This window comes from Clostridium malenominatum (assembly GCF_039521365.1).
GTDB classification, from domain to species: Bacteria; Bacillota; Clostridia; order Clostridiales; family Clostridiaceae; genus Clostridium_AW; species Clostridium_AW malenominatum.
In genome coordinates this window covers 113,480-227,565 of the sequence record NZ_BAAACF010000012.1, presented here as the reverse complement: position 1 = coordinate 227,565, position 114,086 = coordinate 113,480, and the positions used below count along the sequence as shown (strand labels likewise).

The 114,086-nt window shown below is 31.6% G+C and carries 110 protein-coding genes, 2 tRNA genes, 1 other RNA gene, 2 pseudogenes, 4 riboswitches and 2 other annotated features (1 of these 121 cut by a window edge); of the genes and pseudogenes, 100 read left to right on the top strand and 15 right to left on the bottom strand.

Annotated features, from left to right (window positions below):
* Positions 1–79: 79 nt before the first annotated feature.
* The gene (locus ABDZ69_RS16820) at positions 80–409 is read right to left on the bottom strand and encodes a DHCW motif cupin fold protein (RefSeq protein ID WP_343771533.1); all 330 of its coding nucleotides are present in this window, start codon (positions 407–409) and stop codon (positions 80–82) included.
* A gap of 245 nt (positions 410–654) precedes the next feature.
* Here ABDZ69_RS16820 and mntA point away from each other — a divergent pair, with 245 nt between their 5' ends.
* The 4 genes from mntA to ABDZ69_RS16800 all read left to right on the top strand — a co-directional run bounded on the left by mntA (position 655) and on the right by ABDZ69_RS16800 (position 3,625).
* Positions 655–1,074: a type VII toxin-antitoxin system MntA family adenylyltransferase antitoxin gene (mntA, locus tag ABDZ69_RS16815; RefSeq protein WP_343771531.1), complete on the top strand. Its 420-nt coding sequence runs from the start codon at positions 655–657 to the stop codon at positions 1,072–1,074.
* Positions 1,071–1,499 carry a HepT-like ribonuclease domain-containing protein gene (locus ABDZ69_RS16810; RefSeq protein ID WP_343771529.1) on the top strand — a complete coding sequence of 143 codons (429 nt, stop codon included), beginning with the start codon at positions 1,071–1,073 and terminating at the stop codon, positions 1,497–1,499. Before mntA ends, ABDZ69_RS16810 begins: the two co-directional genes overlap by 4 nt.
* A gap of 153 nt (positions 1,500–1,652) precedes the next feature.
* Positions 1,653–2,216, top strand: coding sequence for a sigma-70 family RNA polymerase sigma factor (locus ABDZ69_RS16805; RefSeq protein WP_343771527.1), 564 nt, complete (start codon positions 1,653–1,655; stop codon positions 2,214–2,216).
* Positions 2,213–3,625 carry a DUF4179 domain-containing protein gene (locus tag ABDZ69_RS16800; RefSeq protein ID WP_343771525.1) on the top strand — a complete coding sequence of 471 codons (1,413 nt, stop codon included), beginning with the start codon at positions 2,213–2,215 and terminating at the stop codon, positions 3,623–3,625. Before ABDZ69_RS16805 ends, ABDZ69_RS16800 begins: the two co-directional genes overlap by 4 nt.
* Positions 3,626–3,742: 117 nt before the next feature.
* Here the strand turns inward: ABDZ69_RS16800 and ABDZ69_RS16795 are convergent, their stop codons facing one another.
* The 3 genes from ABDZ69_RS16795 to ABDZ69_RS16785 are packed head-to-tail and all read right to left on the bottom strand — an operon-like array spanning position 3,743 to position 7,222.
* Complete coding sequence (locus ABDZ69_RS16795; protein WP_343771523.1) at positions 3,743–4,540, bottom strand: sugar phosphate isomerase/epimerase family protein; 798 nt, start codon at positions 4,538–4,540, stop codon at positions 3,743–3,745.
* Positions 4,534–6,132, bottom strand: a complete 1,599-nt coding sequence (serA, locus tag ABDZ69_RS16790; RefSeq protein ID WP_343771521.1) for a phosphoglycerate dehydrogenase — start codon at positions 6,130–6,132, stop codon at positions 4,534–4,536. The genes ABDZ69_RS16795 and serA overlap by 7 nt, the downstream gene beginning before the upstream one ends.
* A 22-nt stretch (positions 6,133–6,154) precedes the next feature.
* Positions 6,155–7,222 carry a pyridoxal-phosphate-dependent aminotransferase family protein gene (locus ABDZ69_RS16785; RefSeq protein ID WP_343771519.1) on the bottom strand — a complete coding sequence of 356 codons (1,068 nt, stop codon included), beginning with the start codon at positions 7,220–7,222 and terminating at the stop codon, positions 6,155–6,157.
* Between the two features lie 57 nt (positions 7,223–7,279).
* Positions 7,280–7,485: a binding site (T-box leader), on the bottom strand.
* Positions 7,486–7,612: 127 nt separating this feature from the next.
* On the opposite strand from ABDZ69_RS16785, the gene ABDZ69_RS16780 reads away from it, so the two are divergent.
* The 3 genes from ABDZ69_RS16780 to ABDZ69_RS16770 all read left to right on the top strand — a co-directional run bounded on the left by ABDZ69_RS16780 (position 7,613) and on the right by ABDZ69_RS16770 (position 12,212).
* Complete coding sequence (locus ABDZ69_RS16780) at positions 7,613–9,538, top strand: diguanylate cyclase (protein ID WP_343771517.1); 1,926 nt, start codon at positions 7,613–7,615, stop codon at positions 9,536–9,538.
* 60 nt (positions 9,539–9,598) lie between these two features.
* Positions 9,599–11,722, top strand: a complete 2,124-nt coding sequence (gene cooS, locus ABDZ69_RS16775; RefSeq protein WP_343771515.1) for an anaerobic carbon-monoxide dehydrogenase catalytic subunit — start codon at positions 9,599–9,601, stop codon at positions 11,720–11,722.
* A 121-nt stretch (positions 11,723–11,843) separates the two neighbouring features.
* On the top strand, positions 11,844–12,212 hold the full coding sequence (locus tag ABDZ69_RS16770; protein WP_343771513.1) for a DUF3232 domain-containing protein: 369 nt from the start codon (positions 11,844–11,846) through the stop codon (positions 12,210–12,212).
* 257 nt (positions 12,213–12,469) lie between these two features.
* Here the strand turns inward: ABDZ69_RS16770 and ABDZ69_RS16765 are convergent, their stop codons facing one another.
* Positions 12,470–13,855, bottom strand: a complete 1,386-nt coding sequence (locus tag ABDZ69_RS16765; protein WP_343771511.1) for a PdaC/SigV domain-containing protein — start codon at positions 13,853–13,855, stop codon at positions 12,470–12,472.
* Between the two features lie 151 nt (positions 13,856–14,006).
* Between ABDZ69_RS16765 and ABDZ69_RS16760 the strand changes: the two genes are divergently transcribed.
* The 20 genes and pseudogenes from ABDZ69_RS16760 (at position 14,007) to ssrS (ending at position 32,588) form a co-directional block, all read left to right on the top strand.
* Positions 14,007–14,903 (top strand): hypothetical protein, encoded by an 897-nt coding sequence (locus ABDZ69_RS16760; RefSeq protein WP_343771509.1) that lies wholly within the window; start codon positions 14,007–14,009, stop codon positions 14,901–14,903.
* A 42-nt stretch (positions 14,904–14,945) separates the two neighbouring features.
* Positions 14,946–15,563: a hypothetical protein gene (locus ABDZ69_RS16755; protein WP_343771507.1), complete on the top strand. Its 618-nt coding sequence runs from the start codon at positions 14,946–14,948 to the stop codon at positions 15,561–15,563.
* A 93-nt stretch (positions 15,564–15,656) separates the two neighbouring features.
* Positions 15,657–16,253: a Holliday junction branch migration protein RuvA gene (gene ruvA, locus ABDZ69_RS16750; RefSeq protein WP_343771505.1), complete on the top strand. Its 597-nt coding sequence runs from the start codon at positions 15,657–15,659 to the stop codon at positions 16,251–16,253.
* Between the two features lie 13 nt (positions 16,254–16,266).
* Complete coding sequence (gene ruvB, locus ABDZ69_RS16745) at positions 16,267–17,307, top strand: Holliday junction branch migration DNA helicase RuvB (protein ID WP_343771503.1); 1,041 nt, start codon at positions 16,267–16,269, stop codon at positions 17,305–17,307.
* 1 nt (position 17,308) lies between these two features.
* Entirely contained in the window at positions 17,309–18,334 is a 1,026-nt protein-coding gene (gene queA, locus ABDZ69_RS16740) for a tRNA preQ1(34) S-adenosylmethionine ribosyltransferase-isomerase QueA (protein ID WP_343771501.1), read from the top strand.
* A gap of 21 nt (positions 18,335–18,355) precedes the next feature.
* Complete coding sequence (gene tgt, locus ABDZ69_RS16735) at positions 18,356–19,486, top strand: tRNA guanosine(34) transglycosylase Tgt (RefSeq protein ID WP_343771555.1); 1,131 nt, start codon at positions 18,356–18,358, stop codon at positions 19,484–19,486.
* Positions 19,487–19,557: 71 nt separating this feature from the next.
* Positions 19,558–19,884: a preprotein translocase subunit YajC gene (gene yajC / locus ABDZ69_RS16730; RefSeq protein ID WP_343771499.1), complete on the top strand. Its 327-nt coding sequence runs from the start codon at positions 19,558–19,560 to the stop codon at positions 19,882–19,884.
* A gap of 61 nt (positions 19,885–19,945) precedes the next feature.
* Positions 19,946–20,311 (top strand): TIGR04086 family membrane protein, encoded by a 366-nt coding sequence (locus ABDZ69_RS16725; protein ID WP_343771497.1) that lies wholly within the window; start codon positions 19,946–19,948, stop codon positions 20,309–20,311.
* 74 nt (positions 20,312–20,385) lie between these two features.
* On the top strand, positions 20,386–20,523 hold the full coding sequence (scfA, locus tag ABDZ69_RS16720) for a six-cysteine ranthipeptide SCIFF (protein ID WP_216440072.1): 138 nt from the start codon (positions 20,386–20,388) through the stop codon (positions 20,521–20,523).
* Positions 20,524–20,587: 64 nt separating this feature from the next.
* Positions 20,588–21,952: a thioether cross-link-forming SCIFF peptide maturase gene (gene scfB / locus ABDZ69_RS16715; protein ID WP_343771494.1), complete on the top strand. Its 1,365-nt coding sequence runs from the start codon at positions 20,588–20,590 to the stop codon at positions 21,950–21,952.
* Positions 21,953–22,024: 72 nt separating this feature from the next.
* A pseudogene (gene secD / locus ABDZ69_RS16710) lies at positions 22,025–23,284 on the top strand (protein translocase subunit SecD); the annotation flags it as partial.
* 21 nt (positions 23,285–23,305) lie between these two features.
* Positions 23,306–24,166 (top strand): protein translocase subunit SecF, encoded by an 861-nt coding sequence (gene secF, locus ABDZ69_RS16705; RefSeq protein ID WP_425544671.1) that lies wholly within the window; start codon positions 23,306–23,308, stop codon positions 24,164–24,166.
* 122 nt (positions 24,167–24,288) lie between these two features.
* Complete coding sequence (locus tag ABDZ69_RS16700; protein WP_343771492.1) at positions 24,289–25,134, top strand: DHH family phosphoesterase; 846 nt, start codon at positions 24,289–24,291, stop codon at positions 25,132–25,134.
* Between the two features lie 40 nt (positions 25,135–25,174).
* Positions 25,175–25,693, top strand: a complete 519-nt coding sequence (locus tag ABDZ69_RS16695; RefSeq protein WP_343771490.1) for an adenine phosphoribosyltransferase — start codon at positions 25,175–25,177, stop codon at positions 25,691–25,693.
* A gap of 101 nt (positions 25,694–25,794) precedes the next feature.
* Complete coding sequence (locus tag ABDZ69_RS16690; protein ID WP_343771488.1) at positions 25,795–28,008, top strand: RelA/SpoT family protein; 2,214 nt, start codon at positions 25,795–25,797, stop codon at positions 28,006–28,008.
* 11 nt (positions 28,009–28,019) lie between these two features.
* Positions 28,020–28,469 (top strand): D-aminoacyl-tRNA deacylase, encoded by a 450-nt coding sequence (gene dtd, locus ABDZ69_RS16685; protein WP_343771551.1) that lies wholly within the window; start codon positions 28,020–28,022, stop codon positions 28,467–28,469.
* Positions 28,470–28,487: 18 nt separating this feature from the next.
* The gene (locus ABDZ69_RS16680; protein ID WP_343771486.1) at positions 28,488–29,093 is read left to right on the top strand and encodes an MBL fold metallo-hydrolase; all 606 of its coding nucleotides are present in this window, start codon (positions 28,488–28,490) and stop codon (positions 29,091–29,093) included.
* A 20-nt stretch (positions 29,094–29,113) separates the two neighbouring features.
* On the top strand, positions 29,114–30,535 hold the full coding sequence (locus tag ABDZ69_RS16675; protein WP_343771484.1) for a coproporphyrinogen III oxidase: 1,422 nt from the start codon (positions 29,114–29,116) through the stop codon (positions 30,533–30,535).
* A gap of 30 nt (positions 30,536–30,565) precedes the next feature.
* Positions 30,566–32,356 (top strand): aspartate--tRNA ligase, encoded by a 1,791-nt coding sequence (aspS, locus tag ABDZ69_RS16670; RefSeq protein ID WP_343771482.1) that lies wholly within the window; start codon positions 30,566–30,568, stop codon positions 32,354–32,356.
* Between the two features lie 48 nt (positions 32,357–32,404).
* Positions 32,405–32,588: non-coding RNA, 6S RNA (ssrS, locus tag ABDZ69_RS16665), on the top strand.
* 32 nt (positions 32,589–32,620) lie between these two features.
* Here the strand turns inward: ssrS and brnQ (ABDZ69_RS16660) are convergent.
* On the bottom strand, positions 32,621–33,895 hold the full coding sequence (gene brnQ, locus ABDZ69_RS16660; RefSeq protein ID WP_343771480.1) for a branched-chain amino acid transport system II carrier protein: 1,275 nt from the start codon (positions 33,893–33,895) through the stop codon (positions 32,621–32,623).
* A 144-nt stretch (positions 33,896–34,039) separates the two neighbouring features.
* Between brnQ (ABDZ69_RS16660) and ndk the strand changes: the two genes are divergently transcribed.
* The 13 genes from ndk to ABDZ69_RS16595 all read left to right on the top strand — a co-directional run bounded on the left by ndk (position 34,040) and on the right by ABDZ69_RS16595 (position 48,835).
* Complete coding sequence (gene ndk, locus ABDZ69_RS16655; RefSeq protein ID WP_343771478.1) at positions 34,040–34,450, top strand: nucleoside-diphosphate kinase; 411 nt, start codon at positions 34,040–34,042, stop codon at positions 34,448–34,450.
* A 14-nt stretch (positions 34,451–34,464) separates the two neighbouring features.
* Complete coding sequence (locus ABDZ69_RS16650) at positions 34,465–34,611, top strand: hypothetical protein (RefSeq protein WP_343771476.1); 147 nt, start codon at positions 34,465–34,467, stop codon at positions 34,609–34,611.
* A 61-nt stretch (positions 34,612–34,672) separates the two neighbouring features.
* Positions 34,673–34,810, top strand: coding sequence for a CPC_1213 family protein (locus tag ABDZ69_RS16645; RefSeq protein ID WP_343771475.1), 138 nt, complete (start codon positions 34,673–34,675; stop codon positions 34,808–34,810).
* 16 nt (positions 34,811–34,826) lie between these two features.
* Positions 34,827–34,973, top strand: a complete 147-nt coding sequence (locus ABDZ69_RS16640; protein ID WP_343771474.1) for a hypothetical protein — start codon at positions 34,827–34,829, stop codon at positions 34,971–34,973.
* A gap of 298 nt (positions 34,974–35,271) precedes the next feature.
* Entirely contained in the window at positions 35,272–36,162 is an 891-nt protein-coding gene (locus ABDZ69_RS16635) for a GGDEF domain-containing protein (protein ID WP_343771472.1), read from the top strand.
* 37 nt (positions 36,163–36,199) lie between these two features.
* On the top strand, positions 36,200–38,767 hold the full coding sequence (locus ABDZ69_RS16630) for a GH39 family glycosyl hydrolase (RefSeq protein ID WP_343771470.1): 2,568 nt from the start codon (positions 36,200–36,202) through the stop codon (positions 38,765–38,767).
* Positions 38,768–38,921: 154 nt separating this feature from the next.
* Complete coding sequence (locus tag ABDZ69_RS16625; RefSeq protein ID WP_343771469.1) at positions 38,922–43,547, top strand: collagen binding domain-containing protein; 4,626 nt, start codon at positions 38,922–38,924, stop codon at positions 43,545–43,547.
* A 70-nt stretch (positions 43,548–43,617) separates the two neighbouring features.
* On the top strand, positions 43,618–44,310 hold the full coding sequence (locus ABDZ69_RS16620; protein WP_343771468.1) for a class D sortase: 693 nt from the start codon (positions 43,618–43,620) through the stop codon (positions 44,308–44,310).
* Positions 44,311–44,410: 100 nt separating this feature from the next.
* Positions 44,411–44,495, top strand: a riboswitch (cyclic di-GMP riboswitch).
* Positions 44,496–44,508: 13 nt separating this feature from the next.
* Positions 44,509–45,309 (top strand): transglutaminase-like domain-containing protein, encoded by an 801-nt coding sequence (locus ABDZ69_RS16615; protein WP_343771467.1) that lies wholly within the window; start codon positions 44,509–44,511, stop codon positions 45,307–45,309.
* Positions 45,310–45,438: 129 nt separating this feature from the next.
* Positions 45,439–46,689: an MFS transporter gene (locus ABDZ69_RS16610; protein ID WP_343771465.1), complete on the top strand. Its 1,251-nt coding sequence runs from the start codon at positions 45,439–45,441 to the stop codon at positions 46,687–46,689.
* 4 nt (positions 46,690–46,693) lie between these two features.
* On the top strand, positions 46,694–47,275 hold the full coding sequence (locus ABDZ69_RS16605; protein ID WP_343771463.1) for an ArsR/SmtB family transcription factor: 582 nt from the start codon (positions 46,694–46,696) through the stop codon (positions 47,273–47,275).
* Positions 47,265–48,626: an MATE family efflux transporter gene (locus tag ABDZ69_RS16600; protein WP_343771461.1), complete on the top strand. Its 1,362-nt coding sequence runs from the start codon at positions 47,265–47,267 to the stop codon at positions 48,624–48,626. Before ABDZ69_RS16605 ends, ABDZ69_RS16600 begins: the two co-directional genes overlap by 11 nt.
* A 68-nt stretch (positions 48,627–48,694) precedes the next feature.
* Positions 48,695–48,835 carry a hypothetical protein gene (locus tag ABDZ69_RS16595; protein ID WP_343771459.1) on the top strand — a complete coding sequence of 47 codons (141 nt, stop codon included), beginning with the start codon at positions 48,695–48,697 and terminating at the stop codon, positions 48,833–48,835.
* Between the two features lie 101 nt (positions 48,836–48,936).
* Here the strand turns inward: ABDZ69_RS16595 and ABDZ69_RS16590 are convergent.
* Positions 48,937–49,023: transfer RNA gene (locus tag ABDZ69_RS16590), tRNA-Leu, on the bottom strand.
* 161 nt (positions 49,024–49,184) lie between these two features.
* Here ABDZ69_RS16590 and ABDZ69_RS16585 point away from each other — a divergent pair.
* Entirely contained in the window at positions 49,185–50,507 is a 1,323-nt protein-coding gene (locus ABDZ69_RS16585; protein WP_343771457.1) for a YjiH family protein, read from the top strand.
* Between the two features lie 70 nt (positions 50,508–50,577).
* On the opposite strand, the gene ABDZ69_RS16580 is transcribed toward ABDZ69_RS16585, so the two are convergent.
* Positions 50,578–51,237: a hypothetical protein gene (locus ABDZ69_RS16580; RefSeq protein ID WP_343771456.1), complete on the bottom strand. Its 660-nt coding sequence runs from the start codon at positions 51,235–51,237 to the stop codon at positions 50,578–50,580.
* A 258-nt stretch (positions 51,238–51,495) separates the two neighbouring features.
* Here ABDZ69_RS16580 and aroC point away from each other — a divergent pair, with 258 nt between their 5' ends.
* The 6 genes from aroC (at position 51,496) to ABDZ69_RS16550 (ending at position 57,812) form a co-directional block, all read left to right on the top strand.
* Positions 51,496–52,635 (top strand): chorismate synthase, encoded by a 1,140-nt coding sequence (gene aroC, locus ABDZ69_RS16575; protein WP_343771455.1) that lies wholly within the window; start codon positions 51,496–51,498, stop codon positions 52,633–52,635.
* Positions 52,635–55,259: a DNA polymerase I gene (polA, locus tag ABDZ69_RS16570; RefSeq protein ID WP_343771454.1), complete on the top strand. Its 2,625-nt coding sequence runs from the start codon at positions 52,635–52,637 to the stop codon at positions 55,257–55,259. Before aroC ends, polA begins: the two co-directional genes overlap by 1 nt.
* A complete protein-coding gene (gene coaE, locus ABDZ69_RS16565) occupies positions 55,246–55,890 on the top strand; it encodes a dephospho-CoA kinase (RefSeq protein ID WP_343771453.1) in 645 nt (214 codons plus the stop codon). Before polA ends, coaE begins: the two co-directional genes overlap by 14 nt.
* Positions 55,847–56,428 (top strand): lytic transglycosylase domain-containing protein, encoded by a 582-nt coding sequence (locus ABDZ69_RS16560; protein ID WP_425544668.1) that lies wholly within the window; start codon positions 55,847–55,849, stop codon positions 56,426–56,428. Before coaE ends, ABDZ69_RS16560 begins: the two co-directional genes overlap by 44 nt.
* A gap of 35 nt (positions 56,429–56,463) precedes the next feature.
* Positions 56,464–56,545: transfer RNA gene (locus ABDZ69_RS16555), tRNA-Leu, on the top strand.
* Between the two features lie 160 nt (positions 56,546–56,705).
* Positions 56,706–57,812, top strand: a complete 1,107-nt coding sequence (locus tag ABDZ69_RS16550) for an IS4 family transposase (RefSeq protein WP_343771449.1) — start codon at positions 56,706–56,708, stop codon at positions 57,810–57,812.
* Between the two features lie 190 nt (positions 57,813–58,002).
* Here ABDZ69_RS16550 and ABDZ69_RS16545 read toward each other — a convergent pair whose 3' ends face one another.
* Positions 58,003–58,233: an alpha/beta-type small acid-soluble spore protein gene (locus ABDZ69_RS16545; RefSeq protein ID WP_343771447.1), complete on the bottom strand. Its 231-nt coding sequence runs from the start codon at positions 58,231–58,233 to the stop codon at positions 58,003–58,005.
* Between the two features lie 184 nt (positions 58,234–58,417).
* Here ABDZ69_RS16545 and addA point away from each other — a divergent pair, with 184 nt between their 5' ends.
* The 4 genes from addA (at position 58,418) to ABDZ69_RS16525 (ending at position 65,207) form a co-directional block, all read left to right on the top strand.
* Positions 58,418–62,047 carry a helicase-exonuclease AddAB subunit AddA gene (addA, locus tag ABDZ69_RS16540; RefSeq protein WP_343771445.1) on the top strand — a complete coding sequence of 1,210 codons (3,630 nt, stop codon included), beginning with the start codon at positions 58,418–58,420 and terminating at the stop codon, positions 62,045–62,047.
* Positions 62,048–62,065: 18 nt separating this feature from the next.
* Complete coding sequence (locus ABDZ69_RS16535) at positions 62,066–63,013, top strand: L-lactate dehydrogenase (RefSeq protein WP_343771443.1); 948 nt, start codon at positions 62,066–62,068, stop codon at positions 63,011–63,013.
* A 16-nt stretch (positions 63,014–63,029) separates the two neighbouring features.
* Positions 63,030–64,250 carry a peptidase T gene (gene pepT / locus ABDZ69_RS16530; RefSeq protein ID WP_343771441.1) on the top strand — a complete coding sequence of 407 codons (1,221 nt, stop codon included), beginning with the start codon at positions 63,030–63,032 and terminating at the stop codon, positions 64,248–64,250.
* 117 nt (positions 64,251–64,367) lie between these two features.
* Entirely contained in the window at positions 64,368–65,207 is an 840-nt protein-coding gene (locus tag ABDZ69_RS16525; RefSeq protein WP_343771439.1) for a sensor histidine kinase, read from the top strand.
* Between the two features lie 318 nt (positions 65,208–65,525).
* On the opposite strand, the gene ABDZ69_RS16520 is transcribed toward ABDZ69_RS16525, so the two are convergent.
* On the bottom strand, positions 65,526–66,443 hold the full coding sequence (locus ABDZ69_RS16520; RefSeq protein WP_343771437.1) for an SMR family transporter: 918 nt from the start codon (positions 66,441–66,443) through the stop codon (positions 65,526–65,528).
* A 361-nt stretch (positions 66,444–66,804) separates the two neighbouring features.
* Here ABDZ69_RS16520 and cobC point away from each other — a divergent pair, with 361 nt between their 5' ends.
* From cobC to thiE, 34 genes and pseudogenes are all read left to right on the top strand, one after another.
* Positions 66,805–67,398: an alpha-ribazole phosphatase gene (gene cobC, locus ABDZ69_RS16515; RefSeq protein ID WP_343771435.1), complete on the top strand. Its 594-nt coding sequence runs from the start codon at positions 66,805–66,807 to the stop codon at positions 67,396–67,398.
* A gap of 15 nt (positions 67,399–67,413) precedes the next feature.
* The gene (gene cobU, locus ABDZ69_RS16510) at positions 67,414–67,962 is read left to right on the top strand and encodes a bifunctional adenosylcobinamide kinase/adenosylcobinamide-phosphate guanylyltransferase (protein ID WP_343771433.1); all 549 of its coding nucleotides are present in this window, start codon (positions 67,414–67,416) and stop codon (positions 67,960–67,962) included.
* Positions 67,963–67,973: 11 nt separating this feature from the next.
* Positions 67,974–68,729, top strand: coding sequence for an adenosylcobinamide-GDP ribazoletransferase (gene cobS / locus ABDZ69_RS16505; RefSeq protein WP_343771431.1), 756 nt, complete (start codon positions 67,974–67,976; stop codon positions 68,727–68,729).
* Between the two features lie 54 nt (positions 68,730–68,783).
* A riboswitch (cobalamin riboswitch) is annotated at positions 68,784–68,955 on the top strand.
* A 226-nt stretch (positions 68,956–69,181) separates the two neighbouring features.
* Positions 69,182–70,654: a cobyric acid synthase gene (locus tag ABDZ69_RS16500; RefSeq protein WP_343771429.1), complete on the top strand. Its 1,473-nt coding sequence runs from the start codon at positions 69,182–69,184 to the stop codon at positions 70,652–70,654.
* Between the two features lie 9 nt (positions 70,655–70,663).
* Entirely contained in the window at positions 70,664–71,605 is a 942-nt protein-coding gene (gene cbiB, locus ABDZ69_RS16495; RefSeq protein ID WP_343771549.1) for an adenosylcobinamide-phosphate synthase CbiB, read from the top strand.
* A gap of 15 nt (positions 71,606–71,620) precedes the next feature.
* Positions 71,621–72,715 (top strand): pyridoxal phosphate-dependent aminotransferase, encoded by a 1,095-nt coding sequence (locus tag ABDZ69_RS16490; RefSeq protein ID WP_343771427.1) that lies wholly within the window; start codon positions 71,621–71,623, stop codon positions 72,713–72,715.
* 11 nt (positions 72,716–72,726) lie between these two features.
* Positions 72,727–73,449, top strand: a complete 723-nt coding sequence (locus ABDZ69_RS16485; RefSeq protein WP_343771425.1) for an energy-coupling factor ABC transporter permease — start codon at positions 72,727–72,729, stop codon at positions 73,447–73,449.
* Positions 73,450–73,749, top strand: coding sequence for an energy-coupling factor ABC transporter substrate-binding protein (locus tag ABDZ69_RS16480; protein ID WP_343771423.1), 300 nt, complete (start codon positions 73,450–73,452; stop codon positions 73,747–73,749).
* Positions 73,712–74,419: a cobalt ECF transporter T component CbiQ gene (gene cbiQ / locus ABDZ69_RS16475; protein ID WP_343771421.1), complete on the top strand. Its 708-nt coding sequence runs from the start codon at positions 73,712–73,714 to the stop codon at positions 74,417–74,419. Before ABDZ69_RS16480 ends, cbiQ begins: the two co-directional genes overlap by 38 nt.
* A complete protein-coding gene (hemA, locus tag ABDZ69_RS16470) occupies positions 74,416–75,615 on the top strand; it encodes a glutamyl-tRNA reductase (RefSeq protein WP_343771419.1) in 1,200 nt (399 codons plus the stop codon). The genes cbiQ and hemA overlap by 4 nt, the downstream gene beginning before the upstream one ends.
* Complete coding sequence (locus ABDZ69_RS16465) at positions 75,573–76,220, top strand: NAD(P)-dependent oxidoreductase (protein WP_343771417.1); 648 nt, start codon at positions 75,573–75,575, stop codon at positions 76,218–76,220. The genes hemA and ABDZ69_RS16465 overlap by 43 nt, the downstream gene beginning before the upstream one ends.
* The gene (gene hemC / locus ABDZ69_RS16460; protein WP_343771415.1) at positions 76,221–77,093 is read left to right on the top strand and encodes a hydroxymethylbilane synthase; all 873 of its coding nucleotides are present in this window, start codon (positions 76,221–76,223) and stop codon (positions 77,091–77,093) included.
* Between the two features lie 11 nt (positions 77,094–77,104).
* Positions 77,105–78,580, top strand: coding sequence for a uroporphyrinogen-III C-methyltransferase (gene cobA, locus ABDZ69_RS16455; RefSeq protein ID WP_343771414.1), 1,476 nt, complete (start codon positions 77,105–77,107; stop codon positions 78,578–78,580).
* Entirely contained in the window at positions 78,573–79,538 is a 966-nt protein-coding gene (gene hemB, locus ABDZ69_RS16450) for a porphobilinogen synthase (RefSeq protein WP_343771412.1), read from the top strand. Before cobA ends, hemB begins: the two co-directional genes overlap by 8 nt.
* A 12-nt stretch (positions 79,539–79,550) precedes the next feature.
* Positions 79,551–80,819 carry a glutamate-1-semialdehyde 2,1-aminomutase gene (hemL, locus tag ABDZ69_RS16445; protein WP_343771410.1) on the top strand — a complete coding sequence of 423 codons (1,269 nt, stop codon included), beginning with the start codon at positions 79,551–79,553 and terminating at the stop codon, positions 80,817–80,819.
* 10 nt (positions 80,820–80,829) lie between these two features.
* Positions 80,830–82,137: a cobyrinic acid a,c-diamide synthase CobB gene (locus ABDZ69_RS16440; protein WP_343771408.1), complete on the top strand. Its 1,308-nt coding sequence runs from the start codon at positions 80,830–80,832 to the stop codon at positions 82,135–82,137.
* Positions 82,134–82,766 (top strand): precorrin-8X methylmutase, encoded by a 633-nt coding sequence (locus ABDZ69_RS16435; RefSeq protein WP_343771405.1) that lies wholly within the window; start codon positions 82,134–82,136, stop codon positions 82,764–82,766. The genes ABDZ69_RS16440 and ABDZ69_RS16435 overlap by 4 nt, the downstream gene beginning before the upstream one ends.
* A 12-nt stretch (positions 82,767–82,778) precedes the next feature.
* Positions 82,779–83,861, top strand: coding sequence for a cobalt-precorrin-5B (C(1))-methyltransferase CbiD (cbiD, locus tag ABDZ69_RS16430; RefSeq protein ID WP_343771403.1), 1,083 nt, complete (start codon positions 82,779–82,781; stop codon positions 83,859–83,861).
* Between the two features lie 28 nt (positions 83,862–83,889).
* Positions 83,890–84,456: pseudogene (cbiE, locus tag ABDZ69_RS16425) on the top strand (precorrin-6y C5,15-methyltransferase (decarboxylating) subunit CbiE); the annotation flags it as partial.
* A 12-nt stretch (positions 84,457–84,468) separates the two neighbouring features.
* Positions 84,469–85,077, top strand: a complete 609-nt coding sequence (cbiT, locus tag ABDZ69_RS16420) for a precorrin-6Y C5,15-methyltransferase (decarboxylating) subunit CbiT (RefSeq protein WP_343771547.1) — start codon at positions 84,469–84,471, stop codon at positions 85,075–85,077.
* On the top strand, positions 85,070–85,738 hold the full coding sequence (locus tag ABDZ69_RS16415; protein WP_343771401.1) for a cobalt-factor II C(20)-methyltransferase: 669 nt from the start codon (positions 85,070–85,072) through the stop codon (positions 85,736–85,738). The genes cbiT and ABDZ69_RS16415 overlap by 8 nt, the downstream gene beginning before the upstream one ends.
* A 17-nt stretch (positions 85,739–85,755) precedes the next feature.
* Positions 85,756–86,508, top strand: a complete 753-nt coding sequence (cobM, locus tag ABDZ69_RS16410; protein WP_343771399.1) for a precorrin-4 C(11)-methyltransferase — start codon at positions 85,756–85,758, stop codon at positions 86,506–86,508.
* The gene (cbiG, locus tag ABDZ69_RS16405; RefSeq protein WP_343771397.1) at positions 86,508–87,509 is read left to right on the top strand and encodes a cobalt-precorrin 5A hydrolase; all 1,002 of its coding nucleotides are present in this window, start codon (positions 86,508–86,510) and stop codon (positions 87,507–87,509) included. The genes cobM and cbiG overlap by 1 nt, the downstream gene beginning before the upstream one ends.
* Positions 87,510–87,533: 24 nt before the next feature.
* A complete protein-coding gene (gene cobJ, locus ABDZ69_RS16400; RefSeq protein WP_343771395.1) occupies positions 87,534–88,250 on the top strand; it encodes a precorrin-3B C(17)-methyltransferase in 717 nt (238 codons plus the stop codon).
* 16 nt (positions 88,251–88,266) lie between these two features.
* Positions 88,267–89,028 carry a cobalt-precorrin-6A reductase gene (locus tag ABDZ69_RS16395; protein WP_343771393.1) on the top strand — a complete coding sequence of 254 codons (762 nt, stop codon included), beginning with the start codon at positions 88,267–88,269 and terminating at the stop codon, positions 89,026–89,028.
* A gap of 94 nt (positions 89,029–89,122) precedes the next feature.
* Positions 89,123–89,629 (top strand): ECF transporter S component, encoded by a 507-nt coding sequence (locus ABDZ69_RS16390; protein WP_343771391.1) that lies wholly within the window; start codon positions 89,123–89,125, stop codon positions 89,627–89,629.
* Positions 89,616–90,362 (top strand): AIR synthase related protein, encoded by a 747-nt coding sequence (locus tag ABDZ69_RS16385; RefSeq protein ID WP_343771389.1) that lies wholly within the window; start codon positions 89,616–89,618, stop codon positions 90,360–90,362. The genes ABDZ69_RS16390 and ABDZ69_RS16385 overlap by 14 nt, the downstream gene beginning before the upstream one ends.
* 5 nt (positions 90,363–90,367) lie before the next feature.
* Complete coding sequence (locus tag ABDZ69_RS16380; RefSeq protein ID WP_343771387.1) at positions 90,368–91,168, top strand: sirohydrochlorin cobaltochelatase; 801 nt, start codon at positions 90,368–90,370, stop codon at positions 91,166–91,168.
* Between the two features lie 86 nt (positions 91,169–91,254).
* Positions 91,255–91,773 (top strand): cob(I)yrinic acid a,c-diamide adenosyltransferase, encoded by a 519-nt coding sequence (gene cobO / locus ABDZ69_RS16375; protein ID WP_343771385.1) that lies wholly within the window; start codon positions 91,255–91,257, stop codon positions 91,771–91,773.
* 11 nt (positions 91,774–91,784) lie between these two features.
* A complete protein-coding gene (locus ABDZ69_RS16370) occupies positions 91,785–92,039 on the top strand; it encodes a hypothetical protein (RefSeq protein ID WP_343771383.1) in 255 nt (84 codons plus the stop codon).
* Between the two features lie 82 nt (positions 92,040–92,121).
* Positions 92,122–93,846 carry a phospho-sugar mutase gene (locus tag ABDZ69_RS16365; RefSeq protein WP_343771381.1) on the top strand — a complete coding sequence of 575 codons (1,725 nt, stop codon included), beginning with the start codon at positions 92,122–92,124 and terminating at the stop codon, positions 93,844–93,846.
* 37 nt (positions 93,847–93,883) lie between these two features.
* A riboswitch (TPP riboswitch) is annotated at positions 93,884–93,989 on the top strand.
* A 313-nt stretch (positions 93,990–94,302) separates the two neighbouring features.
* Positions 94,303–94,872 carry an energy coupling factor transporter S component ThiW gene (thiW, locus tag ABDZ69_RS16360; protein WP_343771379.1) on the top strand — a complete coding sequence of 190 codons (570 nt, stop codon included), beginning with the start codon at positions 94,303–94,305 and terminating at the stop codon, positions 94,870–94,872.
* Positions 94,850–95,641: a hydroxyethylthiazole kinase gene (thiM, locus tag ABDZ69_RS16355; protein WP_343771545.1), complete on the top strand. Its 792-nt coding sequence runs from the start codon at positions 94,850–94,852 to the stop codon at positions 95,639–95,641. Before thiW ends, thiM begins: the two co-directional genes overlap by 23 nt.
* Positions 95,642–95,662: 21 nt before the next feature.
* Complete coding sequence (gene thiE / locus ABDZ69_RS16350) at positions 95,663–96,298, top strand: thiamine phosphate synthase (protein ID WP_343771377.1); 636 nt, start codon at positions 95,663–95,665, stop codon at positions 96,296–96,298.
* 66 nt (positions 96,299–96,364) lie between these two features.
* Here thiE and ABDZ69_RS16345 read toward each other — a convergent pair whose 3' ends face one another.
* Complete coding sequence (locus tag ABDZ69_RS16345) at positions 96,365–97,048, bottom strand: stage II sporulation protein P (RefSeq protein ID WP_343771375.1); 684 nt, start codon at positions 97,046–97,048, stop codon at positions 96,365–96,367.
* A 201-nt stretch (positions 97,049–97,249) separates the two neighbouring features.
* Between ABDZ69_RS16345 and ABDZ69_RS16340 the strand changes: the two genes are divergently transcribed.
* Both ABDZ69_RS16340 and asnA read left to right on the top strand, forming a co-directional pair.
* Complete coding sequence (locus ABDZ69_RS16340) at positions 97,250–98,098, top strand: patatin-like phospholipase family protein (RefSeq protein WP_343771373.1); 849 nt, start codon at positions 97,250–97,252, stop codon at positions 98,096–98,098.
* Positions 98,099–98,169: 71 nt separating this feature from the next.
* Positions 98,170–98,421, top strand: a binding site (T-box leader).
* A 47-nt stretch (positions 98,422–98,468) separates the two neighbouring features.
* Positions 98,469–99,491, top strand: coding sequence for an aspartate--ammonia ligase (asnA, locus tag ABDZ69_RS16335; RefSeq protein ID WP_343771371.1), 1,023 nt, complete (start codon positions 98,469–98,471; stop codon positions 99,489–99,491).
* Between the two features lie 251 nt (positions 99,492–99,742).
* Here the strand turns inward: asnA and ABDZ69_RS16330 are convergent, their stop codons facing one another.
* Positions 99,743–100,027, bottom strand: a complete 285-nt coding sequence (locus ABDZ69_RS16330) for a hypothetical protein (RefSeq protein WP_216438846.1) — start codon at positions 100,025–100,027, stop codon at positions 99,743–99,745.
* A gap of 388 nt (positions 100,028–100,415) precedes the next feature.
* Here ABDZ69_RS16330 and ABDZ69_RS16325 point away from each other — a divergent pair, with 388 nt between their 5' ends.
* Positions 100,416–101,012, top strand: coding sequence for a DUF3793 family protein (locus ABDZ69_RS16325; protein ID WP_343771368.1), 597 nt, complete (start codon positions 100,416–100,418; stop codon positions 101,010–101,012).
* Here ABDZ69_RS16325 and ABDZ69_RS16320 read toward each other — a convergent pair.
* The 3 genes from ABDZ69_RS16320 to ABDZ69_RS16310 are packed head-to-tail and all read right to left on the bottom strand — an operon-like array spanning position 101,009 to position 103,809.
* Positions 101,009–101,824 (bottom strand): ABC transporter ATP-binding protein, encoded by an 816-nt coding sequence (locus ABDZ69_RS16320; RefSeq protein ID WP_343771367.1) that lies wholly within the window; start codon positions 101,822–101,824, stop codon positions 101,009–101,011. The two genes, ABDZ69_RS16325 and ABDZ69_RS16320, sit on opposite strands and share 4 nt — an antisense overlap.
* A gap of 2 nt (positions 101,825–101,826) precedes the next feature.
* Positions 101,827–102,858, bottom strand: coding sequence for a FecCD family ABC transporter permease (locus tag ABDZ69_RS16315; protein ID WP_343771365.1), 1,032 nt, complete (start codon positions 102,856–102,858; stop codon positions 101,827–101,829).
* A 9-nt stretch (positions 102,859–102,867) separates the two neighbouring features.
* Positions 102,868–103,809, bottom strand: a complete 942-nt coding sequence (locus ABDZ69_RS16310; protein ID WP_343771363.1) for an ABC transporter substrate-binding protein — start codon at positions 103,807–103,809, stop codon at positions 102,868–102,870.
* A gap of 95 nt (positions 103,810–103,904) precedes the next feature.
* Positions 103,905–104,078, bottom strand: a riboswitch (cobalamin riboswitch).
* Positions 104,079–104,204: 126 nt separating this feature from the next.
* Between ABDZ69_RS16310 and ABDZ69_RS16305 the strand changes: the two genes are divergently transcribed.
* From ABDZ69_RS16305 to ABDZ69_RS16250, 12 genes are all read left to right on the top strand, one after another.
* A complete protein-coding gene (locus tag ABDZ69_RS16305) occupies positions 104,205–105,035 on the top strand; it encodes a GHMP family kinase ATP-binding protein (RefSeq protein WP_343771361.1) in 831 nt (276 codons plus the stop codon).
* A gap of 10 nt (positions 105,036–105,045) precedes the next feature.
* Positions 105,046–105,768 (top strand): gamma-glutamyl-gamma-aminobutyrate hydrolase family protein, encoded by a 723-nt coding sequence (locus ABDZ69_RS16300; protein ID WP_343771359.1) that lies wholly within the window; start codon positions 105,046–105,048, stop codon positions 105,766–105,768.
* 97 nt (positions 105,769–105,865) lie between these two features.
* On the top strand, positions 105,866–107,134 hold the full coding sequence (gene brnQ / locus ABDZ69_RS16295) for a branched-chain amino acid transport system II carrier protein (RefSeq protein ID WP_343771357.1): 1,269 nt from the start codon (positions 105,866–105,868) through the stop codon (positions 107,132–107,134).
* A gap of 87 nt (positions 107,135–107,221) precedes the next feature.
* Complete coding sequence (locus tag ABDZ69_RS16290) at positions 107,222–108,598, top strand: PhoH family protein (protein WP_343771355.1); 1,377 nt, start codon at positions 107,222–107,224, stop codon at positions 108,596–108,598.
* 217 nt (positions 108,599–108,815) lie between these two features.
* Positions 108,816–109,085, top strand: coding sequence for a hypothetical protein (locus ABDZ69_RS16285; protein WP_343771353.1), 270 nt, complete (start codon positions 108,816–108,818; stop codon positions 109,083–109,085).
* A 255-nt stretch (positions 109,086–109,340) separates the two neighbouring features.
* Positions 109,341–109,793, top strand: a complete 453-nt coding sequence (locus tag ABDZ69_RS16280; protein WP_343771351.1) for a DUF2975 domain-containing protein — start codon at positions 109,341–109,343, stop codon at positions 109,791–109,793.
* Positions 109,794–109,815: 22 nt separating this feature from the next.
* Positions 109,816–110,034: a helix-turn-helix domain-containing protein gene (locus ABDZ69_RS16275; RefSeq protein ID WP_343771349.1), complete on the top strand. Its 219-nt coding sequence runs from the start codon at positions 109,816–109,818 to the stop codon at positions 110,032–110,034.
* The gene (locus tag ABDZ69_RS16270; RefSeq protein ID WP_343771347.1) at positions 110,024–111,370 is read left to right on the top strand and encodes a B12-binding domain-containing radical SAM protein; all 1,347 of its coding nucleotides are present in this window, start codon (positions 110,024–110,026) and stop codon (positions 111,368–111,370) included. Before ABDZ69_RS16275 ends, ABDZ69_RS16270 begins: the two co-directional genes overlap by 11 nt.
* Before the next feature lie 305 nt (positions 111,371–111,675).
* Complete coding sequence (locus ABDZ69_RS16265) at positions 111,676–112,446, top strand: DUF4085 family protein (protein WP_343771345.1); 771 nt, start codon at positions 111,676–111,678, stop codon at positions 112,444–112,446.
* A gap of 134 nt (positions 112,447–112,580) precedes the next feature.
* Positions 112,581–112,925, top strand: coding sequence for a hypothetical protein (locus tag ABDZ69_RS16260; RefSeq protein ID WP_343771343.1), 345 nt, complete (start codon positions 112,581–112,583; stop codon positions 112,923–112,925).
* A gap of 136 nt (positions 112,926–113,061) precedes the next feature.
* Positions 113,062–113,301 carry a hypothetical protein gene (locus ABDZ69_RS16255; RefSeq protein WP_343771341.1) on the top strand — a complete coding sequence of 80 codons (240 nt, stop codon included), beginning with the start codon at positions 113,062–113,064 and terminating at the stop codon, positions 113,299–113,301.
* Positions 113,302–113,636: 335 nt separating this feature from the next.
* On the top strand, positions 113,637–114,086 hold the 5' portion of the coding sequence (locus ABDZ69_RS16250) for a phosphodiester glycosidase family protein (RefSeq protein WP_343771339.1). 552 nt of this gene lie beyond the right edge of the window; the window shows 450 of its 1,002 coding nt (coding positions 1–450); its start codon is at positions 113,637–113,639; its stop codon lies beyond the right edge, outside the window.

Here is a 114,086-nt window from a genome sequence, read left to right as displayed (position 1 = left end):
CAGCCAGTAACATGCCCTTATAGGGCTAGAGCAAACCACCCGTTTTACGGGTGGTCATGATTATATAGATTGAATTATTTTAATCAACTATAAAAAGTTTAGCGCCATTTTTAGTGGAGGAACGATGAGGATTTACATCATCAGCCACTTGATAACTTGTACCAGCTTTAAGGGTAAACTTTCGCCCATCTTCTAATTCTGTTTCTAATTCACCTTCTAATACAAGTAGTACATGACCACGGCTACACCAGTGATCTGCTAAATATCCTGGAGTATATTCCACCATACGAACACGTATATTTCCCTTTTCAAAAGTTCTCCATATTGCTTTCCCAGTTATACCAGAGTGTTCAGTAGTTTCTACTTCACTCCAATTAATTGTGCAAAATGGAACATCGACAATTTTCATATTTCTCTCTCCTTTATGTATAGTAATTGAATTCCATTCCATTATATAGTAACTTCAATATTTAGGGGGAGGAGTGTACTTAGGTTAGAGCTAAATAAACTGAGTACTCTCCTAGTATCATGAATATTCAGTAAAATTCGCATACTTCTAATAAATGATTATATTTAACAGTTATTTTTGTAAGATTTTTAAATTTAGTCTATAATATAGTTAGAGATTAATTAATTAAAAAGTTGGTGATTGCATTGGGGATAAAGGAAGATAAACATATTATATTAGAAAAGTTAAATTCACCTGAATTTTTGAAGAGAATTAGAAAGTCTAATATTTCAACTGTAATTATTTTTGGAAGCATTTGCACAGATGAATTTCACGAACTTTCAGATGTAGATATAGCTTTATTATCTGAAGACAAAATAAATTTAGATAATATTCTAGATATAGAGTTATTTTTAGAAAGATACCTACAAAGGGAAGTAGATGTATTAGATTTAAGAAGTAATACTTTAGATATATTTATAAAGATGAATATTTTAAATAGTAGTAAAGTTATATATTCTAGTGATGAAAATAAGTTATTACAAAAGTTTTGTGAAGATACTCATAGAATATATAAGGAAAATGAAGATTTTATTTATTTTAGAAGGATGGATGTATTGTCATGAATAAAGAGAGGCTTTTAAAAATAATAGAAGATATGAAAGAATGTGTAGCAGACATAGACGAATGTATTGAGGTGCTAGGAAAAGATAATAATGATAAGATTATAATAAAATTAGCAAAATCAAGCTTAAGACAATTATTTGTTAGTTTCCACACTATATTAGAGGATTTTTCTTCAATAGTTCTAAAAGAATTGAAAAAATTTAAAGTTGGAATAACTTTAAGTGAAAGTTTAAGTATATTAAGAGAAAGTAATGTTTTCGATGAAGAAACCTATGTGTTTTTAGAAAAATCTAGATTAATTAGAAATAGAATTTCTCATAGATATAAAGAGCCTAACCATGAAGAGTTGGTTACTCATATTGGTAAATATAGAGATAAGCTTGATGTAATAATAGAAATAGCAAAAGGATACTTAAATAGTTAATAGTTTTTAGATTTTTAGTTATTGTAGGAGTATGAATAAATTTGATTTACACAAATTTATTTATACTCCTATTTATATATTAGCAAAATGTGGTGTCAGAAAATCACAAGTTCTTTCGTATTAGATTATGAGAAGCTTCTTAAGGAGGAAAATATGAAGGTAGATGATAGTAACTTTATAAAAGAAATAAAAAAGAAAAATACAAAAGCTCTAGAGTTTATAGTAGACGAGTATAGTAATTTAGTTTTTAAGGTTGCAGGTAGTGTGTTAAATTCAAGTTTTCATCATCAATATGTAGAAGAATGTGTAAATGATATATATTGGTCTATATGGAATAATATTGAGAGTTTTGACCAGGAGAAGGGAAACTTTAAATATTGGATAACTGCTATAGCAAAATATAAAGCAATAGACTACAAAAGAAAGCTATTTAAAGAAAGTATTGCTGAATCTATAGATGATTACATTCCATCAGAGGAAGAAAGTATAGAAAATATGCTGGTAGGTAAAGAAAATAGAGAAGAACTTTTAAAAGCTATAGATGGAATGAAAGACGAGGATAGGGAAATATTTATAAGAAGATATTTTTTATATGAGGGTGTAGAAAATATAGCAAAGTCTTTTGGGGTAAATAGAAATTTAGTAGATAAAAGACTCTCAAGGGGACGTAAATTCTTAAAGGAAAAGCTTATGGTCTTGAAAGGAGAGGTATTATGATGAATGATAAGGATATATATAAGCTATTTAACGAGGTGAAAATTGAGGAAAGTGAATTTAATGATATGAAGGAGGAAGTAAACATCATGGAAAAGGAGAGAATTAAGAAAAATTTAAATAAAAGAATAAGAGGAGAGAGAAATTTAAAAAGGATAAAATACACGTCTACTGCCGCAGCTTTAGGTCTAGTTTGTTTATTAGGTATTGGAGCAGCCTCTCCAGCCGTTGCTAAAAATATTCCGGGTTTAAATTCTATAATACAAATGCTAAATAATAAAAATGGAGATCAGGGAGAATATGAAAAATACTCTCAAATTGTAGATAAAAGTGTTACAGATAAGGGAGTGACCCTTACCGTAAATGAAATATTAGCTGATGAGTCAAAACTTATTATAAGCTATACAATAAAAAGTAATAAAAAAATTAAAGATTTACAAGTATTTGGGTTACAAAGATTTTTAAAAATAAATGGTAAGGATTTTTATGGCTCTGGAGGTGGTAGAGGAGAGTATATTGACGATTATACCTATATTGCCAGTGAAGAAGCTGATATTAATTTATTTAAAGCACCTGAAAAATTCAATGTAGATTTAAAAGTTAGAGAGGTTGCTGATGTAAAAGGTAAGTGGAATTTTGCTTTTAGTGTATCAAAAGAGGAAATAGCTAAAAATAGTACTATATTTAAACCTAATAAGAAATTAGACTTTACTGATAGTGTTGTAACTGTAGATAAAGTGACATTTACTCCTATAGGTACTTATATTTCATTAAGTGGAGACTATAAAGAAAAAAATAGGAAGGCAAATCCTAGTAATATATTTGAATATGGCTATTGGATTGCTTTTGATGATAAGGGAGTAGAACTTATACCAAATGGTATCGGTGGTGGAAGTTCTAATAGTACAACTTTCCATAGTGAAATGAACTATACAAAGGTAAAAGATATTCCTAAGTATTTAACTATATTACCTTTAAAGATTATTCCTTCAGGAGGAGGAGGGGTAAGCGTGGATGAAAATGGCAAGGAGACACCAATTACTATAGAAACAAAGAAACCTACAAAAATAAGTAAAGCTATAGATGGAATCTATCCAATAGAACTTTCACAAGGAAAAATGGGAAAACTTATAATTAAGGAAATAAAAACAGAAAAAGATAAGACCATAGTTAAATTTACCGCTGAAGGAAAAGTGCCATATTTTCAGGCGGAATCTCTTCATATAGAAGATGATAAAGGGGAGTGGGTTAAAGTTAAAGACCGTGATATAAGAAAAGATGAAGAAAAACCTAATGAATTTACAAAGGTATTTGAAGCCTTAGATTCTAATAAGAAATATAGTATATGTACCAATGATTTCGATAATGTTGAAATGAGAGAAGATTTAAAGTTTAATATTGAACTTAAATAAGTTTTTTAGTTAATAGTTAATGAAGAAATTCCTGGGGAATTTACATAATAAAAATTCTCCAGGAATTTTGTCCATAACTACCCAACTAATAAACTAAAAATCTAAAAATCTAAACATCTAGAAAAAGTTGCCACGCAATTTTTCAAAAGACTTGATAGCTTCTTCTCTAGGTCTTACTTCAATAATATAAACGATATCTTTATCCTTCATTAAATTAAATATTTTTGTAAAATTAACTCCACCAGTACCAGGAATTTGATGATCGCTTTTGCCATTATTGTCGTGGACATGGCAGGTTTTTATTTTATCTATATTTTTAGTGAAGAATTCCACTTCATTATACTTATTTTCATAGGAATGTCCTATGTCCCAAGTTAAGGATAGATTAGAGGTCTCTAACAATTCTTGAAGAGTTTCCTGAATTAAGTTCTCTGTGAAACGACCAGAGTTTTCAACACAAATCATTAATTTGTTATCTGCGTGATTAACTAACTCTAATAGAGAATCCTTTAGTATTTTCATATATTCTTCTTTATGAAATTCTTCCATATAGCTTTTTCTATCAACTAGAGTAAAACATACAGAAGGACCCACATGGAGGGTTAAGGCTCTCCCTCCAATGTGTATTCCGAAATCTATGATTTCCTTTAATCTATCTATGGTAGCTCCTCTAATACTACTTTGTAACTGAAGTAAAGTTATATCTTCAGGGGCATGCATGGATAAGGTTATTCCTTTTTTCATTGCATATTCCTTTATTTTAACTCTTTCCTCCATAGAAAAGTTTTCAGGGAAATATATAGGAACATTTAAATTAATCTCTACAGCATTCATATTATTTTCAAAGGCGAAATCTATGGTTTTATAAATGTTTTCTTCTCCTATAGTTGATGCATAGCCAATGTTTTTTAGCACTGTATCACCTTAGCCCATAAAATATTCTCTGTTTTACTTAACTTATTAAGAGCCGCCTTTGAAAGATTATCATCTATGGTTAAAACCATTAGGGCCTTATCTCCCTTTAGTTTTCTACCAACCTGCATTGTAGCAACGTTCACATTTTCAAGTCCTATGAAGGTACCTACCTGACCTATAACCCCAGGAACGTCACGATTTTGTAAAACTAGCATATAGTCACTTGGGGTAACATCTACTTCATATCCTAGTAATTGAACTAATTTACCTTCACCTTTGTTTGAAATAGTTCCATCTAAAGTAAATTCTTCCCCTTTGCTATTTATAATTTTTATGGTAATTAAATTTGAGTAATTATCGTAATGATCGCAGAAGTTTTGAACCGTTAAACCAATGCCGCTTTCTTGAGCTATAACCTTTGCATTAATATAATTAACCTTCTCTTTCATTACAGGCTCTAGAAGTCCTTTTATGAAGGCTATAGTAGCCATTTCTGTATCTTGACATCCAACTTCTCCCCAATAATTTATCTCTACATGCTTTATAGCATGCTGATTTAGTTGATAGTATATTTTACCTAGTGTTTCCATTAAATCTATATAAGGCTTTAAAGCTTTTAATTCATCTCTATGGATTAGAGGAAGATTTACTGCGTTAGGAACGATTTCCCCTCTTAGACCATAAAGTACTTGCTGTGCTATAGTAAGTCCAACATTTTGTTGGGCCTCCACTGTAGTTGCTCCAATATGAGGGGTAACTACCACGTTAGGGAACTTATATATTTCTGCATCTTTTCTAGGTTCTTTTTCGTGAACATCTAGGCCAACACTGGCTATTCTTCCTATGGCAAGGCCATGGCATAAAGCTTTCTCATTTAAAAGATTTCCTCTAGCAGCATTTACAATTCTAACCCCAGACTTCATAAGCTCTACTTCTTCCATGCCAATGATTCCAAGAGTTTCTTCAGTTTTTGGGGTGTGTATTGTTATAAAGTCTGATTCTCTTATTAATTCAGCTAAAGTATTTTTCTTCTCAGCATTATATCTATCAAATCTTTCCTTAGAAATATAAGGGTCGTAAGCAATAACTTTCATACCAAAGGCATTCATTCTTGTAGCTACCAACGCTCCTATTCTACCAAGACCTATAATTCCGAGGGTTTTACCAAAGAGTTCATTACCCATAAATCTATCTCTATCCCAATTGCCACCCTTTAAATAATTATCAGATAAGGCTACATTTCTTGAGGTTGATAGTAGCAGTGCTATGGTTAACTCACAGGCAGAGATGCTGTTACTATCTGGAGTGTTAGCAATTATTATACCTCGTTTAGTAGCTTCTGGAATATTTATATTGTCTACGCCGTTACCAGCACGCCCAACAATTTTTAATTTAACTGCTTTATCCATAAGTTCTGCATCAACTTTTGTATCGCTTCTAATTATGAGGCCGTCGTAATCTCCTATTATATCTAAAAGTTCTTTTCTATCCAGTCCAATTTTAATATCTACTTGAAAATCTTGTTGGTTTTTTAAAAGATTTATTCCTATATCATCTATTTTATCAACTATTAATATTTTATAATTTATCATCTTAAATACCCCCTAAAATATATTAAATTACTTTCCTAATTGCGTCTAGAGTTCTATCAATCATATAGTCGTCTACATATCCCATATGACCAACTCTAATCATTTTTCCTTTAGTAGCTCCTTGCCCCCCAGCTACTACTATATTGTATTCTTTTTCTAACCGTGATTTTATTTCATCTCCATTTCCATTATCTAAGGAAATAGCTGTTATAGCATTTGATAAAACTCTTTCGTCAGTAAATAGCTTCAGCCCCATGCCTTTAATTTCCCCTCTAAACTTTTCAGCTAATACTTTATGACGAAGAAATACATTTTGAAGCCCCTCTTCCTCTATCATTGTTATAGCTTCATTGGCAGCGGAAATTAGTGATACTGCTGGAGTATAAGGGTTTTGAGGCTCACTTTTTTCCATATACTTAATTCCTTCTAAAAAATCAAAATAAAACTTAGGCATTTTAGAAGCCTTACAATAATCTATGGCCTTTGGGCTAAGACCAATAAAGGCAAGTCCAGGAGGACACATTAAGGCCTTTTGTGATGCTGTAGCTAATACGTCAATATTCCAATTGTCCATTTGTATATCTATAGCTCCCAGTGAGCTTACTGCATCAACTATATATATAAGATTTTTATTTTTTAAAAATTCACCAATTTCTTTTATTGGATTAACTGCTCCTGTAGAGGTTTCATTATGAGTAATAATAACCCCCTTATGATCCTCTTTTAATTTATCTTGAATTTCTCCAAGGGAGACAGCTTTTCCCCAAGGAATTCTAATTTCATCCACATTTAAACCGTATATTTTAGCTATTTTAATAAATCTATCTCCAAAATCTCCTATGGATATTGCCAAAACTTTATCCCCAGTATTGAAGCAATTTATTATAGAGGCTTCTAAGGCACCAGTTCCAGCGGAAGGAAAAGTTAAAACATTAGAATTTGTTTGAAAAACAAATTTTAATCTTTCGTTTAATTCTCTAAAAATTTTACTATATTCTGATGTTCTGTGGTGTATCATGTTTTCTTTCATTTTGTTTAACACTCTTTCAGGAACATTAGTTGGCCCCGGTGTCATTAATAATTTTTCCATAAAAAAACCTCCATTACATAATTTTTTGCATAAAAAAAACCCGCCCAGTTAGCATAAGCTAAGGACGGGGGAATAGCCACGTGGTACCACCTTAATTCACTACTTGCAAGTAGCCTCTATATGATAACGGCATATAACCGGAATAGGTTGCTTACACCTAAACAGTTCCAGGTCGGATTCTACAAGTTTCACTATCGATTTACACCAAACATCGACTCTCTAAAAATGAAAGTTTGTATACTACTACCCTTCAAAACTTTAAAGTATTAGATTATATTATATAACATAAATTATTATAATGCAATAGATAATTTTAGGGAATTTATAAGGAGATTGAACATATAATTAATATTAATGGTAAAATTGCTAAACTAAAGGAGGCGTTAGAGCATGATTGATGATATTTCAGAAAGTAAAGTTTGGAATAAAGCAAAGAAATTATCTAGTGTTTTAGTTAAATATCTTCAGCTTCCATTAGGAGATGTAGATTATGATATTATATGTAAAGATATTTTAGAATTATCAGAAGGCAAAATGGCACTTCTGACTTTATATGAGGAAGAAAATAATAAGTTTAAAATTAAAGGAGCCAGGAGTGGTGAGTTAGCATATAGACTATTAGGTAAATATTTTTCAGTTAATAAAAGGACAACCATAACTTTTAGAGATGATAGAAAAATTAAATTTTATAAAATAGAAGATGTTCTTAAAGATTTACTGGATGAAAATAGTATAGAAGAGATAAAAGTGGAACAAGGCATAGATTCTTGTTGTAGTATAGTTATCTATGAGGGAAAGCGTATTCTAGGAGAAATAATAATATTTATGAAAAAGAATAATACTCTCTTTGATACTAGTTTTCTAGATATATATGGAAATTACTTGAGTTCCTTATTGATTAGGAAAAACTTAGAGAAGGAATTAAAGGAAAAAGAAGAAAGATGGAAGTTTGCCATAGAGAATAATGGAGATGGAGTTTGGGACTGGGATATTAAAACGAATAAAGTAGTTTTTTCAAATACATGGATTAAGATGCTAGATTATGAAGAAGAGGAACTTCAAAAGGATTTTCAAACCTTTATAAGATTAATCCCTACAGAAGATTTGCAACTTTTCTATGAAAACTTGCAGAAACATTTTAATGGAGAACAGGAAGTTTTTAGAACAGAACACAAACTAAAATGCAAGAACGGAGAATTTAAGGATTATCTGGCTAGAGGCAAAATAGTAGGGTGGGATGCTAATGGTAATCCTAATAGAATGATTTGTACTCATACTGATATTACAGAAAGAAAAAAAGCTTTTGAAAAGGTTGCCTACTTATGTTTTCATGATAATTTAACTGGAGTTTATAATAGAGCTTTTTTAGAGGAAGAAATGAGACGATTAGATACAAAAAGGCAGTTGCCTCTAACTATAATAATGGGAGACGTGGATTGCTTAAAGCTAGTAAATGATGCCTTTGGACATGAAGAAGGGGACAGGTTAATAAAAGGGATAGCTAAAATATTAAAAAAAGCTTGTAGGGAAGAAGATATTATAGCTAGAACTGGTGGAGATGAATTTGTAATTATGCTTCCTATGGTTACTGAGGAGATAGGACTTAGAATTGTGGAAAAAATAAAGAAATTGTGTAACCAAGATATGAGTTTGCCTATTCAACCTAACATCTCTTTAGGAGTAGCTACAAAAACTATTGAGGAAGAAAATATTTTTGATATTTACAAAAAAGCTGAAGAAAGAATGTATAATAATAAGCTGATAGATGGTAAAAATTTAAAGAAAAAAATAATTAATCATTTAACGAAGACTTTACAAGAAAAATCTCAAAGGCAAGAGGAAGATTACAAAATAATTAAAGATTTATCTTTAAAAATAGGAAAATATCTAGAATTAAGTAAAGAAGATATGGAAGCTTTAAGTACATTATCTTCCTTTTATGATGTAGGCTTAATTGCTGTACCAGATAAACTATTATCTAAAAGAGCACTAAGTGGTATAGAAGAGGAAATTATAAAAAGACATTGTGAAATTGGATATAGAATAAGCATGGCTATTCCTGAACTAGTGAATATTTCAGAATATATATTATGCCATCATGAATACTATAATGGAAGAGGGTATCCTCAAGGATTAAAGGGGGATGATATACCTTTATTATCAAGAATAATTTTTGTTTTAGAAACCTTCATTAAATACGCAGATAAAGACATGGCACTAAAAGAAATAAAGTTTTTTTCTGGAAGCAAATTTGATCCAAAGGTTGTTGAGGCCTTAGAGTTTGCAATGAAAAGTTATTATTATGTAGATATTTAAGAATAATAAAAAAAACTTCTGGTAAAACTATTTTAGAATAAGTTTACAGGAGGTTTTTTTATGTCAGATAAGGATATTAGAAATTCGTATGAAGAAAGCGCCAAAAGGATGAGTGGAGAGTCACAGACTATAGCATCGAAATTAAAATCCACTAATGATCCAAATGAGCATAATGATTTGCATGAAAATATTAAAGTAGATTATCAAAATTCTCCAGAGTTTTCCGATATGGAAGAAGTACATAGGTGGCAAAGAGAACATGTAAAACAAGAACAAGGAAAAGATGGATATCCATTAAATGTAATAATTGATCCAGCTATGAGGGAAATGTACAAAGTTGTAAATGATGCAGGATTAACTAATGTATTTGATAGATTTTCACAGCAGCAACCAATACAGTGTAAGTTTTGTATTGAGGGTTTGTCTTGTCAATTATGCGCCAATGGACCTTGCCGTATAAGCGAAAAGGTACCAAGAGGAACCTGTGGTGTTGATGCTCATACTATGGTAGCAAGAAACTTTATGTATAGACATGTTACCATTGGAACTTCAGCAAACATTTTCCACTGTCATCAAGCAGCTAGAACATTAAAGGCAGCAGGTCAGCACCCTGAAAGTGGATTGAAAATTAGAGATGCAGAAAAGCTTAAAAAATACGCAGATATGGCAGGCCTTGATGCAAATAAGCCAATTGAAAAGCTAGCTATAGAATTTGCTGATTGGGTTATGGACGATATCCATTCTCCGTATCACATACCATCTAAAACAGTAGAAGCTTTTGCTCCTACAAAACGTAAAGAATTATGGAGACAGCTTGGATTATTTCCAGGCGGAGGATATAGTGAAGTAGCTTACGCACAAACTAGATGCATGACTAACTTTACTTCAGACCCAGTGGAATTTTTATTAAATAGCGTAAGATTAGGTATAGCAAATGAATATCAAGGACTATTCCTATTAGATATTATTCAAGAAATACTTATGGGAACTCAAGAAATTGCTCAAAAGAAGCAAAATATGGGATTATTAAAGGAAAGCATGATAAATGTAGTTACCAATGGTCACATGCCACTACTTGCTCATGTTGCTATTGACTTAGCATCTACTGATGAATGGCAGCAAAAGGCTAAAGCTGCGGGAGCAGAAGGAATTCAAATATTAGGTCATGTATGCGAAGGGCAACAGCTTATAAACTATGAAGGTACTCATAATCAAAAGGGTTATGGAGGGCAAGAAGGAGAATGGTTATCTCAAGAATATCTCTTAGCTACTGGAGTAATAGATTTATTCATGTTTGATTATAACTGTACTGTTGCTACTATGCCTATATTTGCAAAGAGATTTGGAACTAAATTATTAAGTACTCACCCTGTAATAAAGCTTCAAGGCACAGAAACCTTAGACTTTATTCCAGAAAAAATGAAAGAGCAGGCTGAAAAAGCGTTAGATAAAGCTATAGAAGCATTTAAGCAACGTAAGGCAGAAAATAGAAAAACATATATTCCAAATTATGTATCAGATTGTACAGTAGGTTTTAGCACTGAATCCATTAGAAAGGCATTAGGAGGAAGCTTCGATCCTTTAATAGAACAAATAGCAAATGGAAATATTAGAGGAATAGCTACTATTGTAGGATGTACTACTGCAAGATATGGCCAGGGTGGAAGTAACATATTTAAGATTACTCAAGGATTAATTAAAAACAATATATTAGTATTATCCGGAGGATGTACCTCTAGCGTAATGCAATACACAGGTCTTACAAATCCAAAAGCAGCAGATGAATGTGGAGAAGGATTAAAGACTGTATGTAAGAGTCTAGGAATTCCGCCAGTGCTATCTTACGGTGCTTGCGTAGACATAGGGAAAATGACTCACACAGCAAAAGAACTTGCTGATGCATTAAATGTAGATACAAATAAATTGCCTTTAGTAATTGGTGCTCCTGAATATTTAGAGCAAAAGGCAGTAGCAGATGCCTGTACAGCAGTAGCTCTAGGATGGTTAGTACACGTTGCTCCGGTTCCATCAATTACAGGAAGTGATGTAGTTGTAAAAACCTTAACTGAAACTACAGAAACTCTTGGACTTGGAAAGGTAGTTGTAGAAATGGATGCAGAGAAAACAGTTCAAATATATGTAGATCATATAGAGAAGAAGCGTAAGGAATTAGGATTAAACTAATGTAAATAGAAGAGGCTTAGGACTTATTAATGGTTCTAAGCTTTTTCTTTTGCTTATTATGAATATATGTAAAAAAACTTTAATAGTATGTATAAATAATGATAGTAAAGGGAGAGGGGTTATGTTAATTGAAAGAATAAGAGAAATTGCAGATAGAATTTCTAATTCAGAGGATTTGGATTGTGTAGAGGTTATTGAAGATTTAATTTTCTCAGCTGGAGAATATATAAAAAAAGTAAATGCTTTTGAAGGAGGACTTATAGTTGCTAAGTATTACACAGATGGAGAAGAGTATAGCAGCTATATTAATAGTTTAAATAAGGAAAAGGTACTAGCTCTTAATGAGCTTGTAGCAAATATAAAAATAACAAATAGATTATGTAAAAAATATAACATAGCGTTAGTTTATATAGGTGATGAGGAAGATAGGGAAGGAGCTTCTGAATTTGGGATGGAGTTATGTAAGGAGATATTTGCTTGTAAGAGGTAAAGTACTATATAATGTTCGTTAAGCCTTCACAAAATAAGAAGTTCTAAAACTAATTTTATGGGATTTCCTAATGCTGGCAAACTCCCTTCGGTCAAACATACGCAGCATTTTAACGGAACTACCATAAAATTAATTAAGAACTTCTAAATTTTGTTCAGATTCATACTGCACATTACATAGTACTTTAAAGATATTGATAAGGAAGAAATTCCTTGAGGGAATTTCAACCATAACTAAGAAACTAAAACACTAAAAATCTAAAAAACTGGTACAAAGTTATTTCCAAAAGAAGAAAAAGGTATTTTAAAAGCTGGTGTTCCCATAGCGTAAGGAGCTATTTCGTAGGGTTGGAAGTATATTACAAGGTTATCTCCTTCTATATAAAAGGGTTGTTTTTCTGATATACTTTCAAATCCTTGTATTAGGTGATTATCTTTGTTTAATACTTCTATTTGTTTTTTTATTTCTTCGTTTATTGCTTTTTTGTAATCAAAACCTTCTTTAAATAGATGATTTAAAGCAATTTCTTTTCCAGTGATTAAGTCGTAGTTGTAAGGAATGACGTTGTAATTTCCATGAGCTCCACCGGTATAAGAGTTATAAACTACGGTAAGACTTAAAAGCTTACTAGTAAGAGTATGGACTTTATAGTTTGTATCAGCAGCATAGTTTATAAGAGGAAAGCCTAATTTTTTTGATTCCACTACATACTCCATGCCATCTTTTTTTAGTTTTTCTCCAAATTCTTTTCCGTGGTTTTGGAACATTTCATTTAGTTCTTTTTGAATTTTTTCATCCTTTAGTTTATTCAATTGAGGAATTCTAATATCACCTTTATATCCTACTTCTTTTTCAGTTACTACATAGGAATATATTTTAGGAGAATCCTTTTTTAAATTAAGTTTTAAATTAACGCCTTTTTTAAAGGAGGAAAAAGGAATTTTAAATTCTTTAAAACCTGAAGAGTATGGAGCTATCTCATACTGTCCGAAGTAAACCACTAGGAAGCCATCTTCTATAAAAAATGGTTGGTCAGGTAGTATTCCTTTAAAGTAATTTGTTATCTCTGGGTAGTATTCATCAGGATTATTAGATATAGTTTCTCTTATTTGATCATTTATTATTTTTTCATATTCCTCATCAGGGCTAAATAAATCCCATAAAGATGCCATCTCAGAAGTTTTTATGTCTATATTATAACTCTTTTTTGTTGTATTTCCGTGAGCACCTCCAGTATAGGAATAATAGGAAATTGTAAAGCTAATCAAGTTGTTTTTATTATAATGCTCCTTGTAATCTATGATCACCTCGTAATTATTGCGAAGAATGCCTTTTGCATTATCTTCCTCTGCTATTGATTTAACTTTATTTTTAAAGCCTTCAATATCTTTAACTATCAATTCATTTAGCTTTTTTTCTGAAGAACCATCCTTTAATCCTGAGATTATGGGGATTTTAATGGTAGACTTAAATATCTTAGAATCTTCCTTAGTTTCCTTAGAAGATATAGTAGGAGTTTTATTTTCTGCCATGGCTTGGGCTTGAACTACTTCATTTTTATATTTTGGAATATTGAAAAGGTCTAGTTTATATGCTCCAATGGAAACTATTGCTGTAATAGCAATTGCTAATGTTTTTTTCATAATTATTACCTCCCTGTAACCTTTTGTCCTTAGTATAAATATATACTATTTTAAGATTAAGATAGTTACGAAGGAGATAAATTTTGGTAACAAATTGGTAACAAATTTATGTTATAATTACGTTATTAGCATAGGGATAGGGGATGTTTTTATGAAGGGAATTGTCACAGAAGAAATATATTATAAAAGCTTTGGTAAGTGCGTTAAAATAACTAATAATGTAGTTGAACTTTATGTAACAATAGAAAAGGGACCGAGAATAATAAGATACGGTTTTATAAATAGGGAAAATCATTTTTGTGAGAATATACCAACAAGTATGGAGGTTATGGGAGAGACATGGCACTTAATGGGTGGACATAGATTATGGCATAGTCCTGAAAGTAGCCCTAGAACATATATACCTGATAATAACCCTGTAAAGTGGCATATAAAAGAAAACTCTATAGTATTTCAAATGAATATAGAACCTTGGACTCAAATAAAAAAGGAGATAGAGATAACACTAGAGGAAGGAAGTAAGGTAGAAGTAATTCATAGACTAACTAATAAAGGAGCTTGGCCTGTAGAGTTATCTGCTTGGGCTATAACAGTTATGGCACCAGGTGGAATAGGGGTGATTCCTCAAGGAAAGAGGGAAACTAATTTGCTTCCCAATAGAGTAGTTGCTCTATGGCCCTACTCAAAAATGAATGATGATCGTGTAACTTGGGGAGATAAATATATAACCATAAGACAGGATAAGAGTAAAAAAGAACCCTTTAAAATGGGAATTTCAAATGAAGAGGGCTTTGCAGCTTATTTTAATCATAATAGTCTATTTATAAAAAGCTACAACCATGTTTTGGGAGAAAGCTACCCTGACTTAGGTGTATCCTATGAAACCTATACAAATGAATACATGCTGGAAATGGAAACTCTATCTCCTTTAAAAAAATTATCTACTGATGAAACTATTACTCATATTGAAAATTGGGTTTTGATAGACAATGTAAGTTTCCCTAGAGAAGAAGAAAAAATGGAAAAACTTTTAATGGTATTTGTATAAAACTATTAATTAATGTCAATAATCCTTCTAAGGAGGGATATTATGGATATTAAAAAAAATAAAAAGATATTTGGTTTCATGATTATAATGTTATCAATTATAATATTTACGTTAAGTTATTATATTGGTATACAGTATTTAAAAAGTAAAAATAAAGAAATAGATAATGATAATAAAATACAGGTAAATAACATCAATAAAGAGATAGAGGAAATTTATACTCAAGGTAGAGGAAATGAGGCTTTATCTCCAAATAGTTCTGTACAATTCAAAGTTAGATATAAAAAAAGTGGAGATACCTTTATAACTAAAGTTGATAAGGTGAGTAATTTAAGTGTAAAAACTAGGGGAGAGTTGGAAGAGAAGTTTAAAGAAGAGTATAAATTAACGGACTTCCAGTCAGATAAAATTGTAATGGTAAAGGAAATAGATAAGTATTCTCCAAATAAATATGTTTTAGGCATAAAAGAAGATTATTTAGCTATATTTAGGACAGACATTAATGGAGATATGTACATAGAAAATGAAGAAACGGATATTACGGATAAGAAAATAGATCACTTAAAAGAGCAAGATATAATAGCCTTAACTAAGGGAAGTAATTATTTTCAACGTAACACAAAAGAAGAAGCAATGGCACTCCTTGAGGATTATGAATAATAGTCCTCAAGGTTTTTTTATTGAAAAGGAACTGTTTATTTGATAAAGTAGAGATTGATAATTAATAATTAAAATCTTAAGGGGCTGAAGCTTGTGTATGAATATATAAAAGGTATTTTTAAGGGTATGAGTAAGGATTATATAGTTGTAGAAAATGGAGGAATAGGATATAAAATATTTACCTCTGGTAATACTCTATCAAAAACTCCAAAGGTTGAAGAGGAGATAGTACTGTTTTTGCAACAAATTGTTAGAGAAGACTTTATAGGGCTTTATGGATTTAGTTCTAAGGAAGAAAGAGATATGTTTAATCTGTTATTGACTATAAGTGGTGTTGGAGCAAAGGCATCTCTTTCTCTTTTATCCATAAGCAGTAGTGATAAATTAAAATATGCCATATTTACAGGAGATGAAAAGACATTAACTAAGGCACCAGGCATTGGGAAAAAAATTGCTCAAAGAATCATTCTAGAGTTAAAAGATAAAATAAAAATAGATAATTTAATGGACAAGGGAGAAAATATTGTTTTAGAAGATATAATTGAGATAGATACATACAATGAAGCTCTAGCTGCTTTAATATCCTTAGGATATTCGGAGAAGGAAGCTACTAAAGCACTAAATTATGCGGATAAGAAAGCCTCACTAGAAGTTATAATTAAAGAATGTTTGAGATTTTTAATGAATTGAGAGGAGTAATAATATGAATGAAAGATTTGTTACCCCTTTAAATTTAAGGGAAGACAATGAAATAGAGTTTAGTTTAAGACCTAAGAGGCTTAAAGAGTATATTGGTCAAAGAAAAGTAAAGGAAAAGCTTGATATATTTATAAAAGCAGCTCAAGGGAGAGGAGAAGCTTTAGACCATGTACTTTTATATGGACCACCGGGACTTGGAAAGACAACTTTAGCAAATATTATTGCGGAAGAAATGGGGGGTAACTTAAAAATTACCTCAGGGCCAGCCATAGAAAGGGCGGGAGATTTAGCAGCAATACTAACTACATTAAACGACTTTGATGTATTATTTATAGATGAAATACACAGGCTAAATAGAGCAGTAGAGGAGATACTTTACCCAGCAATGGAAGATTACGCTTTAGATATTGTAATTGGAAAAGGAGCTGCGGCTAAATCTATTAGATTAGACCTTCCAAAGTTTACTTTGATAGGGGCAACCACAAGAGTTGGGATGCTAACGGCACCTTTAAGAGATAGGTTTGGAGTGCTTTGTCCTATGGAGTTTTATGAAGAAGAAGAACTTAGAGAAATAATAGTTAGATCCTCAGGAATTTTAAATGTAGAAATTGAGGAAAAGGCGGCTTTAGAGCTTGCTAGAAGTTCCAGGGGTACACCTAGAATTGCAAATAGAATATTAAAAAGAGTAAGGGATTATTGTCAGGTAAAAGGTGATGGAATAATAGATTCTAAATCATCTATAGAAGCCTTAAGGTTATTTGAAATCGACAAAGAAGGCTTTGATAGCATAGATAACAAAATTTTGAATGCTATTATAGATAATTTTAATGGAGGTCCTGTTGGAGTTGAAACCCTGGCCTACTTCATAGGTGAGGAGCTTGATACTATTCAAGATGTTTACGAACCATATTTGATGCAAAAGGGATTTATAATAAGAACTCCAAGAGGAAGAGTGGCCACTGATAAAGCTTATAAGCATTTTAAAAAGAATAGAAATAGCAATATTGAAATTGAACAATGTTCCATAAATATAGAGGAGTGTTAAAGTGAAAGTAAAAGATTTTGATTATTATTTGCCAGAGGAACTAATTGCGCAGGTTCCTATAGAAAAAAGAGACGAAGCAAGGTTAATGATTATAGATAAAGAAAGAAAAGAAGTTGATCATAAAATATTTAAAGATATTATAGATTACTTAGAACCGGGAGATTGTTTGGTTTTAAATGATACTAGAGTGCTTCCTGCGAGGCTCATAGGAGAAAAAGAAGGAAGCGGTGGTAAAATGGAATTTTTACTACTGAAAAGAATAGATAAAGATAACTGGGAAACTTTAGTTAAACCAGGTAAAAAGGCTAAAATAGGAAGTAGATTTTCCTTTGGTAACGGGGAACTAAAAGCTCAGGTAGTAGCTTTAGGTGAAGAGGGAAGCAGGATAGTAGAGTTTGAGTATGAAGGTATCTTTGAAGAAGTACTAGATAGATTAGGACAAATGCCGCTGCCACCTTATATTAAAGAAAAGTTAGAGGATAAAGAGCAGTATCAAACGGTGTATTCTAAAGAAACGGGTTCTGCAGCAGCTCCAACAGCAGGGCTTCATTTTACTGAGGAACTATTAGAAAAAATTAAGGATAAAGGGGTGAACCTAGCATTTTTAACTCTTCATGTGGGACTTGGAACTTTTAGACCTGTAAAAGCAGAGGATATAAATGATCATATTATGCATTCAGAGTATTATAGTTTATCTAAGGAAACCGCTGAAATTATAAATAAGGCTAAAGAAAATGGTAAAAGAGTTATTGCAGTAGGAACTACTTCTTGCAGAACTTTAGAAACCATAGGGGATGAAAATGAAAGAGTTAGGGAAGCTTCAGGATGGACGGATATTTTCATATTTCCAGGATATAAATTTAAAATAGTGGATGCCCTTATAACAAACTTCCATCTTCCTCAATCTACCTTATTAATGCTAGTAAGTGCACTTTGCACTAGAGAAAAGATGTTGAATGCTTATGAAATAGCGGTGAAGGAAAAGTATAGATTTTTTAGTTTTGGAGATGCAATGTTTATTAAGTAATTTACTTTAAGGAGAATGAATATGTACAAATTGATAAAGAAATGTGGGAATGCTAGAAGAGGGGAATTTAAAACTGCTCATGGAACAATTCAAACCCCTGTTTTTATGAATGTGGGTACCTTAGGAGTTATTAAAGGTGCAGTATCTTCTATGGACTTAAAAGAAATAGGATGCCAAGTGGAGCTATCAAATACTTACCACTTGCATTTAAGACCTGGTGACAAAATAATTAAGCAAATGGGTGGATTACATAAATTTATGAATTGGGATAAGCCGATATTGACGGACTCAGGAGGGTTTCAGGTTTTTTCTTTAGCAGGTATTAGAAAAATCAAAGAAGAAGGTGTTTATTTTAGCTCTCATATCGATGGCAAAAGAATATTCATGGGACCAGAGGAAAGTATGCAAATACAAAGTAATATAGCTTCTACCATAGCCATGGCCTTCGATGAGTGTATTCCAATTCCATCTACAAGAGAGTATGTGGAGCAATCTGTGGCTAGAACTGTAAGATGGCTAGAAAGATGTAAAGTGGAAATAGATAAATTAAACTCTCTTCCAGACACTATTAATAAAAATCAAATGTTATTTGGAATTAATCAAGGAGCAACCTTCCATGATATTAGAGCTGCTCATGCAAAAGAAATAGTAAAAATGGATTTAGATGGTTACGCCATTGGAGGGCTTGCTGTAGGAGAAACCCATGAGGAAATGTACAATACCATTGAAGCTGTTATGGAGTATCTACCACAAGATAAGCCAATATATTTAATGGGGGTAGGTACCCCTGCCAATATACTAGAAGCGGTAGATAGGGGAGTAGACTTCTTTGATTGCGTACTTCCAGCAAGAAACGGAAGACATGGTCATGTGTTTACTAAAGAAGGTAAAATAAATCTAATGAATGCAAAATTCGAGCTAGATGGAAGACCTATAGATGAGGGATGTCAGTGCCCAGCTTGCAGAGATTACTCAAGAGCTTACATAAGACATTTGTTTAAGGCAAAGGAAATGCTAGCTATGAGGCTGTGTGTTCTTCATAACTTATATTTTTATAACAATATGATGAAAGAAATAAGAGATGCAATAGATGGAGATTATTTCTCTCAATATAAGGAAGAAAAGTTAGCGGAGTGGAATGGAAAAGCCTAGAAAAAACTTTACATCCTCCCAAAAGGATTATAAACTTATATTAGACAACTTTTTTGAGGGGAGGTGAGAGCATGTTAGCTACCACTAATGTACAAAATAATAATTTGTTAGGATTAGTTTTACCTTTTGCTATAATGATGGGTTTCTTTTATATTTTTGTAATTAGGCCTGAGAATAAGAGAAGGAAAAAATATAAAAGTATGTTAGACTCCGTAAAGGTAAATGACGAAATTATTACAAAGGGCGGAATACTCGGGAAAGTAATTAATATTCAAGATACATATATAATTTTAGAAACAGGTCCTAGCAGAGTTAGGATAAAACTTGATAAAAACGGTATATTGTCCCTTATAAACAGCAGTGAGACTGTTGAAGAAAAGAAAGAAGATGAAAGTTAAATTTCTTATCATAAAACACCTCTATTCTACATAAATACTAGTAGATAGGAGGTGTTTTTATATGGAAAGAAGTAATCTGTTACCTATAGGAGACGGGATTTTGAGGAGCACTATACTAACGGTGGTCTTTATGATAATATATGCTATCATTATGACTATAATAGACTTAAGTGATAAAGCTAATAGTATATTTTATCTTGTAACCACTGTACTTAGCATTATGTATGGAAGTATTTATGCTGTACGTAAGATTAATAAAAAGGGATGGCTAACTGGAATGATAGTAGCTACATTATATATGCTTATAATATACGTGGTATCTTTAATTGCAGGAAACACACCAGGATTAGATAATAGAGCTATAATGAAATTTTTATTAGCGCTAGGAGTAGGGGCACTATCAGGTATGCTTGGGATAAATATTTGAGTTTTGCTTTATTTTGCATTATTATTATGATATAATTACAAGGATATATTTATAAATAGAACGGAGGGATTTATGTGAAACATATAAAAACAATAAATAAAACGAACATAAAAGACAGCCTAAAAAAACCAGGATGTAAGGAATGTGCTAATTCATGTCAGTCAGCATGTAAAACTTCCTGTACAGTTGCAAACTTAGCTTGCGAAAATTAATATAAAAGCAGTAACCTAAGGTTACTGCTTTAAATTTAGTCCAAATAGATTAGGAGGAAATATCTTGTCACTTATACACAAATTTATTCAAGATGGAGAATTTTATATATTAGACGTAAATTCTGGAGCAGTACACCTAGTGGACGAGCTAATTTACGAAATGGTTGAAAAAGATGGATTAAAAGATAAAGAAGAGGTATTAAAAGCCTTTGAAGGTAAATATGAAAAGGAATATATATTTGAGGCTTATGAGGAGTTAGAAACCCTTGTTAATGAAGGTATGCTATACTCAAAGGATCTATATAAAAATATAGGGCTAAAAGCAGGAGAGGAAGAATCCTTAATAAAAGCACTATGTTTAAATATAGCTCATGATTGTAATTTAAGATGCCAGTATTGTTTTGCAGATGAGGGAGAATATAAAGGAAAAAGAGAGATTATGTCTCCAGAAGTGGGCAAGAAAGCAATAGATTTTGTAATTAAAAGCTCAGGGACTAGAAGAAATATAGAAGTTGACCTTTTTGGCGGAGAACCTTTAATGGCTTTCAATACTATTAAAGAAATAGTGGAGTATGGAAAAGAACAGGGAAAGGCTCACAATAAAGTAATAAGATTTACTATGACTACCAATGGAGTTTTGCTAAATGATGAAATAATGGATTATTTAGATAAAAACATGGGAAATATAGTGTTAAGCATTGATGGTAGAAAAGAAATAAATGATGAAGTAAGACCAGGAGTTACTGGAAAAGGAAGCTACGATGTCATACTTCCTAAGATAAAAAAGATGGTGGGAATGAGAGGTAAAGGAAAGCAATATTATGCAAGAGGCACCTTTACTAGAAAAAATACGGACTTTTTTGAAGATGTTATGCATTTAGTAAATGAAGGATTTGATGAGCTATCTATAGAACCTGTAGTACTAGAGGATAGTCATCCATTGTCTCTTAGAGAAGACGATTTACCAAAAATATTTGAACAATACGATAAACTTTATAAGGAATTACTTAAAAGACACAAAGAGGGAAATCCCTTTAAATTTTACCATTTCAACATAGACCTTCAAGGAGGACCATGTGTTTATAAGAGAATATCTGGCTGTGGAGCAGGACATGAATATGTGGCTGTGACTCCTTCAGGAGATATATACCCATGTCACCAATTTGTTGGTAATGAAGAATTTAAAATGGGAAATGTATTTGAAGAGGGGCTAAATGAAAATATAGAAAAGCAGTTTAAGGAAGGAAATATTTACTTTAAACCTACTTGTATGGAGTGCTGGGCAAGATTTTATTGCAGCGGTGGGTGCCAAGCAAATAACTTTAACTTTAATAAGGATATTTCGGTTCCGTACAGCCTAGGATGCGAAATGCAGAAGAAGAGAATAGAATGTGCTATTGCTTTAAAATCACAGTTAATGGAAGAATAGCTCTATTATATTGACTATTTTTTACATTAGCTATATAATTTTTATGAAATACACAGAAGAAGGGGGATAAATATGAAAGGTAATAAAACCTTCAAAAGCACAATGTTTTTTATACTTTCAGTGTTGATTATAGGTTTTTTAGCTTATGCAGGGACCTTTGGTATAGAAAATGTATTTGGAACGGGATATAGAGTAAAATCCTTTAATGAAGCTATAAAAAAAGGATTGGACCTTCAAGGGGGAGTTTCCCTAGTAGAGGAAATACAGGAAGACAAGGTAGATAATGCAACTATAGATAGAACTATTGAACTTATATCTATGAGAGTAAATAAACTAGGTGTTAGTGAAACAATAGTTCAAAGAGAAGGGGAAAAAAGAATTAGAATAGAAATACCAGGAGTGTATAATGCTAAAGAAGTAATAGACACTGTTGGTAAAACTGGTGAATTAAAATTCATAGGACCAGATAAAGAAGTTATATTAACAGGTAAAGATGTTAAAAATGCAGTGGCTCAAATAAATCCTGATAACAATCAGCCAATAATAAGTTTAGAGTTTACCGATGAAGGGACTAAGAAATTTGCAGAAGCTACTAAGAAGTTTATAGGACAGCAAATTGCAATTTACATGGATGAGGAACTTTTAACGAATCCAATGGTAAATGATGTTATAGCTACTGGAAAAGGTATGATAACAGGAAGTAAATCCCTTGAAGAAGCTAAAAGACAGGCAGGAATAATTAAATCTGGAGCTCTTCCAGTAGTAGTAAAACCTGTGGAAGCTAAAACCGTAGGAGCTACCTTAGGAGCTAATGCTCTTCCGCTTAGCTTTAAAGCAGGTGGCATAGGAATAGGTTTAGTTATGTTATTTATGCTATTCTTCTATAGGATTCCAGGACTTATTGCAAATATAGCTTTAGTTTTATATATAGTTTTAGTACTTTTAACTTTTGTTTCAATTAAGGCAACTTTAACTCTATCTGGAATAGCTGGTTTCCTATTAACTATAGGTATGGCAGTAGATGCAAATATTTTAATATTTGAAAGAATAAAAGAAGAGCTATCGGCAGGTAAATCTATAAGAAGCTCAGTAGAATCAGGTTTCCATAGAGCATTATCTTCAATTATAGACTCTAATACAACAACTATAATTGCAGGATTAGTTTTATATAATCTAGGTTCAGGAGCAGTAAAAGGCTTTGCCCTCACATTAATAATAGGTATAGTATTAAGTATGCTTACAGCTATAGTTATAACAAGATCCTTACTTAAATTAGCTGTAAATATTGGATTGCTTAATAGTTTAGCAGCCTTTGGTGCTAGTAGGAAGGAAGGGGAAACAAAATCCCTTAAGATAATTGAAAGAACAAAGGTATGGGTTGCCTTATCTCTTGTTATAATGCTTTCAGGATTATTCTTTAGTATTAAAAGTGGTTTAAACTTTGGTATTGACTTTAAAGGAGGTACTTTAGTTCAAATCAATATGAAGAGTGAGTATAACAAGGAAGAGATAGAGGGTATAATCGGAAAATACACAAAGGATTATACTACAAATTCTGCAACTAATTCTTCTGGAGAAATACATTTAGAAATAAGAAGTAACTCTTTAGAGGAAAGTCAAATTGATCCTATGTTTAAGGAAATAAAAGAAAAGTATAAGCTTGAGGATAAGGATTTACTTTCTCAACAAACCATAGGAGCTTCAATTGGAAAAGAATTAACACGAAAGGCAATATTAGCTCTAATCATAGCCAATATTGGAATGTTAATATATATAGGATTTAGATTCGAATTGAAATTTGGATTAGCAGCTATTATAGCTCTACTTCACGACGTATTAATAACTCTTGCTGTATATGCTGTATTACAAATACCTATAAATAGCAGTTTTATAGCTGCCATATTAACCATAGTAGGATACTCTATTAATGATACTATAGTTGTATTCGACAGAATAAGAGAAAATTCAAAAAGAATGAAGAGAGCAAGTGATGGAGAAATTGCAAATTTAAGTATTTCTCAAACCATTAAAAGATCCATATATACAAGCGTAACTACTTTAATTACCATAGCAGCTGTAGGCATATATGTTCCTTCTGTTAGGGACTTTGCCATACCGCTTGTAATTGGAATAGTAGCTGGAGGATATTCGTCAATTTTTATAGCAAGTCCATTGTGGGTATATTTAAAAAATAGAGATTTAGCTAAAAAGTAACAAAAATCAGAGCGATTTTGCTCTGATTTTTTATTTTTATATATAATTTGATAAAATGTTTGTAAAAAAGTATATTATAACTTATAATTATATATGCTTTTTATTTTTTGGAGGACTTTGCTATGGAGAATAAAACGTATTGTTTTTATAATCCCTTTTTGTTGAAGAATATGAAAGAAGCTTTGATTAGAATAGTAAAAGCTGTAAACGAAAGGGAAAAAATAGTATTATATGGATGTTGTGATTTGGATGGAATATCAGGAGTTTCATTGCTTTTTTTGGTGTTAAAATATTTAAATGCAGATGTTGAATATTTTATATCAGATGGAGATGGGAATTTTGATATTAAAACTGATATAATAAAAAATCATGTAAAATTTTTGGGAGCTAATTTAATGATAACCGTGGGTTGTGGAGTAAATTCCTTTGAACAGGTGGAACTTTGCAAACAACTTGGTATTGATGTAATAATTACAGACGCTCAAGTTTGCAGGGGAAAAGTACCTAATACTATTGTAATTAACCCAAGTCAAGAAGGATGTGTGTATCCTTTTAAAAATTTATCTAATGCGGGAGTAACATATAAATTGGTTCAAGCTATTTCCTCATACTATCAAATGAAAAGTATTAGTAAATATTTAGATTTAGTTATGATAGGAACCATGTCTAACAAAGCTACATATGATGGAGAAAATAAGATTATGATAGACGAGGGCATTTATCATATGAATTATACAAATAATTATGGCTTGAAAGCTTTGATGAAAGTGAATAAAATAAAACATATAGACATAGAAAATATATTTAAAATTATTGATAATGTAGCTCCTTCTTGGAATAATTCTAGAGTTTTGGATAATGCTAGAATTACAGTAGAATTGCTTACAACGTCAAATAGTGATAGAGCAGAACAAATTGCTAAATATTTAAAGAATGAAGTTAAAAGTAGTAAAGTTTATGCAAAGTAAACTGATAATATAATATTATGGATTCTAGGGGGAATAAATAATGAATTTGAAAGAAAAAATAAGAATAATTGAAGATTTTCCAAAGGAAGGAATAAGCTTTAAAGATGTTACAACTATTTTAAAAGATAGTGAAGCTTTAAACTTTACTATAAATTCCATGATAGAAGAATTAAAGGATGAAAAAATTGATATAGTAGTTGGTCCAGAAGCTAGAGGGTTTTTATTTGGAGTGCCAGTAGCCTATGGATTAGGAGCAGGTTTTGTTCCAGTTAGAAAAAAAGGTAAGCTTCCTTGTGAAACCGTAGCTGGAGCATATGATTTAGAATATGGAAACGATATATTAGAGATGCATAAAGATGCTATAAAGCCTGGTCAAAGGGTAGCAATTATAGATGATTTACTTGCCACAGGAGGAACTATTGAAACCGTAGCAAAGATGGTGGAAAGTTTAGGCGGAGAAGTAATCTCAATTAATTTTGTAATAGAATTAACAGATTTAAAAGGAAGAGAAAAAATTAAGGACTATAAGGTTCAATCCCTTGTAGAATATAACATATAGCCAAAATAAAAATTGCATGTTTCTACAAAATATTATATAATGTTAATAAATAATAAGTGGCTGGTTAATAAAACCAGCCATTGATTTTAGGAGAGAAAAATATGCTTGAAAAGTTGATGGATAAAATAGATAAAAACTGTAGTTTCGTTGATAAAGAACTAGTAAAAAAAGCATATAATATTGCCTATGAAGCCCATAAGGAGCAAAAAAGGGAATCCGGAGAACCCTATATTATTCATCCTTTAGAGGTAGCAAGCATATTGGCAGAAATGGGTATGGACACCAGCACTATTGTAGCTGGTATTTTGCATGATGTTATTGAAGATACAATATTCACTTATGAAGATATAGAAAAAGAATTTAGCAGCGAAGTTGCCGATTTAGTTGAAGGAGTAACTAAACTTGGTAAAATTAAATATAAAACAAAAGAAGAACAACAAGCGGATAATATAAGAAAAATGCTTCTAGCCATGGCTAAAGATGTTAGAGTGATATTAATTAAACTAGCGGATAGACTTCATAATATGAGAACCTTAAAATATATGACTGAGGATAAACAAAAGGAAAAGGCAAAGGAAACCTTTGATATATTTGCCCCTCTTGCTCACAGACTAGGAATTTCAAAAATTAAATGGGAACTAGAGGATTTAGCCTTTAGATATATAAATTCGGAAGAATATTATGATTTAGTAAAAAAAATAGCTGAAAAAAGAGTGGAAAGAGAAGCTTATATTGAAACTATAACAAAAGAGTTATCAGAGAATTTATTAAAGTCTGGAATAAAATCTGATATTGAAGGAAGACCAAAACACTTTTATAGCATATATAGAAAAATGACTAATCAAAATAAAACCCTTGAACAAATATTTGATTTAACTGCTGTAAGAATACTTGTGGAAACTGTAAAGGATTGCTATGCGGCACTGGGAATAGTTCATACTATGTATAAACCTATACCAGGGAGATTTAAAGACTATATAGCTATGCCTAAGCCTAATATGTATCAATCACTGCATTCTACAGTAATAGGGCCTCAGGGAAAGCCCTTTGAAATACAAATAAGAACAGAAGAAATGCATAGAACTGCTGAATACGGTATAGCTGCCCATTGGAAATACAAAGAAGGAAAGCCTATGGAGGTTGCTCAGGAAGCTAGTGCCGAAGGAAACATGGACTTAAAACTTTCCTGGCTTAGAGAAATACTTGAATGGCAAAGGGAAACCGCTGACGCTACTGAATTTATGGAAGGATTTAAGATAGACTTATTTTCTGATGAAATTTTCGTATTCACTCCAAAGGGGAATGTAATCAATCTTCCAAGTGAATCTACTCCAATAGATTTTGCCTATAAAATTCATACAGATATAGGAAATAAATGCGTAGGTGCTAAGGTTAATAGTAAAATGGTACCTTTAGATTATCATTTGAAAACTGGTGAAATAGTTGAGATTGTAACCTCGTCTACTTCAAAAGGACCTAGTATGGATTGGATAAATATGGCTAAGAGTAATCAAGCTAAAAGTAAAATTAGAGCTTGGTTTAAAAAGGTGAAAAGAGAAGAGTATGTAGGTAGAGGAAGAGAATTATTAGAAAAAGAAGCAAAAAAGCAGGGGTATAACTTTGGAGAAATTGCTAAAGGTGATATTATTATCAATATACTAAAGAGATACAGCTTTAATTCTATTGAGGATCTTTATGCAGCAGCAGGAATGGGAGACATATCCTCTTCAAGTATTGTTTCAAAAATTAGAGACATATATGAAAAAGGCAATAAAGTTCAATTGTCCAATGAAGAAATTATGAATAATGCTAATGTTAAAAGCAATAAAAAAGAACAAAATAAAGTTAATAGAAAAAACCCTTCTGCACCAGGAATAATTGTTAAGGGAGCTAGTAATCTATTAATTAGATTTTCTAAATGTTGTAATCCAGTGCCAGGAGATGAAATAGTTGGATACATTACCAAGGGAAGAGGGGTTTCTGTTCACAGAAAAGACTGTTCTAATATAGCTAATTTAATACAAGACGAAGAAAACAAAGTAGTGGAAGTAAGCTGGGGAGAATCAAAGTCAGGAGCTTATATAGCAGAAATTCAGGTAAAATCAGAGGATAGAGATGGCTTGCTTGCGGAAATTATGGAAATAATAACAGAAACAAAGACAAATCTTTATGCTATAAATGCTAAGCCAATTAGAGGAATATATGCTTTAGTGAATATAAAATTAAAAATACCTAATATTGAACACCTAAAAGATTTAATGAAGAGAATTAAAAGATTAAAGGGAGTTACAGAGGTATATAGAACTAAAAATTAGAGGTGATGGTTTTGAGAGCCGTTGTGCAAAGAGTTAAGATGTCTAAAGTAGTAGTAGATGGAAAAACTATAGGAAGTATTGGAATGGGATTAAATGTACTTTTAGGCATTTGCAAGGGAGATACTTTTGAGGACATAAAGTACTTAAAGGACAAAATAATAAATCTAAGAATATTTCAAGATGAAGAAGAAAAGATGAATAAATCCCTCTTAGATGTAGGGGGAGAGCTTCTCGTGATTTCTCAATTTACTCTGTATGGAGATGTAAGGAAGGGTAAAAGACCTAGCTTTATAGAAGCTTTAGGAGGGGAAGAAGCTAAAGCTCTTTATGAGGAATTTATTAAGCAATGTAAGGAAATGATAAGTAATGTGGAAACAGGAGAGTTTGGAGCTGATATGGAAGTAACAATAGTAAACGATGGGCCTGTTACCATACTATTAGATAGCAAAAAAACATTTTAAAATTGAGGAGTGAAGGATATGAAAATTAACAGATTGCCCTTAGGGTCTTATGCTGCTAATTGTTATATTGTTATGGATGATAAAACAAAGGAAGCCTTAGTAATAGATCCTGGTGCTGAAGCTTCTGTAGTGGATGATGAAATTAAAAGAATGGGTGCTAAAGTAAAGTATATATTTTTAACTCATGGACATCTTGATCATATTGGGGCAGTTAGTGAATTAAAAAAATTAACCAACGCTTCTGTGTGCATAAATGAAGAAGATGAAAAGGCCATTAAAAAAGGTGGCTATGTATTTGGAGAGGTAAAGAACTTTGGAGAAGCAGACATCTACTTAAAAGATGGAGATGAGTTTGGAGTTGGAGATATGCATATAAAGTGCATAGAAACACCAGGGCACTCTAAAGGTGGAATGTGCTTTTTAATAAAAAATGTTGTATTTACAGGAGATACTATTTTTGAAGGATCTATTGGAAGAACTGATTTTGAAGGTGGAGATTTTAATACCCTAATAAAGAGCATTAAAACTAAACTTTTAACCCTTCCAGAGGATACAGTAATTCTTCCAGGTCACGGGAATGAAAGCAGAATAGATTATGAAAAGATGTATAATCCATTTTTATAGAGAGAAAGAAAGTAGATAATATGGAAATTATAATAAATCTTTATGACTTAAAAAATAGATACGATGTGTTCCAAATTTTTAATTTATTCTTTCCTTTAAGAGAATTTAAATTTGATTCATTACATTGGAACTATAAAATCACTCAGGATGAAAACACAATTTACATAGAAGATGAGATTGGAATAGAAATCTATTCAATAAACAAGGAAATTAACTTTAAAGAAGAACTTAAAAAATCTATATATATTTTTTTGAAAAAGAGAACGGGAAAGGACTTTCCGTGGGGTACTATGCTTGGCATAAGACCTAGTAAGGTAGCCTTGAGTCTATTAAGAGATGGAAAAGATGAAGGGGAAATAGTAGAGTTTTTTAAAGAGCATTACTTGGCGGAAGAAGAAAAAGCTAAGCTATGCATAGAAATTGCAAGAGTAGAGAACAGTATGGTAAATAATAGTAAGGACAAAATAAGTCTTTATATAGGAATGCCATTTTGTCCTACAAGATGTTCCTATTGTTCCTTTGCATCAAACCCTATAGGTAGTTTTAAAAAGCATGTAGATGGCTATATTAAGGCCTTAACCAAAGAAATAGAAGAAATAAATAAATTTATAAAAGAAAAGAGATTAATTATACAGACCTTATATTTTGGAGGAGGCACTCCCACTGCTATAGGGGATGAGGAATTTAGCTATATCATGGAGAAAATATATAATAATTTTGTCTGTGAAAATCATATAGAAGAATTCACTGTAGAATGTGGAAGACCTGACAGCTTATCTGTGGATAAATTTTCAACTATGAAAAAATATGGGGTTACAAGAATTAGTATAAACCCTCAAACTATGAATGATGAAACCTTAAAGCTCATAGGAAGAAATCATACTGCACAAGATGTTAAAGAAAGTTATAAAATTGCTAGAGAAATGGGCTTTGATAATATAAATATGGATATAATTGTAGGGCTACCTGGAGAGAGGTTGTCTCACATAAAAAACACTTGCAAAGAAATATATGACTTAAAACCTGATAGTATAACAGTTCATGGGATGGCTATTAAGAAGGGGTCTAAACTACTTGAAAAGTTAGAGGAGTATTTAAATTCCATTCATCAAGAAGAATTGAACTTAATGTATGAAGAAACCTTTGAATTGTCCAAGAACTTAAAGATGAAGCCGTATTATATGTATAGACAAAAAAATATGGTTGGGAACATGGAAAATATAGGTTATGCTTTAGGGGGTAAGGAATGTATATATAATATACAAATGATAGAAGAAAAACAGACTATTATTGCCTTGGGAGCAGATGGAATTACAAAGATTATATATCTAGATTCCAATAAAATAGAGAGAGCTCCTAATGTAAAGGATGTAATAGAATACAATAATAGAGTTGATGAAATGATAAATAAAAAAATAGAAGAATTAAAGAAACTATATTAATTTTAATGGTTAAAAAGAGGAGGAAAAAACATGGGAGAAGCTTTAAATGGAGCAAAAAGAACTATAATGTGTGGAGAATTAAGAGAAAGTCATGTAGATAATAGCTCCACAGTTATGGGATGGGTGCAAAGAAAAAGAAATCTTGGAGGATTAATATTTGTAGATTTAAGAGATAGAACAGGTATACTTCAAGTGGTATTTGGAGAGGAAATAAACAAAGAGGCTTTTGAAAAAGCTGATACACTTAGAGCGGAATATTGTATTGCAGTGAGTGGTAAGGTTGTTAGAAGACAATCTCCAAACGATACATTGCCAACAGGAATGGTAGAACTTCAAGGAGAGGAAATAAAGATTCTTTCAGAATCAGAAACTCCTCCAATATATATAAAAGAGGACTTAGATGCTTCTGAAAATATAAGATTAAAATATAGATACTTAGACTTAAGAAGACCTGATATGCAAAAGAGATTAATCATTAGACATAAAGCTGCTAAAGCAGTTAGGGACTTTATGGATGCAGAAGGATTTTTAGAAGTAGAAACACCAATGCTTACAAAGAGTACACCAGAAGGTGCTAGAGATTACTTAGTACCAAGTAGAAACTATCAAGGTGAATTTTATGCACTACCACAATCTCCACAGTTATTTAAACAATTATTAATGGTTTCAGGCTTTGATAGATATTTCCAAATTGTTAAATGCTTTAGAGATGAAGACTTAAGAGCTAACAGACAGCCAGAATTTACTCAGGTAGATATAGAAATGTCTTTCGTTGAAAGAGACGATGTAATGGCTATGAATGAAAGATTAATACAGCACGTATTTAAACAAGTATTAGATGTAGACGTTAAGCTTCCAATAGAAAGACTACCATATAAAATTGCCATGGAAAAGTACGGTAGTGATAAGCCAGATTTAAGATTTGGAATGGAAATAGAAAATATATCTGATGCATTAAAGGACACAGAATTTAAAGTATTTAAAGATGTATTAGATAACGGCGGTTCAATAAGGGCTATTAAAGCTGAAAATTGTGCTGACATGGGAAGAAAACAAATAGATAAATTAACTGACTTTGTAAAAGGATTTAAAGCAAAGGGGTTAGCTTGGATTGCTTATAAAGAAGATGAATTAAAATCTCCAATTGCAAAATTCTTAAAAGATGAAGAGTTAAAAGCTATCGTTCATAAAATGGATGCAAAGGTAGGAGACTTAATCTTAATAGTATCTGATGCAAAAGAAAAGGTTGTTTTAACAGCCCTTGGACAATTGAGATTACAAATTGCAAAGGAATTAGAGCTATTAAAGGATAATAAAGAGTTTAGATTTGCCTGGGTAACAGAGTTCCCATTAGTTTCATATAACGAAGAAGAAGGAAGATGGGAAGCAGAGCACCATCCATTCACATCTCCAATGGATGAGGATATACCATATTTAGATACAGATCCTAGTAAGGTTAGAGCAAAGGCTTATGATATGGTATTAAACGGAGAAGAGTTAGGCGGAGGAAGCATAAGAATACACGATAGCCAATTACAAGAAAAAATGTTTAGACTTTTAGGATTTACTCAAGAACAAGCTTGGGAAAGATTTGGTTTCTTACTAGAAGCTTTCAAATATGGTCCACCACCACATGGAGGATTAGCTTTTGGATTTGATAGAATGGCTATGTTCTTAAGTGGAACAGATAACATTAAAGATGTGGTTGCTTTCCCTAAAAATCAAAATGCAGTTTGTCCAATGACGGAAGCGCCAAGTATTGTTGATGAAATTCAATTAAGAGAACTAGGAATTGCAATTGATATAAAAAATGAAAAATAAGTTAACAAAAGAAGCAAGTTTATAGTATAATATAAATATAGAAGTTAATAGATTCTGCGGTGTTCGTTAGAGTAGATTTATATTGAGCCAACATATATTTAAAAGGGAATCCGGCTCTTTTTATGGATTTGATGCTTAAAGTTTTATTTAAGAACAGGAAGTAAAAAGGAGATACCCACCTGCAAGGAGCAGGTTCAACCATAGTCTATTTCGGCGGCACCGCGGATATTGTTTTATGAAATGAAAAGCTAATGCCTAAAGGCATTAGCTTTGTTTTTTTACAAATAAATAGGATATTATAAAGGCTATAATACTAGGTATTACCCAGGCAAATCCTACTTGTGATAAAGGAATGAAATTAATAAAATTATCCACCATATCAATATTGATTCCTAAATAGTTAAAATTATCTATTACGCTAATAAATAAAGCAACATAAGTACTAATTCTTATAGCAGTGTTGTTTTGAACATTTAATAGAGTAAATACCACCAATATCATAACTATAGGATATAGTATTTGCAATATAGGTACTGCAAGAAGAACTATTTTGTCCACTCCATTCAATGCTATTATTGCACTTACAATAGAAATAATTATAGCATTAGTTTTATAGGATATCTTGCCTTTAAAAAGACTTTCAAAAAATGATGAAGCCGATGAGGTAAGTCCTATAGAAGTAGTGAGGCAAGCTAAAGCAACAGCTAGTCCTAATATTACATTTCCATAGTATCCTAATAATCTCCTTACTATTTCTGTAACTAAAGCTGATTTTCCGATATCATTAGGTAAAATAGAAGAAGTCTGGCTTCCAAGATACATTAATCCACCGTAAACAATTCCTAGACCAATAACTGCTACTATTCCAGAAATAGATGTCATCTTAATTATATCCTTTGTTTCTGTATAACCTTTAGCTTTAACTGTAGTTAAAACAATAGATGCGAAGATTACCGATGCCATAGCATCCATTGTTTGATATCCTTCAATTAATGAAGAGGAAAAAACGTTTTTAAAACCTGTATGAACAATTGGACCTATAGGACTTATGAATCCTTTTACTATTATTATCAATAAAAGCAATAATAAAATAGGAGTTAATATTTTACCTATATTATCTATTATTGAAGAAGGCTTTAATACAAATGCTAAATTAATAATAAAATAAATTATTATTGTAGGTAGTATAGGGAAGTTAGGGAAAATTGGTGTAATACTTAATTCATAGGTTGTAGCTGCAGTTCTTGGAATTGCAAGCATAGGTCCTATAGCAAGTATAATACTAGCAGTGGCAATAATAGAAAATGTCTTACCTACCTTTAAAGATATTTCACTAAAGGTGCCACCAATTTTAGCACAGGCTAGTATTCCAAGCAAAGGTAATCCTACTCCTGTAGCTATGAAGCCTATCATAGATAGAATGTAATTATCTCCCACGAGCTTACCTAAATAGGGAGGGAAAATTAAATTTCCAGAACCAAAAAACATTGCAAAAAGTGCTAATCCAATTATGAATGCATCTCTAGTTGATTTTCTCATACATATCTCCTTTTAGATATATTTTTAGCTTTAAAATATTATATCATGAAAGGAACATAGGGATAAAGTATTTAATTTATTATTTATAATTAAGAGAGAATGGGATATAATAATATTACCTAATATTAGAAATGGGGTATATATATGGAGAAAACTTTAGTGTTAATCAAACCGGATGGAGTAAAAAGAAATCTTATAGGGGAAATAATAAGTTTTTACGAAAGAAAAAATTTAAAGATTATAGGTATAAAAATGCTTGAGGCTAATATACATACAGTAGAAGAGCATTATATTGAACATGAAGGAAGAGTATATTATAAAGATTTAATAAATTATTTAACTGAAGGACCCATAGTTGCCATGGTGGTGCAAGGAGAAAATGCAATTAAAGCTGTAAGAAAAATAAATGGCTGTACAGATCCTTTAGAGGCTGATATGGGAAGTATTAGAGGAAGATATGCCTTGGCAAAACAAAGAAATCTTGTACACTCATCTGATAGTGAAATAAGTGCTCAAAGGGAGGTAAACCTATGGTTCCCTGAAATGATAGTATAGATGGAGAGGATTACATGAGAGTGATAATTGAGAGTTTAGATGAGAATTATGCATTCTGTAGAAGAGAGGACAAAATACTAATCCAAATACCATTGCGATTTTTAAATGAAGCAAAAATTGGAAATATAATATATCTTCCGGACACTAGACGATTAAACTAAATATACAGTAGTATAAAACTTCTTTCCCGAGACAAAATAATAGGGAAGGGAGTTGTTTTTTATGGGTAGTAAAATGAGAAGTACTAAAAATAATAGAAAATCTGATGGTAAATTTAGAAAGAAAACTATAAAGCACAATCCTCAAGAAGAAAGTTCAAGGGCAGTTTTTGATGATCCTAGAAGCAATGAAGATAAGTAAATAGGAGGGAAAATATATGTTACATGGTGATGATAAGCAATTAAAAGCCAGAGCAAGGGACATGCTAATAGATGGAAAAACCTTCGACGAAATAAAGAAGGCTACAGGATTAAGACCTAAAACTGTAAAAAGAATTCAAGCTGAAATAGCTAAAAGATTTTAATTGAATAAGAAATAATAGAGAACAAATATGGATAAAATTCAACCATATTTGTTCTTTGTTATATATACTATATTATATAAATGTTATTGTTAAATGATGGACAATTATCATAATTGTGGTAATATTGAATTGTAATGTATACAAAACTTGATATACATAATGAAGGTGAAAAATCAATTTTTAATATAGCAAAAAAAGGTATATATATAAGCAAATTAAGCATGGACGAAACAATGAAAATAAACTATATTAAGTATTTGTATGGAAATATTTTCTGAAATGAAGAAGAGGTGGCAATTTGAACTCTTTTGAGATGCAGGATATAATAATTTTTTTATCTAAATTTCATAGATTATTTGATATAGTAAGAATTATTGAACCTGTTAAAAAGCAGATTATTTACTATAATAATACAGAAGAAAGTAGCTATAGTTCCACTTGTTATGATTTCTGGAACACAGGAAGGCAATGTAATAACTGCGTATCTACAAGGGCTATTAAGGAAAATGATACTTTCATCAAAATTGAATATAAAGACGACAAAATATTTATGATTATGGCAAGTCCAGTTAGGCTTGAAGACAAAGAATATGTTGTTGAGATGTTTAAGGATATTAGTGAAACCGGAATTATTACTGGATTGAGTGGAAAGAGTATAGAGGAATCAAACAATATTATATCAGAGCTGAATAAGAAGATTGTTATGGATGATTTGACCGGTGTTTATAATCGAAGGTACATCAATGAAAGACTCCCAGTAGAAATTTATAATGCCATGGTGAATAAGAAAAACCTATCAGTTATTATGTTAGATATTGATTCATTTAAGGGAGTTAATGATACCTATGGACATATTATTGGTGATAGGGTAATAGAAGAACTGTGCAAGACAATAAAAGCAAAAATCAGAGCGGATTACGATTGGGTAGCTAGGTATGGAGGAGACGAATTTCTAATAGTATTAATAGATGCTAATAGAGAAGCAGCATATAAGATTTCGGAGAAAATTCGAATTTCATTTGAAGACAAAACTGTAAAATATAATAATCATATAATTGGAGTTACAATAAGTATTGGTACTTATACGGTGAAACCTGGAATTAAAAGCTTTAGTGAAGTTTTAGATATTGTAGACAGAAATCTATATAAAGCTAAAAACAATGGAAGAAATAGGACGATTTCGTCTTAATATTTGAGATTTTAATATATATTAAGGGGTGGGGAATATGAAATGTTTTTATGAGGTGATAAGAGCTGAAGAAAATCTCCCGATTAAAGCATTTATTCATAGTATTAACGGACTTGAAATGCATTGGCACAATGAAATGGAGATTATATTAGTTTTGCAAGGAAGCGTTAATATTAGAGTAGGAAATGAATTATATTCCCTTAGTGAAAATGATTTAATCTTAATAAATAGTAATGAAATTCATAATATAAATAAAACCAAGGAAGAAAACATGCTATTAGCAGTACAGATGAACCCTAGCTATTACTCTGCATATTACCCTAGATTCAATAAAATAATGATTGACTGTAAATCTTTTCTTTACGGGAAAGAAGCTCAAGAACGGTTCGATATAGTAAGACACTATCTGGCAAAAATAGTATGGGAACTTAATAAAAAAGGAAAGGGATATCAGCTTATAATTGGAAGCGAGATACACTTGCTTACAGCTTATTTAGTAAATAATTTTGATTATCATTTTATAGAGGATGAAAAATCAGCGAGTATAAATAAGGATATTCATAGACTCCAGAGTATTATAAGCTTTATAAATGAAAATTTAGAGAGAAAAGTAACTCTTCAGGAAATAGCAGATAGAGAAAAACTTAATGTATATTATTTATCTCATTTTATAAAAAAAAAGATGGGAGTGTCCTTTCAAGAGTATATTAATATCATAAGACTGGACAAGGCTGTTAATTCACTAACAAGCACTAACAAAACAATAACGGAAATATCTTATGCCAGTGGATTTCCCAGTACCAAATCTTTTAATAAGAATTTTAAAATCACATATGGTTGTTCGCCCACAGAACATAGGAAAGAAAATACTAAATATCTAAATAATATTAAGAAAATCGAAAATACAAATTTTCATGAAAAAAAAAGTAGAACATATTTAGATGTTGATAGAAATGCCGCACTTAAAAAATTATTTACTTATTTAAAGCCCTTAGATAATGAAATTCAAGATGATAATGTGACCACTAATGATAAAGAGGCTATATCAGTAAATGCAAAGAAAAAGGGAATGTATTATGTTCCTTATTGGAAAAAGTTAATTACCTATAGTAGAGCGTCAGAAGGATTGAGAAAAAGTTGGCAGAACCAACTTAAAGAACTGCAAAATGAAATTGGGTTTGAATATATTAGATTTCATGGGATCTTCTCTGATGATATGATGATATGTAACTTTAATGAAGAGAATAATATTGTCTACAACTGGTATTATGTAGATGAACTTCTGGATTTTTTCAAGAAAGTGAATATTAAGCCTTTTATTGAGTTGGGGTTCATGCCTTCAGAAATAAAAAAATCAGATGAAACGGTTTTTTGGTGGAAGGCAAATATATCTCAACCAAAAGACATTAAACTATGGACAGATTTAGTAGTAGAATTTATAAAACATTGTATAAATAGATATGGACTAAAGGAAGTAGAGACATGGTATTTTGAAGTATGGAATGAACCGGATTTGGAGTATGTTTTTTGGGTTGGAGGAAAAGAGGAGTACTTCGAATTTTATAAACAAACAGCACTAGCTGTTAAATCCATTTCAGAAAAACTAAGAGTAGGAGGACCTGCTATTACCTATCAAGCTCTTTCAGATAATGCCTGGTTTGAAGATTTTTTGCTATATTACAATAAAAATAATTTTCCTTTAGACTTCTTTTCCTTTCATATTTATCCAGAAGCATACTCCTTACAGGAAGCTGTTGAAAATTTAAAGATGATGATAGAACAAGGGAAAAAGTTAGAGGAGTCAGATAAAAACTGGGAAGAGGCACCAAGAATTTATTATGGTAAGGATAATACATATGACACCTTAAACTTAATCAATGACAAAATAAAGAAAAGTTTAAACCATTATACTGAAATTCATATCACGGAATGGAATGCTTCTGCTTATAATCGCAACTTAATCCATGATACATGTTTTGTAGCTACCTTCATTATAAGTAATATTTTAAAATGTATAGGAAAAGTTAATTCTATAGGATACTGGACCTTTACAGATATAATGGAAGAAACAAAAGCGGGTATTTCTGCATTTCATGGAGGCTTTGGTTTAATCAATAATAATGGATTGAAAAAACCATCTTATTTTGCATATTATTTACTATCTAAATTAGGAAAAGAAATTATTGAACAGGGTGAGGAGTATATAATCACTAAAACAGATGAAGATATCCAGGTTTTAGTCTACAATTATGCATATTTCGACGATTTATTTTTAAATGGAGATACTTCTGCCTTGACTAATACAGAAAGATATTTAGTATACGAAAGAAAGTCACCAAAGGAAATTGACCTTAATGTAATGGAGATTTCAGGCAGTTATAAGATAACAAAATATCAATTAGATAGGGAGCATGGCTCGGCATTTGATGAGTGGATAAACATGGGTGCACCAGAGAACATGACACAGCAAGAATTGAACTATCTTAAAGGAAAAGCGCATCCTAAAATGACTATAGAATACTTAAAGTTAAATGGAGAGTACAAAGAAAAGCTATATATCCCAGTACATGGAGTTGAATTGATAACATTAGAAAAGAAACTATAAAAATGTTTTTTAAACGGTTGCATTTATAAAAATGAAGCCGTTTTTAATATTTTATTTACAGTATAGCAATAAAAAGGATAAATATAAGCAAAAAAGGAATAGATTAGAAAAATGTAAATAAATATAATAGGACATTGAAGGGAGGAGGATTTTATTGAAAAATTTTATTAAAAAAAGTAAATATAAAATAATACGATTAATTATTTTAGCTTTTTTAATGCAGACATCACTACCTGTATACGCATCTAATGGTATCAATAATGAGCAAGGTAAAAAAATTGATACAATTACATCTGTAATGGTGAAAGATTCTAATGGCAATACCATTGATGGAAATACTGAATATTCAATAGAACAAGGTTCTAAAGTATCACTGTTTTATACATGGAAGCTTGAAAATGCTCAAGAAATTAGTGTAGGTGACTATACTGAAGTTCAAGTCCCTATAGCTTTTAGTATATTTAACGCTATGGAAGGAGATCTTCTTTTACAAAATGGTGATTCTGTAGGAAAGTTTTATTTAGACATGGATGGAAAGTTAAAATTAGTTTACAACGAATATGCAAAGAATCATTCCGGTGTAGAGGGAACAGTACAATTTAATAGTGAATTTAATAAGAGTGTAATCAATGACGAAAACCCAGTAAAAATAATTTTTCCTATCTCTGAAAAAAATTCACAAGAAATAGTTGTAAAGTTTAGAGATGATAATGTATCTACCCCAGTAACAATAGAAAAAGATGGGCAGCTAGATAAAACATTATTACCTCTAAATACGTCCAATGTTGTCAATAATGAGCAAGTCAAAAAAATTGATACAATTACATCTGTAATGGTAAAAGATTCTAATGGCAATACCATTGATGGAAATACTGAATATCCAATAGAACAAGGTTCTAAAGTATCACTGTTTTATGCATGGAAACTTGAAAATGCTCAAGAAATTAATGTAGGTGACTATACTGAAGTTCAAGTTCCTATAGCTTTTAGTATATTTAACGCTGTGGAAGGAGATCTTCTTTTACAAAATGGTGATTCTGTAGGAAAGTTCTATTTAGGGATGGATGGTAAGTTAAAACTAGTTTACAATGAATATGCAAAGAATCATTCCGATGTAGAGGGAACAGTACAATTTAATAGTGAATTTAATAGGAGTGTAATCAAAGGGGAAAACCCAGTAAAAATAATTTTCCCTATCTCTGAAAAAAATTCACAAGAAATAGTTATAAAGTTTAGACCTGATAATGTATCCGGTCCTGTAGCAAAGAAAGGTATGGTTAATAAGCCAGTTAATGCGGACAATATTCAGTGGACAATTGATGTAAATAAATCTTTGTCTAAAGTTGAAAATGCAATAGTAGAAGATATTTTAGACAAGGGATTGAATTTGGACAAAACGTCAATAAAGGTACACAATTTAAAGGTAGATTTGGATGGGAATGTGGCTTTAGGAGAAGAAGTTACACCAGATAAGTATACAGTAACTGATATTGATGGCGGATTTAAAGTAGAACTAGGTAATATAAATAATGCATACAGGATAGTATATAATACTAATATTGTAGATAATACTAAGGATATTTTCGGTAATGTAGCAAATTTCCATGGAGGATCATCTGAAGCTAAAGTTACTATAACAAGGGGTAAGAACATAGAAAAAAATGGGCGCCCCGATAAAACATTTAATACAAGTAAAATAACATGGACCATTGATGTGAATAAATCATTATCCGAAGTAAAAGGAGCAACAGTTGAAGATAAGTTAGAGGGTGGATTAAGTTTAGATAAAAGTTCAATGAAGGTATATAAGCTTACATTAGGTGAAGATGGGAATGTAACTAGAAAAGAAGAGGTCCTTTCACCAGGTTATTCAGTAGAATATACTCCTAATGATAAACCTACTAGCTTTAAAGTAGTATTAGGTGATATAAATGATGCATACCAAATAGAATATGATACTGTTATCACAGATATGGCTAAGACTAAATTTACAAACAATGCAAGCTTTTTAGGAATAGAAACTTCCACTACAGTTAATGTAAGAAGAGGGAAGTTAATAGTTAAAAGCGGAAAAGAGAATATAGGTTATAATGAAAAATATATTATCTGGACCATTGATGTTAACACAGCTGAGGAAAAAATAGATAATGCTATAGTTGAAGATATATTTGGACCTGGATTAAGCTTAGTGGAAGATTCAGTTAAGGTGTATAAATTAAAACTTGATGATAATGGTAGGGCTACTTTAGATGGAGAAGCTTTAGCAAATATAGGAGCAGAAGATATTACAAAGGAAAATGGTAATACTAAATTCAAAGTAAAATTAGGTAATATCACTGGTGCATATAGAATAGTATATCGCACTAATATTGCAGATAATGATAAAAACGGTGGAAAAGGGTTTACAAATGGGGCTTCTTTAGGTGGCGTAGGTACAGGTAATATAAAAATAAATCCAACAATAACAAATAGCTTCAATAAGTCGTCAGATGGTAGTATAAACTATGATGAAAAGACTATGGGTTGGAAGATTACAGTGAATCCTATAAAGGAACCAATTCCAGGCCTTGTTATAGAGGATACATTTCCAAACGGTGGATTGACTATGCTACCAGATACTATTCTAGTCAAGAAAGGTAATGCTATATTGGTCAAAGATACTGACTATACCCTTGAATATAATGTAGATGGAGACTGGACGAAGGGATTTAAGTTAAACTTTTTAGATGATGTTAAGGATTCAATTTATACAATCACTTATAAGACCAAATTTGACCCTTTCCAAGTATCAGAGGATCATAGACAAAGAGCATACAGCAATAATGCAAGATTTACATGGGACAAGGTGAAAGATCCAGTGGACAAGGCTGCAACGCAGACTGTAGAAAGTATTGCAAGTGACAATGGAAGCAAATCAGGTACACTGGACAGAAGCAAAAGAGAGATTACTTGGAATATTGACTTGAACTATCTATCTAAGAATTTAAACAATATCATAGTAGAAGATAGCATAGAAGGTAATCAAATACTAGATAAAGATTCAATAGTAATTTATGAATATACAGTTGAACCAAATGGGAACATGAAACTTGGAAGCGTCGTTGATAATAGCAAGTATAGTATAGAAGAAGCTTCTGATAAACTTCTTAAGATTAAAATTAATGGTCCTGTTAATAGCCCATATAGGGTTGTGTTTAAAACTAAACTTGTAGGTCTATCACAAACTGAATATGTAAATAGGGCAACTGCTGGAGGCATTGAGTATAGTGCTAAGGTTAGCTATTGGGACTCAGAAAAGTTTGTGGAAAAGAGTGGAAAGCAAGATGGAAAGGAACTTAGCTGGTGGATTATTGCAAATAAGAGTTTATCAGAAATTGAAAATGCAACTTTGATAGATACTCTAAGTATTGGTCATGAGGTTATAGAAGATAGCTTCATTGTAAACAGGACATCAGATAATGAACCTTATAAGAACTTTAGAGTAACAATTAGTCCTAGAGATTTAGCAACAGGTACTCAGACCTTTAAACTTGAGTTTTTAGAAAAGATCGATACAATGTATAACATTTTATATCGAACAAAGATTACAACAGATGTGGATTATTCTAAGTTGTCTAATAAAGTATATTTCGAAGGTGATGGTGTATCCACAGAAAATCAGCCTTTTGAAAAAGAAATAGTTGTGAGAATCACAGATGGCTCAGGAACAGGAAGCGGTAAGCTTGGTAGCCTTAAAATAATCAAAGTTGATGGTAATGACATTGACACTAAGATAAGTGGAGTAGAATTTAAGTTGTTCGATTGGAACGGAAAACTTGTAGGAAAGGCAAAAACTGATGAAAATGGTATTCTAAATGTGCCGGGCTTAAAATTTGGCAAATATACCTTAAAAGAAACAGAACCTGTTTTAGGATATCAAATACTTGATGAAGACCAAAATATAGAAGTTGTTATAAACTCTGAAGATAAACAAGAAGTAATTGTTAAAAACTATAAGTTAGGGTCAATAACAATTATGAAGGTAGACAGCGATAACGAAACAAGAGTATTACCTGGAGCAGAATTTGAAGTTAAAGATTCTAAAGGAAAAGTAGTTGAAACTTTAACAACAGGTGCTGATGGTACAGCAAAAGTTGAGAATTTACCTTTTGGAGAATATAAGGTAGTAGAGAAGAAAGCACCTGTAGGATATAAGCTTGACACTACAGAGCACACAGTGAATGTAGACAAAGATAATAGTAAAATTCAGTTAGAATTGAAGAATACTAAAATCCCATCAACCCCATCAACCCCTTGGGAACCAGATAAACCAAAGGGTTCAATAACCATTAAAAAAGTAGATAGTAAAGATGAAACAAAGTTACTGTCTGAAGCTGTGTTTCAAGTTAAAAACTCTGAAGGTAAGATAGTGGCAACATTAAGGACAGGGGTTGATGGTATAGCCATAGCAAAAGAGTTGCAGTTTGGTGAATATAAAGTAGTAGAAATAAAAGCCCCTACAGGATATAAACTAGACACAAAGGAGATAAATCTAACTATAGGCAAAGATAAAACTTATGTTGAACTAAGAGTTGGAAATGAAAAAGAAGAGCCAACAGAACCAACAGAACCGACGGAACCAACTAAACCAGAAGATGAATTCACTGATGTTGATGATAAAATCCCATCTGGTTCAGTAGATGTACTTCCAAAGACTGGTGAAGGTAGTAATGTAGAATTTTATTTAGTAGGGTTGATACTGATATTTATTGGTGTAAGACTAAGGAGAAAGACAGCATAGTTGATTAAAGGCAGGAACGCATACCTGCCTTTTTCAGTTTTGATTAATAGATTAGGGTAGGGAAGATGGAATGAAAAGAAAAATAATTTCAACAATTATTATAGTTATAGGAGTGTTTGTAATTGCATATCCTAAAATGACAGAAGCATATGTTGATTATAAGCAACAAAAACTAATAAGAGAATGGAATGAAAGTCTATCCATTATAGATGAAGGTTCTATAAATTATCAAGATGATAATGAAATAATATTAATAGAGGAACAAAATACAGAAACTGTAGAAGATAACAAGGAAAATGAGGCTTACAAAGAGGCAGAAGAAAAAAAGAAAGAAAATGAAAGAAAACTAAGGGAAGAATATATTAAAAAGAACATGGAAGGTATGTTGATAATTAAAAAGATTAATTTGAATCTACCTATATTAAAAGGTGCTATAGAAGAAAATTTAAAAATATCCGTAGCAAGTATAGAACATACAGGAAAGGCTGGACAAGAGGGAAATTATGCTATAGCCGGCCATAGAAGCCATACTTATGGAAGAAACTTCAACAGATTAGATGAGGTAGAAATTGGAGACATAATAGAAATTGATAAAGGAGAAAGCCAATATAAATATGTAGTAGTAGAAAAACTCTATGTTAAACCAGAAGAGACTTGGGTATTAAATAGCAATAAAAAGAATAAAGAAATAACATTAGTAACTTGTCACCCAATGATTAAACCAACTCAGAGATTAATAATTAAGGGAAATATTATAGAATAAGTTATTAAAAAATTGAATATATATTGTAATTATAACATGATTATTTACTATAATCATGTTATAATTATAGTAAATATAAATATTTTATCTGGTGGCTTTTCACCGATAATGGCAAATCTAGTGAAAACTAGAGACGCAAAACTAAAGGGCCTTCCTTAGAAATAAGATGGCAGCCAGTTACCGAAGGGAGAGTTTTTTATGTTTAAACTTCGTATAACAAGTTTCTTATTAGTAGTTTTTTTATTATTACCTTCAACAGTTGTTTTTGGACAAGCGTCTCTTTCAAATATAGACAAAAGTCAGTTAAATAGTGGAATTGTTAGTGTTGATTATAAGTACCAAAAGGATGTATCAGCGAAAGTAATGATTAGCAAAGGTAATAAAAGCTATACTTATAATTTAAAATCTAACAATAGATTTCCATTACAGTTTGAAGATGGAGAGTATACAATTTCTATCTTAGAAAATGTTGCAGGGAATAAATACAAAGTAGTAAAAAAAGAAAAAGTTACTGTAAACTTAACAAATAAAAATGAAGTGTTTTTGCAATCAATTCAAATTATCAACTGGAATAAAGATATGGATCCTATTAAAAAAGCTAAGGAATTAACTAAGGATATTAAAGATGATAAGGAAAAAGTCAAAGTAATATATAATTATATTATAAATAATGTTAGCTATGATTATAATAAGGCTAAAAATCTTCCTGTAGATTATGTATCATCTATAGAAGATACAATGAAAACTTCCCTAGGAATATGTTATGATTATTCAGTTTTACTTGCAGCAATGCTAAGAAGTATAGATATTCCTACAAAGCTAATAATGGGATATAAAAACGATATTAAAGCATATCATGGATGGAATCAAGTGTATTTAAAAGATATTGGAAAATGGGTTACTATAGATACCACTTATGATTCTATTAAAAAGGGTAACAAGGAATCAGTATCAATGATAAAAAATGATAGAGATTATTTAGTAGAAAAACAATATTAAGCGCTATTAGGCAGATAGTTTAAATCAATAATTGATGATTTAAATTATCTGCCTTTTTGTTATTGACAAAAGAAAAGCAGGACGTTAAAGTTAATTTAACGATAAAATAATTTTAATGGAGGATTAGTTGTGGAGGTTGCAAAAAGGAAAAGTATATTTAAGGAGTTATTAGTTTATAAAAACTATTCTAAATTGCTTCTAGCAGATTTTATATCCAGATTTGGAGATTCTGTAGATTCAATTGCTTATGGATGGATGGTGTATTTACTAACAGGGTCAAAGTTATTGCTTGGTACCTTATTTGCGGTAAATGCCTTGCCAGGGATAATTTTCAGCCCATTTTCTGGAGTTTTGGTAGATAGACTTTCTAAAAGAAAGGTAATAATATTTGGAGATACAGCTAGAGGAATAGTAGTATTGATTACAGGAGTGATGTTTTATTATAATATTTTAAAGCCTTGGCACTTATTTGTATTTACTTTTTTTAACTCCACTTTTGAGGCCTTAACTTCACCTGCAAAGGGAGTAATAAGTACTCTAATATTGCCTAAAGATATGATATTAAGTGGAAGCTCCTTTTCAACCTCAGTAAACTCCTTTGGAGAGTTAATTGGAATGAGTTTAGCAGGAGTAATTGTAGGAACTTTTGGAATTTCTGGAGCCATAATCATTGATGCATTTACCTTTATTATATCTGGATTAATAGTGGGATTTTTAAAAATAGAAGAGGTAGTAAGCAAAGATAAAGAAGTTAACATAAAAAGTTATTTTGAAGACTTAAAAGAAGGAATTTTATATGTAAAGGGAAAAAGAATTATATTGATATATATTCTTATGGCTGCATTGGTTAACTTCTGTTTAGCGCCCCTTAATGTATTAATGCCTGCATATGTAAAGGAAGTTTTATTATCGGGTCCAGAAGTTTTAAGCATATTAGGCATAGGACTATTGCTAGGAATAACCACAGGTGGCATGGTTATATCACAAATAAGCCATAAATTTAAAAAATCTACTTTAGCAATAATGGGCTTTTTACTATTAGGAGTTAATTATTCTTTAATTAGTTTACCTGGATTTTTTAATAACCTGTTTTCTCCAATTGCGGTGGCAACCTGTGCATATTTCTTCATTGGATTTGGTGTTCCCTTAGTTTCTACCCCAGTAAGAGCGTATATACTAACAAATCCACCATCAAATATTCTAGGAAGGGTTGTATCTCTTATGAGTATGTGCACCCTTAGTGCTATACCTTTAGGGGGAGCCTTGACAGGAGTGGTATCACAATACATTTCAACGGAAGGAATGTTTTTAGCAATGGGAATATGCATAACAATTATTGCCCTAATGCCTTTATTAGATAAAGAATTTTGTAAGGAGTGAAGACATGGAAGATATAAAAATTTTAAGTACTATTGAAGAGATTAAAGCTGTATCAGATCCCTATAGAATGAAAATAATTAAATATTTTAAAGATGAAAATAGAGCCTTAACCGTTAAAGAGTTAGCTGATTCGTTGGGCGAAGTACCTGCTAAGGTGCATTATCATGTAAAAAAGCTAGAAAAAGTAGGGATATTACATTTAACTAGAACTGGAGAAATAAATGGTATAATAACAAAGTATTATGAGTTGACAGCAAAGGTTTTTGAAATAAAAAGTGAAGAAGCTAGTCCGGATATTAAAGGGATATTCTTAGATGAAACTAAGAAGTTAATAAATTCAATATACGAAGAAAGTAAAAGTATAGTTTTTAAACAACTAGATGAAGACAGAGAAGAAGATTTCCCACAAACCATAAGATTAAACTCTGTATACTTAACAGAAAAAGAGTTTAAAGAGTTTAAAGAATATGTAGATAGATTTTGTAAAAATCATATCAGTAAGAATAGGAATGCTTCAGATAAATTAGAAGAATATCACTTTTTTAGTACAATATTTAAAGTTAAAGGAGATAAAGATGACAAATAAAAATATTGATTTAGGAACAGGAAGTGTAGGAAAACTATTAGTTAAGTTAGCCCTGCCAGCCATTGTAGCTCAAATGGTTAATGTACTATATAACATAGTAGATAGAATTTTTATTGGTAGAATGGCAAATGGAGAGTTAGCTATGGCTGGGGTTGGAGTAGCTTTTCCCATAATAATGATAATATCAGCCTTTAGTTCTTTAGTGGGTATGGGTGGAGCGCCTTTAGCTGCTATAAAAATGGGGGAAAAGGATAAAGATGGAGCAGAGAAAATTATGACTAATAGCTTTATTATGTTGATAATAGTAGGGGCAGTACTCACAATAATTTTTGCTGTATTTAAAACTCCCATGCTTTGGGCCTTTGGAGCTAGTGATAAGACTATTGGATTCGCTAATGATTATTTAACCATATATTTAATAGGAACTGTTTTCGTTCAAATTGCTTTAGGGATGAACCCTTTTATTAATACTCAAGGCTTTGCTAAAACAGGTATGATTACAGTATTAGTAGGTGCTGTTATAAATACTATATTAGATCCTATATTTATATTTGGGCTTAATATGGGTGTTAAGGGAGCAGCATTGGCTACTATCATAGCTCAAATAGTATCAGCTCTATGGGTTGTCGTATTTTTATTTGGAAAGAAAAGTATAATAAAAATCAGAAAAAAATATTTTATTCCAGATTACAAAGTTGTATTATCTACCATGGCTTTAGGGATATCGCCCTTTATAATGCAGTCTACTGAGAGTTTAGTATTAATATCACTAAATAATAAGTTGCAAGTATATGGGGGAGATTTAGCAGTAGGAGCCATGACAATAATGAGTAGCATTATGCAGATAGTATTACTTCCACTTATGGGATTAACTCAAGGGGCTCAGCCTATTATAAGCTATAATTTTGGTTCTAAACAGTTAAATAGGGTAAAAGAAACTTTTAAACTGTTATTAAAAAGTTGTCTTACTTACACAGTAATTATGTGGGCATTACTTATGTTATTTCCAGGAACCTTCGTAGCTATATTTAATAATAAACCTCAACTTGTAGAAATTACATCATGGAGTATAAGAATATTTTTTGCAGGAATTTTTTTGTTTGGAGCACAAATAGCTTGTCAACAGACATTTTTAGCCTTGGGACAAGCGAAAATATCTCTTATGCTAGCATTGCTTAGAAAAGTAGTATTATTAATCCCACTTATTTTTATACTTCCAAGGTTTTTTTCAAATAAATTAGGTGGGGTTTTAATGGCAGAACCTATAGCGGATATATTGGCGGCGCTTACAACTATTGCTTGTTTTAGAGCTTTTTATAGAAATATATTGGTAGATAGTAAAGGAAGGTAATGTTTAGAGCAAAGTAGCATAAATTTTCTCTAACTGGTGATTCTAGTACTAGAGAAGGAGGGGTTTTTATGGTTAATAAACGTAAAACCACTAAGAAACAAATGGCCTCATTAGGTTTGAGAAAAACTGAAAATGGTGATTATGATTATATAAATCCTGAAGAAAGAACACAATCAAAATATAAGAGTATAAGAAAAGAGTCTAAATAAGACTCTTTTTTGATTTCATATGTCATTAAGTAATTATATGTATTTTTTAACGTAGTGACATTTAGACATAAAAAATCCACACATAAAAGTGTGGATAACAGTGGTGCCGAAGGCGGGACTTGAACCCGCACGGGTTTAACCCCACCGGATTTTGAGTCCGGCGCGTCTGCCGATTCCACCACTTCGGCTCGTGATAAAAAAATAATACCATATTTAACTTAAATAAGTCAAGTTAAATTTATTTATAGATATAATAAGCAAGTATACAAAATTTTAATCACACTACTTCAAAATTGACGGAAAATTTTGTATAATATAAATATACTATACAAAATAAGGGGGAGTTAAAATGGGAGAATCAAATCTTAATCTTAAACTTAAAAATAGTACAACCAGTAATGCTTTAAAACTCATTCTTTACAGCGCCATTGGAATTTTTATGTTTTTTATACCTATTACTATAGGCACAAGTAAAACTATACCTATTGACCATATTGTAAATAATATTAGAAAAATACCTTATTTCAATAATGTATATGGACCATTAATAGTAACTATAGGGGGAATATATCCATTTGTCAGTGGAACATGGAAGAAGAATACCGTAAACAAGGTATTTTCATTTTTAAAAATCATAGGAGTTGTAGTGGTTTATATGGCAGTATTTAAAATAGGTCCAAAGCCATTATTTGAAGCGGATATGATTCCTTTCGTATATGGAAAGGTAGTTGTTCCGGTATCTACAATTGTTCCTATAGGATCAGTATTCCTAGCCTTTTTAGTTAGCTATGGATTAATGGAATTTGTAGGAGTATTTGCAAGACCTATAATGAAGCCTTTATGGAAAACTCCAGGAAGGTCAGCCATAGATGCAGTGGCGTCCTTTGTGGGTAGCTATTCCTTAGCACTATTAATAACTAATAGAGTTTATAAAGAAGGAAAGTATACAACGAAAGAAGCTTGTATTATAGCCACAGGATTTTCAACGGTTTCAGCAACATTTATGATTATAGTAGCAAAAACCCTTGATATAATGCATTTATGGAATACTTATTTTTGGTTGACTTTTTTAATCACCTTTATAGTAACTGCAATTACAGCTAGATTGGCACCTTTAAGTAAAAAACCAGATGAATATTATGGTGGAGTTCAAGGTGACAGAGAATCAGAAGAGAAGGGCGATATATTTAGAAGAGCATGGAGAGAAGGCATGATAGCTGCAGACAAAGCTCCATCTCTTATGGAAAATGTACTAATTAATCTTAAAGACGGTATAATGCTTGCAATAAGCATAGCTCCAACCCTTATGTCCATAGGATTTTTAGGATTAGTTATAGCAAAATATACACCTATTTTTGACTTAGTAGGATATTTATTTTATCCATTTACACTCTTATTAAGAATACCTGAGCCATTATTAGCAGCAAAAGCTAGTGCTATTAGTATTGCAGAAATGTTACTTCCTGCAATAGTAGTTGCTAAAACCCCGCTAGTAACAAGGTTTATAATAGCTGTAATGTGTGTATCTGAAATATTATTCTTCTCAGCTTCAATCCCATGTATGTTATCAACAGAAATACCATTAACTATAAAAGATATAGTTATTATATGGTTCCAAAGAGTAGTATTATCATTGATTATTACAGCACCATTAGCTTATATAATTCTATAATAATATTGAAAATGCTATATAATGTGACTCTATGCATTAGTATAAAGCACATTATATAGCATTTTATTTTCTATCCTGCTAAGATATCGTCGCCTGAAGTGAAATCAATACTTTCTAGAGTTCTGTACTCAAATTTAGGTATATCAATGCCTTCAATTAAATCTATACACTCATAAGGTGAAGTTGTTAAATTAATTTTATTTTCTATTAAGTGGTCTTTTAATAATTCATCATAATAATTACAATAAGCAAAATAATCTTTTCTTTCCTTAGAATATTTATTATATTCATCTCCAGAAAGCTTAATAATCTCTCTGCATAAATATAAGTTGCATGGATGAGGTCTTAAGTTAAAATCTAAGTTACAACCCTTTTGAGTATTAAAAGGACATATCTTATAAAATAATTTACTATCAAAATCATAATCTTCTTCCATAGTTTCTCTTTTATATTTTAGATAATCCTCTTCATGAAATTCCCCATTGACATCTATACAATATTTATTTATATGGGCGTTTTTCATATTTAGCAATTTATATATGAAACTTTTATGTCCCCCATCTAATATATTTTTAATGTCAATAAGATTGTACTTTGGAAAATACCAGCAACAACCTCGAATCTTTCCTTTTACGTGGCATGTGGATTCTAATATACCCGAGCAACTTCCACAGTAGTCGCATTTAAAAACGGGAATATTATTTGTGTTTTCGTAGGAAAGTTTGTACATGATTCACCTCCAAAATTAAGTGTATGACTAATTTTATTCTAAAAAATTACATTTATCAACAGAAAATGGAAGCTGTAAATTAAAGCTACAGAAAGAGAGAATTAAATAGTTATGAAAAAATTTATTATAGTAGTTCTATATAATCTATAATGACTTAAAATAAAATTTGTAATCTATAACCCCTTAAAAAGGGTGAATTATGTTACAATAAAGTGTAAAATAATAAATGTAATAGAAAATATTTTAGGAGAGATAAATATGTTAAGATTTCTAGATGCTGGGGAATCTCATGGAAAAGCTTTAGTTGCCATATTAGATGGAATCCCATCAAATTTTATAGTTGATATAGATTACATAAATAATGAATTAAAGAGAAGACAGGTTGGATATGGCAGAGGAGAAAGAATGAAGATTGAAGAGGATAGGGTAGAAATTATTTCTGGATTAAGAGGAAATAAAACCACAGGAAACCCTATAACTATGCTAATTTATAATAAAGATTATGAAAAATGGAAAGATATAATAAATAGGGAGCCAGAGGAAGAGGAAAAGATTACTATACCAAGACCAGGTCATGGGGATTTAGTAGGGTATTTTAAATATGGAAGTGGAGACATAAGAGATTCTATCGAAAGGACCTCTGCTAGAGAAACGGCTATTAGAACAGCTGTAGGGGCTTTGTGTAAAGCCATGCTTCTAGAAATAGGGATAGATATAAGAAGTAAAGTACATAGTATAGGAAATAACCATGATGAAGTTGCGGATATTTTTGATAATGAAGTATATGAAGAAATAAATAAAAGCTTGGTTAGATGCTATAGTAAAGAAGCGGAGGAAAACTTTAAGAAAATCATTGATATATGTAAAGAAGAGGGAGAAACTATAGGAGGAAGCATACAGCTTTCTATTAAAGGTGTTCCCATGGGAATAGGTAGTTATTCTCAGTGGGATAGGAAATTAGATGGAATTTTAAGCTATGGTATAATGTCTCTACAAGGAGTTAAAGCTATAGAATTTGGAAATGGTTTAGATTTGTCCTTAAAAGGAAGTACCTTTAATGATGAGATACTATATAAGGAAGGAAAATTTGTTAGGCCTACTAATAATTGTGGCGGTATAGAGGCTGGGGTATCTAATGGAGAAAATATAGATATTAAAGTATTTATAAAGCCTATACCTTCTATTAAAAAGTCTATAAGAACTGTAGACTTAAAAACTAAGGAAGAAAAGAGTACTAGATATGAACGCTCAGATGTTTCTGCTGTGGTACCTGCTTCCATAGTTTTAGAAAATTTAGTGGCCTTTTATATATTAAGAGAAATGCTTCTTAAGTTTCCGAGTGATCAGTTTATGGATTTTAAAAGAGCAGTAGAAATATTTGATGGGAGAGATAATTAATGAATAGTAAGGAAGTTATGTTGCTACTTGATGGCAATAGTTTGATGTATAGAGCCTTTTATGCCCTACCTTTATTAACTAATAATGAAGGAGTACATACTAATGCAATTTATGGATTTACTAATATGCTTTTAAAGATGAAGGAGGAGTTAAATCCACAATATGTAGTTTGTACTTTTGATAGAAGTGGGCCTACTTTTAGACATAATGAGTACCAAGATTATAAAGCAGGAAGAAAAAAGATGCCACCGGAACTGGCAGAGCAATTTCCTATTGCAAAGGATTTACTAAAAAAGTTAGCTATAGATATATATGAAATAGATGGTTTTGAAGCGGATGATTTAATTGGAACTATATCTAAAGTAGCAGAGGAAAATGGCATAGAGGTTTATATTGTTACTGGAGATAGAGATGCCCTTCAATTGGCATCGGATAAAACCAGAGTAGTTATAACTAAAAAAGGTATAACGGAAAAAGAAATATATGATAGAACAAGAATGATTGAAGAAATGGGAGTAACTCCTACTCAGTTTATTGATGTAAAGGGGTTAATGGGAGATCCTTCAGACAATATACCAGGGGTTCCAGGTATAGGAGAAAAGACTGCTTATAAACTAATAAAAGAGTATGGAAGCATAGAAAATTTATTAAATAATGTAGAAAATATAAGTGGTAAAAAAGTAAAAGAGAACTTAATGGAACATAGAGAAGATGCGATTTTCAGCAAGAAGCTAGCTACAATAATTAGAGAAGTTCCAATAGATGTGGACTTAGAGGCTATAAAGTCAAAGGAAAACTTTGATAGAGATGGGGTTAGAAGATTATTTATTGACCTTCAATTTAAATCTCTTTTAGATAAAATCCCTTCTGAGGGAAATGTAGATGAAATAGAGGAAGAAGAAATAAAGGCCTCCTATGAAAATGTAGAGAGCTTAAATAAATTAAAAGAGCTATTTGATGAGATTAAAGAAGAAGTTTTCCTTACCTTTAAACTCCAAAGTGAAAATGTATTTTCAAAGAGCCTTATAGAAAAAATCTTCTTAAACTATAATGAAAAGAATTACGTAATTTTCCTTAAGGAAATCTTAGAAGAAAGTAAGGAAGAAACCTTATCCACATTAAAAATATTATTTGAAAATGAAGACTTAAGAAAAATATGCCACGATATAAAAATCCCTTATTCTATTTTATACAAAATGGGCATAGATTTTAAAAACTTAGTATTTGATACAAAGATAGCTGCATATTTAGTAGATCCTTCAAGAAAAGACTATGAATTAGATACATTAATTAGAGAATATTTAAAAATCCTAATAAAAATAGATGAAAATCAGCATGTAAATGAAATATCCTTACTAAAAAATTTATATAAGGAATTAAATTCTCAAATTAAAAACTATGATATGGAAGCACTTTATTATAAAGTGGAACTTCCCTTAGGGAAAGTGTTAGCATCTATGGAAGTTGAAGGCTTTAAAGTAGATGAAGAAACTTTAAACCATATTGGAGAGAAGTTTGTAAGTGAAATTGAAAAGATGCAAAAGGAAATTTATTCTTTAGCGGAGGAAGAGTTTAATATAAACTCTCCAAAACAACTGGGTAAAATACTTTTTGAAAAATTAGATTTACCGGTTATTAAAAAGACTAAAACTGGGTACTCTACAAATGCAGAGGTTTTAGAGGAATTAGAGGATAAACACCCGATTATTTCAAAAATAACATATTATAGACAATTAACAAAGTTACATTCTACCTATGTAGAGGGACTTAAAAATGTAATAGATGAAGATGGAAAAATACACTCTAGCTTCAACCAAACTGTAACCACTACAGGAAGGCTTTCAAGCACAGAGCCTAATTTGCAGAACATACCTATAAAATATGAAATGGGAAGAGAAATAAGAAAGGTTTTTATACCTAATAATGAAGACTCTGTTATTTTGTCAGGAGACTATTCACAAATAGAATTAAGAGTTTTAGCCCACATAGCTAATGACCCGAATATGATAGAAGCTTTTATAAATAATACGGATATTCATACCAAAACAGCTTCAGAGGTATTTAAAGTTCCACTAGAGGAAGTAACTTCAACTATGAGAAGTAATGCAAAGGCTGTAAACTTTGGTATAGTATATGGTATTGGGGATTTTAGTTTATCTAAGGATTTGCATATTTCAAAAAAAGAAGCAAAAGAATATATAGATACTTATTTTGAAAGATATCCTAATGTTAAACAATATATGGATGACACCATTGAAAAAGCCAAAAAGGATATGTATGTAACCACTATACTTAATAGAAGAAGATATATTCCTGAAATACTTAATTCAAAGAAAATGGTAAGTGCCTTAGGAGAAAGATTAGCTATGAATAGTCCCATACAAGGAAGTGCCGCGGATATTATTAAGATGGCTATGGTTAAGGTATATGAAGAGCTAAAACAGAGAAATTTAAAGAGTACTTTAATACTACAAGTACATGATGAGTTAATTTTAAACGTATATAAGGAAGAATTAGAAGAAGTACGAGAACTAGTTAAAACTTCTATGGAAAATGTTTTAACATTAAATGTTCCCTTAGAGGTTGATATTAACGAGGGAGAAAATTGGTATGAAGCAAAGTAAAATATTTAAGGTAGGATTAACTGGAGGAATTGGAAGCGGGAAAAGCACTGTATCTAAGTTCTTTATTGATAAAGGAATTAGTGTTATAGATTGTGATAAAATTTCTAGGCATGTATTAGATAAATATCCTATTATAATAGAAGAAATAAGAGAAAAGTTTGGAAGCGAATTCGTAGATGAAGCAGGAAACTTAAAAAGAATGGAATTTGGCTCTTATATATTTAAAAGTGACAAAAGGCGAAAAGAGTACGAAAAAATAATAATTCCATATATAAAGAAAGAAATTAATAGCTTAATGGAAGAGCTACAAAGCAATGGAGAAGAAATTTGCATTGTAGATGCACCTACCCTGTTTGAACAGAATGAGCACTTACACATGGATTTAAATGTAGTGGTATGGGTGGATAGAGAAACTCAGATGAAAAGGGTAAAGGGAAGAGATAAGCTAGAGGATGAAGAGATAGCAAATAGAATTAATGCTCAAATATCTTTAGATGAAAAAAGAGAAAAGGCTAACTTTGTTATAGATAATACTAAGAGCATTGAGGAAACAAAAGCACAAGTAGATTTATTAATTACATTCATCAATGATTTGCGGGGAGTTGGGAAAGCAGTTGAAAAAGCTAATTAAAAGAATAATATTTATAGTAATAGTTGCACTAATGATAACTCAAATTCCTTACGTGTTGAAAAAAATATATCCTTTAAAACATTGGGAAGTAATAAATGAAAATGCAAGAGAATATAATATAGACCCCTACCTGATTTTATCCGTTATTAAAGCAGAAAGTAATTTCCAAACTCATGCTATATCTCATAAAAGCGCTTATGGGTTAATGCAAATAACTGGTAGCACAGGAGAATGGATAGCAGAACAAATGAAAATAGAGAATTTCACTATAGATCAGCTTTATGAACCTGAAAGGAATATATCCATGGGGTGCTGGTACATAGATAATCTCAGAAAAGAATTTGGAGATAATATGGATGTAGTACTGTCTGCATATAATGCGGGAAGAGGAAATGTTCAAAAATGGCTAAAGGATGAGGAGCATTCGAAGGATGGAAAAAATCTTTATTATATTCCTTTTAAAGAAACGGATAAATACATTAAAAAAATAAAAGTTAATTATAAGGTGTACAAATTTTTATATTCTAAAGAATATTGACATTAAGAACATTAGTAGTATAATATTAATGTGACGCGGATGTGGCGGAATGGCAGACGCACTATCTTGAGGGGGTAGCGGGAGACCGTACGGGTTCAAATCCCGTCATCCGCACCAAAATTTAAAATTTAAAGAGAGGTAAAAACCCTCTAGTGTTGCATTAAAGAAATGCTTTCACATTGACACTAAATAATTGGTAATAATTTAATAATGAAAAAGAAAACCTCCTTGTGATTAAATGGAAGTGACAAGCAACCATTCACAAGGAGGTTTTATAATGTTCTATAATAAAAATAATAAATTAGTTTTTCATAAATTAATAGCGGAAATTGGAGGTAATTTTCTAGCTAAAACCATAAAAAAGTATAAAGGAGATTATAGAAGTCAGCATTTTGATACTAGGTCTCATATAAATTCAATGCTATATCTAAACATACGGGGATGTAAAAGTTTAAGGGAAGCTAAAAGTGAAATTTCATCAAATAGAAAGCTTAGGAGCCTTATTAATGTACCAAGTATATCTCAATTTTCAAGAAAAAATGCTACAAGAGACTATAGAATTTTTGAGGATATATTCTATTATCTAGTCAATAAAGCCAAACGAAGGTTTGGAGCCGTTAGGCTGCTAAAAGACATTCCTCCAGTAAAAATTATTGATTCAACTGTTATTTTAGTCGCTTTAAAACTTGCACCCTATTTCAAAATAGATAGCGGGCGAGCTGCTATAAAAATAAGCACGTTATTTAACGGAGAATTTCCTGAGAAAATCAATATAGTTAAAGGCGCAGTAAATGATAGAAAATGTATTGATGGCCTCTTCGAGGACAAGGGTAGTATATATGTTTTTGATAGAGGATATTATAATTATAAATGGTATGATGAGCTTAGTAATGAAGGTATAAAATTTGTTACTAGAGGTGTAAAGAATGGTATAGTTATGGAAGAGCGCATGATATTTTCTGAACCATATAAAGATATATATGATACTGAAGTGATTTTAGGAACAAGTTACTCTAAAAATATGACTTCTAAAAGTTATAGAGAAATAATGACCTTTGACGAAAACGGCGAAGCCATTACATTTATAACTAACATATTTGATATGTCAGTCTCAGATATAGTAAAAATCTATAAACATAGATGGGAAATAGAACTGTTCTTTAAGTGGATTAAGCAAAACCTTAGAATAAAAAAATTTATTGGATATAATGAAAACGCTGTGAAAATTCAAGTATTTTCAGCACTTATTTCATATATGCTTATATACTTATCTTGTAGTGTTACTGTTGCTAAGTATTCGATGCTAACGCTAACGCGTATTATTAGGGCTAATTTACTTGAGTTCTTTGATGAATATACTGTCAATTATTTTCGGACAAGCTAACGCTTTAAAACTTGTTCTTTGGGGAGGGGGAAACTCTACCTTTGTTCAAAGTAAAATTTATCCACTAGAAAAACTATGCAAAATAAAAGACATCTATTGGCAGAATACCTACCAATAGATGTCTAATGATTATTGTCAACAGTTAGTTGATACCTAAGTGCAACACTAGAAGGTAAAAACCTCTCTTTTTTTAATCTATCATTTTACTTTCTTGTTCCGCAATCATTCTTTTAACCATTTCTCCGCCTAACATTCCAGCGGCAGGTAGTTTACCAACAAAATTTGAAGGATGATCTCCCATGTAGGGACTGTTATCTTTATTTGTAAAGTTTGAATCAATTCCTAAGTCGCTAGCAATTTCCATTTTTAATTTTTGCATATTACTTTTTGAATCAGCGCTATAAAGTCTTTTACTTCTCATTGAGGATTCTCCTTTCATATTTTTAATAATAGTTTTTACAAAATATATAGTTATATTCCTAATATAAATTAAGGATATATAAAGTTATTCGAGCTTTATATATCCTTTTATATTTTTACATAATTTGTGGTAAAATAAAGAATAAAGGATATATGTGATAATAAAAAAATTTGGAGGGCAGACTATGGCGGATACTAAGTGGACAAAGGAACAAGAAAGTGCCATATATACCAGAGATTGCAACTTACTTGTGGCAGCAGCTGCTGGTGCAGGAAAGACTGCTGTTTTAGTTCAAAGAATAATAGAAAGAATAATAGATGAAAAAAATCCTACGGATATTGATAAATTATTAGTAGTTACCTTTACAAATGCAGCGGCTTCGGAAATGAAGGAAAGAATAGGGGATGGAATATCAGCGGCATTAGATAAAAATCCTGACTCTAAAATCCTTCAAAGGCAATTAACTCTTCTCAATAGGTCTAATATAACCACCATACATTCCTTTTGTCTAAATGTTATAAGAAGTAATTTTCATTTGATAGATATTGACCCTTCCTTTAGAGTGGGAGACGAAACAGAAACCACCCTTTTAAAAGGAGAAATCCTTGAAGAATTGTTTGATGATATGTACGAAAAATCAGAGGAAGATAAAAAAGATTTTTTGGATTTAGTTCAATCCTATGGAGGAAGAGACGATAAAAAATTACTTAATATAGTGGAAGAACTCTATAAATTTTCTCAGAGTTTACCTTGGCCTGAAAAGTGGTTGTATGAAAATAGTGAAGCTTTTAATGTGGGAGAAGATTTTGATTTTAATAATACACTATGGGCTAAGACTTTAATAAAAGATATTAAGTTAGAAATTTTAGGACTAAAAAATAAAGCTCTTAGAGGAATTGATATAGCTAGTAGTCATGAGGGTATTAGCCAATATATTGAAATTTTCCAAAGTGACTTATCTATGATAGAAGATGCTTTATATAGAGATAATTGGCACGAAATTAAAGATATTTTTCTTTCTATGAATTTTAAGGCTCTGCCAAGAAAAAAAGTACCTGAGGAACTAGCAGAACTAAAGGAGAAAATTCAAAGTATAAGAAAAAACATAAAAGATAGATTAACAAAAACCAGAGATGAGGTCTTTTTAGGTAGCAATAATGTAGGTGAAAATTTAAAAAATCTTTATCCGCGAATAAAATGTCTTACATATTTAGTAAATGAGTTTAGTAGAAGGTATCAGGAAAGAAAGAAAGAAAGAAATATTGTGGACTTCAACGACATAGAGCATTATGCACTAGAAATACTTACGGATTATGATGAAGATGGAAGCCCAAAGCCTTCTTCTGTAGCTATAGAGTATCGAAAGAAATTTGATGAAGTATTAGTGGATGAATATCAGGATAGTAACTTGGTGCAAGAGGTAATCTTAAGGGGAGTAGCAAGGGATACTATTCCTAATATGTTCATGGTTGGAGACGTTAAGCAAAGTATATATAGGTTTAGGCAAGCAAAACCAGAACTTTTTTTAAACAAATACAACACCTATTCCTTAGAAGAGGGAGAAGAAAATAGAAAAATAAAGCTATTTAAAAACTTTAGAAGTAGAGAAGAAGTTATAAATGGAGCAAATTATATATTCACTCAAATAATGTCTGAAAACATTGGAGAACTAGAATATGATGAAAATGAAAAGTTAAATTTAGGAGCAGATTACCCAAAGCCTAAAGAGTCTATTAACTACGCAGGGCCTATAGAGATACATCTTATGGAAAAATCAGGAACTACCTCCGAGGTAGAGGAAGAAAGTGGAATGATCTACGAGGAAGAGGAAGAAATCCCAGATAACATTCAGCTAGAAGCAAAGATTGTAGGTAAAAGAATTAAAGAAATTATGAATGAGGAAAATCCTTACATGGTGTTAGATAAAGGCAGTAAAGAATATAGAAGAGTACAATTTAGGGATATTGTAATTTTAATGAGGGCAACCTACGAAATGGCACCAATATTCATGGAAGAGCTTAATAATATGGATATACCAGTGTTTGCAGATACTTCTTCGGGATATTTTGAAACCACAGAAATAAGAACTATATTATCGTTACTACAAATTATTGATAATCCCAGGCAGGATATTCCACTACTGGCGGTGCTCAGGTCCCCAATTTTCTCCTTTACCCCAGAGGATATAATGGAGATAAGGTTAAGTAATAAGGATGTAAGTATTTATGAAGCTTTAAAAATTACTACAGGAGATGAAGCTTTAAGGCAAAGAATTAATGAATTTTTAAATAAGTTAGAAATATGGAGAGAAAAAGCCCTTCACATGAGCATAGATCAGTTTATTTGGTATCTTTATACGGATACAGGATATTACGGATATGCAGGAGCCATGCCAGGAGGACTGCAAAGGCAGGGAAATTTAAGAGTACTTTTTGAAAGAGCGAGAGCTTATGAAAAAACTAGTTATAGAGGGCTTTTCAACTTTATTTCTTTTATAAATAAACTTAGAAATAGTAGCGGAGATATGGGAAGTGCAAAAATTCTAGGGGAAAATGAAAATGTTGTAAGGATTATGAGTATACATAAAAGTAAGGGACTAGAGTTTCCGGTTGTAATTTTATCAGGTATAGGAAAAAACTTTAATCTTCAGGATATGAGAAAAAATATACTTTTCCATCATACATTAGGCTTTGGGCCGGACTATGTAGACTTAGAAAAAAGAATAACTTACCCAACCATATTAAAGGAAATAATAAAAAGAAAGATAAAATTAGAAACTTTATCAGAGGAAATGAGAGTACTTTACGTTGCCTTTACTCGAGCAAAAGAAAAATTAATAATAACTGGTATGGGTAAGAAGATAGATGACAGCATGGAAAAATGGGAAAGAATTTTAGAAGATGATGAGGAAAAGATGCCGGAATACGCCACTTTTGAGGGGAAAAGTTATATGGATTGGATAATGCCTCCTATACTAAAGGGTGATTCTTCTAACTGGCAGCTAAAGATATGGAAAAGGGAAGAGTTAGTGGAAGGTAAGAGTGAAGAAAAGGAAGATAGAGATATTTTAAAGGAATTAGAGACTTTAAGAGCTCATAAGGATGATATTTATTTACATAAAATAAATGAAAGACTTAACTGGGAATATAAATATGGAGAAGCTGCAAACATACCAGCTAAGTTTTCTATATCAGAGCTTAAAAGAAGATTTTCAGAAGTGGAGGATGAAAATTCAGAAAAAGTAGTGGGGGACCTAATATTAAAAAAACCTTTATTTACTCAAGAATATAAAAAGTTTACCTCCTCTGAAATAGGAACACTGATTCACTTAGTTATGGAGCATATAGACATAAATAAAACTAATACCATAGAAGAAATAAAAGAAGAAATAAAAGCTATGGTAGTAAATGAATTTATTACAGAGGAAGAGCTTAAGGCTATAAATCCTTTTAAAATACTAAAATTTTTTAAAGGGGATTTAGGAGAGCGGATAAAAAAATCTGTAGACGTTAAAAAAGAGACTTCCTTTTATGTTCGAGTAAATAGTAGTGATTTATATAATAATCTTCCAAAGGATATATATGATGAAGAAAAAATAATACTTCAAGGTATAATAGATTTGTATTTTGAGGAAGAGGGAGAAATAGTTTTAGTGGACTACAAAACAGATTATATAGTAGATGAAGAGGAAATAAAGAAAAAGTATAAAATACAGTTAAAATATTATAAAGAAGCTTTGGAGAAAATAACAGGTAAAAAGGTTAAAGAAAGCTATTTATACTTGTTCCATTTAGATAAAGGGGTAATAATATAAAAAACGGAGGATGATTTTATGAATAAAAAAGGAATTAAAATATCTATCATTGGAGCCGGATTTGTAGGCGCAACTACTGCTTATGCAATTATGACAGAAGGATTAGCATCGGAAATTGTTATAGTAGACATAGACAAAGAAAAGGCTAAGGGAGAAGTTATGGACTTAGTTCATGGAGTTTCTTTTGTAAAGCCTGTAGACATTATTGCAGGAGATTACAAAGATACAAAGGATTCCGATATTGTTATAATTACAGCAGGAGCAGGGCCAAAGCCAGGAGAAACTAGATTAGATTTAATCAATAAAAACTATAAAGTTTTTAAATCTATAGTACCTCCTGTGGTTGAAAATAGCCCAAACTCAATAATAGTAGTGGTATCTAACCCAGTGGATATTCTAACCTATGTTACCTATAAACTTTCTGGTTTTCCGCCAGAAAGAGTAATTGGTTCAGGTACAGTTTTAGATACTTCTAGATTTAAATACTTATTAAGTAAGCACTTTCAAGTTGACGCCAGAAATATTCACTCATACATATTAGGAGAACATGGAGACTCGGAAATTGCAGCTTGGAGCTTAACAAATATTGCAGGTATAAACGTAGATGATTACTGCAAAACTATCTGTAATAAATGTGATGGGAATTTTAAAAACAGTATTTATGAAAATGTAAAAAATGCGGCCTATGAGGTTTTAGAGAGAAAGGGGAATACTTCCTTTGCTGTAGCTCTTGCCGTAAGAAGAATCGTAGAGGCAATTATAAGAGATGAGGATTCAATTCTTACAGTATCAACTCTGCTTAAAGGGGAGTTTGGAATTGAGGATATTTACATGGGAATTCCTTGTGTTGTTGGAGAAACTGGAATAAAAAGAACCTTGGAAGTAAAGCTCAATGAAGAGGAACTAAAAGAATTAAGGGAATCTGCAGAAGTTTTAAATAATAGTTTAAAAGAAATTAATTATTAATAGTAGGAGAGATATAATGAACAATGTAGTAGAAAAATTTTTAAAATATGTAAAATATAATACTAAATCTGATGAAAACTCAAATACCTATCCTAGTACTAGTGGTCAATTAGTTTTGGCAAAGGAATTAGAAAAAGAACTTAAAGAAATTGGCCTTAGTAATGTACAGCTAGATGAATATGGCTATGTTTTTGGAGAATTACCTTCAAATATTGAAAAAGAAGTTCCAACGGTAGGATTTATTGCTCACATGGATACTAGTCCGGATTTAAGTGGAGAAAATGTAACTGCTAAAATAGTAGAAAACTATGATGGAGGAGATATTTCATTAAATAAAGATGTTATACTTTCTCCCCAAGACTCTCCGGAGCTTAAAAATTACATTGGGAAAACTTTAATAACCACTGATGGAACCACTCTGCTAGGAGCAGATAATAAAGCAGGAATTGCGGAGATTGTAGCTGCATTAGAACATTTGTGTAAAAATCCTACCATACCACATGGTAAGATACTTGTAGCCTTTACTCCTGATGAAGAAGTGGGAGAGGGAACAAAGTATTTTGACTTAAATAAATTTAAAGCGGATTTTGCTTACACCATAGATGGTGGTCCTTTAGGTGAACTGGAGTATGAAAATTTTAATGCTGCAGGAGCTGAAATTGTGATAAAGGGTAGAAATTTTCATCCTGGAGCTGCTAAGAATAAGATGATAAATTCAATGAAAATTGCCACTGAGCTAATAAATTCCTTACCTAAAGAAGAAGCTCCAGAACATACTGAAGGGTATGAAGGTTTTTATCACTTAACTTCCATGGTGGGAGAAGTTGAAGAAACTAAGCTTAGCTATATAATTAGAGATTTTCATAAGGAAAGTTTTCAGGAGAAGAAAGATAATCTAGAAAATATAGTAAAGAATTTAAATAACAAGTATGGAGAAGGCACCTTAACGTTAGAAATAAAAGATCAATATTATAATATGAGAGAAAAAATTGAACCAGTTAAATACATAGTGGATATTGCTTATAAAGCTATGGAAGAAACTGGAGTGACCCCTCAGGTGCTTCCAATAAGAGGAGGGACAGACGGAGCAAGGCTATCCTTTATGGGACTTCCCACCCCTAATATTTTCACAGGTGGCCATAATTTTCATGGAAGATTTGAGTATATTCCAACCTTTGCTATGGATAAAGCTGTAGAAGTTATTTTAAAAATTGTAGAATTAACAAGTAAAATATAGGAATATTATTTGAAAGACTGCATAACATTATAGTGTATGCAGTCTTTTTGTGTGGAAAAATGCATGAAAAGAAATTATTTGTCAATAATTACTGTAAGGAACAAAGGGGGAATTACTATGTTATATGTAATTTTGGGGACGTTAATAATTTCAATATTTTATTTGTGGAAAAAAATTAAGAAGTTAGAAAGAAGAGATAGAGTTAAAACAGAGTTTTTCATGAATATTACCCATGATATGAGAAACCATTTAAATATAATTCTAAACACTTCAAAACTAATAGGATTAAAGGTGGATAAAAACTTAAACGACAGGATAATTGCCCTTAATCAAAGCTCCTATGGATTATTAAAATTAATAAACAATTTAATTGATATGACAAAGGTGGAAAATGAGTTCTATAGTCTTAATCTAGAAAATCACAATATAGTAGATGCAGTTGAGGAAATAGTACAATCTGTTTCTTGCTTTATTAAAGATAAAGGAATAGATATAATTTTTGATACGGAAATTGAAGAGAAAATTATGGCCTTTGATAAGGAAAAAATAGAGAGAATAATGTTGAACTTACTATCCAATGGAGCTAAATTTACCCCTAGTGGTGGCAGAATTGAAGTTAATATATATGAAAAATCTAGTGAAATTTTAATAAGTGTTAAAGATAATGGTGTGGGAATAGAAAAGGAAAAGCAAAAATATATATTTGAAAGATATAAACAAGTGAAAGAAGGAGAAGTTTATGAATACGGTGGAAGCGGTATAGGCTTATCTTTGGTGAAGTCTTTTGTAGAAATGCACGGGGGAAGAGTTACATTATGTAGCGATTATGGAAGGGGAAGTGAATTTTTAATATCATTACCTTGCAAAATAATTAACAATGAAGAATGCCGTAATATTAATAATTTTAATGTCGAAATGGCAAAAGTAGAGTTTTCAGAGGTTATAAATAAAAGTTAACAAAAACTTAATATAGTAAAAGGTTTACATGATGCAGGCTTAAATAAAAAAGCTTGCATTTATTTTTAGAAATGATATACTATGTAAGTAAAAGAAATTTTAATATAATAAAAGGAGGTAGTTTATATGAGTGATGAAAGAATATTTGTATTGACTGAAGAAGTTATAGAAGAATGTTTAGAAGAAAGCATGGAAAAACCAGAAGAAATACAATACAGATGATTAAATGATGGGAGATGAACAAAGTAGTGGAAACAAATTCATTCTCTAGAGAGAAATAAAATCCTTAGCCTTAAAATGTGCTAAGGATTTTATTTTTTATTTTAAATTAATAATTATCAGTGAAACTATTGTAATAGCTATGGATATTTTTTCTTTGAGCATGAGTTTTTCTTTAAATATAAAAAAGCTTAATATATTTATGATAACTATGGTTCCAGCAGAAAATATTGGGTAAACCACAGAAGTATTTAAAGTATTCAAAGATAAAATCAGAAAGAAGGATGAAAAAAGATTGGGTATACCTACGGCAACTCCCGTAAGCAAATCTTTTTTAGTAATTTTCTTTCCATCTTTAATTGTGTAAATTAAACTAACTATAAAAGCAGTGAAGAAAATGAAAAATAAAAAAATATTTTTATAATCTAAAATAGCATATTTTTGAAATATCTTATTAGAAAAATCCGCCATTCCCCCTAAAAAGAATAATAATAGTAGCGATGGATTTATTTTAGTAGGATTATCTTTATTAAAAGACACATTAACTAATATTATTGAAAATAAGGAGAGTAAAATTCCAAACCACTGCAAGGGGGTAGGAATCTCTTTCCATAGAATTATAGAAAAAATCATAGGAATTAATATTCCCATCTTTCCAAAAGCACCCGAAAGCCCCGCCCCGTTATCTCTAACACTTTTTTGATAATATATAAAAGAAGAGAAGAAAAATAATCCAAAGGTTATTCCAGAAAGTACTGCCCAAACTAAACTAGAAGAGGCAGAGAATATCCCTTCATTATGTAAAACGATTTTATTAAATTCGCTATTAAAAACCTGTATAGAAGGCTTTTCTATTATTGGAAATCCTCCCATTAAAGACATTATTAAACTTAAAATAAAAGCAGTAAAATAATTGCTTGTAGTTAAAGCGTATCTATTTATATTTTTAGATTCGCTATATTTAAATATTAAAGCGATAGATGAACTACATAATATGGCTAACATTAAATAAAACATAAATATCCCCTCCAAAGTAATATTATACCATAATTAAGTATTTAAAAAAGAGGAAACCCATTTATATGGTCTCCTCTAAAAAATAACTTTTTAACATCTACGCCAACAAAAGCAATTAAATATACAGCATAGAATTTGGAATATAAAAAATATAAATATTAACCAAAGAATAAAGTATAGTAAACAACATAGAAACATAAATGAACACCTCCTGGTGAATAAAGGTTTTAAATAGATTAATATATTATATGTTAGTATAGTCAACTTGTTACAGGTGAAAATACAATTGCATTTATTTTTCTAAAGTGATATATTTTTTATAGTTTGTAAAATTATTTAGCAATTTAGGAGAATTGTGGAGATGAATATATATTTAGTAAGGCACGGTGAAACTGATAATAACTACAATAAAACCTATTATGGAAGTTTGGATTGTGAATTAAATGATAAGGGAAAAGCTCAATCTCTTAAAGTAAAGGAAAAACTTCAAAATATTAATTTTCAAAAAGTTTTTTCTAGCAATATGAAAAGAGCAAAGGAAACAGCTCAAATTATATTAGGAGAAAATCATTGCGAGATAATTGAAGAAAAAAGAATTAGTGAAATGAATATGGGCATATTCGAAGGTAAGGGTCATGAAGAATTAAAAGAAAAATATTCTAAAGAATGGGAAATGTGGTGTAATAACTGGAAGGATTATAAAATTCCAGAAGGGGAGAGCTACATAGAGTTTTATAATAGGGTTAAGGAGTTCTTTTTAGAATTATTAAATGGGGAAGAAGATAATATATTAATTATTACTCATGGCGGAGTAATAAAAAGCATTTGTTCTTACATATTAGGAGAAAATTTAGATATATTTTGGAAGATAGCCAGTAGGAATGGAGATATAACTTTAATAAAATATGAATACGAAAATCTTTATTTAGATTCTATAGTGCCAGTTGAAATTTAAGAGGAGTGTATAAGAATGGGTAAAATTATTTTAGTAACAGGTGGAGCAAGAAGTGGAAAAAGTAGTTTTGCAGAAAATTTATTAAAGGATAAGGAAGATGTTTTATACATTGCAACCTCAATATTTTCTGATGAAGAAATGAAAGATAGAGTGAAAAAGCATAGAGAAAGAAGAAATCCAAATTGGGAAACCTATGAAGGTTATATGGATTTACATAAGGCCTTAGAAAAAACTAAAAAGAATTATGTGCTTTTAGATTGTGTTACAATTATGACTACAAATATAATGTTTAGTGGAAATAGAGATTTAGAAGAAATGACTATGGATGAAATAGACCAAATTACAATTAAAATAAAAGATGAATTCACTAAATTTATAAATAAAGGTATAGAATTAGATAAAACTATAGTTATGGTTACTAATGAGGTAGGTTGGGGAGTGGTGCCTCCTACGAAGCTTGGAAGAATTTTTAGAGATGTAGCAGGATTTGTTAATCAATACATTGGAAGCTTAAGCCATGAAGTATATTTAGTATGTTGTGGTCAACCGCTAAAAATTAAATAGGAGTGCTTTAAATGAAAGAGTTTTTTTTAGATTTATTACTTATGATACAGTTTTTAACTAGACTCCCTGTTAAGAGAAGTCTTCCTTGTGATGCTAAAAATTTTAGAGATGGAAGCGCTATGCTTCCTATAGTGGGATTAATAATTGGACTTATACAATGGGTAGTGTACTATTTTTGCATAAAGATATTTCCAATAAATATAACTACTATATTTGTCTTAGTTGTAGGAATATTAACTATGGGATGTTTGCATCAAGATGGTTTTGGGGATATATTTGACGGTTTTTTCTCCTTTAAAGGTGGTAAGGAAAAGATTTTAGAAGTGATGAAGGATAGTAGAATTGGAACTTATGCTGCAGTTGCGCTAATCTTTGATATATTAGTTAAATATGCTGCCCTTTCTTTTATTATAGAAAAAGGTATGCCAAGTGTACTTATAATTACCCCAATTATAAGTAGATTCACCCTAGTTTTATTATTTTTAATAGGAAAGAATGCAAAAGAAAAGGGAACAGGAAATTTATTTATTGGTAACACTACTGTAGGGCATTTCATTGTAAGCTTAAACATAACTATTATTTTTACCTACTTATTGGTTGGAGGAAGATATACTATATATTCTATGGTTCTAGCATTAATAGTTACGCTAGTATTTTTAAAGTTATGTAACAGTAAAATAGGTGGAATAACGGGAGATTGCTTAGGAGCAAATAATGAATTTGTTGAAATTGCTATACTTATTTTATTTACAGCTTTATTAAAATAATGATAAATAATTCGTTGACATAAGGGTTAAGGTTGTAGTAAACTAAAATTAATAAATGAATAATTAAATTCAGGTGCCTATTTAGGTGAAAAGGGAATGCGGTTAAATTCCGCGGCAGCCCCCGCTACTGTAATTGAGGACGAACCTTTTAAGACCACCCAGAAGGGGAAGGAAAAGGGGAGAATGACTCATGAGCCAGGAGACCTGCCTGAGTTTTGAGAGAATAAGCTTTCGGCGGGAAAGAGTCTTTATAAATTGATTCCGGCTTTTGTCGGTTTTTTTTATTTGTTTTCCATCGCAGGCGAGCTCGCCTGTTTTTTTATATATTTTATGCTGTGTTCTTTAATTTATTTTGAACCTCCTAGTTAAAAATAAATACCTTCTATCAAACGGTGAGCACAGCTTTTTTTTAGTAATTTTACATTGTTAATTATATAAAGGAGTTGTTTTACTTGGCAAAGATAATGATTCAGGGGACAGGTTCCTCTGTGGGAAAGAGCATTTTGGTTACTGCATTATGTAGAATATTTAAGCAGGATGGTTATTCTGTTTGTCCATATAAATCACAAAACATGTCCCTTAATTCATATATAACCCATGATGGATTGGAAATGGGAAGAGCTCAAGTGCTTCAAGCTTATGCAGCAGGACTAGAGCCAGAGGCTTATATGAATCCTATATTATTAAAGCCTACTAGCGATAAAAAGTGTCAAATAATCTTCAATGGTAAGGTTTATGGTAATAGTACAGCCATAGGATATCATAATTTAAAATTAAGCTTTGCAGAAGAATTAAAGAAACAGTTTAAAGAAATAGAAAATAAATTTGATATTGTAGTTATTGAAGGAGCTGGAAGTCCAGCGGAAATAAACTTAAGAGATAGAGACATAGTAAATATGGGCCTTGCAGAAATGGTAGATGCGCCAGTGCTTTTAGCGGGAGATATCGATAAAGGGGGAGTATTTGCATCCCTAGCAGGAACGATGCTACTTTTAACAGAAGAAGAAAGAAAAAGAGTAAAAGGAACTATAATTAATAAATTCAGAGGAGATATAGAAATATTAAAACCAGGACTTACAATGCTAGAAGATATTATAAAAATTCCATCTTTAGGTGTAGTTCCTCATTTTAATTTAGATTTAGAAGATGAGGATGGAGCGGTAGAATTTAATAAAAATACAAAGGGAGACATAGATGTAGCTGTAGTAAAACTACCTCATATATCGAACTTTACAGATGTGGATGCTTTAAAATCAGAAGAAGATGTATCCATAAGATATATTACTTCAAAAGATAATTTTGGTAACCCTGATTTGCTAATAATACCAGGAACTAAAAACACCATAGATGACCTATTAGTCCTAAGAGAATCAGGACTAGAAGACTTAATAAAGGCATATTCTAAAGAAGGTTTTGTTATTGGCATATGCGGTGGATATCAGATGCTTGGTAAAGTATTAAAAGATCCTTATGGAGTTGAAACAGAAGAAGAAGAAACTTTAGGTATGGGACTTTTAGATATAAGTACTACCTTTGAAAAAGAAAAGGTAACTACAAGAGTAAAGGCTAAAGGAAGCTATGGAGAAGTATATGGCTATGAAATACATATGGGAATCTCATCTTATGGAGATAAGGCTAAAGCTATGTTTACTATATACGATGAAAATGGCAAGAAGGTAGAAAAGCTTGATGGAGCCATAAATGAAAGAGAAAATATTTTAGGAACATACATACATGGTTTATTTGATGGAGTGGACTTTAGAGAAAAGGTGTTAAATAAAATAAGAGTTTCTAAGGGATTGGAAGAAAAAAAATCACTTCATTATGAAAATTTAAGAGAAAAAAATCTTGATATATTAGCAGACTTAGTAAGAGAAAACATGGATATTAAAGAGATTTATAGAATAATGGGAGTAAAAAGATAGATGATTTCTATTATAGATTTGGCTTTAGCAGTTTTAATTGATTGGATCATAGGGGATCCATACTGGTTTCCTCACCCTGTTATATATATAGGAAAACTAATAAGCTTTTTAGAGAAAATGGGAAGAAAGCTCTTCCCTAATGGAAAAAAACTAAAAGCCTTTGGGGGAATTATTGTAATAATAGTTGCACTGACCTCATTTAGTATTCCTTATGCGCTGCTCTATTTAGTTAAAGATAACCCATGGATTTATCATGGATTAAACACATTTATACTATGGACAACACTTTCAGCAAAATGCTTAAAGAACGAAGCTATAAAGGTGTACCATGCTTTGAAAAATCAAGATTTAGAGGATGCAAGAATAAAGCTATCCTATATAGTTGGTAGAGATACAAAAGCTTTAAAAGAAGATGAAATAATCAGAGCGGATATTGAAACTGTGGCAGAAAATACAGCGGATGGAGTAATTGCACCACTTTTATTTGGTCTCATTGGGGGAGCCCCACTAGCTATGATGTACAAGGGAATAAACACCATGGACTCCATGCTAGGATATATGGACGAAAAGTTTATAAATATTGGATTCTTTCCAGCAAAGGTAGATGATATTTTTAACTTTATACCAGCAAGATTATCAGGGTTTTTAATAGCTTTATCTTCACCTGTGGTTAAAGGAAGCATTAAAGATTCTCTAAAGATAATGATAAGAGATAGAAAAAATCATAAAAGTCCAAACTGTGCTTACCCAGAAGCGGCAGCGGCTGGTGCTATGGGGATACAAATTGGCGGGACAAATACTTACTTTGGTAAGGTAGTATATAAACCAACTATTGGAGATGAGAAAATCCATCTAAATTATTCTCATATATTTGGAAGTATAAAATTAATGTTTACGTCAGAGCTACTATTTATAATAATTTTCGGAGCAATTGTTATAACTTTAAGATAAAGGAGTAGAGGCAAAGTGAAGCATGGAGGAGATATTTACACCGAGGGAGTGTTAAAGGGGAAAGAACTTACAGACTTTAGCTCAAATATTAATCCTTTAGGGGTACCAAAAAGCTTTATTAATAATTTGAATGAAGGGGTTTTAAATTTAACAAGATACCCTGATATACAATACAGAGAATTAAGAGGCAATTTAAAGGAATATGTAAATAGCGGAGAAATTTTATTTAACATAGGGGATGAAAGGCTAAACATTGTAGAGGAAGAGGATTTCATCCTTGGTAATGGAGCAGCAGAAATAATTCAATTATCCATATCTCTTTTTAAAAGCATAGCTATAATAGTTCCTTCCTTTGGAGAGTATGATGAAAATGCGGAAAAGTATGGACTAAAGATTACCTATATACCTATGAGAAATATGGAATATGACTATGATGCAATAGAAAGATCCCTTAAAAATAACGATGCTTTAATAATTGGAAATCCTAATAATCCTAATGGAGGGATTATAGATAAGGGTAAGTTTAAAACCCTATTGGATTTTTGCGAAAGAGAAGGAAAAACGGTAATAGTAGATGAAGCTTTTATAGAATTTACAGGAAACATGCGTCAAAGCTTCCTTTATGAATTAAAGAGCTACAAATGTTTATTGATAATAAGAGCGCTAACTAAATTTTATGGTATGCCGGGCATAAGAATGGGATATGGGATAAGTAAAAATGGAAAACTTTTAGAAAAGATGAGGAAAAGCCAGAACCCTTGGAATATAAATGCCTTTGCAGAACTGGCAGCAAAGTATGTGCTAAAAGATAAAGAGTATATAAATGAATCTTTAAAATGGATAAGAGAAGAGAGAAAGTTTTTAGTAGAAGAAATGAATAAAGTACCTCATATAAAAAAAGCGTACCATACCTTTGGTAATTATATACTTTGTGAATTAGAGGAAATAGATGGTGATAAACTATATGAATTATGCCTTGAGAAAGGAATAGTTATAAGAAAGTGTTGTAATTACAAAGGATTAAACAATAGATTTATAAGATTTGCTATTAAGGATAGGGAAAATAATAATATTTTATTAAATACCCTAAAGGGAATAAAAAATATATAGGAGGAGTAATTATGAAAACTAAGTTTACGGCATTAATGATTTTAGCATTAGTATTTTCAGCAAATGCCACAGTAAATGCAATGCATATAGGAGAGGGGTTTTTGCCACCAACTTGGGCAGGAATTTACTTTGTTTTAGCAATACCATTTATAATAATAGGGTTAAAGCAAATAAGAGAAAAAACAGGGAAAAATAAAGATTTAAAAATGCTTTTAGGATTAGTAGCAGCTTATGCTTTTATACTTTCAGCTATGAAGATTCCTTCAGTAACAGGAAGCTGTTCACATCCTACTGGTACAGGACTTTCAGCAATAATATTTGGACCATTTATTTCATCAGTAGTAGGTCTTATAGTTTTATTATTCCAGGCAATTTTACTAGCTCATGGAGGAATTACAACCTTAGGTGCCAATGTAGTATCAATGGCTATCATAGGACCAATAGTATCATACTTAATATACATAGGACTAAAAGATAAGAATAAAAAATTAGCTGTATTTTTAGCAGCTGCTCTAGGAGATTTAGCTACTTATTTAGTTACATCAGTGCAATTAGCCTTAGCTTTTCCAGCGCAAACAGGTGGAGTTGTAGCTTCTTTCCAAAGATTTTTCTCAATATTTTCTATAACTCAAATACCACTTGCAATAGTTGAAGGATTACTTACAGTAGTAATATTTGAATTTATATATAAGTATTCATCAAAAGAAATGGAAATATTAAGTGAGGTGAAATAATTGAAAAAGACGACAATATCATTGCTTTTAGCTTGTTTAGTAGTAATAATGGGATCTCTCTTCATTGGAAAACTAAGAGGAGGAGAGTTCGGAGGAGCAGATGGACAAATAGAAGAAGTAATAATGGAAACAAGAGAGGATTATGAGCCTTGGTTTTCAGCACTATGGGAGCCACCATCAGGAGAAATTGAAAGTCTTCTTTTCTCATCACAAGCGGCTATAGGAGCTGGTTTTATAGGGTATTATATAGGAAAGAAAAAAAATGCTAAAATTAATAATGGCACTGTCCAAGAGAAATAGAATAAGTAATGTTCATCCAATAGAAAAGGTTTTTTTAACCATAGTTCCAATCATAATAATGGGATTTGTTAATAATCCCATTATTATAATAATAAATATAGGATTGTTTATACTTCTCCATGGGGTAGTGAAAAACAATCCAAATATTGTAATAAAATTCGCTCTGAGAATAGCTGCTTTTGCTGCCTTTTCATCAATTACTTTTGTATTTGATTATGGCATTAGTTATACACTAACTATTATTTTAAAAAGCATATTTTCAGGGCTAAGTTTGTGTTTTTTGTCATTAACCACTCCAATTGATCAGTTACTATACATTTGTTCAAAAAATGATTACTTAAGAGATATATGTGACATTGCAAAATCTATGGAGAGATTTTTAATGGTTATGGATGAAGAATACAACATTATGTATAACGCTATGAAATCAAGAGGAGGCTTTGATAGTTTTTCTGCTAAAGTTAATAGTACAGGGAAAATAGCAGCTCTTCTTTTTGTGAATACTATGGAGAGATGGAAAAGTATAAAAGACGGTATTAATAGCAGATGTTATAAAGGGTATATGCCTTATTTAGGGGAAGATTTTGAGTTTAGCAGGAGAAGATTCTTGATTATACTTTTATATAATACTATACTAATTTTATCACTATTTGGAGTTGAATTTTTATGATAGCAGTATTAGGAATAAAAAATAATATAAAACTTGAAATTAGGGAAAAGCTTTCTATAATACCAAAAAGATATGAAGAATATTTACATTCACTTAAAGAGATTTTTGATGAAGTGCTTATTCTTAGTACTTGTAATAGAACGGAAGTTTATTTTTCTACAGATAAGGATTACGGAGAGGTAGTTCATGAAATATTCTCTAGACTAAATTGGGATAAAGAATATATAAAGTATACCTTCTTTTATAAGGATGAGGAAGCCATATCTCATATTATGAATGTAGTATGTGGATTCCATTCTTCTATTTTAGGAGAAGATCAAATTTTAGGGCAGGTAAAGGATGCTTATGAAGTAGCTCTTAACAATAAAACCGTTACACGAGATGTGCAAAAGTTATTTCAAATGGCCATAACCTGTGGTAAGGAATTTAGATATAATGCTAGGTTATATACCATACCAATATCTTCAGCCTCCATAGCAGTAAATGAAAGTAGAAGTCTTGGAGCTAAGAATTTCATGGTTTTAGGTTATGGAGAGGTAGGAAGCCTGGCAGCTAAATATATCCTCTCTGGTAAATTTAATAATTTATATATAGCTCTTAGAAATCCATCTTTAGTGGATATAGAGGACTCTAGAGTAAAGGCCATACCATTTAATGAAAGGCAAAAATATTATAATGAGGTAGATTGCATTATATGTTCTACGTCTGCACCTCATCCAGTAGTACACTTAAGCGAAATCCAGAAGGAAAAAGAATTAATTATTTTTGACTTAGCTGTACCAAGAGATGTGGAAGAGGGGGTAGAAAAACTAGAGAATGTTAAGGTTTATGATATAGATAAAATTAGCGCTATAAACGATAATAATTGTCATAGAAGAAGCCTCTTAATGGAAAATAATAAATATATTGTTCATAAATATATTAATGAATTTTTAGATTGGAGAAAACTCAGGAAAATATCTCCGGATATTGAAAAATTAAAGGAATTTGGAGAAGTGGTTTACAAAAGGAGATATAAAACCTTTAAAAATAAAGTTAAGACTAAGGATAAAGAAGAGCTTGCAAAAATTTTACTTAAGAGCACTTCTGATGCCTATGTAAATAGAGCCATAGAAGTTTTAAAAGAAGAACAATTGAAAGGCAGGTATGAGGAATGCCTGAACATAATAGAGAGAATTTTTTACAACACCAAATAAATTACACTAGTATTTCTTTACTATCTAATAAGATAAAGGTACTTATCATTGGCGGTGGAAGAGCTGGATTTATAAAGACAAAAAGTTTTTTGAAAAATGGAGCTATGGTTACGGTATTGTCAAAGGAATTTTCCCCCTTGTTTAGCTCTTTACCTAAAGAAAACTTAAGCTTTATAAAGGATGAATACAAAGAGGAGTTTATAGTGCCCTACCATTTAATCGTAATAGTTTTAGAAGATCATAAGGTAAGGGAAGAAATAAAACTCCACTGCGAAAAACAGTATAAGTTATACTTAGATGGTACGGATTTTAAAGAAGGAATGTTTGTGGTTCCTTGCCAAAGGAGTAGTAGGGCTATTAACCTTTCTTTAAATATTAAGGAGGGTAGTCCAAAAACCTCTATTTATTTAGCCAATAAGCTAATTAATATAGCAAAGGATTATGATGGATTCGTGGATTATTGCTCTAAATTAAGAAATAGATTAAAAGGAAATCCTTTAAAAGAAGAAATATTAAATTTTATAAATACTGATGATTTTTATTTCTTTTTTGAAAAAGGTAGCCATAATATAGTTTTAAAAATGTTTTATGGAGGAGAGATTTAATTGAAATTGATTTTAGCCACTAGGAAAAGTATTTTAGCTCAAACTCAAACGGACATGGTGATTGAAGGTATAAAAAATAGACATGAAGTAGAGTGTGAAAAATTATTAATAGAAACCTTAGGAGATAAAATTTTAGATAGAACCTTAGATAAAATTGGAGGGAAGGGCCTTTTTATAAAGGAAATAGAAGCGGCTCTTTTGGAAGATAAAGCTCATATTGCGGTGCATAGCATGAAAGACATGCCTTATGAATTACATGAAGAACTAAAAATAGCAGCAGTACCTGAAAGAGAAGATGTAAGAGATGTTTTTATATCAAATGACGGAACTCCTTTTATGGAATTACCTAAGGGGGCAAAGGTTGGGACTAGTAGTAGAAGAAGAGCTTCCCAGCTAAAGCTTTTAAGAGAAGACATCGAAATAGTTCCAATAAGAGGAAATGTACAAACTAGAATAAGAAAAATAAAAGAATTAGGTTTAAATGGTACAGTTTTAGCAGCAGCAGGGTTAAATAGATTGGATATGAAGGATGTAGTTGCTAATTATTTTGAAATAAATCAGATGATTCCAGCCATAGGCCAGGGTGCTTTAGGAGTGGAAACGAGAATAGGAGCTAGATCCTTTGATTATGTAAAACACTTAGACCATACAGATACAAGAATTTGTGTGGAAGCGGAAAGAAGCTTTATGAAAGAGCTTAAAGGCGATTGTCAATCTACCATAGGTGCTCATGCAAAACTCTATGGAGACATGATTTACATGGTAGGAATTTATGAAATAGGTGGAAGAATAATAAAAAAAGATATAGAAGGAAAAAGAGAAGAATTTATTAACCTTGGAAAAAATTTAGCTAAAAAAATTACTATGGATTAGGAGTGTAAACTATGAGCAAAGTATACCTAATAGGAGCAGGACCAGGAGATGAGGAGTTAATTACCCTTAAAGCTATAAATAAATTAAAAAAATGTACTGCAGTAATGTACGATAGATTAGCATCTCCAGGCATATTGAAATATCTAAATGAAAAATGTGAAATATATTATTGTGGAAAAGAACCAGGATGCCACTATAAAACCCAGGAAGAAATAAATGAAATGCTAGTAGAACTTGGTAAAAAGGGCCATATAGTTGGAAGAATAAAGGGAGGAGATCCTTTTGTATTTGGTCGTGGAGGAGAAGAGATATTAGCCCTTATAGAAGAGAACATAGAATTTGAAGTAATTCCAGGAATAACCTCAGCCATATCTGTGCCAAATTATGCAGGAATTCCAGTGACTCATAGAGCTATTTCTCAAGGGTTCCATGTGTTTACAGGGATGAGTGCAGAGAGGTTAAACATAGATTGGAAGGCAGTAGCAACCATTGGAGGAACTTTAATATTTTTAATGGGTTTTAACAATTTGGATATAATAACTTCCAGACTTATAGAAAATGGCATGGAGGAAATTACACCTTGCGCCATAATAATGAGAGGTACTACTTCCCTTCAAAAGAAGGTAATAGGAAACTTAAAGGATATAAAAGAAAAGGCAATGGAGGCAGGAATAGGCTCCCCTTGTATAATCCTTGTAGGAGAGGTAGTACAATTTAATGATAAGTTTAATTGGTATGAAAGAAAGCCTCTTTTCGGAAAAAATATTTGCGTAACTCGCTCAAAGGAGCAAGCTTTTGAATTAATAGAAAAATTAAGGGATTTAGGAGCGGAAACCACAGAAATTAATGCTATAAAAATCCTGGATAAAAAGGAAAACTTAAATCCTTATGTGGATAAAATAGAGCTTTACGATTTTATAGTATTAACTAGTGTAAATGGAGTTAACATGTTCTTTGATTATTTACTAGAAAAGGAATATGACATAAGAAAAATTAAGGGTAAATTTGCAGTGGTAGGGCCAGCAACTAAGAAAGCCTTATTAAAAAGAGGAATAAATGCTGAAATTATGGCAGAGGAATTTGTAGGAGAAGATTTAGTAAACAAATTAAAACCTCACATAAAAGAAGGGGATAAAATACTTGTACCACGTTCAGCTGAGGGAAGAGAATATTTAGTTAAAGCATTAAGAGAAGAAAAGGCAGTGGTTGATGAGGCATTAACCTATGAAGTATGTAAGGGAGATTTACCTGAAGGGGAAGTATTTGATAGGGTAGACACAGTGCTACTTACAAGCCCAAGCATTGTGAGAAATATGATAGAAATGGTAGGCCTAGAAGCATTAAAAAGTAAAGAATGCATAGCCATAGGACCAATAACTTCAAAGGAATTAGAGAAAAATGGTATAAAACACATAGTGTGTGATGAATATTGTAATGATGGAATAATTAAGAAACTATTAGAAAAAAGAGGGTGTGCTCATGTTTAACAGACATAGAAGATTGAGAAACAATGAAGCTATTAGAAGCATGGTGAGAGAGACGGTTTTGACTCCTAATGATTTTATATATCCAATATTTGTGGTGGAAGGGGAAAATATTAAAAAAGAAATAACCTCTCTTCCAAATAATTATCATTACTCTATTGATAGACTTCATGAAGTGGTAAAGGAAGTAGAAGAAAGTGGAGTTCGTGGAGTTATACTTTTTGGAATACCAGAGCATAAGGATGAAATAGGCTCACAAGGATATAGTGATAATGGAATAATACAAAAGGCTATAAGAAAAATTAAAGAACTTTCAAAAGATATTTATGTAATTACCGATGTTTGTATGTGTGAATACACAGATCATGGTCACTGTGGAATAATTCATGGAGAAAATGTAGATAATGACGAAACTTTAAACTACCTAGGAAGAATAGCCCTATCCCATGTTAAAGCAGGGGCAGATATGGTGGCACCATCGGATATGATGGACGGAAGAGTTAAAACCATCAGAGAACTTTTGGATAAAAATGGATATGTCGATATTCCAATAATGTCATATAGCGCAAAGTATTGTTCAGCTTTTTATGGTCCTTTTAGAGAAGCGGCTAATTCAGCTCCCCAATTTGGAGATAGAAAAACCTATCAAATGGATCCAGGAAATATTAGAGAAGCCATGGTTGAAATAGAAAGTGACATTATGGAAGGCGCAGATATTATAATGGTTAAGCCTGCTCTATCCTATTTAGATGTAATAAGATGGGCAAAGGATAAAACTAATATGCCAATAGCAGCCTATAGCGTTAGCGGTGAATATGCCATGGTAAAGGCAGGGGCAAAGGCGGGACTTATAGACGAAAAAAGAATAGCCTTAGAAATGCTTTTATCAATGAAAAGAGCAGGAGCAGATATGATAATAACATATTATGCCTTAGAGGCAGCTAAATGGGTAAGAGAATAGGAGGGAAAGACTTTGAGAAACTTAGAGATATTTGAGGAATTAAAAAAATACATGCCAGGAGGAGTTAACAGTCCTGTTAGAGCTTTTAGAAACGTTACTATAAATCCTCCTGTTATAAAAAAGGGTGAGGGCTCTCATATATTTGACGAAGATGGCAATGACTATATAGATTTCATAGGTTCCTGGGGACCAATGATTTTAGGGCACAACGATGAAGATGTAGTAAAAGCAATAAAGGCCATGGTAGATAATGCCTTAAGCTTTGGAGCGCCAACAGAAAGTGAATTGCTCCTTGCAAGACACATGGTAAATACCTTAGATAATATAGATATGGTAAGAATGGTTAACTCAGGTACAGAAGCTACTATGAGTGCAGTAAAACTTGCTAGAGGATATACAAAAAAGGATAAAATCATAAAGTTTGCAGGGTGCTATCATGGTCACTTTGATGGATTTTTAGTGGAAGCAGGATCAGGAGTTTTAACGGAAAGAATTCCAGGTTCTCCAGGAGTGCCAAAGAGTAGCATTGAAAATACTTTAATAGCAGAGTACAACAATATAGAAAGCGTTAGAGAGTTATTTAGAAAATATGGTGAAGACATAGCGGGAGTAATAGTGGAGCCTGTGGCAGGAAACATGGGAGTTATTCCTGGAACTTCCGAGTTCTTAAAAGGACTTAGAGAGGTTTGTACAGAGTTCGGGTCATTATTAATTTTTGACGAAGTAATGACTGGATTTAGAGTTGCTTATAAAGGAGCTCAAAGCCTTTGCAAAGTAGCGCCGGATTTAACTACTTATGCGAAAATCATGGGAGGGGGACTTCCATGTGGTGCTTATGGTGGAAAGAGAGAGATAATGGAAAATCTATCTCCTATGGGACCAGTTTACCAAGCGGGAACTATGTCTGGCAATCCAGTGGTAATGGCGGCAGGCTATGCTACATTAACTAAGCTTTATAATAATCTTAATATATATAATTACATAGACAAATTAGGAAATACCCTTCAAAAAGGTATGGAAGAAATAGCTAAAGAAAAAGGAATATCCCTTGTGGTTAATAGATGTGGATCCATGATGACGCCATTTTTTACAGAATTAAAAGCTGTAAATAACTACGAGGATGCTAAAACTTGTGATACAGCCCTATACGGCAGATTCTTTCACCACATGATTAAAGGTGGAATGTATATATCTCCATCTCAATTTGAAGCAATGTTCATTGGAGCAAAGCATAGTGAAGAAGAAATAGAAAAGTTCTTAAGTATAATGAGAAAGTTTTAAAGGTGCTCTTATGAAAAGCATTATTATTTCATCCAATAGTAGTGGTGGTGGAAAAACTACCACTACCCTTGGACTTATAAGAGCGTTAATGAAAAAAGGTTTTGATGTACAAGGATACAAGGTGGGGCCAGATTATATAGACACCGCTTTTCAAAGTAGAATTGCTGGCAAGGCTTCAAGGAACTTAGATTTATTTCTCATGGGAGAGGAAGGAGTAAAAGCTTCCTACTCTAGAGGAGAAGGGGATTTAGGGGTAATTGAAGGAGTTATGGGTCTTTATGATGGCAAGGGTATTGATTCTAAATATTCCACCGCTCACGTAGGAGAAGTTTTAAATCTTCCAGTGGTTTTAGTATTATCACCAAAGGCACAGGTGGCCACTCTTTGTGCTGAAATAGAAGGTTTAAAAAACTTTGGAAAAGTTAATATTTGTGGAGTAATACTTAATAATATTAGCGAAAGTTACTACAAACTTTTAAAGGCTTCAATAGAATATAACTGCGGTATAAAGGTCTTTGGATATATTCCAAAGGATGAAAGACTGAGCATAAAATCCAGACATTTAGGATTAATTCAAAGCAGTGAAGTAGAAGATTTGGAAGAAAAAATTAATTTATGCAGTGAGTATATATTAAAGAATGTGGAAATAGAAGAACTTTTAAAATATTTTAAAGAAACTCCTAAATATGAAGATAATTTTCATTTAGATAATATGAAAATTAAAATTGGTGTACCCATGGATAAAGCCTTTAGCTTTTACTATAGAGAAAATTTAGATCTACTAGGAGAAGCTGGGGAAATAGTTTATTTTAGTCCTCTTAATGATAGGGAACTTCCAGAGTGTATAGATTTTTTATATCTAGGAGGGGGATATCCAGAGGTATTTCTAGAGGAGTTAAGCGAAAATAAAACTATGCTAAATAGTATTAAAAATAGATTAAATGATGGTTTAGGTTGCTATGCGGAATGTGGAGGACTTATGTATCTTACACAATCTATAGATAATGGAAATATGGAAAGGGAAGTTGTAGGATTTTTCAGTGGCAAGGCAGTGATGACTAAGTCCCTTCAGAATTTTGGATATGCATCCTTAGAGTATGAAGGATTAAAGATAAATTGTCATGAGTTTCATAAGTCGTGTGTTACTTCCTCAGAAGAAAAGGTATACAAGTTAACTAAGGATATGTATGACGGAAGCAGAAAAGAATGGAACTGTGGATATGAAAAAAACAATACCCTAGGAGCTTATCCTCATGTACATTTCTTTGGAAATATGGATTTTTTAAAAAATCTATTAAAAAGGAGTTATAAAAAATGATGGAATACATAAAAAAACCCATGGAAATAGAAGATAGAAGTTTTGTGATTATAGGCGAAGAAATGGGAGAGCATAATTTTACAGAAGAAGAATTAAAAATTGTTAAAAGAACAATACACACTACAGGAGATTTCGATTATAAAAATATTGTTTATATAAGAGAAGGATCAATAGACGCGGCTAAAGAGCTTTTGAAAGGCGGAGTTAAAATATACACTGATACAAACATGGCAAAGTCAGGAATAAACAAAATGGCCTTAAAAAAGTTAAATTGCAGTGTAGAATGTTATGTTTCCAATGAAGAAGTAGCAAAAATAGCTAAGGAAAGAGGAATTACTCGTTCCATGGCTGGAGTTGAAAAGGCAGTAGAAGATGGAGTGGAGTTTTTTGTTTTTGGAAACGCCCCTACAGCACTGTACAAGCTTATGGAACTTACTGCAGAAGGAAAAGCCAGCCCTAAGTTTGTAGTAGGAGCGCCAGTTGGTTTTGTTGGAGCAGCAGAATCCAAAGAAGAGGCTGAAAAGAGATTACAAATTCCTATAGTTACAATTAGAGGAAGAAAAGGCGGAAGTAATGTAGCGGCGGCTATAGTAAATGCACTAATGTATATGGTAGTAGATAGAGAATAAGCAGGTGATTAAATGCTTGATATGTATGTAAATGTGGATGGAAAAAAACTTAGATGTGGATACACTACGGGTTCTTGCGCAGCGGCTGCTGCAAAGGCGGGGACGATTATGCTATATTCTAAGGAAGATTTAAAGGAAATAAGCATTGATACTCCAAAGGGAGTAAGGTTAAACCTTCCAATCAATGAAGTAAAAAGAGGGGAAGATTTTGTAGAGTGTTCCATTATAAAAGATGGAGGAGATGACCCAGACGCTACTCATGGATTAGAAATTTGGGCTAGAGTTGAAAGAAGAGATGCTGGATATTCCTTAAAAGGCGGATTAGGAGTAGGGAAGGTTATGGGTGAGGGCCTTTATGTTCCTAAAGGAGAGTGGGCTATAAATCCTGTACCTAGAACTATGATAGAAAAGGAAGTTAAGGAAGCTTTAGGAGAAGGCAGAGGAGTAGAGGTTACAATCTTTGTTCCTAAGGGAGAAGAAGTAGCTAAAAAAACCTTTAACCCAAGACTAAATATAATTGGCGGAATTTCTATCCTTGGAACATCAGGTATAGTAATGCCTATGTCAGAGGATGCCTTAAAAGAATCCATAAGAATTGAAATAAATCAAAAAGTGGCAAAGGGTCATAACGAATTAATCTTAGTTTTTGGAAATATTGGAGAAAAAGCAGGGATTAAACTAGGATTAGATCAGGACAAAATGGTGGTTGTATCTAATTACATTGGCTTTGCTTTAAACTGTTGTATGGAAAACAAAATTAAAGATGTGTATATAGTGGGTCACATAGGAAAGCTTTGCAAAATAGCTGCAGGATGCTTTAACACCCATAGTAGAGTTTGCGATGTGAGACTTGAAGTTATAGCCTTAGAGCTTGCCTTAATGGGATACCCTCAACAATTAATAGAAAGAGTTTATAATGAAAAAACCACAGAAGGAGCTATAAAGCTTTTAGGGAACGGTTATGAAAAACTTTATAAGAGAATTGCAGAAAAGATAAAAAAGAGGGTTGAAATATATACCTACAATGAAATTAGCCCTAAAATTGTTATGTTTTCTATGGAAAAGAACTTATATGCAGATGAAAGCTTAGTATAAAACTATTAACTGAAAGGATGGTGAGAATTTGGTTTATATAGTTGGAATTGGTCCAGGGCATAGGGATTATATTTTGCCTAAAGCTTTAGAAACCTTAGAAAAAGCAGATATAATATTAGGATTTGGAAGGGCCATGGATAGCGTGGACTTTATAGATACCCAAAAGATAAAAGTAAATAAAATAAGCGAAGTTATTGATGAATTAAACAAAAATAAAGGTAGAAACATTTCAATAGTGGCTTCAGGAGATCCTCTGTATTTTGGTATAACAGAATATATAAAAAATAACTATGAAGGTGAAATTCAAGTTATAACGGGAATTTCCTCCTTTCAATATTTAATGGAAAAGCTTAATAAAAGCTGGCAGGGATCATATTTGGGAAGCCTTCACGGAAGAGGAGAGGATTTTCTCAAAAAGGTTAAAGAAAATAAATTATCCATTTGGCTTACAGATAGCAAAAATTCTCCCAAAAGTTTAGCAGAGGGATTAGTTAATCAGGGTTTGAACCCTAAAATATATGTGGGAGAAAATCTATCCTATGAAAATGAGAGGATAGAGATAGGGTATGCTAAGGATTTTAAGGATAAAAACTTTTCAAACCTTTGCATAATTGCTGTAGAAAATGAAGAATTTGCTCCTGAGGAAGATAAATTGACTTTTATAAGTGATGAGGAATTTATAAGAGGAAACTGCCCTATGACTAAAGAAGAAATAAGAATTTTAAGTGTTGCTAAGATGAATTTATCTAAGGATTCTAGGGTTTTAGACGTAGGGGCTGGTACAGGCTCCATAAGCATTCAAGCAGCAAAAATATGCAGCTTAGGAGAGGTTGTAGCTCTCGAAAAAGATAGCGATGCTCTAGAGGTAATATATAAAAACATAGAAAAATTTAATGCACATAACTTAAAAGTTATTGAGGGTGAAGCTTTAGAGGCGGAGATTACAGGAACCTTTAATAGCATATTCATAGGGGGCAGCGGTGGAAATCTTGAGGATTTAATTAAAAAATACTGTAGCATGCTTACTGAGGACGGAAAGGTAGTTTTAAACTTTATAACTATCAATAATCTTTATGTAGCTATGAATACATTAATGGAGCTAGGCTACAAAGTTAAATGCACTCAAGTATCTGTAAGTAAAACCAAAGGTCAGACTTATATGTTAATGGGAAACAACCCAATATTTATTATAGAAGGAGAAAGAAAACATGGCTAAATTATATGGAATAGGCGTTGGACCAGGAAGTGAAGAATTATTAACCCTTAAAGCAATAAGATTATTAGAGGGAGTAGAAGTGGTAGTAGCACCTTCCCCAATGAAGGACGGAGGAAATAGCATAGCCTTAGATGCAGCAAAAAACTTTATAAGTGAGGATGCAGAAGTAATTGTTAAGCATTTCCCCATGGGAACTCCAGATAAAGAAGAAAAGGTCTTTGAAGCTTTTAAAACTATAGAGGAAAAACTGCATGAAGGAAAAAATGTAATTTTCCTAACTATAGGAGATCCATTTGTTTATAGTACATATATTTACCTGTTAAAATATATAAATGAGCAAGGATACGAAGTAGAAACAGTACCTGGAATAACTTCCTTTTGTGCATCAGCAAGTTTAGCTGGGGAAATATTAGTTATAGGAGATGAACCACTACTAATACTTCCATCTACTAGATTAGATGCGGTTAAGGATGAAAAGTTTTTAGTTATTATGAAATTATATAATAACGAAGAAAAGGTTGTTGATTTCCTAGAGGAAAAAGGTTATGAATATGTTTGTGTAAGAAGAGCCTATAGAGAAGGACAACAAATACTCCGAAATAGACAAGAAATTATAGAGAATAAGGATTATATGTCTTTAATAATAGCTCACAAAGAGTAGTGAAAGGAAGAAGAATAATGGTATATTTTATTGGAGCAGGTCCAGGAGATGTGGATTTAATAACTGTAAAAGGTAGAAAAATATTATCAGAAACAGATGTAGTTATATATGCAGGATCCCTAGTTGCTAAGGAGCATTTAGATTTTTGCAAGGAAGGGGTAATTGCTCATAATTCAGCATCCATGACCTTAGAACAGGTTATAGAGGTGATGAAAGAAGAGGTAGGCAAAGGGAAAACCGTTGTAAGATTACACACCGGTGATCCATCCATGTATGGTGCTATAAAAGAACAGATGGATGAATTAGATAAGCTTAATATAGAGTATAAAGTGGTTCCAGGAGTAAGTTCTTGCTTTGCAGCAGCAGCGGCAATAAATAAGGAATTTACTTTGCCAGACGTAACTCAAACTCTAATTCTTACAAGGGTAGAAGGAAGAACTCCAGTACCAGAGAGAGAAAGCTTAGAGAAACTTGCCAGCATCGGAGCTTCTATGGCAATATTTTTATCCATCAGCATGATTGATAAAGTAGTAGAAAAACTTAGACGTGGCTATGGAAAAAATGTTCCTATAGCGGTAGTGGAAAGAGCTACCTGGGAAGATGAAAGAGTTATAATAGGCACCTTAGATGATATAGCGGAAAAAGTTAAAGAAGCTAATATTACTAAGTGTGCTCAAATACTTGTAGGGGATTTTATAAGCTCTGATTACTCAAAAAGCTTACTTTACGACAAGAGCTTTACACACATGTATAGAGAGGCTGAAAAGTAATGAAAATAGCGATTATCACCATAACTAAAAATGGAGATATTATTGCAGATAAAATAAAAGAAACTCTTCCAGTGAAGGTTTTTTCAAAGGAAAGAGATGAGGACTTTAGCTTTAAAGAGGCAGTAAGAACTGCTATGGAAAACTATAGTGGAGTAATTTTTATTGCATCTACTGGTATTGCCGTAAGGGCCATAATTCCGTACATAAAAGGGAAGGATAAGGACCCTGCGGTAATTACTATAGATAATCTAGGAAAGTTTGTTATAAGTCTTTTAAGTGGCCACTTAGGTGGAGCAAATGAGTTAACGGAGACAATATCAAAGATTATTCACGGGGTTCCGGTAATTACAACGGCTACAGATGGATTAGGAATTCTTGCTCCAGATATGGTAGCTAAGGAAAATGATTTGGAGATAGACTGCTTAAAGGATGCAAAAGATATAGCTTCTCTTTTGGTAGCTGGAGAAAAGGTTTATTTTCATGATGAAGATAATATTATACCAATACCTAAAGGTTATAGCGAAGAGCTTAATGGAGCTTTGGGTATTGTATATGTAACAAATAGAAATAAATCTTTTTGGATAGAAAAGGAAAAAATAAAAGATCCTCAACTTAAAATTTTAAAGCTAATAAGAAAAAATATAGTACTGGGAATAGGATGTAGAAAAGATTTTTCTGTAGAAGAAATGAGAAAAACTGTACTAGAGGTTTTAATAGATAATGACTTTGATCCTAAAGCTGTGAAATCTATTGGAACTGTAGAAGTAAAAAAAGATGAAAAGGCTATCATAGATTTAAGTAATTATTTCAACTGTCCCCTAAAGATTTTTTCCATAGAAGATATTAAAGCCATAGATTATAAATTTAAAGGTAGTAACTTTGTAGAAAAAACCATAGGAGTAAGGAGTGTATGTGAACCTTCTGTAGAATTACAAGGAGGAACCTTGCTCATAAGGAAGTTGAAATTGAATGGAATGACGGTGGCCGTTGGGATTTACTAAAAAACTAAAGAAAGGTGGATTATTTTGGGAAAACTATATGTAGTAGGAATTGGTCCTGGAGGATTTGAACATATGACCTTCAAGGCAAAAAAAGCAATTGAAGAAAGCGATGTTATTGTAGGATATACAAAATACATAGATTTTATTGAACCTTTAATAAAAGATAAAGAAGTTTTATCAACAGGAATGAAGAGTGAAGTGGAAAGAGCTGAAAAAGCTTTAGAACTTGCTAAAGATAAAGTAGTTTCAATAATAAGTACAGGAGATGCTGGAATTTATGGTATGGCTGGACTTATATTAGAGCTTAAAAAGGATGAAGAGGTGGAAGTAATTCCAGGAATAACGGCATCTTCTTCAGCGGCATCAATACTAGGATCTCCTTTAATGCATGATAATTGCAATATAAGCTTAAGTGATTTAATGACTCCTTATGATTTAATAAAAAAGAGAGTGGAACTTGCTACCCAAGGGGATTTTATAATTTCACTATACAACCCTAGAAGTCATGGAAGACCTCACTATTTAAAAGAGTGTATAGATATTATAAAGAAATATAGAAAAGGGGATACTCCAATAGGAGTAGTAAAAAATGCTCTAAGAGATGGGCAAGAAGTTACCCTTACCACATTAGAAAACTTTGATGACACCATAGTAGACATGTTTTCTATAGTTATAATAGGAAACAGTGGAAGTTATATAAAGGATGGTATGTTTATTACTCCGAGAGGATATAAACTATAAAAATCTGGAGGATTTTATGATTGCATTAATTAGTGGTACTTCAGAAGGAAGAAAAATATTGGAGATGCTAAATGAGTATACAGATGATATTTTCATTTCCACAGCTACTGAATATGGTGGAGAGCTTTTAAAGGACTATAAATATAAAGTATTAAATACCACACCATTAAATATAGAAAGTATGATGGAGGTTTTCACCAAACATAATATAGATAAAGTAATTGATGCTACTCATCCCTACGCTACAGAAGTAAGCAAGAATCTTATGGAGGTATGCCAGAGGATATCTATAGAATATATAAGATATGAAAGAGAAAGTGTAGTAGATAAATTTTTAAACTGTGACAAAGTAGTGTTAGTGGAAGATTATAGTGAGCTTTATGAGAAACTTTCTTCTATAGAAGGAAATATTTTAAACACCACCGGTAGTAGAAACTTACCTAAGTTACTATCCTTAGGGATAAACAATAGGATGATTCATAGGGTGTTGCCTTCACTAAAGGTTATGGAAGAATGTTATGATTTAGGAATAAATCTTGAAGATATAGTAGCTATGAAGGGGCCAGTTAACTACGAATTAAATAGAGCTTTTATTAAAAATTATAATGCAAAAGCTATTATAATGAAGGATAGTGGAACTGAGGGTGGAACAGAGGAGAAAATTTCAGCGGCCCTAGATGAAGGAATATATGTATTTGTTATATATAGAAAAGAAATTAACTATCATAGAGTGTATAAAAATAAAGAAGAATTGATTAAATATATAATAAATAACTAAGCAAGGAGTTGTTTAATAAAAATGTGCGGCAATGGTTTATAGATAGGCTATTTAGATTTATTAATAGTTATACAAACATTAGGAGGAATATCATATGAAAACAAAAAATCTAGTATTAACTGCTTTATTTATAGCCTTATCTTTTGTAGGAGCAAATGTAAAAGTAATGGGAACAATAGCCTTTGATTCCATGCCAGCATTTTTAGGGTCATTATTATTAGGACCAGTTTACGGAGGAATAATAGGAGCTATGGGTCACTTTTTAACAGCTCTAACTAGTGGCTTCCCTTTATCCTTACCAGTTCATTTAATTACCATGGGTGGCATGGCTGTTACCATGATAGCCTTTGGATTAGTTTATAAGTTCTTGAATAGGAGTAATAATTTATTAGCGATAATATTATCAACTATAGTAGGTGTTGCAATCAATGGTCCTTTAACACTATTAGTTTTAACGCCATTATTATTACCTGTAATGGGAAAAGTGGGAATATTAGGCTTTCTTCCTATATTATCCTTAATAGCAGGTATAAATGCATTAGTAGCTTTAGTAGTTTATAAATTATTACCGAGGAGTTTGAAGAATTATGAAAATAGATAAAGTAAGGGATTTAACCCTTGTAGACATAGAAAAAAATAAAACCATGGTTATTGCTTGCGATAGCTCTGGAAGTATAGGAATGAAAGAAGGGGATGTTTTTAAGGTTCCTACAGCAATTGTAGGAAAGTTTGCTTTAAGAGTAGCCCTAATGGAAGTGTTAGCTTCAGGAGCAGAGGTTATTTCCATAACTAATGCAGTATGTAACGAGATGGAGCCAACGGGAAGAGAGATAATAAAGGGAATAGAAGAAGAATTACACCAAGCAGGGATTAGCTCTGTAGCCTTAAATGGTAGCACTGAAGAAAACTTTAAGACTAGTTCTACAGGGATAGGAATAACAGTAGTGGGTATTGCTAACAATTCCTTAAGAGTAAACAATGTAAAAGAAGAAGCCATGGTTGTGTCTATTGGAATTCCTAAAGTTGGAGGGGAAATAAACTTAAACAAAAAGGATGAAGACATAGCGGATTATTCAGATTTATATAAGCTTTTAGCTCATAATGAAGTTTATGAAATTGTGCCTGTTGGATCAAAAGGAGTACTTTATGAAGGGGAACTTTTAGCTAAAAATAATGACATGGAATTAACTTTAGTAGAAGATATCTATATTGACTTACATAAAACCTGTGGACCAGCAACGGTATTGATAGCTGCTTTAAGTGAGGATGCTTATGAAGAATTAAAACTTATGAAGAGAATGAAATTAATAGGAAAACTAAAATTGAAAGGGTGAAATATGTGACTAAAAAAGGTATATTGGTAGTGAGCTTTGGAACAAGCTACCCAGAAACTAGAAAGGTTACAATTGAAGCTATAGAAAATAGAGTTAGAGATGAATTTACAGAATACGAAGTAAGAAGAGCTTTTACTTCAGGAATGATAATAAATAAATTAAAAAAGAGAGATAATATATTTATTGACAACACAGAGGAAGCTTTAGAGAGAATGATTAATGATGGTTTTGAAGAGGTTTATGTTCAAACCTTACATATAATACCTGGAGAAGAGTATGATGATATAAAGCTTGCGGTTCACAAGAAAAGAAAATCTTTTAAAAAATTAGTTCTTGGAAGACCGTTACTTTATAGAGAAAAGGACTACCATGAAGTGGTAGAAGCTCTTAAAAATCAAATTCCTCAAAGAGAGGATAATCATGCTGTAGTCTTTATGGGACATGGAAGTACTCATCCTGCTAATGCTTGTTATTCTCAGCTACAATATATAATTAATGATGAAGGTTTAGAAAATGTTATTATAGCCAATGTAGAAGGATTCCCAGAGTTAGACGTTATATTGCCTAACCTAAAAGAAAAAGGCATAAAAGAGATAACATTAATGCCTCTTATGTTAGTAGCTGGAGACCATGCTATAAACGATATGGCAGGAGAAGAAGAGGATTCATGGAAAAGTATTCTTGAAGAAGAAGGTTATAAAGTAAACATATATCTTCGCGGACTTGGAGAAAATAAAGCAATACAGGATAAATTTATAAACCACTTAGAAGACTCCATCGAGGGCAACCCATTAAGGGCAGAATAATATTGTAATAGAAAATAAATGAATTTTGTGATATAATCGTTTACGAGTAGCGAAAGAATAAAATTTTTCGAAAGAAGGGATTTTTTATGGACAATAAGGGATATATACAGGTTTATACCGGTAACGGCAAGGGAAAAACTACTGCATCTCTAGGTTTATCCTTAAGAGCAGTTTGTGCAGGAAAAAAAGTATTCTTCGGACAATTTACAAAGGGAATGAAATATAGCGAACTTGAAGCTGTAAAGATTTTACCAAATTTTGAAATGGAACAGTTTGGTAGAAACTCTTTTATATTTGGAAAGCCAACAAAAGCGGATATTGAAGAAGCAAGAAAAGGCTTAAAAAGAGCGGAAGAAGTTTTAACTTCTGGAGAGTATGATGTAGTAGTATTTGATGAAATAAACATAGCTTTATTTTATGAATTATTTACAGTACAAGAAGTTTTAGAACTTTTAGATAAAAAACCAGAAAAGACAGAAGTAATTTTAACAGGAAGATATGCTGCACCAGAAATAATTGAAAGAGCAGATTTAGTTACTGAAATGAGAGAAATTAAACACTACTATACTCAAGGAGTGCCTGCTCGTAAAGGAATAGAAAGCTAGAGGATTAAATAATGAAGGATAAACAGAGAATAGCAACTTTTTTATTTGGGATAATAACTTTTTTAACTATAATAGCAAAAAGTTATCCACCACAGTCAAATGTAAGGCTTATACTTACTATTGGTAGCATACTGCTAGCTATTCCATTCTTATATATATTTGTAAAAGAAAAAATGCATACAAATAGACTTAATTTATTTGTTGGGATACTTGTGGTATTTCAAATAATAAATATTATCTATTATACTTACGTGTTGGTTAAATAAATAATAACATATTGACTTTGTCTTAAATTTTGAGACAAAGTCTTTGTGTTCTAGTGGATTATTAGAAAGGGGAGAAACTTATATGGATTATATGAAGGTTTATGAAGAATGGTTAAATAATGACTACTTTGACGAAGAAACTAGGGAAGAATTAAGAGGTTTAAAGGGAAATACCAAGGAAATAGAAGATAGATTTTATAGAAGTCTAGAGTTTGGAACAGCAGGATTAAGGGGTAAGATTGCTGCTGGAACAAATAGAATGAATAAGTACATAATAGCTCAGGTTACACAAGGGCTTGCTAATTTTATAGTGGAGAATGGCAAAGAAGCCATGAATAGAGGAGTTGCTATAGCCTACGATTGCAGACATTATTCAGATTTATTTGCTAAAACTGCAGCTTTAGTATTAGCAGCTAATGGAATAAAGGCGTATTTATTTGAAGGACTAAGACCTACTCCAGAGCTTTCCTATACGGTGAGAAGGTTAAATACCATATCTGGAATAGTTGTAACAGCTAGCCACAATCCAAGAGATTATAATGGATATAAGGTTTACTGGGAAGATGGAGCTCAAATTTTGTCAAGCATTGCTAATCCTATTACAGAAAATATAAATAATATTAAGGATTTTAATGAAATAAAACTGATTTCTGAAGAGGAAGCAAAGGCTAAAGGTCTTTTGGTGATCCTTGGAAAAGAAATAGATGATGAATATATAGAAAAGGTAAAGAGCTTAAGCTTAAGAGAAGATATAGATAAAGATATTAATATAGTTTATACTCCTTTAAACGGAACGGGAAATGTTCCTGTGAGAAGGGTGCTTAGTGAAAGAGGTTTCAAAAATATTTATGTGGTGCCAGAGCAGGAAAATCCAGATCCAGACTTTACTACTGTAGGATATCCAAATCCAGAGGATGTGAAGGCTTTTAAATATGCTGAATCTTTAGGAAAGAAAGTTAATGCTGAACTTTTAATAGCAACAGACCCTGATTGTGATAGATTGGCCATAATGGTTAAAGATAATAATGGTGAATATCTAGCTTTTAACGGAAACCAAACAGGGGCAATTTTAATTAAATACATAGTAGAAGGTATGAAGGATACAGGAAATCTTCCTAAAAATCCATTCATAGTTAAATCTGTTGTTACTGGGGACTTAGGTAAGGCTATAGCTGCAAAGTATGGTGTGGAAACCTATGATGCTCTAACTGGATTCAAAAACATTTGTGGCAAGGCAAATGAATTAGAAAGAGATAGTAAAGGTAAATTCATCTTTGGATATGAAGAAAGTATAGGATATGTAGCAGGAGACTTTGTTAAGGATAAGGATGGGGTAATATCCTCCATGCTACTTTGTGAAGCTGCAGCTTACTATAAAAGCATAGGAAAAACTTTAATAGATGTGCTAAATGAAGTTTATGAAGAGTTTGGATACTATAGAGAAAATTTAATATCCTTAGTTTTAGAGGGAATTGAAGGACAGGGAAGAATAGCTAGAATGATGAAAGTATATAGAGAAGAGTTCCCAAAAGTTTTAGGAGATGCTAAATTAACTAAATATGTAGATTTAGAAATAGGAAAGGTATGGGATTTGGTATCAGGAGAAGAAAAAGATAGTGATATACCAAAATCTGACGTACTAAAGTTCTACTTAGATGACGGTTCCTGGTATGCAGTTAGACCATCAGGAACTGAGCCAAAGATAAAGATTTATATGTATTCTAAAGGAAAAACTTTAGAGGAAAGCCAAAATAAGTTGAAAGTAATGGAAGAAGTTATAATGGGAAAATTACATTCAGTTCAGTAAGTAAAAATTTATTGTACTTAGTAAATCTGTATGATACAATTTAAAAAAGGGGAGCTTGCATTGCAGGCTGAGAGGAAGTTTGGCTTCGACCCATAACCTGATTCGGATAATGCCGACGTAGGTGAATATTTAGTTTATACTGTTTATTTATGAATTTTGTGAGTATAAATGGGATATGCCTTATGCGGTGTATCCCATTTTTTATTGCTTTGAGGAATTAATATCCTTGGTAGACGAAGGGGGAGCGCCCTGCGACTACGTAGCACCAAGACAACTAAATAGCGAGGGAGCTTGTGTTTCAAGCTGAGAGGAAGCTTTTAAGTTTCGACCGACCAGTATGGCTTATGCTATATAGGAAATTGCTATTTAGTTACGTTAAAAACACGCCTCTTTGATGGTATTTATTTCCTATATGGTATATTCCATAAATAAGTACTATTAGGGAGGTAATTTGTTATGGAAAAAAGATCTAAATTATTAAGAAAACTTATGTTAGCAATGATGGTGGCAATGGGAGTAGTAATCTCACCTATTCTTCGTATTGAAGGAATGTGCCCTATGGCTCATTTTATTAACATATTATGTTCTGTTCTCCTTGGTCCATGGTATTCATTGCTTTGCGCTACATTGATTGGTGTGATAAGAATGTTTTTCATGGGAATTCCACCGCTAGCACTAACAGGAGCAGTTTTTGGCGCCATTTTGTCAGGGGTTTTTTACAGAGCATCTAAGGGTAAGTTGATTTGTGCTGTTATAGGTGAGGTTATAGGAACTGGTATTGTTGGAGCAATCCTTTCCTATCCTGTAATGACATTTATCTGGGGCAGAACAGGGCTTACATGGATGTTCTATGTTCCTTCTTTTATTAGCGGAACACTAATTGGAGGAATCATTGCATTTGTTTTTCTCATAGCGTTACGCAAGACAGGTATGCTTGCAAAAATTCAAATAAGTTTGGGGGCAAAAGTTTATGATAAATCAGAAGCTGACAACAAACAACCTATTGCAAATAAGACAGAGTGTTAAGTGGGAAAAACCGCTTATCCATTGTATTACAAATCATATTTCAATAAATGATTGCGCAAATATGGTTCTAGCTGTGGGTGCAAAACCTATTATGGCTGAACATCCCGACGAGGTTTCGGAAATTACTGCCTCATCTAAAGCGCTTGGAGTAAACCTTGGAAATATAACGGACAATAGAATGAAGTCTATGATGATTTCAGGCAAAACAGCCCTTGAAAAAAATATTCCCTCTGTAATTGACATTGTAGGGGTAGGTTGTAGTGGACTTCGTCTTGATTATGCAAAGAAATTCCTTTATGAATGTCATCCAAGCGTTATTAAGGGAAATATGTCCGAAATGAAAGCAATCTGTGGTATAAAAAGTAATGCAGAGGGAATTGACGTTGGGGCATGCGATGTTGTTACAGAGGATAACTCTGATGAAAGCATAGCAATGCTAAAGGAGCTTTCTTTAAAAACAGGTGCTGTTATTGCTGCAACAGGAGTAGTAGATATAATAACAAACGGTACTGATACATATTTGATAAAAAACGGGTGTGAAATGCTTTCAATGATAACTGGGACAGGATGTATGGTGAATGCTCTTATAGCAAGCTATATTTCTTCTGGAAATATACTAGGCGGTACTGTATTAGCGATAGCCCTTATGGGAATATGCGGTGAACTTTCTGCCCATGTTAAGGGAAGTGGAAGTTTCAAAATTGAGCTTATAGATAATATGTTCAGTATTTCTGATTATATGATAGAAGAAAAAATTCGAATAAGTTAAAATGAAAAGAGAGGATAAAAAATGAAACTTGATATGACTCTTTATTTAGTAACTGACAGTACTAATCTTGAAGAAGAGGTGTTTCTTTCAAAGGTTGAACAAGCCTGCAAAGGTGGAGTAACGCTACTACAGTTAAGAGAAAAAGAAAGAAGTGGCTATGACTATCTTAATCTTGCAATTAAGGTTAAGGAAATTACAGATAAGTATGATATTCCATTGATAATTGATGACAGAATAGATGTTGCAATGGCTTCAGGAGCAGCAGGAGTTCATGTTGGACAAAGTGATATACCTGTTTCAGTTGCAAGAAAACTAATGGGTAAGGATAAAATTATTGGCGCAACGGCAAAAACTGTTACCCAAGCTGAAAAGGCTGCGGCGGAGGGCGCTGATTACCTAGGGGTCGGGGCAATTTATCCTACAACAACAAAGGTAGCTACAATTATTACGAAGGTTTCCACACTGAATGATATCTGTAATACTGTAGATATCCCCGTCGTAGCAATAGGGGGACTAAATAAGGATAACTGTGATATTTTGAAAGATAGTCCTATTGATGGAATTGCAGTGGTCTCTGCTATAATGAAAAGTGAAAATCCTGAAAAAGCTGCAGCTGAATTAAAGTCAAAGATTATTTCTGTGAAATGTAATAGTTAATTATAAAATAAAGTAAGGATACTTTAAGTTGAAAAGATATCCTTACTTTATTTCGTTTTATTCAAGTTAAAAAGAGCTGATATTAACCTTTTTTAATGCTGAAACTAGTGTACTTATACAAGCATTAACATCTTCAGCAGTTGATTTTTCACTACCAATTTCCACAATGAGAGAGTTTTTAGCCAAGTCCTGATTAAAATAATTAATTCCTTTATTAAAGAGGTATATATCTGCTTTTACTTTTCCTATCTCATTAATTTCTTTCATAAGGGAATCAGCAAAACTTTTGTTACTCTCATAATTAGGACTGTTTTTAGAAAGAACAAGGAGAATGCTACGGTTATTTGTTTTTGAATCATTGCTAACCTGTCTATGAATATCTAATAATACAGATTTATCGTAATTTGAGGCTTTGTTTTTTATGGTTTCCCGTGAGTTAGGGTACGATTCTAAGTAAGATGAAGGAGGACTAACCTCTATAAAATTACTATTTAATCCTTCTTTTTTTAGGTTGTTACTAATAATTTTTCCTACATCAATAACATTTTTACCAAAATTATATTCTTCATCTACATGAGTATTATATATAACTATAGGAGTTTGACTTACTTTATCTTCCACTGATAAATTTACAGCATCATTTGATGGAGCTGTTTTCTTTTTTAGTTCTGAATAAGAAAAACCTAATGCTGTGCAACATAATGTAACGAAGGTCAATGCAATAATTATTTTCTTTTTCATAGTATTCATTTTAATTACTTCCTTCCATTGATTTATATTTCTATTATTAGCCAATGGTGCCAATTATATAACTGATTAAGAGGAGAGAAATGTGAATAAAGTGTTAAGTACATATGAATTTATAGAAGAACTCTTAAATTTTAAAATAATTGGAGTTATAATATAAATATGATTTTTAAGTAAAGAGAAGAGTGACGAGGAGAGAACAACATGGAAAACATAGGGTTAATACTAGAAGGCGGAGGAATGAGGGGGTTATATACAGCAGGAGTATTAGATTTTTTTATGGAAAAAAATCTATATTTCCCGTATACCATAGGGGTTTCTATGGGGGCTTGCAATGGTTGTTCGTATATATCAAAACAAATAGGAAGAAGTAAGGATATTAATGTAGGATATATAAGGGATCCAAGATATATTGGTTATAGAAATTTTTTAAAGTGCAAAAGCATATTTGGACTAGATTTTATGTATAATCAGATACCAAATAAATTAAATATCTTTGATTATGACACCTTTTTTAATTCTAAGGAAAAGTTTGTAGTGGTTGCTACAGATTGTGTAACTGGGGAGCCTGTTTATTTTAATAAAAGTAGAGAAGAAGATATTTTAACTATAATTAAAGCTTCAGCAAGTCTTCCTTTTATAGCGCCTATAGTTAAGTATAAGGAGAAATTTTTGCTAGATGGAGGTATAGCGGATTCTATACCAATTAAAAAATCTATTGAAGATGGCAATGAAAAAAATGTAATAATATTAACCAGACCAAAGGAATATAGAAAGACACCTTTCAAACATAAAGGTTTAGTTAAAAAAGTATATTCTGGGTACGATAATTTAATTGAAGCTATTTTAAATAGATATAAGAATTACAATGAAACCTTAGACTACATAGAAAAATTAGAAGAAGAAGGAAAGGTATTTGTTATAAGACCAGAAGGCAACATAAAAGTAGGTAGAATAGAAAGAAATAAAGAAAAGCTAGAAGCTTTATACAATATGGGATATAATGATATAGAAAAAAATTATTCACAATTATTAAATTGGATAAATAAATAAAAGAAAATTGGGAAAGATATTGACAATAGCAATTAAAACCTATATAATATAGTTTAATTAATTAGAGAAAATCAAAGACTATGATGAGAAGAGTAAGTGTAAAAGGTAGTTTTAGCGAGTGGGGGATAGTGAGAGCCCTGTACGAAAGTTATACCGAAGAACATCTCTGAGTCTCTAACCAAAATCCTTTAAGGAAAGTAGGCTTAGACGGTTCTCCACCGTTAGTAAGGAGAAGTATTGATAGATACTTTAGTGCTAAGATGAGCTTTTTATTAAGCTAATTAGGGTGGTACCGCGGAAGATATATACCTTTCGTCCCTTTGTGGGATGAAAGGTATTTTTTTTATATAAAATTTAGGAGGTAAAAGATATGGGAAAATACGATGAAAGAATTACAATTCCAGAAGGCTACAAGACGGAGCTAGATTTAAAGGAGACTGCTATTGCACTTAAATGTGTTAAAGACACCTTTGAAAGGGCATTAGCTCATAAACTAAACTTAATAAGGGTATCAGCACCTTTATTTGTAAGATGTGATAAGGGGCTTAATGATAACTTAAGCGGAGTGGAAAGACCAGTATCTTTTACTGTAAAAGATGATGAAGAAGCTCCAGCTGAAATAGTGCATTCACTAGCAAAGTGGAAGAGAATGGCCCTTTATAGATATGATTTCAACGTGGGTGAAGGCTTGTATACCGATATGAATGCAATTAGAAGAGATGAGGATTTAGACAATATTCACTCTATATATGTAGACCAATGGGACTGGGAAAAAGTTTTAAGAAAAGAAGATAGAAATGGGGATTATCTACAGAATATAGTAAGAAAGATATATGAAGCTTTCAAAGAAACAGAAAAGAAAGTGGCAGAAAGATATCCATTTTTAGAAGAAACTCTACCAGAAGAAATTACATTTATAACTTCTCAAGAACTAGAAAACCTATATCCAGGACTTACTTCTAAGGAAAGAGAAGACGCTATCTGTAAGGAAAAGGGGGCGGTATTCCTAATGCAAATAGGTAAAACTTTAGCCTCAGGAGAAAAACATGATGGAAGAGCTCCAGACTATGACGATTGGGAATTAAATGGAGACATACTTTTCTGGAATCCAGTACTTGGAAAGGCTCTAGAGCTATCTTCTATGGGCATAAGAGTAGATGAAGATTCCTTATTAAAACAATTAAAATTAGCTAATTGTGAAGAAAGAAAGAATTTAGAATTCCATAAATTACTTTTAGAAAAGAAATTACCATACACAGTAGGTGGAGGTATTGGTCAATCAAGAATGTGCATGTTCTTCTTAAAGAAGGCTCACATAGGAGAAGTACAATCTTCAATTTGGCCAGAAGAAATGATAAAGGTATGTGAGGAAAAAGGAATAAAGATATTATAATTTGTAAGTAATATAAAGACCAGCAAACTTTGCTGGTCTTGTTTCATATTTCAGTAATTACTTGGCAAAATGTTCACATTTCCACCTAACCTGAGCCTTAGCATAGGATGCATTTTAATAATCTCTCGCTATTTCTTTGAATTGCGACGTAAAAAATACCACAAATTCATTTCTGAATAATACGGTGTATAGAATAATTATTCGGTTTTTATTGTTGTGACGCTAAATTAGAATGATATGACAATAAGTCATTATTTCTTACCTTTTCGTTCTAAAAGTATAGGTGCTATATTTAGTAAGATAGAAACAATTGTCAAAAACCATAATGCCCTTTCCATACCAGGTACTACATCCATTAAAGCTGCCCAATCTTCCACTTCTACCCACACCGATACAAGACTGTATTCTGCACAAAGTGTTAATGCTGTAAATGATAATCCCATCGCCATAGCAAGCTTATAATCCTTTCCTGCTTTATACAAATAAAGATTTATAAAAGTTACTACTATTGCAATAACCCCTAATATTACCCACATAACTATACCTCCATATATTTTTATTTATGTCGTATAAAATTACCATTATGAATTCATTATAGCATATCTATAATTGTTTTTTTAATCATATGAAATAGCATATAATGTTTGATTCTATATTTATAGAAATTTATATATAGGTGGAAATTTTAGTATCAATAATACTCCTTCTGCAAATAATATAGTAAAGGTATTTAAAATGTTATATAAACAGAGTTCTTGAATCAGATGGACTTTTACTCCACCTGATTCTTAGAAATCGTTATCCAGGGATGTAGCCGCTCTTAGTTTCCACTTTGAAGAAGGTGGAAAATTAGAGTGGCAATCATCGGATAAATATAGTATAATTGTTAATGATAATCAATATCAATTAGAAAGGATGAATGTCATGAGTCAAGTTGAAGTTATAGGAACCCTTAAAATGATTAAGGAATTAGAAGATAAAGATTATATGTTTTATATGACAGCTTATAATATCGGACCTGTTATACAAGGAAACAAACCATCATGTATATTAACTTTTTCAAAGGATAATAAAAATCTATATGGAATGTGGAGGGATTATGGTGAGGAGTTTCTAACTCGCTACAATGTAGAAGCATTTAAAATAAAAGATACAGGAGAAACTTTTACAGTTTTATTTTATAAAAAGCATAGACTGGAAAATCAAATTTTCAACTCTAGAAATATTTCTTTTTTAAATCAGTTTGGATATACAAAGGAAATGGACTTAGGAGAAGTACTAGAAATACTGAAAAAAAGATATGAGGATTTCTGTCCCCATGAAATAGGTATATTTTTGGGTATACCGTTAGATGACGTAGAAGCTTTTATGCATAATCCAAAGGAAGATTTTATAACCTATGGATATTGGAAAGTGTATTATAACTTAGAAGAAGCTTTAGAAACCTTTAAAGCCTATGATGATGCGAAAATAAGAGTATTAAGAGATGTTAGAAAAGAAATAAAACCTTGGATTAATTAAATCACCAAGGTTTTTTCTATTAAGGAGCGTTTGCTAACTGGAATAATATGAGGTTTTCCTGTAACAGGATTTTTTAAAATATAAGTATCCATGTTGTAGGTTTCTTTTATATTTTTCTCCGTTAACACCTGTTCAGGTTTTCCAGAAGATAGGATTTTACCTTCTTTAAGCATTAATATATAATCGCTGTACTCTCCAGCTAAATTTAAATCGTGTAGTACTGCAACAATGGTAACCTCTCTATTTAAATACTTTACCGTATCTAATATTTCTAGTTGATGTTGCATATCTAAATTAGAAATTGGCTCATCTAGCAAAATTATTTCACTTTCTTGAGCAAGGGCTCTAGCGATTATAACCCTTTGACGTTCTCCACCACTTAGTTCATTTATATTTTTATCTTTTAAATGCCAAGTATTTGTCATCTCCATGACTTCATGAGCAATCTTTAAATCCTTCTCTCCCTCATTTTGAAAAGCCTTCAAATAAGGGCTTCTTCCCATAAGTATAATATCTAGAACGGTGAAATCAAAATCTATATTTGTATTTTGGGGAACGGAAGCCATTTTTTTTGCTAAATCTCTTACTTTGTAAGAATTAATTTCTTTTCCATCAATATATATACATTCTTTTTGGGGAGGAAGAATTCTAGCTATATTTTTTAATAAAGTAGTTTTCCCAGAACCATTAGGACCAATAATGGAATAAAATTTATTTTTTTCTAAACTTATATTTATATCCTGTAATATTTTTTTATCATCATAGGAATAATTTAAATCCTTAACGTTTATAGAGTAAAAGCTATTTTCCATTATTACATCACCTTCTTTTTATTTCTTATTAAAAGATATATGAAGTAAGGAGCACCAAAAATTGAAGTAATAGCGCCAACAGGTATTTCCGCCGGTGGCACTAAGGTCCTTGCTAAGGTATCGGAAATTATCATAAAAACTCCTCCACCTAAAGCAGTAAAAGGTAGTAATACTCTATGGTCAGGTCCTACTAAAAGTCTTATCATGTGGGGAATAATAAGGCCTACAAAACCAATAATTCCACTCATAGACACACAAGCAGCTATAATAATAGAAGAAATAGTAAGTAGTAATTTCTTTATTTTATCCACTTCAATTCCTAAAGTAGAAGCAGTTTCATCTCCAGTAAGCATTACATTCAAATCCTTAGAAAAAATAAATATAATAAAACCACCTATTAACACAAAAGGAAACAATGAAAAAACAGCTTTCCAATTGGCAGTGTTTAACCCTCCCATGGTCCAAAATATTATTTTCTCCACCTGTTCTCTATTAAATATCATAATTAAAGATATTAAGGAAGAGAGGAGAAATCCTACTGAAACTCCAGCAAGGAGCAAAGTATTTGTAGGAAGTTTGGTTCCAGTTTTTGCAATACTATAAACCAAAAGAGTAGTAAGTATGGCTCCAGTAAAAGCAAAACTTGTAACTCCGCTAACTCCTAGTATAATTGCAATAGCAGCACCCAGGGCAGAGCCAGAAGAAATTCCCAGCACATAAGGATCTGCCATAGGATTTTTAAATATTGCTTGAAATACGCATCCAACTATTGATAATCCAGCACCCACAAGGGCTGACAACATAATTCTAGGTAATCTTAAATTTAAAATAATTAACTTATGAGTATTAGAAATTCCCTCTAAGCTAATATATTTACCTACAAAAGGTATTTTAGAAGATAGTATCTTCATAGACCCATAAAAGCTTATGTCTGCCACACCAAGAGTGCTAGAAATAATAGTTAAAGCAAATAATATTCCTATTAGTATAATCAATAAAAATTTATTATGTTTTCTTTTATTTATATAAGACATGAGATCTCCTTATTTAAAAGCTTCAGGATGAATTATTTTAGCTAATTCCTCTAAACCATCTGCAAGCCTTGGTCCTTGTCTATCTAGCATATTATTATCTATTTCAAAAAGCTTTCCATTTTTTATAGCCTCTAGATCTTTATATCCATTAGTTTTTACGATTCTCCCTTTAGCATCAAAATATTTTGGAACAATAACCATGCTAGGATTTTTTTCTAAAACTTTTTCTATAGAATATTTCCATCCTTTAGCGTCGTCTGCTATATTTTTTCCCCCAGCCATTAGAATCATTTTATGGATAAAGGTATCTCCAGTAGCAGTAAAATCTCCATATTGACCAAAATCTATTACATAATATAAGGAAGGAGTATTAAGTCCCTTAACTTTTGAAGCTACATATTCCACTTTTTCCTTCATATTATTAACTACTTCGTTAGCTTTTTCCTTAGCATTTAAAACTTCACCCATTTTTTCTAAGGTGTTGTATGCACCTTCAAAACTATCTTCTCCATAAAGGGCAACAACTTTAACTGTTAAATCTTCTAACTTTTTAAGTACATCCTTTGGAAAATGAGTAGATGCTATTACTATATCTGGTTTTAATTCAAGGATTTTTTCAATACTTGGGGTTTGTAAACTACCGACGGAAGCTACGTTCTTAACTTCTACAGGATAATCACAAAAATCTGTTCTTCCAACTAATTTATCCCCTTTTCCAAGAGCATATATTGCTTCAGTAACGTTAGGCCCTAAGGAAATAATTCTTTCAGGTTCTTTATCTATTGTCACTTCTCTATCATAAGAATCTTTTATTGTTAAAGGATATTTTGTAGTAGCTATATTTTCTGCATTGTTTTTATCTTCTACTTTATTATCCTTTCCGCAAGCTACAAGTGAAGTTATCATGATTAATGATAAAAATACTACTAAGACTTTTTTCAATTTGTTCATTTTTTTCCTCCTTAAATATAGACAAAATAAAAAACCCTTATCTTCAAGATAACGGTTTAAGTTCATTAAACCATTAGCTTATCCGCGTAAGCTAAAGCGTCACTAATTCATAGGCAGTTCTCCTGGCTTAGATTCATCGCCTTTTAGCTCCTTCCCCAAAATTTGAGTGGATTATGCTAAAGACTCATCAATACAGTGGCGGGACCGCAGAAGATTAAAGCTTCTTTCCCTTTTAAACCCATAGGGGTACCTATAAATATTTTTATTTAAGTTGAGTGTAACACTTATTCATTTCCATGTCAATAAATCACATAAAGTGATAAGGCTATTTACACTATAAGCTTCCATTGGTAAAATGAAAATTAAAACTATATAAATTATGAGGAGCATATATAATGGAGGTTATAGTAAAATACCCAGGAAGTTTTGGAGAAATAGTTCAAGGTAAAGTTGGTGATATAGATATTTTATGTTCCTGTCCGATTAATATGTATACTGAGGTTAAGATATTTGAAACTAATAAGCCTAAATTAAGGTACAATTACTCAAAGTCTTCTATGCTTATAGAAAATCTACTCAAAGAATGGCGGGAAGAAAGGTATATAAGCAACTTAGATATAGAAATAAAATCAAATATTCCCACAGGAAAAGGCTTTGCTAGCAGCACAGCAGATCTTTGTGGAGTGTATCATGGTTTATTAAAGTTGTTTAATAAAAAGTATAATGCGGATGAAATAATAAAACATTGTATCCAAATTGAACCTACGGACAGTATTATATTTAATAAAATGACTTTATTTGATTACAAAAGAGGACTATATAGAGAAACCATTGGAGAATATTTTCAATTTAATATTTTAGTCTTTGAAGGGGAAAAACAAGTTGATACTTTGCAATTTAATAAAACCCCTCTTCCGCCATTAAGTAATATTGAGGATTTAATGCCTATATTTAAAAAAGGAGTGGAGGAAAGGGATACAAAAAAGATTGCATACTGCTCTACGGAAAGCATAAAACGAAACAATGAAAGATTAAAATATGAGATTTTAGAAACTATACTTAAAATTAAAGATGAAATTAATGGACATGGCATTATTGGGGCACATAGTGGAGATGCTTTGGGCATAATATATGAAGGAGAAGTAGATTTTAAAGTTTTAGAAAAATACAAAAGTTGCCTTAAGGGTTATAAAACTTATAAAGTAAGAACTATAAAAAATTCGTAGGGGGATAGTCATGGGAGTAAAAATAATTGGTGTGGTTAGTAGTATACAGATGCATAGTCAAGAAGGGTTTTCAAGCTACGAAAGAATATTTGCAAACAAGGACTATTTACAAGCTGTTGAAGAATGTGGAGGAATTCCTTTAATACTTCCTATAACTGAAGATTACTTAAAGGTAAAAGAGCAGGTTAAATTAGTAGACAAGGTGATAATAACTGGAGGAGTGGATATTAATCCTTTTTATTATGGTGAAGAATCAATTTTTAATAATGGAACAATTATGCCTGCAAGAGATAGCTATGACTTCATGATTATAAAGGCCTGTGAAGAGTTAAACAAGCCAATACTAGGAATATGCAGAGGATTACAGTCAATTAATGTGTATTATGGTGGTACTTTATATCAGCATATACCAGATGTAAAAGGGAATCATCTACAACACTCTCAAAGGTCTGATTATCATGTAGCTGTTCACAAGATAAGAATAAATGAAAATACAAAGCTGCATTCTATATTAGGCAAGGAAGCAGAGGTAAATAGTTTTCATCACCAAGCGGTAAAAGGTGTGGCAAAGGGTTTTAAAATAAGTGCGGTTTCTAGCGATGGAGTAATTGAGGGAATTGAAAATATTGAGGGAAGAACTATTATGGGTGTGCAGTGGCATCCTGAAAAGATGTATTTAAAATATGAAAATATGAAAAATATATTTAATGCTTTCATTAATGATTACGAATAAGAAAAAACTACTTGCATATTGAGTTGTTTTTCTATAAAATAAAGTATTCATACCTTTGAGGATGAATACTTTTTTAATACGCACAAAGGAGAAAAAGATGAGTAAGGATTTAAAAAATATATTGATAACAGGATTGGCTTTATTTTCTACATTTTTTGGAGCAGGTAATTTAATTTTTCCTCCAACACTTGGTTTTATTTCTGGAGATAAGTGGGCCATTACTGGGCTAGGGTTTTTAACTACATGTATTGGTCTGCCAATGCTAGGGATTATAGCAGTTGCTTTAGTGGGAGGTAGAACAGAGGATTTAACAAGTAAAATATCATCAAATTTTGGTAAAATACTTTGTTCTATAATTATGTTAACCATAGGTACATTATTTGCTGTACCAAGAACAGGGGCGACTACCTTTGAATTAGCCGTACTTCCCATATTTCCTGGGGCAAATTCAATAATAGTATCCATAATTTTCTTTGGAATAACCTATTTTTTTGCAATAAATGAAACCTCAGTGGTAGACAAGATTGGAGCAATACTCACTCCATTTTTATTAATTACTTTAGGAATTATAATAGTTAAAGGCATAATATTTCCATTAGGTACACCTATAAATACAAATATACAGGGAGCTTTTTCAAAGGGTTTTACTGAAGGATATCAAACCATGGATGCTATAGGCTCCATAATTCTGGCTCAAATGTTTATTGGGGATTTAGCTCTTAAAGGATATAAAGATAGGAAATCTCAAGTAAATATAACTATAAAATCTGGGCTAGTATCTGCAGTATGTCTTGGAGTAGTATATTTAGGACTGTTATATATAGGTGCTACATCTAGCAGTATAGTCTCACAAGACTTTACAAGAACAAGTATACTTGTATTTATAAGTCAAAGATTATTAGGGGATATGAGTAAGATAATATTTGGAGGAGCCATTGCAGTAGCTTGTTTAACAACATCTATAGGCCTTACAGCTACTACAGGAAATTACTTTAGTAAGCTTTTAAACAACAAAATAAGCTATAAAACCATTGTTTTATTTAATTGTTTAATAAGTGGATTTATCGCAAATTATGGTGTTGAAGCTATAATTAAATTAGCTGTACCCATACTGCAAACTATTTATCCTGTAGTAATAGTTTTAATAATAACTAACCTTTTAGGAAACTACATTACTAATGATAAAGTATATAAAGGGGCAGTTTATGGAGCTTTTATTGTAAGTATTTTTATATCCTTAGAATCAATTGGCATTAAGGTTCCTTTTGTAATGAATATTATAAATATGCTTCCTTTTGCAAAAGAAGGTTTTTCATGGATTATACCTGCTATTATAGGTGGAATAATTGGATTAAACTTAGACTGAAGTTTTTTACTTCAGTCTATTTTTTTACCCTTGAACATAATATATATAAAGTGGAACTTAGTATTAACAATATTGGGGGGAAGTGCATTGAAGAGGACTTATGTGTTAGATACCAATGTTTTATTATATTCACCAGGGGCCATATTTTCTTTTGGAGAACATGACGTAGTTATACCAGAGGTGGTATTAGAGGAATTAGATAGTTTTAAAAAAGACAAGAATGATTTAGGAGCAAATGCCAGATATGCTTCAAGATTAATAGATAAATTAAGAAAAGAAGGTAAATTAAATAGGGGAGTGCCTCTACCAGGTGGAGGAAAACTTAGGGTGGAGATGAATCATCAAGAGACAGAGATTCCTGTATCTTGGGACAAGGGTAAGCCAGATAATAGAATAATTCAAGTTTGCAAAGGTCTAAAAGAACAAGGAGAAGACGTGTGTCTAATAACCAAGGATATTTTTGAAAGAATTAAAGCAGATACAGTGGACATAGACGTGGAAGACTTTCACGAAAAGGTGGTTCCTGAAAATGAGAGTCAATATACTGGGAGAGAAAGTTTATACGCCTCTTCTGAAAAAATAGATGAATTTTATCAGAAAAAATATATAGATTTAAAAGACTTAGTTTATTACTGCGAAGTAACAGGAGAGTATTCAGCCCCAACTCTTTATCCGAATCAGTTCATAATAATACATGCCCTAGATAATCCAAGAAAGACAGCGCTAGGAAGATTTGACGGTAAAAAAGTACTAGCCTTATATTATAAAGATATGAGCCCTTTAGGAGTATCTCCAAGAAATGTAGGACAAAAATTTATGCTAGAGGCATTATTTACTGAGGCTAGCATAGCTCCTTTAGTAATAATTAAAGGCCCTGCAGGAACGGCAAAAACTCTTTTTTCCTTAGCAGTGGGATTAAATAAAATAATCGAAGTAGGCACAAAGCAATATAGAAGAATTTTAGTTTGTAGACCTAATGTAACCATGGATGAGGATATAGGTTATCTTCCAGGAAAGGAAGAGGAAAAAATAGCTCCTTTCATGAGACCAGTTTTGGACAACTTAGAAATATTAGTGGATTCTGATGAAAAAGAAAGATATAAAAACGAAAAAGAATTAGCAGATAAAATACAGGAGCTATTCGATAGGAGGATAATAACCACAGAAGCTGTTGCCTATTTAAGAGGAAGATCCATAGTGAAAAACTGGGTAATAATCGATGAAGCACAAAACTTAACTCCAAAACAAGTAAAAGCAATAATTACAAGAGTAGGGGAAGGTACAAAACTCATGTTAATCGGTGATCCAGATCAAATAGACCATCCTTTCCTAGATTCTAGATCCAATGGATTATGCTATGCTTCAGAAAAAATGAAGGGAAGCGAACTTTGCTATCAAATAACTTTAAAGTATGATGAGTGTGAGAGGTCGCCACTAGCTTATGAGGCGAGTAGAAGGCTTTAAGCTCGCTTGCGAGCTAGTTTTTTAGATGATAGTTGTTTAGTTTTTTAGTTTATGATGAAATTCCGCGAAGGAATTTCTGCAAATAATTCATATTTAAAATGATATGTAATGAGCAGTATGCATTTGAGCAAAATTTAGAAGTGAAGGCTACGCAAACATTACATATCATTTTATCTATTATGGTATAATTTATATAATAAGATAAGGGGAGGATAGTATGGAGGGAGTTGTAATAATAATATTTATTGTACTAGCATTAGCAATATCTGTTCTGCGAGGTGAAAGCTATGAAGTTAAGATAACGGAACAGATAGAGTCTATGGGAGGTACGGTTATCAACATAGAGAAAAAGTTCTTCTCAATAGGTCCTTTTATGGTAGTAGGAAAGGGAAGAACAGTTTACAGAATTGAGTATAAAGTAGGCAATGATATAAAAGAAGGATGGGTAAGGTTTGGTGGATTATTTGGGCCAGACTGGAGACTTTAATAAAAGTATTTTAGACACAGGTAAAGAGATGAATTCATTGTTGGTTATAAATCTAAATTTATAGAGAGTAGTTCTGAATAAATCGGAACTGCTCTTTTTTAGTGTAACCTTAATTGTAAATCAAAATGCAACCATTCCGACATCAACTAGGTTGTATTAATAATAAATATATAATATAAATCAATAATAATTTATTGATAAACGATAAAAAATGTGCTATCCTATATATAGAAATTAAAAAGAGAGGTGCTTTTTGTGAAAGGATATTCAACAATTTTCTTAAAGACAGCTGTTATTCTTATTGGAATTCCGGTTCTTGCTCTGTGTATATTTTGGGTGCCTGGTTTTGTGAATTATTTACACTTTACTATTTTAATGGGTGTGTATGCAACGGCGTTAACGTATTTCTTTGCACTATATCAGGCTTTAAAACTTATAAGTTATATTGACAAGAACAAAGCATTCTCGGAGTTATCTGTAAAGGCTTTAAAGAATATAAAATACTGTGCAAATACAATCAGTATTATATATGCAGTACTCATACCATTTTTATATCCCATAGCGGATGCAGATGATGCTCCAGGTCTTGTAGCATTCCCAATCATCATTATTTTTGGGGCAATGGTGATTGCAGTTTTTGCAGCTGTTCTTCAAAGGCTTTTAAAAGAAGCCATAGACATAAAATCAGAAAATGATTTAACAGTATGAGGAATACAGGAAGGGGATAAAAATGGCTATTATAATCAATATAGATGTGATGTTGGCTAAAAGAAAAATGAGTGTTACGGAACTTTCGGAGAAAGTTGGAATAACCATGGCAAACCTCTCTATACTAAAGAACGGAAAAGCAAAAGCTATTAGGTTTTCAACTTTAGAGGCAATATGCAAAGCTTTGGACTGCCAACCAGGTGATATTTTGGAATACAGAGAGGTAGTGCATGAAGATTAAATTAATTCAACCTGCAATGCTACCAAGACCTATGGATACAAAGTTAAAAACAAGAATGTCTCCGACCTTAGCATTACTCACAATAGCAAATCTTACTCCGAAAGAGCATGAAGTTATTATTGAAAATGAAAATGTTGAAGTGATAGATTTTGACGAAGCTGTAGATTTGGTAGCAATAACTGTCACTGTAGATGTTATGAATAGAGCGTTAGAAATATCAAAGGAGTTTAGAAGTCGCAACGTTACAGTAATTGCAGGAGGTATACATATTACAGCAGATCCAGAGGGTGCTCTTAATAGTTTTGACGCAATATGTGTAGGAATGGGTGAGAGGATTTGGGCAGAAATCCTTAGAGATAAAGAAAATAATTCACTTAAGAAGATATATTATGATATGAAAGATATTGCTGGAAAAGAAATAGTATCACCTAACTATAATATTATTGATAATAAAAAGTATTTATATACTAATATAATTAGTACAAGTAGGGGATGCCCTTTTCAATGTGATTTCTGTTATAATAGCTGCAAAAGTGTACTTAAAACCTATATTAATAGACCTATAGGGGATGTAATTAAAGATATAAAGACATTAAAAACAAGGCATATAATGTTTATCGATGATAATTTTATTGGAAATCCCAAGTGGACAAAGAAATTATTAGAGGAAATAAAACCTCTTAAACTAAAGTGGAACGCAGCGGTTACTTCTAATATAGTAGACATGCCTGAGTTATTAGATGAAATGAAGGAATCTGGCTGCCAAAGCCTATTTATAGGTTTTGAAAGTATAAATAGTAAGTCAATAGATAGTGTCCACAAGGTGCAAAATAGTGTAAACAGATATGAGAAGCTTGTAGATGAAATTCATAAGAGGGGAATAATGATAAATGCAAGCTTTGTTTTCGGACTAGATGAAGATGATGCCTCTGTATTTAAAAATACATTAGAATGGATAGTTAAAAATAAGATAGAAACGGTAACCTCACATATCCTTACTCCATATCCTGGTACAAAGTTATACTCATCATTAATAGAGGAAAACAGAATTGTAGATTTTAACTTGTCAAATTATAATACTGCCCATGTAGTATATAAACCTAAGAATATGACAGCAGAAGAATTATATAATGGTTATCTATGGATATACAAAGAAGTGTATACCTTTAAAAATATAATGAAAAGACTACCAAAATCTAAAAAGCAATGGATTCCATTTCTATCCTTTAATTTATTTTATAGGAAGTTTGGAAAGTTTACTGAATTATTGTGTGATATAGTTTCTTTTAAAAATATAGGAAGATTTTTTAGATGGTTATCTTATTATATAAAGTAGTTAGTGGAATTTATATTATAAAATGATATGTGATGTTTTTAAGTATTTAAGAGAAAGCTTACTAAACGTTACATATCATTTTCCTATTATGGTATAATTTAATTAATTTGTATGATAAATAGCAATCTAAAAAACTGACATCAAAACAATTAAATAAAGTTAAGTATTAATAAAAATAGTACTCCTTTGGAGTGTATACGAGAAAAATATACTATGGTCAAAGACCATGAACTTATTTCAACTAAAGAAACAGAAAAGGGAATTAATGAAAGTTAGTTTATTTTAGAAAGGAGTAGAATAAGTTAATGAAATATTTTACCAAGGAATGGTATGAGTTATGCCAAAAAACTAGTTTCCATTTTTCTTTGGAGGAAGAAAAACAAGCAAAAATTTTTTCGGAAGAATACTTTCAACAACTTTATAGTATAAAGTTAAATGACTGGCTTGATTTACAACAACAATTTGCTTCGCATATAGAGAAATCTGAAACAGTAGGTAGAGATTGTATTCAACACGAGATATTTAACAAAGAAAAGGCAATAGAGCAGTTTCATGAGTCATTCATATATAGCCAAGAGTATATAAAAGAATCATTACCAGAAAGAATATTGAAAGGGATAGCAGATATTAGAGTTTTTGTATTAGATAAGGCATCACGTAATGTAATAAAAGCTGTAACTAAATTTTGTGAGGACAATAGAAAGTCTGTAAACAAAACTAGTAGAGAATATAGAAAATATTATAAAAAAGCCTTAAAATTCCTTGATGAAAATATAGTTAAGAATATTAGATTTCATGATTGTGTTATTATAAATTCAAATCAAAAAGATAAATCTTTAATACTATCACTTGATAATAGAGGTGGTTTTACGAACATAGATGAAGTAGTCTTTGAAAACTATAATATAGTAAAACAGGAGGGCTCGTTAGAGAACTCATGGTGGCGTTATAATGAAATATATAAGGTAAACGATAAATACGAATTACATGTTTTACTTATAAATAAAACCGGGGATTTAATTGAATTTATTATTTCAGCTGAGCACATTGCCTTCAATTGTAATAAAAATAATTAAATATAAGTTTTAATTATTTCTTCAATTGCACTATTAGCAAATTCTTGAAAATTAATTTTTCATTTTGTCTCTAGCATACTTTAATAATAAATGTTTGCTGAAACAGTATTTTATTGAAAGGAAATGTAAACATCATGAAAATAAGTAAGTATAATATTAAAGGAGTAAATTTATCAAAACTAACAAATTTACTAAAAGATAATCAGGATATAAATCAGTACTTTAAGCAGCTTTCAGAATCAGCGGTTATTCTTGCAAGTGAAACATATTACTTTAGAATAGATTCGGATTTATTATCTATAGTTTTTCTTAATTTTATTTCGGATAATGAATGTGAAGTTGAAATAATTAGTGGCGGAGGAAAAGGAGGAGCGTTTTTCTTATCTTTGGGGTCTGAAGAAAATAGAAATAAAAATATATATAATCGATTAAAAAATATTTGCGAATCCAACTCGTGGATAATTGAAATAATTGAGTAAAATGTGAATATAGTTTTTTAGATGACAGTTTTTTAGTTTATGATGAAATCCCCTAAAGGAATTTCTGCAATGTTTGAAGTATTATGTATTCGCCTTTATCAGTAGATGGGTATTTTTTTGAAAAGGAGAGTAAATTATGAAAAGCAAAGAAAAGTTCTTTTTTATACTAAGTATGCTTTGTCTTATAGGTTTTATTTTAATAGTATTTCAAAGCATTTATATTCATAATTTTGGTAAAGTAATTATGAGAGGTATTCCTTTATGTTTCATAGGAGCTATCTTTTTATATATTTCAAAAAATGAAAAATATAGCTGGATAAGCTGGATTTTTTTATTACTCATTATTTCTTCAATTGCACTTTTAGCAAATTCTTAAAAATTAATTTCTATTTAAAAATGATATGTAATGAGCAGTATGCATTTGAGCAAAATTTAGAAGTTCTTAATTTATTTTAGATAAAATCCGTTAAAATGCTGTGCATGTTTGACCGCAGGGAGTTTGCCAGCATTAGGAGGTTTTATAAAATAAATTCTAGAACTTCTTATTTTAGCGAAAGCTACACAAGCATTACATATCATTTTTTCTTTTTTAAGAAAAAATTAATAATTTATCTACAAAGATTTACGTATTATTACAAGGATTACTATTTAAAAAAGTGTATATTTATTGTACAATGAATAAGTACGTTATGAGAAAGGAAAGGTTGAAATATGCAAAATAAGAAAAAAGTAAAGAAAAAAAAGAGATTTTCTTTTAAGATATTTATGTTTTTTCTAATGTTTCAGTTCGTTTTTGCAGGGGTTACAGCACCTATGATATTATTTTATGGACCCTTTAAAAATGTGAGAAAAACAATTGTTGGAGCAGCTATGAGTACATTAAGTCATCAATATATAGCTACTACTTTTTTATCAGATAAAAAAATAAAAGAAATTTTAAATGAAGATGTTGTGGAAGTAATAGATCAGGGAAGTGGCCTTGGAGCTATTAAGTTTGAAAATAAACACGATAGCAATATAGAAAGATATGATATAGAAGCAAAAAAATTTAAAGGTTATATGCTAGTAATAAGTGATCCTACTAGGGTTAAGGTTGGATATAGCAGTAAGCTTGGAAAATCTGGAGAATTAACTAGCCAAATTGCTAGGAATAACAATGCA

Excerpts from the sequence above, each read along its gene's own strand:
- ABDZ69_RS16820 (WP_343771533.1), bottom strand. The coding sequence starts at position 409 with ATGAAAATTGTCGATGTTCCATTTTGCACAATTAATTGGAGTGAAGTA.
- ABDZ69_RS16810 (WP_343771529.1), top strand. The coding sequence starts at position 1,071 with ATGAATAAAGAGAGGCTTTTAAAAATAATAGAAGATATGAAAGAATGT.
- ABDZ69_RS16805 (WP_343771527.1), top strand. The coding sequence starts at position 1,653 with ATGAAGGTAGATGATAGTAACTTTATAAAAGAAATAAAAAAGAAAAAT.
- ABDZ69_RS16800 (WP_343771525.1), top strand. The coding sequence starts at position 2,213 with ATGATGAATGATAAGGATATATATAAGCTATTTAACGAGGTGAAAATT.
- serA (WP_343771521.1), bottom strand. The coding sequence starts at position 6,132 with ATGATAAATTATAAAATATTAATAGTTGATAAAATAGATGATATAGGA.
- ABDZ69_RS16785 (WP_343771519.1), bottom strand. The coding sequence starts at position 7,222 with ATGGAAAAATTATTAATGACACCGGGGCCAACTAATGTTCCTGAAAGA.
- ABDZ69_RS16780 (WP_343771517.1), top strand. The coding sequence starts at position 7,613 with ATGATTGATGATATTTCAGAAAGTAAAGTTTGGAATAAAGCAAAGAAA.
- cooS (WP_343771515.1), top strand. The coding sequence starts at position 9,599 with ATGTCAGATAAGGATATTAGAAATTCGTATGAAGAAAGCGCCAAAAGG.
- ABDZ69_RS16770 (WP_343771513.1), top strand. The coding sequence starts at position 11,844 with ATGTTAATTGAAAGAATAAGAGAAATTGCAGATAGAATTTCTAATTCA.
- ABDZ69_RS16765 (WP_343771511.1), bottom strand. The coding sequence starts at position 13,855 with ATGAAAAAAACATTAGCAATTGCTATTACAGCAATAGTTTCCATTGGA.
- ABDZ69_RS16760 (WP_343771509.1), top strand. The coding sequence starts at position 14,007 with ATGAAGGGAATTGTCACAGAAGAAATATATTATAAAAGCTTTGGTAAG.
- ABDZ69_RS16755 (WP_343771507.1), top strand. The coding sequence starts at position 14,946 with ATGGATATTAAAAAAAATAAAAAGATATTTGGTTTCATGATTATAATG.
- ruvB (WP_343771503.1), top strand. The coding sequence starts at position 16,267 with ATGAATGAAAGATTTGTTACCCCTTTAAATTTAAGGGAAGACAATGAA.
- tgt (WP_343771555.1), top strand. The coding sequence starts at position 18,356 with ATGTACAAATTGATAAAGAAATGTGGGAATGCTAGAAGAGGGGAATTT.
- yajC (WP_343771499.1), top strand. The coding sequence starts at position 19,558 with ATGTTAGCTACCACTAATGTACAAAATAATAATTTGTTAGGATTAGTT.
- ABDZ69_RS16725 (WP_343771497.1), top strand. The coding sequence starts at position 19,946 with ATGGAAAGAAGTAATCTGTTACCTATAGGAGACGGGATTTTGAGGAGC.
- ABDZ69_RS16700 (WP_343771492.1), top strand. The coding sequence starts at position 24,289 with ATGGAGAATAAAACGTATTGTTTTTATAATCCCTTTTTGTTGAAGAAT.
- ABDZ69_RS16695 (WP_343771490.1), top strand. The coding sequence starts at position 25,175 with ATGAATTTGAAAGAAAAAATAAGAATAATTGAAGATTTTCCAAAGGAA.
- ABDZ69_RS16690 (WP_343771488.1), top strand. The coding sequence starts at position 25,795 with ATGCTTGAAAAGTTGATGGATAAAATAGATAAAAACTGTAGTTTCGTT.
- ABDZ69_RS16680 (WP_343771486.1), top strand. The coding sequence starts at position 28,488 with ATGAAAATTAACAGATTGCCCTTAGGGTCTTATGCTGCTAATTGTTAT.
- ABDZ69_RS16675 (WP_343771484.1), top strand. The coding sequence starts at position 29,114 with ATGGAAATTATAATAAATCTTTATGACTTAAAAAATAGATACGATGTG.
- aspS (WP_343771482.1), top strand. The coding sequence starts at position 30,566 with ATGGGAGAAGCTTTAAATGGAGCAAAAAGAACTATAATGTGTGGAGAA.
- brnQ (WP_343771480.1), bottom strand. The coding sequence starts at position 33,895 with ATGAGAAAATCAACTAGAGATGCATTCATAATTGGATTAGCACTTTTT.
- ndk (WP_343771478.1), top strand. The coding sequence starts at position 34,040 with ATGGAGAAAACTTTAGTGTTAATCAAACCGGATGGAGTAAAAAGAAAT.
- ABDZ69_RS16650 (WP_343771476.1), top strand. The coding sequence starts at position 34,465 with ATGAGAGTGATAATTGAGAGTTTAGATGAGAATTATGCATTCTGTAGA.
- ABDZ69_RS16645 (WP_343771475.1), top strand. The coding sequence starts at position 34,673 with ATGGGTAGTAAAATGAGAAGTACTAAAAATAATAGAAAATCTGATGGT.
- ABDZ69_RS16640 (WP_343771474.1), top strand. The coding sequence starts at position 34,827 with ATGTTACATGGTGATGATAAGCAATTAAAAGCCAGAGCAAGGGACATG.
- ABDZ69_RS16630 (WP_343771470.1), top strand. The coding sequence starts at position 36,200 with ATGAAATGTTTTTATGAGGTGATAAGAGCTGAAGAAAATCTCCCGATT.
- ABDZ69_RS16620 (WP_343771468.1), top strand. The coding sequence starts at position 43,618 with ATGAAAAGAAAAATAATTTCAACAATTATTATAGTTATAGGAGTGTTT.
- ABDZ69_RS16615 (WP_343771467.1), top strand. The coding sequence starts at position 44,509 with ATGTTTAAACTTCGTATAACAAGTTTCTTATTAGTAGTTTTTTTATTA.
- ABDZ69_RS16605 (WP_343771463.1), top strand. The coding sequence starts at position 46,694 with ATGGAAGATATAAAAATTTTAAGTACTATTGAAGAGATTAAAGCTGTA.
- ABDZ69_RS16600 (WP_343771461.1), top strand. The coding sequence starts at position 47,265 with ATGACAAATAAAAATATTGATTTAGGAACAGGAAGTGTAGGAAAACTA.
- ABDZ69_RS16595 (WP_343771459.1), top strand. The coding sequence starts at position 48,695 with ATGGTTAATAAACGTAAAACCACTAAGAAACAAATGGCCTCATTAGGT.
- ABDZ69_RS16585 (WP_343771457.1), top strand. The coding sequence starts at position 49,185 with ATGGGAGAATCAAATCTTAATCTTAAACTTAAAAATAGTACAACCAGT.
- ABDZ69_RS16580 (WP_343771456.1), bottom strand. The coding sequence starts at position 51,237 with ATGTACAAACTTTCCTACGAAAACACAAATAATATTCCCGTTTTTAAA.
- aroC (WP_343771455.1), top strand. The coding sequence starts at position 51,496 with ATGTTAAGATTTCTAGATGCTGGGGAATCTCATGGAAAAGCTTTAGTT.
- polA (WP_343771454.1), top strand. The coding sequence starts at position 52,635 with ATGAATAGTAAGGAAGTTATGTTGCTACTTGATGGCAATAGTTTGATG.
- coaE (WP_343771453.1), top strand. The coding sequence starts at position 55,246 with ATGAAGCAAAGTAAAATATTTAAGGTAGGATTAACTGGAGGAATTGGA.
- ABDZ69_RS16560 (WP_425544668.1), top strand. The coding sequence starts at position 55,847 with ATGATTTGCGGGGAGTTGGGAAAGCAGTTGAAAAAGCTAATTAAAAGA.
- ABDZ69_RS16550 (WP_343771449.1), top strand. The coding sequence starts at position 56,706 with ATGTTCTATAATAAAAATAATAAATTAGTTTTTCATAAATTAATAGCG.
- ABDZ69_RS16545 (WP_343771447.1), bottom strand. The coding sequence starts at position 58,233 with ATGAGAAGTAAAAGACTTTATAGCGCTGATTCAAAAAGTAATATGCAA.
- addA (WP_343771445.1), top strand. The coding sequence starts at position 58,418 with ATGGCGGATACTAAGTGGACAAAGGAACAAGAAAGTGCCATATATACC.
- ABDZ69_RS16535 (WP_343771443.1), top strand. The coding sequence starts at position 62,066 with ATGAATAAAAAAGGAATTAAAATATCTATCATTGGAGCCGGATTTGTA.
- pepT (WP_343771441.1), top strand. The coding sequence starts at position 63,030 with ATGAACAATGTAGTAGAAAAATTTTTAAAATATGTAAAATATAATACT.
- ABDZ69_RS16525 (WP_343771439.1), top strand. The coding sequence starts at position 64,368 with ATGTTATATGTAATTTTGGGGACGTTAATAATTTCAATATTTTATTTG.
- ABDZ69_RS16520 (WP_343771437.1), bottom strand. The coding sequence starts at position 66,443 with ATGTTTTATTTAATGTTAGCCATATTATGTAGTTCATCTATCGCTTTA.
- cobC (WP_343771435.1), top strand. The coding sequence starts at position 66,805 with ATGAATATATATTTAGTAAGGCACGGTGAAACTGATAATAACTACAAT.
- cobU (WP_343771433.1), top strand. The coding sequence starts at position 67,414 with ATGGGTAAAATTATTTTAGTAACAGGTGGAGCAAGAAGTGGAAAAAGT.
- cobS (WP_343771431.1), top strand. The coding sequence starts at position 67,974 with ATGAAAGAGTTTTTTTTAGATTTATTACTTATGATACAGTTTTTAACT.
- ABDZ69_RS16485 (WP_343771425.1), top strand. The coding sequence starts at position 72,727 with ATGAAAACTAAGTTTACGGCATTAATGATTTTAGCATTAGTATTTTCA.
- cbiQ (WP_343771421.1), top strand. The coding sequence starts at position 73,712 with ATGCTAAAATTAATAATGGCACTGTCCAAGAGAAATAGAATAAGTAAT.
- hemA (WP_343771419.1), top strand. The coding sequence starts at position 74,416 with ATGATAGCAGTATTAGGAATAAAAAATAATATAAAACTTGAAATTAGG.
- ABDZ69_RS16465 (WP_343771417.1), top strand. The coding sequence starts at position 75,573 with ATGCCTGAACATAATAGAGAGAATTTTTTACAACACCAAATAAATTAC.
- cobA (WP_343771414.1), top strand. The coding sequence starts at position 77,105 with ATGAGCAAAGTATACCTAATAGGAGCAGGACCAGGAGATGAGGAGTTA.
- hemB (WP_343771412.1), top strand. The coding sequence starts at position 78,573 with ATGTTTAACAGACATAGAAGATTGAGAAACAATGAAGCTATTAGAAGC.
- ABDZ69_RS16440 (WP_343771408.1), top strand. The coding sequence starts at position 80,830 with ATGAAAAGCATTATTATTTCATCCAATAGTAGTGGTGGTGGAAAAACT.
- ABDZ69_RS16435 (WP_343771405.1), top strand. The coding sequence starts at position 82,134 with ATGATGGAATACATAAAAAAACCCATGGAAATAGAAGATAGAAGTTTT.
- cbiD (WP_343771403.1), top strand. The coding sequence starts at position 82,779 with ATGCTTGATATGTATGTAAATGTGGATGGAAAAAAACTTAGATGTGGA.
- ABDZ69_RS16415 (WP_343771401.1), top strand. The coding sequence starts at position 85,070 with ATGGCTAAATTATATGGAATAGGCGTTGGACCAGGAAGTGAAGAATTA.
- cobM (WP_343771399.1), top strand. The coding sequence starts at position 85,756 with ATGGTATATTTTATTGGAGCAGGTCCAGGAGATGTGGATTTAATAACT.
- cbiG (WP_343771397.1), top strand. The coding sequence starts at position 86,508 with ATGAAAATAGCGATTATCACCATAACTAAAAATGGAGATATTATTGCA.
- ABDZ69_RS16395 (WP_343771393.1), top strand. The coding sequence starts at position 88,267 with ATGATTGCATTAATTAGTGGTACTTCAGAAGGAAGAAAAATATTGGAG.
- ABDZ69_RS16390 (WP_343771391.1), top strand. The coding sequence starts at position 89,123 with ATGAAAACAAAAAATCTAGTATTAACTGCTTTATTTATAGCCTTATCT.
- ABDZ69_RS16385 (WP_343771389.1), top strand. The coding sequence starts at position 89,616 with ATGAAAATAGATAAAGTAAGGGATTTAACCCTTGTAGACATAGAAAAA.
- cobO (WP_343771385.1), top strand. The coding sequence starts at position 91,255 with ATGGACAATAAGGGATATATACAGGTTTATACCGGTAACGGCAAGGGA.
- ABDZ69_RS16370 (WP_343771383.1), top strand. The coding sequence starts at position 91,785 with ATGAAGGATAAACAGAGAATAGCAACTTTTTTATTTGGGATAATAACT.
- ABDZ69_RS16365 (WP_343771381.1), top strand. The coding sequence starts at position 92,122 with ATGGATTATATGAAGGTTTATGAAGAATGGTTAAATAATGACTACTTT.
- thiW (WP_343771379.1), top strand. The coding sequence starts at position 94,303 with ATGGAAAAAAGATCTAAATTATTAAGAAAACTTATGTTAGCAATGATG.
- thiE (WP_343771377.1), top strand. The coding sequence starts at position 95,663 with ATGAAACTTGATATGACTCTTTATTTAGTAACTGACAGTACTAATCTT.
- ABDZ69_RS16345 (WP_343771375.1), bottom strand. The coding sequence starts at position 97,048 with ATGAATACTATGAAAAAGAAAATAATTATTGCATTGACCTTCGTTACA.
- ABDZ69_RS16340 (WP_343771373.1), top strand. The coding sequence starts at position 97,250 with ATGGAAAACATAGGGTTAATACTAGAAGGCGGAGGAATGAGGGGGTTA.
- asnA (WP_343771371.1), top strand. The coding sequence starts at position 98,469 with ATGGGAAAATACGATGAAAGAATTACAATTCCAGAAGGCTACAAGACG.
- ABDZ69_RS16330 (WP_216438846.1), bottom strand. The coding sequence starts at position 100,027 with ATGTGGGTAATATTAGGGGTTATTGCAATAGTAGTAACTTTTATAAAT.
- ABDZ69_RS16325 (WP_343771368.1), top strand. The coding sequence starts at position 100,416 with ATGAGTCAAGTTGAAGTTATAGGAACCCTTAAAATGATTAAGGAATTA.
- ABDZ69_RS16320 (WP_343771367.1), bottom strand. The coding sequence starts at position 101,824 with ATGGAAAATAGCTTTTACTCTATAAACGTTAAGGATTTAAATTATTCC.
- ABDZ69_RS16315 (WP_343771365.1), bottom strand. The coding sequence starts at position 102,858 with ATGTCTTATATAAATAAAAGAAAACATAATAAATTTTTATTGATTATA.
- ABDZ69_RS16310 (WP_343771363.1), bottom strand. The coding sequence starts at position 103,809 with ATGAACAAATTGAAAAAAGTCTTAGTAGTATTTTTATCATTAATCATG.
- ABDZ69_RS16305 (WP_343771361.1), top strand. The coding sequence starts at position 104,205 with ATGGAGGTTATAGTAAAATACCCAGGAAGTTTTGGAGAAATAGTTCAA.
- ABDZ69_RS16300 (WP_343771359.1), top strand. The coding sequence starts at position 105,046 with ATGGGAGTAAAAATAATTGGTGTGGTTAGTAGTATACAGATGCATAGT.
- brnQ (WP_343771357.1), top strand. The coding sequence starts at position 105,866 with ATGAGTAAGGATTTAAAAAATATATTGATAACAGGATTGGCTTTATTT.
- ABDZ69_RS16285 (WP_343771353.1), top strand. The coding sequence starts at position 108,816 with ATGGAGGGAGTTGTAATAATAATATTTATTGTACTAGCATTAGCAATA.
- ABDZ69_RS16275 (WP_343771349.1), top strand. The coding sequence starts at position 109,816 with ATGGCTATTATAATCAATATAGATGTGATGTTGGCTAAAAGAAAAATG.
- ABDZ69_RS16270 (WP_343771347.1), top strand. The coding sequence starts at position 110,024 with ATGAAGATTAAATTAATTCAACCTGCAATGCTACCAAGACCTATGGAT.
- ABDZ69_RS16265 (WP_343771345.1), top strand. The coding sequence starts at position 111,676 with ATGAAATATTTTACCAAGGAATGGTATGAGTTATGCCAAAAAACTAGT.
- ABDZ69_RS16260 (WP_343771343.1), top strand. The coding sequence starts at position 112,581 with ATGAAAATAAGTAAGTATAATATTAAAGGAGTAAATTTATCAAAACTA.
- ABDZ69_RS16255 (WP_343771341.1), top strand. The coding sequence starts at position 113,062 with ATGAAAAGCAAAGAAAAGTTCTTTTTTATACTAAGTATGCTTTGTCTT.